The sequence below is a fragment of the Celeribacter sp. ULVN23_4 genome (assembly GCF_054788345.1).
This window is the reverse complement of record NZ_JBTVYO010000002.1, coordinates 1-110927: the sequence shown is the minus strand read 5'-3', so window position 1 is coordinate 110927 and position 110927 is coordinate 1. Positions and strand designations below refer to the sequence as shown.

The window sequence follows — 110927 nt, the reverse complement described above, 5'->3', positions numbered from 1 at the left end:
AATCTTTGCGCGGACCTTTGACGCGCCATTCGGCCGACCAGTCAGGCCAAGTCGAGAAATCGTAGCGGACCGCATAGGCATCCGGGGCGCAGTCGTGATCGGCGCGCGGCGATGGATCATTCGGGTTGAACGCGTGAAAGAACCGCCCGTCGTCAAAGAACACCGCAATCCCATCAGGGGTCGGGCGCCAGAGATAACAGCGCTCCGCCTCGAAAGACCGCGCCGCGCCGGGCAAGGTCAGTTGTCCGGTCTCGACACATCTGAGTCCCGCTTCGTCCGGCTCGAAACGGCAGGTTCCGCTTAGATGCCCCGTGCCACCGGCGAGAGCATCCTCGATCCGGCGGGAGAGGCTCCATGCCCCGGCAAAGTCAGTGAGCGTGATCATCGTCCGACTTTAGCGCATTGAGACGCTGGAGCGCGAGACGTTCCACGAGAACGGCACTGTCCCGGACGGCCTGCACCTCCTCAGAGGTCCATTGCCGCCGGTGCTGATTGACGGCCGAGATGCCGCCAAACGCGACGCCATCGATCCGGCAGGGCACGCCGATATAGGCCATGATCCCCATTTGGGACACGGCAGCGCTGTCCTTGAACAAGGGATGTACCAAGGTGTCATCGACGATAATCTCATGATTGGTTTCAACCACAAGATTGCCGATGGTGTTGCCCGAGATCATCGTCTGCTCGATCTCTGCGCCGACCAGCTTCCCTGTATGCGTGAAGACCTTCAGGATTGATCCGCTGTCCCCAGAGACAGCGCGAAAGATGCCGACCCCGGAGGGCTGGATCAGCCCATGCAGGTCGGACGCAATCTTTGCAATGTCAGGGTCACCGTATTCGAACACGTTTCGTCTCTGGGGAAGGACTAAGAGCAACTCATCTCCTTTCTCTGTCAGGTTCCACCGCATCCGCCAAGGTTTTTCTGAGGCTCCTCGCGCAAGTTTGAGGCGCAGACTTGCGCGCAAGCCCCCTTCCTCGTAAGAGACGCGCGACGCGTTCTGTAATCGAAAGGCCTGCCGATGATCCCCCGTTACGCCCGCAAAGAGATGGTCGACATCTGGGAACCAGCCACGAAATTCAAAATCTGGTACGAGATCGAGGCGCATGCCTGTGACGCCCAGGCCAAGCTTGGCGTGATCCCGCAAGAAAATGCGGATGCCGTCTGGAAAGCGAAAGACGTCGAGTTCGACGTGGACCGCATCGACGAAATCGAAGCCGTGACCAAACATGACGTCATCGCCTTCCTCACCCACCTCGCCGAACATGTCGGCTCGGAAGAGGCCCGTTTCGTCCACCAGGGCATGACTTCCTCCGACGTGCTCGACACCTGCCTCAACGTCCAGCTCGTGCGCGCCGCAGACATCCTGCTCGCCGATCTCGACAAGGTGCTCGCCGCTCTCAAGACCCGCGCGCTTGAGCACAAATTCACCGTCCGTGTGGGCCGCTCCCACGGCATTCACGCAGAGCCCACCACCATGGGCCTGACCTTCGCCCGTTTCTACGCCGAGATGGACCGCAACAAAGCGCGCCTGCAAGCTGCCAAGGAAGAAGTCGCCACCGGCGCGATCTCCGGCGCTGTCGGCACCTTCGCCAACATCAACCCGGCGGTCGAAGAGCATGTCTGTGAGAAAATGGGCCTCAAGCCCGAGCCGATCTCCACACAGGTGATCCCGCGTGACCGTCACGCGATGTTCTTCGCCACCCTCGGCGTCATCGCCTCCTCGATCGAGAACGTCGCCATCGAGATCCGCCACATGCAGCGCACCGAAGTGTTGGAAGGTGCGGAATTCTTCTCCATGGGCCAGAAAGGCTCCTCGGCGATGCCGCACAAGAAGAACCCCGTTCTGACCGAGAACCTCACCGGTCTCGCCCGTCTCGTGCGCATGACCGTGGTTCCGGCCATGGAAAACGTCGCCCTCTGGCACGAGCGCGACATTTCGCACTCCTCTGTTGAGCGCGGCATCGGTCCGGATGCGACCGTGACCCTCGACTTCGCCCTGAACCGCCTCGCGGGCGTTGTTGAGAAAATGCTGATCTTCCCGGAAAACATGCTCGCTAACATGAACAAGTTCCCGGGTCTGGTGATGTCCCAGCGTGTGCTTCTCGCCCTCACCCAAGCCGGTGTGTCGCGCGAAGATGCTTACTCGATGGTTCAACGTAACGCGTTGAAAGTCTGGGAAGACCGCGTCGATTTCCGTGAACAGCTGCTGGCCGACAAAGACGTTGTCGCCGCGCTGGGTGAAGACGGGATCAATGCGAAATTCGACATGGATTACCACACCAAACACGTCGACACGATCTTCAAACGCGTGTTCGGCGAATGATCTGAGGCCCTCGGGCCCTGAGAAAATCACCGATTCTGTGATACAATCTCCCGGAAGCACCACGCTTTCGGGAGATTTTTCATGTTGAAACGCACCCTACTCATCGCCGTCCTGCTCGCCCCCCTCGCAGCGCCCGTGGCCGCCGCCTGTCTCGAAGAACACAAAGTCTCGTCCTGCGCGGAAGGCTACACTTGGGACCAAGACACCGGCACCTGCGTCGAGCAAACCGTCGGTTAAACCACAGCCAGCTCCGACAATTTCGGAAAAATCCGCTCCGCAAGTCACCTCCCGTTAAGCCTCATCCGCCATGCTGAGGCACACGATGACGGAATCGTGGACGAGACGTGGACGGAGTGGCGCAAATGAATGACATGGGACAGCTGCCCGATCTCGGCGAGATCGGTGGGAGTGAGTTTGGCGATTTCGCCATGCCCCCCGCCGCCTCGCCGGTGTCCCGCATGCCCGCGCGCCTGTCGAAAAAGGCGAAGGCCGCCATCATCGTGAAATTGCTCGCGGCGCAGGAGGTGAAGCTTCCCCTCACAACCTTCCCCGAAGAGATGCAGGTCGATCTCGCGCATCAGCTGACCGAGCTGCGCTATATCGACAAACACACGCTGAGCGCCGTGGTCGAGGAATTCCTCGAAGAGATCGAGGCCATCGGACTGTCCTTTCCCGACGGTTTGGAGGGGGCGCTTAAGGTGCTCGACGGAGCGATCTCCGCCACCACCGCCTCGAAACTGCGCTCCAACGCAGGCTTCACTCTCACCGGCGATCCGTGGCAGCGCATCTCGGAGGTGGACATCCCGCGCCTGCTGCCCATCCTGCAACAAGAAAGCGTCGAGGTGGGCGCGGTTCTGCTCTCGAAACTCAAGGTCTCGAAAGCGGCTCAGCTCATGTCCATGCTGCCCGGAGAGCGCGCCCGCCGTGTCGCCTATGCGATCTCGCTGACCTCCGGTGTCTCCCCGGAGGTGGTGCAGCGGATCGGTATTTCTCTGGCCGCCCAGCTTGACGCACAACCCTCCGCCGCCTTCCCTGAGGAGCCGCCCGAACGGGTCGGCGCGATCCTCAACTTCTCCTCCTCGCTCACCCGCGACGGCGTTCTTGAAGGATTGGACGAAACCGACAAGGAATTCGCCGAAGAGGTGCGCAAGAACATCTTCACCTTCGCCAATATCGCCACCCGCATCGACCCGCGCGATGTGGCGAAAGTGGTGCGGAGCGTCGAACAGGACGTCTTGATCAAAGCGCTGGCGGGCGCCACGGGAGACGCCGTCGCCTCAACAGAGTTCATCCTCACGAACATGTCGAAACGCATGGCCGAAGGGCTGCGCGAGGAGATGGAGAACCTCGGCAAGGTGAAAGACAGTGATGCCGAAGACGCGATGAATGCGGTCGTCGCGGGCATCCGCGATCTGGAGACGACGGGAGAATTGTTCCTTTTGACGGGCGATGATTGACGCGGAATGAGCGCCTGCTTTGTCGCGGACCCGGCTTGCGCGCCGCCATATGGACAAAGCCATCCTCCGCCAATAACGTCGCCGGATGACATGGTTTACCCGCCTGCCCGCGCACTCTCGCGGCATCCTTTACCTGCTGATTTCCGTCACGGTTTTCGCCACGATGGATATGACCGCCAAGCTGTTGGGCGAACGCCTCAGCCTGCCGCAAGTGCTCTGGGCGCGTTACGGCGGGCAGTTGTTGGTCCTCGTTCTGATCTTCGCGCCGCGCCTCCCCCTCGCACTGCGGACAGAACACCCGTGGCTTCAGGTTCTGCGCGCCATGATGCAACTGGCCGCGACCGCCTTTTTCTTTGCCGCGCTGAAACACCTCGGGCTGGCCGAGGCCACGGCGATCATGGAATTGTCCCCGGTGCTGATCACCTTGGGCGCGGCGCTGTTTCTCAAGGAAAAAGTCGGGTTGCGGCGCGGTTTCGGGGTCGCCGCCGCCCTCATTGGCGCAGTGATCATCATCCGCCCCGGCTCTGACGTGTTTTCCGCCGCCTCGCTCTGGCCCTTGGCCTCGGCGGCCTGTCTGGCGATCTACGCCATCGCCACACGCCACATCGGGATCAAGGAAAGCCCGCTCACCGGCCTACTCTACTCCGCTCTGATCTGCACCGCCGCGCTCACGCTCCTCCTGCCCTTCGCTTGGGTGCCTCCCGACGCGGGAAGCCTTGCCCTGATGGCCCTCATCGGCGTCTTGGGCACAATCGGGCAACTCACCATGATCCGCGCCTATGCGGTGACCGAGGCCTCGGCCATCGCGCCCATCTCTCACCTCGGCCTTTTGGCCGCCTCCGGTTGGGGTCTTTTGGTGTTCGGAACGGCGCCGGACCGCTGGACGATTGTCGGTGCCCTTGTGATCGTGACGGCTGCGATTTATGTCTGGCACCGAGAACGCAAAAGCGGCACGGACAATTCCGTACCTGAAGAGATGGGCCAGCCATGAAAATCAAACGCGGTGAGATCGAGGGCACTCTGGGCCAGTATATCGGCAACCTCGCCACGCGCGGCCTGCTGTCTGTCGCCCTTGCCCTGCCCTATCGCACCCGCGTGCGCGGCATGGGCTGGTTCATGTCCCATGTCTTCGCGCCTCTGGCCGGCTACTCGAAACGGGTGCGCGCGAACCTCAATCACGTCATGCCGGAGATGCCGGAGGCGGAGATCAGACGGCTGATGCGCGCGGTGCCCGACAATGCCGGGCGCACGCTGATCGAGATCTATTCAGGCCCGGAATTCATCGCGAAGATGAAGGACATCCATTTCGACGGACCCGGCGCGGAGATCCTGCGCGAGGCCCGCGACAACCGCCGTCCCGTGATCCTGCACACCGGCCATTTCGGCAATTACGACGTGCCGCGCGCCGCGCTGATTGCGCATGGCTATGATGTCGGCTCGCTCTACAATCCGATGAAGAACAAATTCTTCAACGAACATTACGTGAAGGCCATCGGCACCATCGGCCAGCCGCTTTTCCCGCGCGGGCGTCGTGGTTACGCCCAGCTTTTGAAACATCTCAAATCCGGCGGGATGATCGGCTTTCTGTCCGATGTCTACGTGCATCAGGGGGCGATGCTGTCCTTTTTTGGCAAACCCGCGCGCACGGCGCTCTCTGCGGCGGAACTGGCGTTGAAATACGACGCGCTTTTGGTGCCGATCTATGGCGTGCGCCAAGAGGACGGGCTGCATTTCAAAGTGCAGATCGAAGAGCCGATCCCGCATACGAGTGCAGAAGAGATGGCGCAGGCGCTCAATGACAGCCTCGAAGCCATCACGCGCGCGCATATGGAACAATGGTTCTGGATTCACCGGCGCTGGAAACCGGAGCGGTTGGCCAAGCAACTGGCGGCTTTGGAAAAGGCGGAACGTCAAGCGATGGAAGAGACCGACGCCGACTAAGGCTCACTCGACGCGTGCGGCAGCGAGGATCGGGCCGGGACCACCCGGCGTTGCGGCCTGAAGGATCACCGCGATATGATCCTCCCCGACGGCCTCTGTACTCAGAGCCAAGGGGGCGCGACCATCCCAATCCGTCAACGGACGCCAATCGGTCACCACATTGCTGTAATCGACAACCCGCCCGGCATTTTCGCCGCGTTCAATCTCAACCCGCTGATGCGGGTCATACCGCACGATTTGCAAACGCATGTTCGGGGGCAGCGGGCCTTCCGGTACGGCTGTGATCGACACACGCTCACCATCGCGGGCGACCGAAAGATCGACCGGTGCGGCGGGCGCGCTCATGTGGCGCAGCACCATATCGGCGAGACGCATGGGTTTGGCCCCAACGAGAAATTCAGAGCCCTGTACGATGATCTGCGGCGTGTAGATCGTGCGTTTGCCAATGGCATGGGCATAGGATTTCTGGCGCATCGTGAATTGCGGCTGCGCGAAGTCGTCACGCCAACCGATATAGTCCCAGTAATCGACATGCAAAGACAGCGGCAAGACGCCCGGACGGGTCGCCAGCTCGGTCATCATGGCATCGGCCGGGGGACAGGAGGAGCAGCCCTGAGAGGTGAAAAGCTCCACCACGACAAGCGATTTTCGAGCCGGTTCTTGCCCTGTTTGGGCGGCGACAGGGGCCGTGCTAAATCCAAAAGACAGACATGCGGCGACCAGCCCCCCGGCGAATGCGCGGGCGGAACGAAAATGGGTCAAGGCTGCCAGAATCTGTGTCATGGTTGCTCCCTTTGTTGCACTACAGGTGTAAGCCGCCTGCCCCCTTGAGACCAATCAATGATTTGCGAGCCGCTGTTACAAAGCACGCTATCCATGCAACAATATCACGGTCGCGGGCCATCTTCCCGCCCTCGGAAACAACTGGTGCGCTCAGCACGCCTCACCGGATTAAAGCCCCACCAGTCGCGGCCTCTTTTGCCGGAATGTGCAGCACGGCACACTAAATTGTGTACCACTGTATACAAAAAATCGCAGCAGCCCCTTGAAGGACTCAGTGAAAAGCGGCACATACAGAAGCAGCAAAACCCTGTTCATAACTTAGGGAGGCCACCCAATGACTGTTGTAGTCGGTCAAGACACTGCCAAAACGCGCCGCGAACTCGCGGTGAACGGCAAGAAAATCGCTTATTATTCAATTCCCGCAGCACAGGACGCCGGTTTCGGCGACTTCTCGAAGCTGCCTGCATCCTTGAAAGTCGTTCTTGAGAACATTCTTCGCTTTGAAGACGGTGGATTTTCCGTCTCCACAGACGACATCAAAGCCTTCGCCGAATGGGGCGCTCAGGGCGGGAAGAACCCGCGCGAGATCGCCTATCGCCCGGCCCGTGTTCTGATGCAGGACTTCACCGGCGTTCCCGCCGTTGTGGACCTCGCCGCGATGCGCGACGGCATCTTGGGCCTTGGCGGTGACGCCGAAAAGATCAACCCGCTGGTGCCTGTCGATCTTGTGATCGACCACTCGGTGATGATCGACGAATTCGGCAACCCGCGCGCGTTCCAGATGAACGTCGACCGCGAATATGAACGCAATATGGAGCGCTATCAGTTCCTCAAATGGGGCCAGACCGCATTTGAAAACTTCCGCGTCGTGCCGCCGGGAACCGGCATCTGTCACCAGGTGAACGTCGAATATCTGGCGCAGACCGTCTGGACCGACACGGACCAAGACGGCGTTGAAGTCGCCTATCCCGACACGCTCGTCGGCACCGACAGCCACACCACCATGGTCAACGGGCTTGCGGTTCTCGGCTGGGGCGTTGGCGGGATCGAAGCCGAAGCCGCCATGCTCGGCCAGCCGATCTCCATGCTGATCCCCGAGGTCGTGGGTTTCAAACTCACCGGCGAAATGGTCGAAGGCACCACCGGCACCGACCTCGTGCTAAAAGTCGTGGAAATGCTCCGCGCCCACGGTGTTGTCGGCAAATTCGTCGAATTCTACGGCGACGGGCTCGACAAACTGCCGCTCGCGCAGCGTGCGACGATTGCCAACATGGCACCGGAATATGGCGCGACCTGTGGCTTCTTCCCGATTGATGCGGAAACCCTGCGCTATCTCGAACAGACTGGCCGCGACAAAGATCGTACCGCGCTTGTCGAAGCCTATGCGAAAGAAAACGGCTTCTGGCGCGGTGCGGATTACGATCCGATCTATTCGTCCACCCTGCATCTCGACATGGGCACCATCGTTCCGGCCATCTCCGGCCCGAAACGCCCGCAGGACTATGTTGCGCTGACCTCTGCGGCCTCCGCCTTTGCGAAAGTCGTTGCCGATTACCGCGGCATCGACGTCTCGGACGCCGCGAAAGACATGCTTGAAGAAGGTCCGGCAGCCACCAAATCCGTCGAGATCAAGAAATCCCAAGCCGTCAAAGGCAAGGATTTCGACCTGCATGACGGTTCCGTCGTGATCGCCTCAATCACGTCCTGCACCAACACCTCGAACCCCTATGTGATGATCGGCGCAGGTCTCGTTGCCCGCAAAGCGCGCGCACTTGGCCTGAACCGCAAGCCTTGGGTAAAAACCTCCCTCGCGCCCGGCTCGCAAGTCGTGACCGAATATCTTGAGGCGGCTGGCCTGCAAGAAGACCTCGACGCCATCGGGTTCAACCTCGTGGGCTATGGCTGTACGACCTGTATCGGCAACTCCGGTCCCATCGCGCCCGAGTTCTCCGAGGCCATTGCAGAGGGCGATCTGATCGCCACCTCCGTGCTCTCGGGCAACCGCAACTTCGAAGGTCGGATTTCGCCGGACGTGCGCGCCAACTACCTTGCCTCCCCGCCCCTCGTCGTGGCCTATGCAATCGCAGGTGACATGAACATCGACCTGTCCTCCGAGCCGATCGGTCAGGACAAGGACGGCAATGACGTCTTCCTGAAAGACATCTGGCCGACCAATGAGGAAATCGCGGAACTGGTGGACAAAACCGTGACCCGCGAAGCCTTCCTCAAGAAATACGCCGATGTGTTCAAAGGCGATGAGAAATGGCAGGGCGTCGAAGTCTCCGGCGGCGAAACCTACGACTGGCCGCCAGAGTCGACCTACATCCAGAACCCGCCCTATTTCCAAGGCATGTCTTCGGAAAAAGGCTCCATCAAAAACATCGAAGGCGCGAAAGTGCTTTTGATCCTCGGCGACATGGTCACCACCGACCACATTTCGCCTGCGGGCTCGTTCAAGGAAAGCACCCCTGCGGGGAAATTCCTCACCGAGCACGGTGTGCCTGTGCGCGAGTTCAACTCCTACGGCTCGCGCCGCGGCAACCACGAGATCATGATGCGCGGCACCTTCGCCAACATCCGCATCAAGAACGAGATGCTCGACGGGGTCGAAGGCGGCTACACCAAAGGCCCGGATGGCGCACAGACCTCCGTGTTCGAAGCCTCGATGGCCTACCAAGAGGCGGGCACGCCTCTGGTGGTCTTCGGCGGCGAACAATACGGCGCTGGCTCGTCGCGGGACTGGGCCGCGAAGGGCACCGCGCTTTTGGGCGTCAAAGCCGTGATCGCGGAAAGCTTCGAACGTATCCACCGCTCCAACCTCGTGGGCATGGGCGTGGTTCCGTTCGAATTCACCGGCGGCGACACCCGCAAAACGCTGGGCCTCAAGGGCGATGAAACCGTCACCATTCTGGGCCTCGACACGGTGAAACCGCTTGAGACGCTCGACTGTGCGATCACCTATGGCGATGGTTCGACCAAAACCATCAAGGTCAAGTGCCGCATCGATACCGCACCGGAGATCGAATATATCGAAAACGGCGGCGTGCTGCATTACGTGCTGCGTAACCTCGCGAAATCGTAAGCAAAACGCCCAGAGATGATGCGAAAGCCCCGTGGCAACACGGGGCTTTTGTTTTGAGTGTTTGCACATGCGAAAAGCGCCGCTACGGTATTTTTGACCAACAGGAGTATGTGCGATGCGATGGCAGATCGGGCTTGTTGCCCTCGGACTGGGTCTTATGAGCCAAGGCGCCGTCGCCTTCACATATGATTATGATCTCGAAAGCGAACAGGCCTGCCGGATGCTCAACGCCAATAAGGCGCCGCAAGAGACCATCGCGACCTGCACCACAGCCTTTGAAAAGAACCAAGACCCCGACCTGCGCGCCATGGCGCTCACCCAGCGCGGGGTGGCCTATCGCCAGCTTGGTCAAAACGGTAAATCGCTCAAGGATTTGCGCGCGGCCAAGCGGTTGGACGCCAAGCCGAACACGCTTCGGATGCTCGCCTGGACATGGCATGAGCTGGGCTATGACAAGACCGCCGAATGGATTTACACGCGCGTGTTGAAACAGGATGACGCCGCGCAGGGCTGGTTGTCGCGCTGTGTCGTGCGGATTGATCTGGAGAAGAACGCAGAGGCCGCCGAGGATTGCCACGCCGCCCTCTCGCGTGATCCCGCAAGCGAAGATGCCGCCTATTTCGGCTCACTGGCTCTGATAAATCTCGACCGCCCGGCGGACGCGTTGGACATGGCGAACGCGGGTCTGGCGCATCATGACAGCGCACGGTTACATCTGCAAAAGGCAATGGCCTTGGCGCTCACCGGACAGATCGAGGCCTCTCGCACATATGCCAGCGCCGAACAGGCGCGATTCCCGGCAGAGCCGGGGTTCGGCAAGCTTTTGATCGTGCTCGAAGACTACTAACGCCTTGAAACCACGCCGGTTTGCCCTCAATCGGCAAGCCGGATCGGACGTTCCTCCAAGGCCGCCGCCTGCTCAGGTGTCAGCGACGCAGGCTCCACCACTTGCGTGTGGATGGTAAAGGCCACCGCGCGCGTTTCAGGCAGGCGCACAAGGCTTTGGCGCTCAACCCGGATGTATTTCGACGTGCTCATTCCGTGGCGCAACTCGCCCTCTGAGCGCGGATCGCACAAATGCGCATCCGAGCGCGACGCCGTGCCCCGCATCAGCCCCCGCCCCACCTGCACGCCGTTCATCATCCGTTGCACACGGGCGGCGAGATCGGGGGTGTAGACCTCAATCGGTTTGTGAATACGCAACATCGGTTTCATGAATTTCTGCGGCAGACGCCAGCCAGACGGGAAACACAGCACCCCGCCGGTGAGTACGCTTTCATCGGTCTCGCCGGAGGGATCGGGCTGCATCAGACAGATGTCACATTGCAAAAGCCGCCCCATCATGTGCATCGGCTGGTCGCGATCCAGCGGAACGGTGACGCCATCGGGGCGCGTGATCTCTGTGTCCGACAGATCGAACCCGAGCCCCGGCAACAGCTCAAGAAGCATGTCGAACAGTTCAAGCGCCGCCGGACGGGCGCTCTCGTCGAGGGCGACGACCTCCTCAGGCGTCTTTGAGATCAACCGATCACGCAGCGCCATTTGCGCCGCATAGGCCGTGTCAATTTCAAGCCAATCGGTCAGCTCGAACGGGATCACCCCAGGCAGCCGCGCCGTGCGCGGGTCCGCCCATGGGGCAAAGCTCAATTTTGTCTGTAGAATCGGGTCCATGGAGAGAATGCTGCGTCGGTTTTCAGGACGCGAAAAGGGGCCAGATCGGCGCATCCTTGAGACCAGCTATGTAACCCGCATTTACCCTTTGAAAATGTCGTCCAGCGGCGGTGCGGTGAGCGTAAATTGATCATCCGAGCCCACATACTGATCACCATGCAGACGCGCGATTGGCTGATACACCTCCGGATTCACGTAGCGGCCCTGAGAGTCGAGGCAATCGCGGCGGACATGCATATGGACGACCTCACCAATGGCGAGCACTCTATTGGGCCAATCGATCAACCGTTCGGTCCGACACTCAAAAACACAGGCCGCGTCCTTAATGCGCGGCGCGGCGATGGCGGTGCAGGCTTCGGTCTCGACACCCGCAAGCTCCAACTCATCGACGCCCGTCGGCACGGACAGACCCGCAATCAACATGGTTCCAGACAAGGCCATATCGACCATGTGAATGGCGAACTCGCCCGTGCGCCGGATGTTGGCGGCGGTGTCTTTCTCCTGCCCCGGCTTGGAAGCAATGCCCAGCACCAAAAGCGGCGGGTCTGACGACATCACGTTGAAAAAGCTCATCGGCGCGGCGTTAAACGATCCGTCCGGATTCACCGTCGTCACCAGCGCGATGGGCCGTGGTCCGACGAAATTGGTCAGCAAACGATAACGATCGCGCGCGGGGAGTTTGGTGAAGTCGAAATGCATTTTCTCTCGTCAGGCTGATGGAACCCGATCACAGAAGCAGAAGGCGGTGCGAAAGGCAATCAGCCGAAGCCGCCCCCGCTTCGCTTTCTAGGTGGGCTCACAACACCGATTGCACGGCTTCCGGCGGCCGCCCCAAAGCGACGCCTTTTTCGGTCTCCACAACGGGCCGTTCCATCAAACGGGGGTGGCTTGCGATGGCGTCCAGAATGGCGTCCGGATCGGATTTTGTGGTGACCCCCAATTCCTTCGCCTCGGCCTCTTTCGCCCGCAAAAATGCGCTGACCGGCAGGCCCGAACGGCTCACAAACTCCGCGAGTTTTTCGCGCGAGACAGGAGTCTCAAGATACAACACAACCTCCGGTGTAAACCCTTGAGATTCTAACAACTTTAGAGTTTCGCGTGATTTCGAGCAGCGTGGATTGTGATAGATTCGAACCATGATTTACCTCTGTTTGGCCCCGTTTTTGTGCTTCAAATGGGCCGTAAGTTGCTCAGAACAAAGCCGAAACAGAATGTTTCCAGCGCATACATGTAAAAGTGATGTTTGATTAACTCATATCGCTTATTACTCGCGGCATGAAATGGTTCTTTGACGATATCCCACTTCCGGCAACCGAACTCTTGCTGCTCATGGCTTTTTTCATCCTCATGGCGATGAATGGCTGAGACAGGGCTTTAGAGCCGTTGCTTCTCAATGGGGTTGCTTCTCAATGGGGATGCCCGTCACTCTCATGCCCTTGCCCTCTAAGATTGCCGCTCTCTGACCCTGGATGAGCGTAGCTCATCATCTTCCTGAAAACTCTAACAGTTGAATGGGGCCTGCCCCGGGCGTATCCTCTTAGGGATTTTGCGATTGGGGAGGACACAATGTCCGATAAGAAACAAGGCTTTGACACCATTCAAGTACACGCAGGGACCGCACCGGACCCGGCCACGGGCGCGCGTCAGGTGCCGATTTACCAGACCACCGCCTATGTGTTCAAAGACGCCGACCACGCCGCGCGGCTCTTCAACCTCGAAGAGGTCGGCTATATTTACTCGCGCCTGACCAACCCCACCGTTGCCGCCCTGCAAAACCGCGTCGCAGCGCTTGAAGGCGGCGTCGGCGCGGTTTGTTGCTCCACCGGCCATGCGGCGCAGATCATGGCGCTTTTCCCGCTGATGGCACCGGGCAAGAACATCGTCGCCTCCACCCGGCTTTACGGCGGCACACTCACGCAATTCACCCAGACCTTCAAACGCTTCGGCTGGTCCGCGACATTTGTCGATTTCGACGATTTCGACGCCGTGCGCGACGCCATTGACGAGAATACGCAGGCCATTTTCTGCGAAAGCCTTGCCAACCCGTCAGGCGCAATCATGGACCTCGACGCGCTGGCCGAGATTGCAAATACCGCAAGCATTCCGTTGATCGTCGACAACACCTCCGCGACGCCATACCTGTGCCGCCCTATTGAGCATGGCGCGACCATCGTCGTGCATTCGATGACGAAATTCCTCACGGGCAACGGCACGGTGATGGGCGGCGCGGTGATCGACAGCGGCAAGTTCGACTGGGCCGCCTCCGGCAAATTCCCCTCGCTGTCCGAACCGGAACCCGCCTATCACGGGCTGAATTTCCAAGAGACCTTTGGCGCGTTGGCCTTCACCATCCACGGCATCGCCGTCGGCCTGCGCGATCTTGGCATGACGCTCAACCCGCAGGCGGCGCATTACACGTTGATGGGGATCGAGACCCTGTCGCTGCGCATGCAGAAACACGTGCAAAACGCGCGCGAGATTGCCAACTGGCTCGAAGGCGACGACCGGATCGAGGCGGTGACCTATTCCGGCCTGCCCTCCTCGCCCTATTACGACCGCATGACGCGCATCTGTCCGCGCGGCGCCGGGGCGCTGTTCACCGTGGCGCTGAAGGGTGGCTATGATGCCTGTGTTGAAACAGTCTCGAAGCTTGAGCTGTTCTCCCATGTGGCGAACCTCGGCGACACCCGCTCTCTGATCATTCACCCCGCCTCGACGACACACCGTCAATTGGCGCCGGAGGAGCAGGTCAAAGCGGGCGCGGGTCCGAACATCCTGCGCCTGTCTATCGGGATTGAGGACGCGAACGATCTGATCGCCGATCTGGATCAGGCTTTGAGCTAAACACCTCGCAGCATCAAAAATGCAAAACCCGCCGAGTTCCGGCGGGTTTTTCTTTGGCTGGCCGCAAAGCTTCGTTCAGACACCAAACAAAGTTCGCATTGCGATCCCGTCCTCAGGCGTTAACCTTAATCAGATTAACCTTAACGCCGATCCGGATGGCGATCGGCGCGCACAAGCTTACCGTCAGACCACAAGGGACGGATCACTCCGCCGCCTTGGCAAGCTCCGGCTTGATGTATTTCTCTGCAATCTCTGCGGTGATCGGGCCGGCGAAACGGTAGGCGATCTTGCCCTCACCGTCGATGATATAGGTCTCCGGCACCCCGTAGACGCCCCATTCAAGCGCCGTGCGGCCCGGCTCATCCTGTGCAATCGCCGCATAGGGATTGCCCAACTCACCGAGGAATTTCAGCGCGTTGGCCGCCTCGTCCTTGTAGTTGATGCCATAGATCGTCACGCCTTCATCGGCCAAGACCTCAAGCTGCGGATGCTCGACCCGGCAGGGCGCACACCACGAGGCCCAGTAGTTCACCAGTTTGACCTTGCCATCGCGCAGCATGTCGTCGCTCAAAGCCGGCAGGTCGCCCAGAGGCGTCACTTTGGTGATGGACGGCGCGTCGCGACCGATCTGGGAGCTGGGTAATTGCTGAGCATCTTCGCGCCCCATGCCGAACATGAAAAGGCCCGCGAGCCCCGCGAAAAACACCAGCGGCAGGGCCACAAGAGGATTGATCTTAGCCATGATTGCGGCGCTCCTCGGCCTCTTTCAACAGACGTTTCATTTTCGCAGAGCGCGCCAGAGAGCGCCAGATGAGCGCGGCCAGAAGCAACAGCGTCACCCCGTAGGCCATCAAGACATCGCCCGCATATTTCCCAAGATCCGGCATCATTGCTGCGCCCTTTCCCGCATTTCCAAAGCGTGCAGACGCCGCGCCCGGATTTCCGTCCGGGTGCGCAAAAGCACAAGCGTGATGAACAACAGGACAAAGCCCGCAATCGCCACAAGAGCCGGATACCAATAGACGTCAGCGACATTTTCCTTGGCATCCAGAGAGAGTGAAGCGCCCTGGTGAAGCCCTTGATTCCAAAAGAGAACAGCATAGCGGGAGAGGATCGCAAAGACCGAACCCACAAGGCAGAGCACAGAGGTCAGATCGGCCGCCGTGTCCGGGTTATCGATGGCCTCCCAAAGCGCCATATAGCCGAGATAGAACAGCAAAAGGATCAAAAACGAGGTCAGCCGCGGATCCCATTCCCAATATGTCCCCCACATCGGCTTGCCCCAGATCGCCCCGGTGAACAGCGCAATCAGCGTCATGGTCATCCCAATCGCGGCAGCGGATTTCGCAGCCAGAGCGGAGACATGGTGCCGCCGCACGATCCAGATCAGCGAGGCGACAAGCATCATCGCCCAGATGTTGATCGCCATCATCGCGGAGGGCACATGGATGTAGAAAATCTTGACCGTCGCGCCTTGGCGATAGTCATCGGGGGTGAAGAAAAAGCCCCAGATCAGTCCGAAGGTGAAAATCACCGCCGCCAGCACCGCGAAATACGGCAGTGCCCGGTCGGTCCACCACATGAACTTGCGTGGATTGGCCCATTCCCAAAAGGCGTTCCAATTGATGGCCATAAGCTGTCTTCTCCCCAATAATCCGCGCCAGCTTAGGGGCAAGCGCGGTGATCCTCAACTCACCTTAAAGCGACACGAATGGCGGCCGCTGCGGCAAAGGGCAGCAAGGCCACGGCCCCTGCCGTGATCCCCGCCTGCATCGCCAAAGGCGTGCCGACGAGAAAGCCCCCGGCCCCGCGCCGCACCACTTCTGCGCCGAAAATCAGTGTCGGAATGTAGAGCGGTAGCACGAGAAGGCTGAGCAGCAGCCCGCCGCGTTTCAGCCCCACGGTCAAGGCCGCCCCGAAGGCCCCGATAAAGGACAGCGCGGGCGTGCCGATCAGAAGCGTCACGATCAGCCAGCGGTAAGCGGCGCTGTCGAGATGCAGCAGAAAGCCAAGCGCGGGCGCAGCGATCACCAGAGGCAGGCCGGTGGTGATCCAATGGGCGAAGGCCTTCATCGCCACGACGCCTTCAAGCGGGATCGGTGCGGTGGCGAGCAAATCGAGAGAACCGTCCTCGAAATCCAGCGCAAAAATCCGGTCTAAAGACAGGAGGCAGGCAAGCAAAGCCCCGACCCAGAGGATACCCGGCGCGATGGATTGCAGCATCTCCCGGTTCGGGCCCACGCCGAAGGGCACAAGGGTCACGAGGATCAGGAAGAAGCCGAGGCCAAGCCCGAACCCACCGCCGGACCGAAAGGCCAGTGTAATGTCACGCCAAAACAGCCGGATCATAGGAAACTCTCGTCAAAGCTCGTGTCGAAATCATTGCGCACCACATCCATGCGCGCCTTGAAGGGCGTCACATCGAAGACGGTTTCCTCAAAGCCGAGGTGAATATGGGTGGCGATCACCGCCGCCCCACCCGCATCGACATGGGCTTTCACCGCATTGCCAAACAGCTCGACTGAGGCCACATCAAGCGACACGGTCGGCTCGTCCAAGACCCAGACCGGACGCCCCGTCACCATCAGCCGCGCAAGGCCGAGACGGCGCTTTTGACCGGCGGAGAGGTTCCCGGCGGGACGATCACGCAGGGCTTTGAGATTGAAATCCCGGAGCGCGGGCGCGATGTCATGACCGCCATAGACCCCGGCCCAGAAGGTCAGGTTTTCTGTGACGCTCAGCGTCGCTTTCAGGCCATCGGCATGGGCGGCATAGGCCACTGCATCGGGGGCGGCCTCCACGGTTCCGGCATAGGGCGGCTGAAGCCGCGCCAGCGTGCGCAGCAGCGTCGTTTTACCAATGCCGTTCGGCCCCCGCAGCACAAGGATCTCCCCCGGCGAAACGGTGAAATTCAGCCCTTCCAGGACCGGCATGCCGCCGCGTGCGACGGTGAGATCATTCACGGAAATCAAACTCATGGGCGCCTGTTTATCGAGATTCGGAAATAATGATCTGACACGGATCAAACCGGCAGCAAAGCCACCGCGACACGGCGCCCCTCGGACGCCAAGACGTTATAGGTCCGCGCCGCCGAGGGCGTCGCCATATGCTCAAGGCCCAGACCGGCCTCATCCAAAGGCGCGCGGAAGTCTTTCGGCAGATGGGTCATCTCCGGCCCGGTGCCGACGATCACCACATCGACCTGCGCACGGATGTCCATCAGCGCCTCTGTGTCGCTGTATCCACCCCAAGGGATCACCCGATCCCCGCAGATCAGCACAGCGCCTTCATAGGCCTTGCCTGCGACCCGGAACATGTTCGGACCATAGCCATCGACCGGCACGGCGTCCTCGAACGGCATCTCATTGAATTGCATGGGGCCCTCCCTTGGCAAAAAGGCCCGCGACACGCGCGAGCCTCTTCATTGCAGTCAAAATACTCGAACCGAGCCGCGCGTCAAACCGCACTGCCATCGGCTTGAATGCCTTTTGCCGGTTCTTTCTTGTCCCAATCGCGTTTGACGCCGAGCCACAACAGGATGTTGGAGGCGACGAACACCGACGACCATGTCCCGACCACGACACCGAGGGTCATCGCGAAGACGAAGCCACGGATCACATCGCCGCCCAGTACCAGAAGCGCGATCAGCGCGATCAGCGTGGTGCCGGAGGTCATCACCGTCCGCGACAGCGTCTCATTGATCGACATGTTCAGAACGCCAGCCAGATCGAGTTTCTTGTATTTGCGCAGGTTCTCACGCACCCGGTCGAAGACGACCACGGTGTCGTTGAGCGAATAACCCACGATGGTCAGAAGCGCCGCGATGATGGTCAGGTCGAACTGGATGCCGAAGAGCGCGAAGACCCCGATGGTGATCGCCACGTCATGCACAAGCGCCACCACGGCCCCCAAAGCGAACTGCCATTCGAACCGCAGCCAGATGTAGAACAGCACGGCGACGATCGCGGCGGCAACGGCCTCGACCGCGGTCCAGATCAATTCGCCCGACACTTTCGGACCAACGGATTCGACGCTGGGGAAGATGATCGTCGGATCGACCGATTTCAGCGCGCTTTCAACGGCATCGACGGTTTCTGGCGTGATCGCCTCGACATCGTCCTGCGCCTGAATGCGCACTTGGGCGACGTGTTGGTTCTCTGCGAAATTCGGATCATAGACTTCGGTGATCGACACATCGCCAAGACCCAGCGTCGAGAGCGCGGCACGATATTCGCCGACATCCACGGCGGATTCGGACTGGGTCCGGATCGTTGTGCCCCCCTTGAAGTCGATGCCGAAATTGAGCCCCAGCGAAATGAAGGACACCAGCGCCACCACGACCATCACGGCCGACAAGCCGAAGGTGATCTTGGAGCGTTTGAAGAAATCGATCGCAGTGTCGGCGGGCACGAGATGCACGCCTTTGAGCGTCCAGCCCTTGCGGTTCTTGCGGCCGTACCACATCACGACCATCGCCCGCGTCACGTAGATCGCGGTGAAGACGGAGGTGATCAGACCCAGAGCCAGCGTCACGGCAAAGCCTTTCACCGGGCCGGAGCCCATGACGAAGAGGATCGCAGCGGTGATGAAGGTGGTGATGTTGGCGTCCACAATGGCAGAGAGCGCTTTTTCATAGCCAAGTTCGATGGCGCGGCCCGTGGATTTCGAGTTTTTCAACTCTTCACGGATGCGCTCGAAAATCAGCACATTGGCGTCCACGGCCATACCGACCGTCAGCACGATCCCCGCGATCCCCGGCAGCGTCAGTGTTGCGCCGATGGTGGACAAAAGCCCGAACAAAAGCCCGACATTGATGATCAGCGCGATGTTGGCGAAGAGGCCGAACAGCCCGTAAGCCGCAGCCATAAAGATCAGCACGGCGGCAAAGGCAACCGTGGTCGCGACCTTACCCGCCTCGATGCTGTCGGCACCGAGCTCCGGCCCGATGGTGCGTTCTTCGAGGAAGTTGATCTTGGCCGGAAGCGCACCGGCACGGAGCAGCACGGCCAGTTCTGTCGATTCCTCGACAGAGAAAGAGCCGGTGATCTGGCCCGACCCGCCTCGGATCGCATCTTGAATACGCGGCGCGGAAATGACTTCGTTATCGAGCACGATGGCAAACAGCGCGCCGACATTGGCCGCCGTGTAATCGCCGAACTTGCGCGCGCCCGTCGGGTTGAAGCGGAAGGTGACAGAAGGCCGTCCGTTCTGGTCAAAGGCGGGCTGGCTATCCGTCAGCTCGTCGCCGGACACCACGGCGGTCTGTTCGAGAATATAGTAAACGCCCGGCTCATTGACCGACGCCGCGAGGAAGTTGCGCGCGCCCGGCGCTTCATTCGGGTTGGTCGTGCGTCCGACAACCGGGTTGAAGGTCAGTTTCGCGGTGGTGCCGATCAGCGATTTCAGCTCGTCGGCAGACCCGATCCCCGGCACTTCGATCAGCACACGGTCATCGCCCTGACGCTGGATCGTCGGCTCGCGGGTGCCGACCTCGTCCACACGGCGACGGATGATCTCGAGCGATTGCTGCATGGTGCGGTCATCCGTTGCGGCTTTTTCCGCCTCGGAGAGCTGCACGGTGATCACGTCATCGGTGGCGGAGACATCAATGTCCTTCTCGCCCGCCGCCGTCAGCGACACCACAGCCGTGCCAAGTTTGCGCACGGAGGCCAGCGCGGTTTCCATGCCCTCGGGTTTCGAGATGCGCACCCGCAGCTGCCCGTCCGGGGCGTCGATGCGGCGAATCGTGCCGACCGTGTCACGCTCATCACGCAGCGCATCGCGCACATCCGGCCAAAGCGCATCCATGCGGGAGGCATAAACGTCAGAGACCTGCACCTCGCCGAGCAAATGCGCCCCGCCCCGCAGGTCGAGCCCGAGGTTCACCAAGGAGGACGGCAGGAAAGACGGCCAGGCATCGCGCGCCGCAGCCCGCTCCGCCGTTTCGCCCGACTTCTCAATCGCGGCAATGGCGTCGTTATGCCCCTCCACACGGGGATAGAACGCATTGGGCAGCGCGGCGAGAAGACCGAGGGCCACAAGCCCCCAGATGACGATCCGTTTCCAGAGAGGCATTTGCAACATGAGAATGTCCTGAGACGTCTTTATAAATGGGAAAGGCCCGCATCTATGGCGGGCCTTGGAAGCTTGCGCGGGCGATCAGGCGTCCGCTGCGGGTTCGGTTTTGGAAACCACGTTGGTGAGAGTCGCTTTCTGGACTTTCACTTTCACGCCTTCGGCGATCTCAACCTCGACAAAACCGTCTTCGCGCACTTTCGACACTTTGCCGAGGATGCCGCCAGCGGTCACGACCTCGTCACCGCGACGCACGGCTTCGATCATCGCCTTGTGCTGCTTCATTTTCTTCTGCTGCGGACGGATCATCAGGAAATACATGATCGCGAAGATCAGGATCAGCGGAAGAAACGACATAATCGGGTTGGGGGCGCCAGCGGCACCTGCGGCCTGCGCATAGGCGGGGGTCACGAACATCTGTTGGTCCTCTGTGTCACTGGGGACGGCCCCTCGCCACCCCCTAAAGTCGCCGCGCACCCTATAGGCGCTCTCAGGCCTTGTCCAGCCAAGCCCGCCCCGTTGTTTCGGGTACTCACGCAGCTGTTAAAAGCTTACTTAAACCGCCCGCCGCGCTCGATCACTTCGATCTTGTAGCCGTCCGGGTCGGTGATGAAAAAGAACTTCGCCACCCGCGTCCCAGCCGGGGCGAAATCGACGATATGTCCGGGCGTGAGACCGGCGGCCTCCATCCGGGCATGCTCGGCCTCAAGATCGCTCACGGAAACAGCGAAATGGCCGTAGCCATTGCCCAGATCGTAAGGCTCTTTCGTGTCCTTGTTGATGGTCAGCTCCAGTTCAAACTCGGAAAGCGGGTTCGACATGTAGATCAGCGCGAAATCCGGAAAATCGAGCTTCTCCGCCACGGCCAGCCCAAACGCCGCCTCATAAAACGCTACTGAACGCGCCTCGTCTAAGACGCGGATACAGGAGTGAATGGCTTTGGCGGTCATGGCGGTGGTCCTCGGTTGCTCTTTTGCAGATACATGTGGCCATCCTGCGCCAAGAGCAAGGGGGCAAGGCCGATTCACCGAAATCCCCCTTCCCTCCTCTCTCCCCCTGTTGCATAACCGCGCCGAAACCAACCCACCAACCGAGGACCAGACCGATGCATGACATCAAGGCCATTCGCGAAAACCCCGAAGCGTTCGACGCTGCTATGAGCCGCAGAGGCTTGTCCGGGGTATCTTCCGGCCTGCTGGCCCTCGACGCCGACCGCCGGGCCAAGATTGCTGCGGCAGAAGAGGCCAAGGCGGAACAGAACAAAGCGTCCAAACTCGTGGGCGCGGCCAAGGCCAAAGGCGACGAGGCGGAGTTCGAACGTCTGCGCGCGCTTGTGGCCGACAAAAAGGCCGAGATCGCCCGTCTCAATGACGAAGCGAAAGAAGAAGACGCGCGTCTTGCCGACATGCTGATGTCGCTCCCGAACGTGCTTTATGATGACGTGCCGGTCGGTGCGGACGAGGACGACAATGTCGAGTTCCACCGCTGGGGCACGCCGCGCACATTCGATTTCACACCGAAAGAGCATTACGAGCTTGAAGGCGTTAAAGCGGGCATGGATTTCGAGGCGGGCGCCAAGATTTCCGGTGCGCGTTTTGTCGTGCTCAAGGGCGCGGTCGCCCGTATTCACCGGGCGCTGGCGCAGTTCATGCTCGACACCCATGTCGACAAGCACGGTCTGTCCGAGGCGATCACCCCGGTGATCGTGCGCGAGGAGATGATGTACGGCACCGGCCAATTGCCGAAATTCGGCGAGGACAGCTACAAGACCACCAACGGCTGGTGGCTGATCCCGACCGCTGAGGTGACGCTGACCAACCTCGTCAATGGCGAAACCGTCGAAGAAACCGCCCTGCCGATGCGCTACGCCGCCCATACGCAATGTTTCCGCTCGGAAGCGGGCTCTGCGGGCCGCGACACCGCCGGGATGCTGCGCCAGCACCAGTTCGAGAAGGTCGAAATGGTCTCCATCGTCCACCCGGACGAGAGCGAGGCCGAGCATGCCCGCATGACCGAACAGGCGCAGAACATTCTCGAAGCGCTGAACCTGCCTTACCGCACCATCAAGCTTTGCGACGGCGACATGGGCTTTGGCATGAAACGCACCCATGACCTCGAAGTCTGGCTTCCCGGTCAGGACAAATATCGCGAGATTTCCTCCGTCTCGACCGCTGGCGATTATCAGGCCCGCCGCATGAACGCCCGGTTCAAACCCAAGGACGGCGGCAAGCCGGAATTCGTCCACACGCTGAACGGCTCCGGCCTCGCGGTTGGCCGCTGCCTCATCGCGGTGCTGGAGAACGGTCAGAACGCCGACGGATCCGTCACCCTGCCCGACGCGCTGTCGCATTATCTGGGCGGCAAGCTGACGCTGACCGCAGACGGCACGCTGATCTAAGCTCCTTTGCTGAAAAATACTCAATCGAAACGGCGCCCTTTGCGGCGCCGTTTTTCGTTCTATATCTGCGGCATGGACCAAAATCGCATGACCGCCCTCCTCACCCTTCTCGCCGCGCTGGCCTTTGCCATCGCGGGGCCCCTTCTGGCCCCTGACTTTAGGGGCTACGACCCGAACGCCTTCCCCATCCCGCAGGGCGACGCGCCCGTGGGTCCGGCAGGCTATGCGTTCTCAATCTGGGGCGTCATCTATCTCTGGCTCATCGTCTCCGCCGCTTTTGGCCTCGTCAAACGGGCGGACGCACCCGACTGGGTGCCGATGCGCCCGCCGCTGCTCCTCGCTTTGGTGATCGGCACGCCTTGGCTGACCATCGCCACGATGAACCCGGTGATCGCGACCGTGATGATTTTTCTGATGTTGGTGCTGGCGATGATCGCGATGGTGCGCGCGCCTGTGCTTGATCCTTGGCTCGCCCGCATGCCCGTCGCGCTGTTCGCAGGCTGGCTGACCGCCGCCTCCTTTGCCTCACTGGGCTATATCGGCGCGGGCTATGGCGTCGTCATGGGCGATGTCGGCTGGGCCTATCTCTGCCTCGTCGGCGCGCTGGTCGTCGCGATTTACGGCACGCGCCTGCGCCCCGACGCGCCGTTCTATCCGCTCGGCACGGCTTGGGCCTTGATCGCCATCGTGGTGAAAAACTGGGGCAGCGAATGGGGCGTCGCAACGCTCGCCGGGCTTGGCGCGCTGGTCTTGCTGGGACTGAGCGCCAAGGCTCTCACCCGACAGAACACACCCGCTTGAGCAGCGCTTCATGATCGCGGACCATGCGGAACCCGTCTGAGATGGCCTTTTTCGCCTCGTGGAAATCCAGCACCGTCATATCCGACAGCTCCGCCGACAGCATGACCTGCGGCGGCTCCCCCGCCATCCGCGCACGGCGGATGTGATCGGTCATGATGTCGATTGAGACGGAAAGCACGTCGAGATAGCCCGGCGCGGGCGGTGTATCCGGGGTTGAAGCTGTCGGCCAAAGCCCCTTCAGCGCCTCCGGCAAACGCTCCTGAAATGCGGCAAGACTTGCGCTCCCCGTCTTCGGCTCCGGCGCATCCCAGAGCATGCCATCGAGCCGGGCGTTCGGGTTCACCGCGATGATCACATCCGCCCCCATCGCCCGCGCCAAGGACACTGGGACAGGGTTCACCATGCCGCCATCCAAGAGCCATTTATCCTGATGATAAAGCGGCGAAATGATCCCCGGCAAAGCGGCAGAGGCGCGCACGGCCATGTTCAACGGCCCGTCTTGCAACCACACCTCGCGCCCGGTTTCCAGATCGGTGGCGACGGCGGCGAAATCGTGATCCAACTCCTCGATCCGCTCCGGCAGGCCGAGCTTTTCCATCAGGCTCATGATCTCGCGCGCCTCGACCAGACCGCCGCCGGAAAACCGCAGATCGACCAGCGACAGGAAAGAGCGCCGCGTGATCGAACGCGCCCAGTCTTCAAGCGCATCGAGACGCCCGCCCGCATAGGCCGCGCCGGCCAGAGCGCCCATGGAGCAGCCCGCGATGACATCCGGGCGAATGCCGATCTCGTGCAGCGCGCGCATCACGCCGATATGGCAATAGCCACGCGCGCCCCCGGAGCCGAGGGCCAAGCCGATTTTAGGACGTTTGCCCGAATGTTTGCCCGGATGTTTGACCACGGATCTCTCCTTCCAGCGCCTTTTGAGCAACCTGAGTGACATTCTGGGACAAAACCCGCGTCGTGGTCAAAAGATCATCGAGGCTCATCCAATCCAGCGCCGCCGCGTCATCGGCGGCCATGGCCTCCCCGGACACATAGTGACAGGCCACGGCCATCAGGAGGAAATGATGGTCCGGCAGGATCAGCTCGACATGATCGATCACCTCACCCGGCTTCGCAACCACGCCGGTTTCCTCGAAAAGCTCCCGCACAGCCGCCTCCGCCAGCGTTTCGCCAAACTCCACATGCCCGCCCGGAAAACCCCATGAGCCGCGCGCGGGGGCTTTGCCGCGCTCGACCATCAGGAATTTTCCGTCCTTCCGGCACACCGCAAGAACCGCAAGTTTCGGTCTGCCGCTCATTCCGCAACCTGCCGTTTGGCGGAGCGTTCCAAGAGCGGTTTGAGATATTTCCCGGTGTGGGAGACCTCGACCGCCGCCACCTCTTCGGGCGTGCCCGTCGCAACGATCCGGCCACCGCCATCGCCGCCTTCCGGGCCGATATCGATGAGATGATCGGCGGTCTTGATCACGTCGAGATTGTGTTCGATGACAACGACCGAATTGCCCTGATCGACCAGCTCGTGCAGCACTTCGAGAAGCTTGCGCACATCCTCGAAATGCAGACCCGTGGTCGGCTCATCGAGGATATAAAGCGTCCGGCCCGTCGAGCGTTTTGACAGCTCTTTCGACAGTTTCACCCGCTGCGCCTCGCCGCCCGAGAGCGTCGTCGCCTGCTGCCCGACCTTGATATAGCCAAGCCCCACACGCATCAGCGCATCCATTTTCTCGCGGATCGAGGGCACGGCTTTGAAGAACTCCTGCGCATCCTCGACCGTCATGTCGAGCACGTCCGCGATGGATTTGCCCTTGAACTGAACTTCAAGCGTTTCGCGATTGTAGCGCTTGCCGTGACAGGTTTCGCATTCCACGTAAACGTCTGGCAGGAAATGCATTTCGATCTTGATCACCCCGTCGCCCTGGCAGGCTTCACAGCGCCCGCCTTTGACGTTGAAGGAGAAGCGCCCCGGTTTATACCCGCGCGCTTTCGCCTCCGGCAGCCCCGCGAACCAGTCGCGGATCGGGGTAAACGCGCCCGTATAGGTCGCCGGGTTCGACCGCGGCGTGCGGCCGATGGGGCGTTGGTCGATGTCGATCACCTTGTCGAGATGCTCGAAGCCCTTGATCGTCTCACAGGGCGCGGGCGTTTCCCGCGCGCCGTTCAGTTTCATCGCGGCGTTCTTATAGAGCGTCTCGATGGTGAGCGTGGACTTGCCCCCGCCCGACACGCCGGTGACGGCAACGAATTTGCCCAGCGGAAACTCGGCTGTGACCTCCTTGAGGTTGTTGCCCGTGGCCTTCACCACTTTGAGCATCTTGCCATTGCCTTTACGGCGCTCAGAGGGCACGGCGATTTCGCGCGTGCCGACAAGATACTGCCCGGTGATCGAGGCCGGGTCATTCTCGATCTCTTCCGGCGTCCCCTTAGCGACGACCACGCCGCCATGCACCCCGGCGCCGGGGCCCATATCGAAGACATAATCGGCCTCGCGGATCATGTCTTCGTCATGTTCCACAACCACGACCGTATTGCCCTGATCGCGCAGGTTCTTCAGCGTGCCGATCAGCCGGTCGTTGTCGCGTTGGTGCAGGCCGATGGAGGGTTCATCGAGCACGTAAAGCACGCCCTGAAGACCGGAGCCGATTTGCGAGGCGAGGCGAATACGCTGGCTTTCCCCGCCCGACAGGGTGCCTGCGTTGCGCGACATGGTCAGATATTCGAGGCCGACATTGTTCAGGAAGCCAAGGCGCTCGCGGATTTCCTTGACGATGGCGCGGGCGATCTCCTGTTTCTGCGGGCTGAGCGTGTCCATGACACCATCGATCCAGAGATAGGCCTCCCGGATGGACTTTTGCACCACCTGCCCGACATGCAGCCCGGCAATTTTCACCGCCAGAGCCTCTTCGCGCAGGCGATAGCCGTGGCAGTGACCACAGGGGCGGTTGTTCTGGTAGCGCTCGAATTCCTCACGCACCCAATTGCTGTCGGTCTCGCGGTAGCGCCGTTCCATGTTGGGGATCACCCCCTCGAAGGTGCGCTCGATCTCATAGACCCGACCGCCATCATCATAGCGGAACGGGATCTCTTCTTCGCCGGAGCCGTAGAGAAAGACCTTCTGGATTTTCGGATCGATGTTCTTCCACGGGGTCGAGGGTTTGAACCCGTAATGTTTCGCAAGCGCTTCAATGGTTTGCAGGAAGTACGGCGTCTTGCCCTTGCGCCAGGGCGCGATTGCTCCGTCGGCGATCTTGAGGGCTGCATCCGGCACCACGAGACGTTCGTCAAAGAACAGCTCAACCCCCAAACCGTCACAATGCGGACAGGCTCCGAAGGGCGCGTTGAAGGAGAAGAGACGCGGTTCGATTTCCGGAATGGTGAAGCCGGACACGGGACAGGCGAAGTTTTCGGAGAAGGTGATACGCTCCGGTTCGCCCTCGCCTTCGCGCGGCGCGGTCTCAAGGATCGCGATCCCGTCAGCAAGATCAAGCGCCGTGCGCAAACTGTCCGCCAGCCGGATCTCAAGCCCCTCGCGCACCACGATCCGGTCCACCACCACATCGATATTGTGACGGAATTTCTTGTCGAGAGTGGGCGGCTCATCGAGGTCGTAAAATTCCCCATCCACCTTCACACGCTGGAAGCCCTGCTTGCGCAGTTCCAGAAATTCCTTGCGATATTCGCCCTTCCGATCCCGCACAATCGGCGCGAGGAGATAGCTGCGCGTGCCCTCCTCCAACCGCATGGTGATGTCCACCATGTCCTGTACCTGCTGCGCCTCGATGGGCAGGCCGGTGGCGGGAGAGTAAGGCGTGCCAGCGCGGGCAAACAGAAGACGCAGATAGTCGTAAATCTCCGTCACCGTGCCGACGGTGGAACGCGGGTTTTTCGAGGTGGTCTTTTGCTCGATGGAAATCGCGGGCGAGAGGCCGGAAATGTGGTCCACATCCGGCTTGCCCATCATGTCGAGGAACTGGCGCGCATAGGCGGACAGGCTTTCGACATAGCGGCGCTGGCCCTCTGCATAGATCGTGTCGAACGCGAGCGAGGATTTGCCCGACCCGGACAGGCCGGTGATCACCACCAGCTCGTCGCGCGGGATGTCCACATCCACATTCTTGAGGTTATGCTCGCGCGCGCCGCGCACTTCGATGAATTTCAACTCGGCCATTGAGGGCACCCCACTCGGATTCATGCTGACATATCTAGTAGAGCCGCGCGCGTGATCCAACAGGAAATTGAGAACATATCAAGAACGAGCGCAGGAAGTGCTTGGATTTTCACCGATCACGGCTTTGGGACAGGTTCCCTGCCCTTTTCGGTGATTTCGTCACAGACGCCCCATTGACCTCCGCCTAGAAGAAGAGCAATCACAAAATCGAATGACTGCATAAGGTAGACGAACATGTTTGGATTGTTTGGCGGCGGCTCGAAAATTTCCGTCGAAGATGTAAAGGCCGGTTTGGCCAAGGGCACGACCGTGCTTGTGGATGTGCGCGATGGCACGGAATTGCATATGTCCGGCACCGCGAAAGGCGCGATCCATGTTCCGCTTCAGGATCTGAAAGCGAAATGCGATCCGAAATCCCCGTCCTGCATCAAAGAGATGAAAGACACCAAGACCAAGAAAGTGCTCTACTGCGCCTCCGGCGCCCGCTCTTCCGGCGGTGTGCGCCTGCTGAAATCTCTGGGCCATGAAGATGTCCAGAACCTCGGCGGATTGCACAACTGGGTCTCCGGCGGTGGCGAATTGGTCAACGTCTAAGGCTTTGTGGCAGAACGCCAAAACGACAAAAGCGGCCCTTTTCGGCCGCTTTTTTGTTCTGATGCCAGACGGGCAAACCGTCAGTCGAGCGTTTCGGACACAGTGCCTTCGAGCTTCGCCCCATCGGAGCGCGTCGTGGTATTGGCCGAGGTTTTGTCCGGCCCCATGTACAGCGCGCGCCGCGCCGTGAAACGGCCCGCGATGAAACGCATGAATTCTGTGACACGCGGCACATGGCGCAGATCGGGATGGGTCAGCACCCAAATCGGCGTGTGATCCGACAAGGCAATGCCCGGAACCCGCTCAAGCGCCGGATCAGAGTGGCCCAGAAGGTGCGAAGTGCGCACCATGCCAAGCCCTTGCCGCGCGAAGGCCATCGCGGAAACCATGTCATCGGTCTTGATCGCGGCCTTACAGGGCGGAAGCTCCGAGAATATCCCGGCAGACGCAGAGCTGAACCACGTCGAAAACGCGATATAGGGCAGCGCCGTTTCCGTGTCGGTGCGGTCGAGCACATGTTTGTATTCCTCGATGAAGGCCGGAGAGGCGAACCAGCCCGCACGTTGCGGCGTCACCATCCGTCCCCAAAGGCTTTCCTCGGGAGATTGCGTCACCCGGATCGCCACATCTGCCTCGCGCCGGTGCAGGTTCAGCACCTCGGTCGCGCCCAAAAGCTGCACATCGATTCCCGGGTGCAGCTTTTTGAATTCAATGACATCTTCGGCGAAGTGATCTTCGGCCATCAGTGGCGGGATGGTGATTTTGAGTTCACCTTCCTCCGTCTCATCACGGGCCGCGAGCGCCATGTCGAGCGCCACCATGCGCGCTTCGACCTCTTCGGCATGCGCTATGGCCACCTGCCCCGCTTCGGTCGGCTGAAGGCCTGAGGCGAGCCGGGTGAAGAAGCGCACACCGGCGGCATCTTCGGCCTTGGCAAGTTGGCGCGATACGGTGGCATGGTTCACACCAAGGATGCGGGCAGCGCCCGACAGCCCGCCTTCGCGCGCCACTGCAAGAATGTATCTAAGAGAATCCCAATCCGTCATGTGCGTCAGATTACATGACCTACATTTATGCACAAGAGGGGCGCAGATAATATCACCCATCACACATATTGATATATGAGGGGATGACCCTGTGCGGGAAAACGGCCCGACGTGGGGCCGCTTTCTTATGCGTTGATTCAGAGTGATCCGATCAGATGTGCAGCGCGCGCTCGTAAGCTGCGAGCACCGATTCATGCATCATTTCCGACATGGTCGGGTGCGGGAAGACGGTTTCCATCAGGTCTTCCTCGGTGGTCTCAAGCTGACGGGCAATGACATAGCCTTGGATCATCTCTGTCACCTCGGCACCAACCATATGCGCGCCCAGAAGCTCGCCGGTCTTGGCGTCGAACACGGTTTTGACCAGGCCCTCGGCCTCGCCCATCGCGACAGCCTTGCCGTTGCCGATGAAGGGGAACTTGCCGACTTTCACGGTGTAGCCGGCCTCTTTCGCCTTCTCTTCGGTCAGACCGACGGACGCGACCTGCGGATGGCAATAGGTACAGCCCGCAATCGAGTTCGGCTTGATCGGGTGCGGGTGTTTCCCGGCGATCAGCTCGGCAACCATGACGCCCTCATGCGACGCTTTGTGCGCCAGCCACGGTGCCCCCGCGATGTCGCCGATGGCGTAGAGCCCGTCGACGCCGGTGCGGCAATATTCATCGGTGACGACATGGGTGCGGTCGATTTTCACGCCCGCTTCTTCAAGACCAAGCCCTTCGACATTGCCGACGATGCCCACGGCGGAAATCACCGTATCGAATTCCATGGTCTCGGTCTTGCCGCCCATTTCGATATGCGCGACGACGCCTTTGCCCGGCGTGCGGTCGAGTTTCTTGACCATCGCCTTTTGCAGGATTTTCATGCCCTGCTTTTCGAACTGCTTCTTGGCGAAGACGGAAATGTCCTTGTCCTCGACAGGCAGCACGCGGTCCATGACCTCGACCACGGTCGTGTCGGCGCCCAGCGTGTTGTAGAAGGAGGCGAATTCGATGCCGATCGCGCCGGAACCGATGACCAGAAGCTTTTTCGGCATCCGGGCGGGTTTCAGCGCGTGACGGTAGGTCCAGACGAGATCGCCATCGGCCTCAAGCCCCGGCAGCTCGCGGGCCCGCGCACCGGTGGCGACGATGATGTCTTTCGCGGTCAGGGTTTCGATGCCCTTGTCGGTTTTGACCTCGACCTTGCCTTTACCGGCCAGCTTGGCGTCTCCCATGATCGAGGTGATCTTGTTCTTCTTGAACAGGCCTTTGATACCGCCGTTCATCTGCGCCGCGACGCCGCGCGAGCGCTGTACGATTGCATCGAGATCGAAGCCCACCTTCTCAACGGAGAGGCCGAATTCTTTTGCGCGGTGCATGTTGTGGAACACTTCGGCCGAACGCAGCAGCGCCTTGGTCGGAATACAGCCCCAGTTCAGGCAGATACCGCCGAGGTTTTCGCGTTCCACACAAGCAACCTTGAGGCCAAGCTGGGCAGCACGAATGGCTGCGACATAGCCGCCGGGGCCTGCGCCGATCACGACGAGATCAAAAGAAGTGTCAGACATGAGGGGTCCTCCCGAAACCAAATTTAGTTTGACGCTAAACTATCTGGGGAGTCGGAGCAACGACCCGTGAGACTTCACAGGCGAAAGGCTGCGTCCCGCTCAACGCATAGCTTGAACGGGAAACGCATGCCTCGCAATTTTATCCTGTCAATTCAGAAGCTCAGGCCGCCACGGACTGCATCTCACGCAGGAGCGCGCCATAGCCACCGCTCTTGAGGAAGGCCAATTCATGCGCGGTCGAGTGCCGGGACAGAGCCTCGTTGCGATAGGGGAAACGTCCGAAAAGGCGGATCACTTCGCGATGCACCTGCGCATGCAAGAGATTGTCTTCTTCGCCTTTGAGCCGTTCGAACATCAACCGAACACAGCGTTCCTGATCCGTCAGGCATTCCGAATGCATCAGCGGCATGTAGAAAAATTGCCGTGCAGGCGCATCAATCCGGTGATCCCAACCTTTTTCCAACGCCGCTTTCGCGGCAGCAAGCGCGGGACGATCCGAGGCAAAAGCTTTGCCCGTTCCCCGGAACATATTGCGCGGCATCTGGTCATTGAGGATGATGTAGGCCAGCGCGCCCGACGGGTAGGTCAGCCAGAGCGAATAGGCCCCCTCCTGCGCTTTCTCCCATGTCGTGAGAAAGGCATCACGAATGCGCTGATCCAGCGCGTCATCCACACGATACCAATCCGCAGGGGAAAGTTCATCGAGCCAAAAGGCCAAAATCTCATCAGGGGACTTTTCGTCGCCCCGGCTCTCAGTCTGTGCGTGCGCCATCTGCTTCGCTCCTTTTGACGGCAATTCGTTACTGAATCGTTACAAAAGGCGAGGGTATGCGCAAGTTAATTATCCGCGACACTAGGTCGCTTTTTCACTTGTTGCCCGAACACATCATGAAATTGCATTACGTCGCAACGCTCTCCGGATCGTCTTCCGCGAGTTCAATCGCCACCTCCTGCGCCACCTCAGCGGCCACAGGCGTCGTCGAGGGCATCACCGGCACATAGCTGGCGCTGTCTTCCACCGAAACGGCAGCCCGGCGCGTCATCCGCCAGAGCGCATAGAGCGCGACGCCGCCCATCAGCACGATCTGGAACAGCCAATAGCCACGCGGGCCAGCCACGCTCATCAGCCAACCTGCAATCAGCGGACCGCCGACAGCCCCGACCCCGTTGATGAAGATCAGCCCGCCAGAGGAGGCGGCCATATCTTCGGGGGCGAGATAGTCGTTGGTATGGGCGATCAGCAGGGAATAGAGCGGGCTGGACATGCCACCCGCGATGAACCCGGCCACCAAAGCGAAAATATAGCTCCCGGCGAACATCGTCCCGAACACACAGGCAAACGCCCCGACGGCCGCAGCGGCAAAGATCACCCGGCGACGATCCGAGTGGTCCGACAGCCAGCCAATCGGCAATTGGAACACCAGAGCGCCCAGATAGATCGCCGCAACGAACATGGAAATCTGCCCGAGGGAGAAGTCCGCCTGCCCGCCGTACACCGCCGCCATGGCCATTTGCGAGGCGAAAACACCACCCATGAGGAACATGCCGACACAGCCCAGAGGCGAGGCTTTGAACAGCTGGCGCAAGGTCATCGGTTTCGTCGTCTCAAACGCCGGTGTCGGCGCGACCGACAGAAGGATCGGCGCGAAGGAGATGGACACGAGCACCGAGGGAATGATGAACAGCACGAAGCCGGAGGGATCGCCCTGCGCCAGAATCCATTGCGCGAGAATGATGCCGAGCGTTTGCACCAGCATATAGGCCGACAACACCTTGCCGCGCATCTCGTTGGTGGTCGAATTGTTGAGCCAGCTCTCCGCCGTCACATAGACGCCGGAGAAGCAGAAGCCGAGGCCAACACGCAACGCCGTCCAGACCCAGGGATCGGTGACCACAGGGAAGAGGATGAGGGCAGCAGAGATAAACGAGGCGAGCGCCGCAAACACCCGTACGTGGCCAACACGGCGGATGAGCAGAGGGGCCGCTTGGGAGCCGCCCAGAAAGCCCGCGAAGTAACCGGACATGACGATGGAGATTTCCAACGTCGAAAATCCTTCGGCGACACCGCGCACACCGAGCAACGTGCCCTGAAGACCGTTGCCGATCATCAGAAGAAGAATGCCGAGCAGCAGCGGCGAGGTATTGGCAAGTACATAACGCATGGCGCAGACCCTAGGGGGATTCGAAAGCTGAGGAAACCAGAAGGCTTGGGGCGGCCTGCCCATGTCCAAACCGGCTTCGCATTCCAAGTCGCGTTAAGGTTAATCAGATCAAGGTTAACACTTTAAGAAGGTGGCGGACGGGCCGAGGAAGACGGCCCTTAAGTCATGCCTCTTGCGGCAACAGAAGAGACGCATCGCCATAGGAGAAGAAGCGATACTGCTCCATCACGGCATGGTCATAGACCTGCATCATCCGCTCCCGCCCCATCATCGCCGACACAAGCATCATCAGCGTGGATTTCGGCAGGTGGAAATTGGTCATCAACGCATCCGCCACCCGGAACTGATAGCCCGGCTTGATGAAAATATCCGTGTCATCGAGGAACGGCGCGATCACGCCCGGCTCCGGCGCGGCCGACTCGATCAGACGCAGGGCCGTCGTCCCGACCGGGATCACCCGACCGCCGCGTTGTTTCGTGGCGTTGATCTCTGCGGCAGCCGCCTCAGATACCTCGCCCCATTCGGAATGCATCTTGTGATCTTCGACATCATCGACCTTCACCGGCAGGAACGTCCCTGCCCCGACATGCAGCGTCACATAGGTGAACTCGACGCCCTTCTCGGCCAGCGCCTTGAGCAAGGGTTCATCGAAATGCAGCGATGCGGTCGGCGCGGCAACGGCGCCGAGGTTCTTGGCCCAGACCGTCTGGTAATCCGCCTTGTCCTGCTGGTCCGCCTTGCGCTTGGCCTCGATATAGGGCGGCAGCGGCATGGAACCCGCCGCGTTCAGCGCCTTGTCGAAATCCTCGCCCGAGAGGTTGAAGGCCACCACAGCCTCGCCCTCGTCCTTGGCCACCAATGTGGCGGACAGTTCGTCGGAGAACCGGACGACTTCGCCTTCCTTGATCTTCTTGAGCGGCTTGATCAGCGCCCGCCATTGGCCGGGTTCGGATTGCGGCTCCAGAAGCGTGACCTCGATCTTGGCTTCCTGATAGCCCTGCGCCGTATCGCGCCCGCGCTTTCCGGTGAGACGGGCGGGCAGCACCTTGGTGTCGTTCAGCACAAGTCGGTCGCCGGGCCGAAACCAGTCCACAAGATCGGTCACATGACCATCGACAATGCGCGATGGCGTCGCCACCAGCAAACGCGCGGAGGAGCGCGGCTTGGCGGGACGTGTGGCGATCAGCCCCTCGGGCAGATCGAAATCGAAGTCGGACAGTTTCATGAAAACGCCTCGGGTTTGTTACTGATCCCCGGCGGGGGCCTTGCGGAAGATCTCACGCAGGGCGCCAGGGGTGAAAAGAGACAGCGGGTTAACCCCAACAGCCGGTTGTTTGGCAGGCCCCGTCAGCGTGTAGGTGAAGCCGAAAAGGCCTTCTCCTTTGCGCGACACAACCTGTCCCAGAGCGTTGATGAAATAGACGGGCGACACTACGCCCTGCATATCCACCACCCCGGCGGCGCTGTCATAGAGCCCTTCCATGGAAATGCCAAGCGAGGGCCCTTCTGCGGTGCCGCCCTTCACCGTCAGCCGCCCCGGCTTCATGACGAAATCACTCTGCACATGGGAAAACAGAATGCCACCGCCGCCGGTCATCTGTTCAATGAGACCGACCACAGAGATCGCCGACAGCAGTTCGGCCAAGGACGGGGCAGACAGCACACGAATATCATCGATGACCACCCGCCCGTCATAACTGCCCTCTTCGGAGAGCGCTGTCAGGGAGAGGTTCAACGCCCCGCCCGTCGCGCGTTCCAGCAGGCCAGAGGCGGACACGATGGCCCCGGCATCTTGCGACGTGGCGGTGATGGTCGGGCCGTAGACGCCCGGACGCACTGTGCCAGTGAGCGCCGCCTTCCCGTTGAGTTTCCCGGCAAACGATCCGGTGACCCCGTCCGTGCCCGCCGAGAGCCGCGCCGAGAACCCGTCAAGCGTCTGCCCGTCTGCGATACGCAAGCGGTCGAGTTGCACATCGATGGGAATATGCGCACCACCATTTCCACGGCCGCTCCCGTCGCCGTTCGACCCGCCACCACGCCCGCCGAGCGTCGCGCGCTGAAGGTTCAAGGTGCCGCCGGAGACTTCCACCTTCACGGGCTGGCCCACGCCTTGCCCCACAAGAGAGAGCGGCACATCGAGCCAATCACCAAGCTGCACCCGGCCAAAGCTCAACCGATCGAACTGCCCCTCTGAGGTCAGGGTCAAACGCCCCTGCGTCGCCTTGAGCCCCGCACCCGAAAGGCTGAACTCGGTGATCTCAGGCTGCGCACCCGCAGTCCCGACGATGTTGAAACTGCCCTTGGTGCCCGCAGGCTTGCCCCAGCCAAGCGGCGCGAAGGACAGACGCAGACCGGACAGATCGGAGGTCAGCGTGAACTTCGGCGGCTCCCCTTGGCGCAATGCGACCGAGAGATCGCCCCAAGCCTGCCCCGCGACCATCCCGTCCGGCAGCGCGATGCGGAAGGTGTCGAGCATGTTCTGGTCGATGAGCGCCCGCCCCGTGATGTCGGACATGCCACGATGGTCCGGGCCGAAAGCTTTGCGCCAAAGCCCGGCCATCTTAGCCATCCCGACCCGCGCCTCGCCCGCAATCGACAAGCCGGAGGGATCAACGATGAGCCGCAACAGATCAGCGGAGAGCACCTGCCCCGGCATGAGTTGATCGGAGGACACATCCGTCAACCGTCCGTTCAACAGATAGTTCACATCCGATGGCATCACCTTCGCGATCAGCGGAAGCGCGATCTGCCCCTGTAGCTCGGCCTGCCCCTGCGCCACATCCGGCCCGAAAGGCGCGGCTTTGAGGATCGAGAACGGCGGCTCAGCCATAAGCGACATCCCCGCCTCGATGCTCGACGCGGTTTGCAGGCCGATCTCAAGGCGTGCCGGTTTCTCGTAGATATCCGGAATGCGCAGGGTCGTCCCCGCGACGTCAATTCCCCCGCCCGAAGGCGGCGTGATCGTACCGCCCGCCATGGAGATCGCCATGGCAGGACCGAAAATCGCGCCATGCCCCCACCCGCCCTGCACCGGCGGTTGGGTTTTCATGAAGCGCATGTCGAGATTGTCGAAATCCCAATCCAACGCCAACACTGGCTGGCTCTTCCCCGGATTGAACCGCAGGGCGAGATTGAGATCGTGATAGGTCGCGTTTTGGATATTCGTCGCCATCCAAGCGCGGGTCTTGGCGACGGCAGTGGGCGGCCAGAGCGCCATCAGTTGATCATTGTTCATCTCATCGACAGAGAGGTCCAGCCCCGCATTCCAACCCTCGGGCGTGGCCTCCGCCCGCCCTTTGCCGCGCAGCCACAGATCGGGACCGTCTTGGTTCACCTGCCCAAGATCGAGCTGGCCGATATTAAGCCGGAACGGGTCGAGCTGAAGCTTGGCGTCCACCATGGCGTGATCGAACACCAGCGGCGCATCGAACAGCCCTTCCGGCGCGACCTTCAGTTCAGAGAACTGCCATTGCCCCGTAAAGCTCTGCGGCCAGTTGTTTTCGAAATCACCCAAAAGCACCTGACCGCGCCCGCTCATTTCCAAGGCCTCAGTGGACAGGGTCAAGTCCGGAAAATCGATCCGTTCCTGCTCAGGATCATAATCGAAATAGCCCTTCGCCCCCTCAAAAGCGACCGGCTTTGCGCCTTCGCCCGCCACGATTTGCCCCGGCGCAATCGCGAGCGTGCCGGAATATTGCGACAACTGCCCCTCGCCGTCGATCTCTGCCCGCATGGAGGCCGACAAGGGCGCGTCGACCACAGACAAGAAGGACAAGGCCGGGCTTTGAAGGGCGAAGTCGCGGGTTGGCGCATCCTGCATTTCGAGCGAGATCGACGTCTCCAGAGAGCCCTTGGCGGAAGAGAAACCAAGCGCAAGCCGCGCCAGATTTTCAGTCCCATTGAAAAGCTCAAAATCCAAAGCCATATCAATGTACTGAGCGTTGTTCTTCAACACGATCGACGCGTCTGTCGCTTGCCAGATCCGGCCGGAATGGGCGTCTTCTAGAGACACCGTCAACTCGCGCGCCTCAACGCGGGTGATCTCCGACAGTGGCTGGGTGGAAAAAGCTTTGTCGATAGCTTTCAGAACCTCGATCCCTGATCCCGCCACGCCCTGCGCGCCGCCGAAATCGAGGGCGAACGTGCCATCGGCGCGGCGCCGTACGGTGATTTGCGCCCCGGACAGACGCAAGGTGTCGGGCTGCAACCGGCGCGCCTTCAAGGCCTCTTTCGACAGCACCGCGCGCAGCGTGTTGAGACGTCCGATCTCCGCCCCGGAGCCGTCGATGATCCCGACATTATGCGCCGTGACACGCGGCACGAAATTGCGATCCACCAAGACGACCAACTGACCGATGGAAATCTCCGGCCCGTCGAGTTTGTGGTTGATCCCAGCCTCGATCCGGCTCGTCACCGCATCCGGCAGAGTGATCACCCGCCCGGTGAAGGCAAGAACCGCCAGCCCCGCGAACAGCGCCAGCACAAGCGCGAGCGCAACCGTCCAGATCCCGATCTTATGATGGGTCTTCAAGGGTTTGCGCTCTCGCCGTTCGGGCGGTGCGTCTTGATTTTGAGGCGCGTCAGACAAAAGGGGCTCGTGATTTTTCCGATAGGCACGACAGTCGGTTTCATCTTGTCGTAAAGCGGCCTAAAACGAAACCCGACCCGCGTGCAACTCACGAATAGTTCTGAGAAGGAAAAGACCATGATTGAGCAAGGCGTTCCGGCCCCCGATTTTACCCTGCCCCGCGATGGTGGCGAGACGGTGACTTTGTCCGACCTGCGCGGGCAGAAAGTCGTGCTGTATTTCTATCCGAAGGACAACACGCCGGGCTGCACCACGGAAGCGCTCGATTTCACCGCGCTCAAAGATGAGTTCGCGGCGGCAGGCGTGGCCGTTTTCGGGATTTCCAAGGACAGCGTGAAAAAGCACGAGAACTTCTGCGCCAAACATGCGCTCGGCATCCCGCTTCTGTCCGACGAAGAAGGCAGCGTTTGCGAAGATTACGGCGTCTGGGCGGAAAAACAGATGTACGGCAAGACCTTCTGGGGCATCGTGCGCGCGACCGTCCTGATCGACGAGACCGGTACAATCGCCCAAGTCTGGCCGAAAGTGAAAGTCACGGGCCACGCCGCAGAGGTGCTTGAGGCCGCGAAAGCATGAGCCTGACGCTTGCCCGGATGGCCGAAGAGGTGCTGCGCACCGCCGACGGCCGGGAGAAAACAGCGCTGTCGCACAAATACGCCGCGATGTGGCGCGACAGCCGGGCGGCGGGCACACCGATCGAGATCGGCACGGCCCAGCCGCCGATGCAGCCCGCCCGCCCCGACCGTCCCGAGCTTTTGAGCCCGCGCGATGTGCCGAAGCGCAAACCCGGCAGCCCGGAAGGGCGCAAGGCGATCCTGCATGCGATTGCACATATCGAACTGAACGCGGTGGACCTGCACTGGGATATCGTCGCCCGCTTTACCGATCTCGACATCCCGCTCGGCTTCTACGACGACTGGGTGAAATCGGCGGATGAGGAGAGCAAGCATTTCAATCTGGTCTGTGACCGGCTTGAGGCGATGGGGTCGTTCTATGGCGAACTGCCCGCGCATGCTGGCATGTGGCGCGCCGCCGAGGACACCGCAGAGGACATCATGGGACGTCTCGCGGTGGTGCCGATGGTGCTTGAGGCGCGCGGCCTCGATGTGACGCCGGGGATGATCAAGATTTTCCAGAACGCCAAAGACCCGGAGACGGTCGCGGCGCTTGACGTAATCTATGCCGAAGAGGTCGGCCATGTCGCCTATGGCGCCAAATGGTTCAACTTTCTCTGTGGCCGTCACAGCATTGATCCGAAAGAAGAATTCCACGCCCTGATCCGGCGCTATTTCCCCGGTGGCACCAAGCCGCCTTTCAACGAGGAAAAGCGCGCGGAAGCGGGCATGCCGCCGGATTTCTATTGGCCGCTGGCCGATGAATTGCCGCCTGCTTGGAGCTAAGCGGAAACGAGGCTGCGGCGGGCTGTCGCCCCTCGGCTGACGCAGAGAGAAATGTGAGCGCAAACATAGGCAGAAAACCGCCCAAGTTTCAAGCTTTCTGGCTGAAATCTTCTGTCCCTTCCCCGCGTCCGGGCAAAAGCGTTGCCCCGACTGGCTCGCTTCGCTAACAGAGGTCAACCGCTTTCAGGTCGCTGGACATGGGGTCTGCATCAGACAGATCGTCCGAAGGGATCGGGTCGACACACAAGACGTCCCCGATTGTGTAAAAGGTGCAAAGCGGAACGAGGGAACGGGAATTGAAAACGGCTACGACAAGACGATGATCAGAAGGCTCAACCACCTGCTTGAGCGCAGATTCCCCGAACGCCGGGTGTTTCTGCGGTCCGACAACGACACGCGCTATCTCCGCATCACGCCGATCACCCAGTTGGTGGCCATTACGGGCACATCCGTCTTCGCGGTCTGGATGATCATCGCAACCGCGATCATCCTCATGGACAGCATCGGCTCGGGGAACCTCCGCGAACAGTCGAACCGCGATCTCGTATTGTTTGAAAACCGTCTGGCCGAACTCGCCAATGAGCGCGACATGCGCGCCGAAGAAGCCGCCGCCGCGCAGGATCGTTTCAACACCGCGCTGGCGCAAATTTCCTCGATGCAGAGCCAATTGCTCGCCTCCGAAGAACGCGTGCGCGAATTGGAAAAAGGCGTGGACGTAGTGCAAACCAACCTGCGCAACGCCCTCAAGGATCGCGATGCGGCAGAAACCGACAAGGCCCGTTTGATCGCGCAACGCGACGGGGACGCGGCGAATGCTGGCGGCATGAGCGCCGAAGAGGTCGCGACCACTGTGGACGTGCTCTCTGCGGCTCTCTCCGACACGGCTGCGGAACGCGACGAGATGGTGATGTCCGCCCATCAGGCGATGCAGGTCGCCGACAATCTCGAAATCGATCTGAAACTGATGGAAGAGAAGAACGACCGAATCTTTTCGCAGCTTGAAGACGCTGTGACGATCTCCGTCGCGCCGCTCGACAAGATGTTCAAATCTGCGGGCATGGACCCCGATCGCCTGATCGAGACGGTCAAGCAAGGCTATTCCGGTCAGGGCGGTCCTCTGACCCCGATCACCTTCTCCACGAAGGGCGGGATCATGGACCCGGATTCGATGCGCGCCAATGCGATCATCGACAAGATGGACAAGCTCAACCTTTACCGCATCGCCGCGCAGAAAGTGCCTTTCGCCCTGCCGCTGCATGATGCCTACCGCATGACCTCTCCCTTTGGTCCCCGTTGGGGCCGGATGCATGAGGGACAGGACTTCGCCTCCGCCTATGGCACGCCGATTTATGCCACGGCGGATGGTGTCGTGACCTTCGCCGGATGGAGTTCCGGCTACGGTCGCCTCGTCAAAATTCAACACGACTTCGGCATTGAGACCCGCTATGGTCACCAATCCCAAATTCTCGTGAAAGTGGGGCAAAGGGTCTCGCGTGGCGAACAAATCGGTGCTATGGGGAATTCCGGCCGCTCCACAGGCACGCATCTTCACTATGAAATCCGTGAGAACGGAAAGGCCGTCAATCCGATGAATTACATTAAGGCTGCCCGCGATGTTTTCTAAAAGCAGAATCAACGAACCCGGCCCGAAACAGGGCGATGACGCAAAGAAACCCGAGGCGGCTGCGACGAAGCCCCCTCTTCCGAAATCCACGACGCCCGATTTCGCGGCCTCTTCGGCCAAGCCGAAACCGCCGGCTTCCGTGCTCTCTTCCGACCTGACGGTCACGGGCAATCTGAAGACCTCTGGCGACATCCAGATCGAAGGCACTGTCGAGGGCGACATCCGTGCGCACCTTCTGACCGTTGGCGAAACCGCCACGATCCGCGGCGAAGTGATTGCCGATGATGTTGTGGTCAATGGCCGCATCGTGGGCCGCGTGCGCGGCCTGAAAGTGCGCCTGACCTCGACCGCAAAGGTCGAAGGCGACATCATCCACAAAACCATCGCCATCGAGAGCGGTGCGCATTTCGAAGGTTCCGTGCAACGCGCCGACGATCCGCTCGCCACTGGCGCGAAAGCCGCTGCGAAGCCGACCGCCGCTCCGGCCGCAAAAGCCGAATAAGCGTCGCATCAGCGTTTTTGAGAGGCGGTCTTCGGGCCGCCTTTTTTCATGTCTGATTTCAGACTTGATCCGCCCCGCCGCCTTCGCCATCGTGCGATGAGACAACCCGGAGTCCCCATGCCCGCCGAAGCCCTGCGCCAGCTTGAGAAAGTCAAAAACCTCTATCTCTCGGATTTTCGCATGGGGCGGTTCGATGAACGTCGCCTGACGGCGATTTTCGACGAGGGCATTCCCGGCGAACCGGGGCCCGCCCAGACCGGCAGCTCGGTGATTGACGACATGCTCGGCCCGGTCTCCGCCGTCGAGGTCCGCCCCGGCTCGCGCCGTTTCACCCTGCGCTTCGACGAATACGTGTCCTTCAAGATCACCGACGAAAGCCAGATGAGCGCTGAGGGCAACGAGACCCACGCCAGCCTGTTTCGCGAAAACCCTTCGGCTGTGTTCCTGCGCCATGTCAAACAGGGGCTGCACTGGGAAGACGACCGCATCCCGCTCTATCACTATTGCGTCGTGGCGCTGAACCATGTGCTCGAAGTCGTCACCTCCCTGCCCCCGGATGCGGAGATGCAGGTGCTGACGGAGGCGGATTTTTCGGAGTAGAGGACGTGCCATAGTTTCTCCAGATTTAGGGACTAGGCTACCTCACAACCGCGTTCGACATTTTTAAACGACAGACTTTATCCGATGAAACGCATTGCAGCTCAAAACCCCAAACTCATGACCGTGGGGTTCTATGTTATCACTCTCATCAGCCTCGCGAACTATGCGCTTCATGGTCTGGGCTGGACCGCACTGTCAGACGCCCGCCTTATGTTTCTCAAGAATCTTTTCTTTGCAAGCGACGCGGCCATCCTGAGAGATCATCAAACCCTTGATCGCTGGATGATGCCATATACCGAATACCTGACAGTCTTATTTAGCCTCGCAATCCTCGTGATCTTGCTCACTTTCTTTCTCTTTTTGCGCGTGATTGTGTTCGGCGTTCTCTCCTTCATTTTTCCGAAAGTGTCCGCCCGTTCCGCAGAAGAAACCAAGATTATTCTGGCCCTGCTCATGGGCACGACGATTTGCTTTGCGCTGCATTTTGTCCTGCCGATCCCCCGCATGTCAGGGCATGACGTTCGCATCGGAGGTGGCTCCTATTGGTTTGCCGCCGGATTAAGCACAATTATATGGTGGGGCATGGGCGCAGTCGCTTTCATTGCAACCTTCTTCCCACGTTTTCTCGGCCATCCCAACGCACGCACCTCTTTTCACGCGAATTGAATCTTGCCTCCTCGCGCCCCCTCCGCCATGGTCACGCGTCACGACCCGGAGGCTCCATGTCCAAATCTCCCGTGCCCACATCCGGCCTCACAGCCCTGAAAGCGGGCAATCTCAAGGGTGCGCTCCTGATGGTGCTCGCCATGTTCTGTTTCTCGCTTGAAGACATGGCGATCAAATCGGTCACCGCGCATTTGCCCGTCGGGCAGGTGCTCACGCTGTTCGGATTGGGCGGCATGCTGGTCTTCGGCATCCTCACCGCGCGGCGGCGCGAGCGGTTGCTCCATCCGGTGTTGGCGGAGCGTGTCATGCTGATCCGTGCGGTGTTCGAGGTGACGGGCCGGGTGTTCTTCACCCTCTCGCTCGCCCTTACCACGCTGTCCACCACCTCCGCGATTTTGCAGGCGACGCCGCTTCTGGTCGCCGCCGCCGGTGTGGCGATCTTTCATGAGCGCGTGAGCTTCGGTCGCTGGGCGCTGATCGCCGTCGGGTTTCTCGGTGTGCTCCTTGTGATCCGTCCCGGGCTCGACGGTTTCACGCCGCTCTCTATCCTCGCCCTTCTCGGCATGATCGGCTTTGCGGGGCGCGATCTCGCGACCCGCGCCGCGCCTGCCGTGCTGTCCTATGCCCAGCTCGGCCTCACAGGCTTTGCCGCTCTGGTGCTCTCCGGCGGGCTTCTGACGCTTTGGAGCGGCGGCTGGCTTGTCCCGTCTCTGACAGACATTGCCGCACTGGCTCTGGCCGTCGCGGTCGGCGTCGCCGCCTATACCGCGCTCACCATGGCGATGCGCATGGGCGAGCTGTCCGTGGTCACGCCCTTCCGCTATGTGCGGCTCCTGTTCGCGATGATCCTCGGCGCGCTGGTCTTTAGCGAGCGCCCGGATGCCTTGGAGCTTGTGGGTGCCGCCGTGATCGTCGGCACGGGCGTCTTGTTGATGCTCACCGCCCGGCGCTGATCAGCGGATCAGGTCAGCGCCCGCCGGTACAGATGCCATGTCGCATGGCCGAACACCGGGAGCACGATGAAAAGCCCGAGGAACAAAGGCAGCATCGCGAGAAAGGTCAGCCCGGCGATCAACGCGGCCCAGATCAGCATCACCCCGAAATTCTCCCGCACAACGCGCAGCGAGTAGAGCATCGCGGTGACGAAATCGACCTCCCGCTCCAAAAGATGCGGCAGGGACGTCACCGTCAGCGAGAACAGGATAAAGGCCAGAACGCCCCCCATCGCCAGTTCCACCGCGATCATGGTGAGCCCGTTGGGGGTCAGGAACACTTCGTAAGACGAGCTGATATTGGTCATCACGGACAGCCCCATGAACAGCGCGAAGACCATATGGGCGAGGAAGGACCAGAACAGCACATAGATCACAATGATCGCCCCCATCCACGGGATCTGCCGGTCCCGTTCGGCGGCCACCGAGCCAAGAATCTTATACCAATCAAGCGGATCGCCCCGCTCCAACCGCCGCGACACCTCGTAGAGACCGACGGCGGCGAAAGGCGCGAAAAGCGGAAAAGCCAGAGACATCGCAAAGGTCCAAAGCACCGTCCCCGCCCCGAACACCACGAACGCGAGCCCGATCACCACATAGACCGCCGCAAAGAAACAGCCGAAACCCGGCGTTCGGCGAAAGTCAGACCAGCCCGCCAGAAGGGCCGCCCTCAGATCGGCCAAGCTCAAACGTGCCACATCGGGCAACGGCGCCGCCGCTGTGATATCTGTCATTGAAATTTCCTCCCCGAAATCTCCTCCTGTCCGGGCATGTCGCCCGTCGCCCCTCAACTGGAGGACAAAATGTCGCACCCTGTCAAGAAACAGCCCCGCCGCAGTGCAGCGGCAGGGCCAGAGATTTTGAACCCGATGAAGGGGGCGAAATCAGAGCGGTGTACGGCTCAAAAGATAGGACAGCGGCACCATCGTCACCGTCGCCGCACGATTGCCGAGCGACCATTCCGCCAACGCCTGAAGCGTCTCTGCGCGCGAGCGGCCAAGCAAAACGACGGTCTTGCCGGTCCCCGCCTGAAACGCCGCCTGATCGAGGAAGCGCTTGATCGCATCGACATCCTGGCCCTGCCCGTCGAGATCACGGAACACCAGAGCGGCGGGCGCTTTCGCGCGGTCGGCTTCCTGTTCCATCGCGTTCAGACCGCGCGGGAAGCTGACAAGCCCACGCCCGGTCTGGCGCGCCGTGGCGACCACCTGGGCGGCGACCTGACGCGAGGTTTGGAAACTGCCGGACGGCACATCGAGGAAGCCGATCGAGACCGGCACAAGATCGACAGCTTCCGACAAGGTCACGGCCGCATCCTGCGGCGTCGCCCCGTCCGGCAGGCCGACCATAGCCATGACCTCAAGCCCCTGATTGCGATAGGCCATCGCACGATCCCCGGCACGGGCGCCAAGCGCATCGACGGCGAAAGTCACCGGGAACGGTAGACGCGTAACCTGTGTGTCCTCCGGACCCAAGTCTCCGATATCCATCAAGATCACGCTCATCACCGGCCCCGGCGGGGTATCGGTGTAATTCGCGGAATAGGCCAAAAGCGCCGGGAGATCTTCGGCCACCACGGTCGGGGTCTCTTCTTCAGCGGGCGCGTCAGAGGAAATCGACGGCAGGCGCGAGGACACGCGATTGTCCGAACGCTCCGTGAAAGAACCGACTTTCTGGCCCGGCATAGCTTCGACCTCCGGCCCGTCTTCAAGCGCGGCCTCCGGCGCGGCTTTCATTTCGGCCCCATCGAGCGCCGTCTCTTCCGGTGCCTCTGAGGCTTCCGGGGCGGTTTCGACGCCTTCGGGCAAGGCCGGGCTATCCGGCAGGTTTTCTTCCGCCAAAGGCAGGCTCTCGGCCGCATCTGCCTCCGGTTCCATCGCGAGTGGCGGCGGCACGATCTGGCTGCTTTCCGGTGTCACCACTTCGCCCATATTCTCGCCCTCTGGCGCGTCCAAAGCGCCCGGTTGCGCGATCTCAGGGGCTCCGGCCACCTCTTCGCTCACCTCAGGCGTGGCGTCTGTTTCGGCCTCGGGCGCCTGCATCTCGGTCTGCGCCCCGGAGCGATCCGGCTCCGCAGACGGCATATCCGGCGTCACATCAGCCGTTGTTTCGTCGGCGCCAACCTCCGGCGCGGCGGGCGTTGCATCCGAGACGGTCGGAACCAGCGCAGGCGTCAGATTGACAGGCGGCGCAAGCTCGTTGGCCAGCGTTAGAATCCCGAAGCCGACAATCGCGCCCCAGATCACACCCGTGAGAATTCCACGCACCATTGCGTACTCCTTGCCTGTCCCGTGATGCCTGTTGCATCTTCTTCGCCAGAAATTGCTGACGTTTTAGCCCTCTTAAGACCAAGGCATGCCCTTGACCCTCTGCGGCCCTTGTGAACATGTATAACGCGGCTTAAAGGCGGGATCATCCCCCTTTGAGCGCTTTGCCGCCGCTCTCGCGGTTCCCCGTGACGGGCGGCCTGTTTTTCCGGCGCTTTCGCCTGTGACAAGGACTGCACCTCATGCTGCTACTGATCGATAACTACGACAGTTTCACCTATAATCTCGTCCATTACATCGGCGAGCTGGGGTGGCAAGCGAAGGTGGTGCGCAACGACGCCTTGAACGTGCAGGAAGCCATGGCGCTGCGCCCCACGGGCATCGTGCTCTCCCCCGGCCCGAAAACGCCGACCGAGGCGGGCATCTGCGTGCCGCTGATCCATGCCGCCGCGGAAGCGAAAATTCCGCTCTTCGGCGTCTGCCTCGGCCATCAGTCCATCGGCGAGGCCTTCGGCGGCGACGTCGTGCGCTGCCATGAAATCGTTCACGGCAAGATGGGCGAGATTTATCACGAGGGCAAAGGCGTCTTTGCCGGCCTGCCCTCGCCGCTTCTGGGCACGCGCTATCATTCGCTGGTCGTGGACCGCGCCACCCTGCCCGACTGTCTCGAAGTCACGGCAGAACTGAAAGACGGCACCATTATGGGGCTGCGCCACAAGGAGCTGCCCATCGAAGGGGTGCAATTCCACCCCGAGAGCATCCGGTCCGAACACGGGCATGAGATGTTCCGCAATTTCCTGAGCCAATTGAAAGAGGACGAACCGGCATGAGCGATGCGATGAAACCCCTGATTTTCGCGGCATCCGAAGGACCTCTGAGCCGAGCGCAGGCCGAACAGGCCTTCGATCTGCTGTTCAAAGGCGAAGCCACCCCGGCCCAGATGGGCGGCTTTCTCATGGCGCTGCGTGCGCGCGGCGAGGCCGTGTCGGAATATGCCGCCGCCGCCAAGGTGATGCGCAATCACTGCGTCCATGTTTCCGCCCCCGAAGGCGCCATCGACATCGTCGGCACCGGCGGCGACGGGCTTGGCACGCTCAACATCTCCACCGCTTCGGCCTTTGTCGTCGCGGGCGCAGGTGTCACCGTGGCCAAACACGGCAACCGCAACCTCAGCTCCAAATCCGGCTCCGCCGATGCGATGTCCGTCAACGGCATCAACGTCATGGTCGGCAAGGATGTGGTCGAAGAAGCGATCAACGAGATCGGCATCGGCTTCATGATGGCCCCGATGCACCACCCGGCGATGAAATACGTCGGTCCGGTGCGTGTGGAGCTTGGCTGCAAAACCATCTTTAACATCCTCGGGCCGCTCACCAACCCGGCGGGCGTCAAACGTCAGCTCACCGGCGCGTTTGCCCCCGACCTGATCTGGCCGATGGCGGAAACGCTGCAAATGCTCGGCTCCGAGAAAGCCTGGCTGGTCTATGGCCATGACGGCATGGACGAGGTTTCGATCACCGGCGCGACCTCTGTTGCCGCGCTGGAGAACGGCGAAATCCGCTCGCTCGAAATCCACCCGGAAGACGCAGGCCTGCCTGTCCACCCGCTCCGCGACATCCTCGGCGGCACGCCGGAAGAGAACGGCGTCGCGATGCTGAACCTTCTGAAAGGCGAACTCGGTGCCTATCGCGATGCGGTTCTGATGAACTCCGCCGCCGCTCTGGTGGTGGCTGACAAAGCGAGCACCCTCAAAGAAGGCGTCGAGATCGCCTCCGAGAGCATCGCCTCCGGTGAAGCGCTCAAACGCCTCGAAGCTCTGGCGGAGCTGACCTCCCGCCACTGAGTTTCCTTTGTGCTTTAAATACTCGCGGCGCGCCCTCCCCACAGGGCGCGCCGTTTTCTTTTGAGTATTTGCCGCACAAAGGAGACGAAAAAGGGGCCCGAAGGCCCCTTTCCTGTTTCAGATCGAACCGGGATCAGTTCGTTATGATTTCCGGCCCCATCAGCGTTGTCGGCAGGAAGGTCGAGATCGCTGGCACATAGGTCACGAGGATCAGGAAGACGAAGAGGATCGCAAGGAACGGCAGAGCTGCGCGGACCACGGCCATCATCGGCATCCCGGCCACGCCGGAGGTCACGAAGAGGTTGAGACCCACCGGCGGGGTGATCATGCCGATCTCCATGTTCACCACCATGATGATACCGAGGTGGATCGGATCGACGCCCAATTCGATGGCGATCGGGAACACCAGCGGCGCGACGATCACGATGAGACCCGAGGGCTCCATGAACTGACCACCGATCAGCAGGATGACGTTGACCATGATCAGGAACATGATCTTGCCGAAACCGGCCGAGAGCATCGCTTCCGCGATCTGCTGCGGGATTTGTTCGTCGGTCAGCACGTGTTTCAGGATCAGCGCGTTGGCGATGATGAACATCAGCATGATCGTCAGCTTGCCCGCATCGAACAGCGTGTGACGCGTGTCCTTGTGGAAGAAAGCGGTGATCAGCGCCTGCGGTTTCTTGAACAGCGCCACAGGTCCGGTGCCGTCACGATCCGCCAGCGGCCCCATGTCACGATAGATGAAGGACGCAACGAGGAAGGCGTAGATGGACGCCACGGCGGCGGCTTCGGTCGGCGTGAAGATCGCACCGGTGATGCCCGGAATGCCGTAGATGCCGACCATGATGATGACGATGAGCATCAGGCCCCAGAAGGCTTCGCGGAACGCACGCCCGATCTCGCCCCAACCGGCCCATTCGCCTTTCGGCAGGTTCTTGATCCGCGCGATGACATAGATCGCCAGCATCAGCATGGTACCTGCCAGAATACCGGGGATGACACCGGCAAGGAACATCCGGCCCACGGAGACGTCAGTCGCGGAGGCGTAGACCACCATCACGATGGACGGCGGGATCAGGATGCCCAAGGTGCCCGCGTTGGCGATGACACCGGCGGCGAAGTCCTTGGTGTAGCCCATCTGGCGCATCGCCGCGATGACGATGGAGCCGATGGCCACAACGGTCGCCGGAGAGGAGCCGGACAGGGCCGCGAAGATCATACAGGCGAAGACACCCGCGATCGCCAGACCGCCGTGGAAGTGGCCGACACAGGCAATCGCAAAGCGCACGATGCGTTTGGCCACGCCGCCCGTGGACATGAAGCTGGACGCGAGGATGAAGAACGGAATGGCGAGGAGCGTGTAGTGCCCGGCCATCGCTTGGTAGAGAGACTGGGCCACCGACGCCAGAGAAGTGTCGGAAAAGACCAGCAGGAAGATCATGGAAGACAGGCCGAGAGAGACCGCGATCGGCACACCGATCAGCAGCAGGCCGATGACCATGACAAAAAGAAATACGACGTCCATTGTTATTATTCCTCGTATTCGCCGTGCGCCACGCGCTCGACTTCGTCTTCGGCCTCATGCGAGACGATGAGACTGGATTGTTTGCCCGTGACAATGCGGATCGTGGCCTGCACCACGCGCAACAGGATCAGCGCCGCAGAGAAGGGAATGATGAAATAGGGAATGACGCGCGGCAGCTTGTCATAGGTGTCGCCATAGTTGATGGCATCCTCCAGCCAGCGGAAAATCCCCAGCATCGGCACCTGATCGGTGACGTAGAAGGCCCGATCGCGCACGTTCTCGGTGAAACCGAGCGGGAACCAGCGGCCTTCGGTCGGCTGCAACGCGGCAAAGGGGGCCCAGTAGTCCCAGGCGCCTTTCATCAACAACCCAGCATAGGCCAGACAGGCGATGGCGGAGATGATGGCGAGCACCCGCTGACCGCGTGACGGCAGGATGTTGATCACCGCGTCGACGCCCAGATGCGAGGTCTTTTTGAACCCGTAGGAAATCCCCAAAAGCACGAGCCATGCGAAGAGGATCAACACCACTTCGAGACCCCAGATCAGGGAATGGTTGAATACGTAGCGCAGCACCACGTTGACGAAGGTGATGAGCGTCATCACACCGAGGATCGAGGCGATGATATTTTCTTCGAGCGCGTCGAAGAACTTCGCCAATGGCGTTTTCGGCTGATTTTCCTGATATTGTGTCATGGAGATAGACCCCTATTGTCCCTCTTTGCCCCTCCTCGCGAAGCGGCGACATCCGGGCCTTTCCTTGGGCCGGATGTAGGCAAGGCCCCCTATGACGAGGGCCCTGCCATCTCATTCACAAAAGCACTTAGTGCTTGGCGTTGATTTCCTGAGCCAGCGCGATGTTGTCGGCGCCGACGTCATCCGTGAACTTCTCCCAAACCGGCTTCATCGCATCGACCCAGTCCTGACGCTGCTCCGGCGTCAGTTCACGGATCACGCCACCGGCGTCGAGAAGCGCCTGACGGTTGTCGGCATCCACTTCGCTGATCGCGGCGTTGCGCTCGACGGTCACCTCGTGGAGGATGGTCGCAAGCTGGTCGCGGATGTCGGCGTCAAGCCCTTCCCACCAGTCAACAGAGGTCACAACCATGTAGTCCAGAAGACCGTGGTTGGTCTCGGTCACACCGTCCTGCACTTCGAAGAACTTCTGGCCGTAGGTGTTGGACCAGGTGTTTTCCTGACCATCGACAACGCCGGTTTGCAGCGCGCCGTACACCTCGGAGAAGGCCATCGGCTGCGGGGATGCGTCGAGCGCGTCCATCTGAGCGACGAGCACGTCGGAGGGCATCACGCGGAATTTGAGGCCTGCGGCATCTTCCGGCTCAAGCAGCGGCTTGTTGGCAGAGAATTGCTTCAGGCCGTTGTGCCAGAATTCGAGGCCCAGAAGACCGCGGCGCACCATGGCCTCTTTCATCGATTGACCGGCATCGGAGTTCTGGAACTCTTCCACGGCATCCATGTTCTTGAACATGAACGGCAGGTCGAAGATGCGGAACACTTTGGTGAAGGTTTCGAATTTCGACAGGCTCGGCGCGGCCATCTGAACATCGCCCTGAAGCATGGCTTCGAGCACCTGGTCATCGTTGTAAAGCGTGGAGTTCGGGTAGACCTCGACGCAGACCTTACCGTCCATCTCGGCATTCACACGGTCGGCGAACAGCTGGGCTGCGATGCCTTTCGGGTGTTTGTCGGTGTTGGTGACGTGGCTGAACTTGATCACCATTTCGCCGTCATCGCAGCCAGCGGATGCAAAAGCGGTGGTCGCGGTCACGGAAAGCGCCAGAGCGGTGGCGGCGGTCGTCAGAAATTTCATGGGTGTCCTCCCTGTCATGAAATCATATGTCGGTTCCGGTGGCGGGACGTTTCGGGCCCGTCTCACTCGAAAGAGAGGAAACAAATTCATCCCCACCCCGACAAGTATTCCTATGCGAAAGATGAAACTTTCTTGAAACTGCAAGAAATTCAGCTGCTTACGGGAGGACAAAAACGCATATCAGCCATGCGCCCCACGCAAGTGTGCGATTCTCCGCACGCACGAAAATTACGTGTGTGCGGAAAGTCGCACAGTCCGACTCATCACTGGATGACAAAGCCGGATTTCAACCCCGTCAGTGGCGCGCGTTGATCTCCTGCGCAGCAGCGATGTTTTCAACACCCACCTCGTCCTCGAACAGTGTCCAAACGGGTTTCATGGACTCGACCCAAGCCTCGCGTTGCTCCGCCGTCAGTTCACGCACCACACCGCCGGCATCGATGATCCCCTGCTTGGCTTCCATGTTGACGCGCTCGGATTCGCCGTTCCGGGCCACAGTCACCTCGTGAAGGATGGTTGCGAACTGCGTGCGCACATCTTCGGGCAGGCTGTCCCACCAATCGACCGAGGTCACGACCATATAGTCCAGAAGCAGATGGTTGGTTTCCGTCACCCCGTCCTGAACCTCAAAGAACTTTTGGCCGTAGATGTTGGAATAGGTGTTCTGCTGCCCGTCCACCACGCCGGTCTGAAGCGCGCCGTAAACCTCCGGGAAGGCCATCGGCTGCGGGTTGGCCTTGAGCGCACGCATCTGCTCGATGATCACCTCGGCAGGCTGCACGCGCATTTTCAGCCCCTCAAGATCCGACGGCATCAGAACCGGTCGGTCCGCCGTGATCTGTTTCAGCCCGTTGTGCCAGAACTCAAGGCCCAAGAGCCCGCGCCGCACCATACCCTCTTTCATCTCCTGCCCGGTTTCCGAGTTCTGGAACTCGTCCACGGCGGCGATATTCTTGAACATGAAGGGCAGATCGAAAATGCGGAACTGTTTGGTAAAGGTTTCGAATTTCGACAGGCTCGGCGCAGCCAGTTGCACATCGCCCTGCAACATCGCCTCAAGCACCTGATCGTCGTTATACAGCGTGGCGTTCGGATAGATCTCCATACAGGCCTTGCCGTCCATTTCCGTGTTCACCCGGTCCATCAACAGGTTCGCTGCGATCCCCTTCGGGTGTTTGTCGGTGTTGACGATATGGCTGAACTTGATGACGATCTCGCCCGGATCACAGGCCGCCACAGCGGCACCGGCAGACGAAAAGATGGCGCTGGCCGCCAGCGCGCAGGTCAGAAATTTCATGATGTTACCTCCCTAAGGTCTCCCGGAAACACATCCCGTCCGGATCGTCCGCAGGAAATCGATTACCCTAGGGCAACGCAAGGTATCGGGTGATACTTTTGCAGAACGCAAAAGGTGTTAGTAGTGATAACGCATCTGGGCAATTTGCAGCGCCTGCGCCGCACCAGAACCGCTCCCCCGATACACCAGTCGGTCCTCGCACGTGATCCGGCGCGACCACCAGCCCTTTAGATCGCCCTTCAAAGGCTCAGGTTTGCCGGTGCCTTGAAAGGCATGGCGCTGACATTCCTTGATCAACCCGTTCACGCGCGCCAACACACGCGGATCGTTCGCCTGCCAGTGAAGGTAATCCTCCCAAGCTTCATCGGAGAAAACGTGTTTCATCGTCCGTACCTTACGCGTGCCTTACGGTTCGATCAGGTCGCGTTCGGTCCCCTCATCCGCGTCGAGCTGAACCATAGAGGCATGAAGACGTTTCGCGTTCTTCGGCGAGGACAAAAGATGCAGCGTTTCCTGGATAGAGGCCCAGTCCTCGGCAGAGCGCACGTCGCTCATGTTCATCACGGCCATTTGGGTGTCTTTCGAAAGCAAACTTATGCTCTCTACATATGCCTCAAACAATATGTACAAAAAATTGTACAAGCCAAGCGTGCGGCCCGTTTATCGATACTCCTCCGCCCGCACCCCATGCCGGGCGAGCTTGTCGTAAAATGTCTTGCGCGGCAGTTTGAGGCCTTTCGCCGCCTCGGTCGCGTTGCCCTTGTGGCGCTGCAAAGCTGCCATCAGCAAGGACCGCTCCACCTGCGCCAACTGTTCAGCAAGGCCAAGCTCCTCCTGTGCCTCACCTTCCGTGAGCCCCATCGCAAAGCGCATCGCCGCGTTCATCAGGGAGCGCGCGTTGCCCGGCCAGTCCTGCGCCATCAGGCGGGAGATGACATCCGGGGTGATCTCCGGCACGGGCAGATCGCTCTGCTCGCAGGCGATGTTGACGTAATGGCGGAACAGCACCGGAATATCCTCCGGGCGCTCTCTGAGCGACGGGATCCGGATCACCGCCGCCTCCAGACGGTAGAAGAGATCGGGCGAGAACCGCCCCTCCGCCGCCTCGACCGACAGGTCCGCATAAGTCCCAGCAATGAGCCGGGGCCGGTCATGGGTTTCTAATAACTCCAGCAAGGTGAACTGCGCCGGACTGGTGAGCTGGGCGATCTCATCGAGAAACACCGAGCCGCCCTCCGCTTGCTCGAACGCTTTCGTCAGCATGTCCGGCGTCATCGCGGAGCCGGAGAATTTCAGAAACGGCGCCATTGATCCGGCCGACAGAAGGTGCACCACCTCGGCCATCTTCGCCGTGCCCACCCCCGGCTCACCGGTCACCAGCACATCCGAGGCCGACCGCGCCACCGTCCGCGCCGCATCGCGCATCTTCACCGCAAGCTCCGAAGTGCCGCGCAAAAGCCGGGCAGCGGCGTCGCCTTGTTCGACCTGTCGCTTGAGCCGCCGGTTCTCAAGCACCAGCCCGCGCGTTTTAACCGCCTTCTCAACAACGGCTATCAAGTCTTTGGGGGCGCAGGGTTTTTCCAGAAAGTCAAACGCCCCCGACGAAATCCCACGCACCGCCATCGGCACATCGCCTTCGCCCGTCAGCAAGATCACCGGAAGCTCCGGATCGACCTTCTGCGCGAATTCCAAAAGCGCGAACCCGTCCTTACCCGGCATCCGAATGTCGGAAATCACCACGCCCGGAAAGTCGCGGGAGATATGGTCCTTGGCCTCAATGTAACTGCCCGCCAAGGTCGGTCTGAGATCAGCGAGTTCCAACGTCTGCCCCAAGGCCTCGCGCACGGAGGCGTCGTCATCCACCAGCAGAACCCTGTCAATATGCGCCATCACGCCCCTCCTGTCCGGTCAGATTGGCCGGCTGCAATTCCACGGTAAAGATCGCCCCGCCCTCGGGCCGGTTCGCGCCTCTGATCCGTCCGCCGAAGCTTTGCACCAGCCCGTAGGAAATCGACAGGCCGAGCCCCATGCCCTGCGCCGCGCCGACCTCTTTGGTGGTGTAGAACGGATCGAAAATCTTCTCGGGCTCGGAAATCCCCGCCCCTGTGTCCGCCACGGTCAACCGAGTCGGCGTTCCGGGGACACATTCAATCGTGATGCGCTTTTCACTCGGCTGGCGCGTCTCTTGGGGGCCGTCTTCCAGCTCCATCGCCTCGGCACTCGCCATCGCATCCACCGCATTTGAGAGAAGGTTCATCACCACCTGCTGAAGCCGCACCTCGCCGCCACGCACCCAGACCTGCCCCGTCGGGTTCCAGTCCAGCGTCACCCCGGCGCGCGACATCTTCGCCTGCGTCATTTCCAGAGCCGCCTCAATCACCGACGTCAGCTCGATATTGCTCACGGTTTCCGGTTCCTGCCGGGCGAAGGCGCGCAGGTTCTTGATGATCCGCCCCATGCGCCGCGCCAGTTCCGATATGCGCAAAAGGTTGTCCCCCGCCTTCTCCGGATTGTCCCGTTCCAGAAAGGCCTGCGCATTCTCGGCAAAGGAGCGGATCGCCATCAGCGGCTGATTGAGTTCGTGGGAAATCCCGGCGGACATCTCGCCCAGCGCCGAGAGTTTGCCCGCCTGCACAAGATCGGCCTGCGCACGTTTGAGACGCGCTTCGGCCTCGTGGCGCTCATGCACCTCATGCTGCAATTCGCGGTTGGTCAACTCAAGCGCTTCGGTCCGCGCCGCAACCCGCGCTTCAAGCCGGGCATTGGCCTCCGCCAGCGTCCGTCTGCGCTCCATCGCGAAGAACAGGAACGCCGCAAAGACCAGCGCCAGAGCCGCCGCCATCCCGGCCTGCAACCCCGCCAGCGCAATCACCGGGCGGAGGTCCAAAAGCAATTCGGCGGTGAGCCCCACCACCGGCAAAGGTTTCGTCAGATGCAACGCGGGCGTCGGAATATAAGGCCCCATGTCATGGGTCCAGATTTCATGCCCCGCGATCCCATACGCGCCCCGAACCGGCAAAGGCCCGCCAGAGCCACCCTTGAGCACAAGCTCGGAGCGGTTGGCCACAAAGACCACGCCATAATCGTCGGTGAAATAGATCGCAGAAGGTTCCGAGGGCCAGCCCCATTCCAGCAAGCCCACATCGACAGAGACCAGCACGGCAGCGATCGGCGGCCCTTCCGGCGAGAACACGGGGGCGGCGAAAAGATAGCGTCTGCGATCTTGCTGATCGACGAAATGCGCGATGCCCAAAGCCCCGTCCATTGCCCGTGACAGCGCGGCCTGCGCGCCTTTCGGCAGCTCCATCTCCCCCGCCGCGCCCAAAACATCGTCCGCGCCGGAGACCACCAGCATCGAGGAGGCCCCGGTCTTGTCCAGCATCCCTTGCAACAGGTCTTCGGCCATCTCGGCGGGCACGCCCCCACCCTGCGTCATCTCAAGAACCGTCGGGTGATCGGACAGGAACACCCCCAATTCGCGGTAGCGTTGCAGGCCCGTGGTCAAACGGTCGGCAGAGAGCGTCAGATCAGACGTGCCCCGCGCCGCCGCCTGATCAAGGGCCGCGCGAAAGGAAAAGGCAAAAACGCCAAGTCCAAAAATCACCACGACCAAAAGCCCCGCCAATGCCCTCAGCAGGCGGCGGCGGGGAGCGTGGCGGTCGGCTTCGGCGGAAGCCCCACCCGAAAGAGGCAGGTCTTGTGACGTCATCGTGCGAACTCTAGAAACTCCCGCTTGCAAAGGGAAGCGCTTGCGATAAATCTCGCGGCCATGAAACGCTTTACCCTCTCCCCGCAAGATCCTGCCTTCGTGCAAAACCCCTATCCGTTCTACGACCGGCTTCGGTCTGGAGGCGATATGGTCTTTTGGGACGATCTGAACCTTCCCGTGGTGGCGGGCTATGACGGGGTGTCGATGGCTCTGCGCGACAATCGCTTTGGCCGGGAGGCGCCCGAGGGGTTCGAACCCGATATTCCGGAGCGCCTGCGCGCCTTCTACGACATCGAAGACCATTCCATGCTCGAACTGGAAGGCGACCGGCACAAACGCCTGCGCTCTCTGGTGCTCCGCGCCTTCACCTCGCGCCGGATCAAAGCCTTGATCCCCGATCTCGAAGAGATCACCAACGATCTCATCGACCAGTTCCCGCAGGACGGCGCACCCTTCGATCTTATGCCCGCCTTTGCCAAAATGGTCCCGGTGCGGATCATCTGCCGCCTTCTGGGTGTCCCCGAAGAGATGAGCGAACAGCTACTCGCATGGTCCAACGCCATGGTCGCGGTCTACACCCCCGCGCGCACGCCGGAGATCGAAGAGGCCGCTTCCAAAGCCGCGACCGAGTTCTCCGCCTTCATGCGCGGCTATGTGGAAACCCGCCGCACACAACCCGCCGATGACCTGATCACCTCGCTGATCACCGCCGAGGAGGAAGGCGAAAAGCTCACCACGGATGAGCTGATCACCACCTGCATCCTGCTGCTGAACGCCGGGCATGAAGCCACCGTCCACAGCCTCGGCATCGCGGTCAAAACCCTTCTCGAACAAAACACCCCGCGCGATTTCCTCGCGGAGGACAAGATCGACGGCACCATCGAAGAACTGCTGCGCTTCGATCCGCCGCTGCACCTGTTCCAGCGCTGGGTCTATGAGGACACCACCTTCCTCGGACAGCCGCTCAAACGCGGGGACAAGATCGGGCTGCTTCTGGCCGCCGCCAACCGCGATGAGGACGGCTGGGACAATGCCAATCAGTTCGACCCGCGCCGCAAGGTGAAACAGAACACCTCTTTTGGCGCAGGCATCCACTTCTGTGTCGGCGCGCCGCTCGCGCGGCTTGAAATGCGTGTCGCCCTGCCGCTTTTGTTCGAACGCTGCCCCAACATCCAACTCGCCGAGCCGCCGGTCTACGCCGACACATGGCATTTCCACGGATTGTCAAAACTGATGGTGCGGCGCTGATCTCCTTTGTGCCGAAAATACTCGCCGGCCCAAAATACTCAGCCGGCGAAAATGCTCGAAGACCAGACCATGAGTATTTCACGCACAAAGGAAACACGCACAAATGAAACACACATTGCCATCTTCCCTTAACCGCCCCCGCAAGGTATCTCTGCCCCATGGCTAATGTTCTCGACAAAATCAAAGCTTACAAACTCGAAGAAGTCGCCGCGGCGAAACAGTCCGTGAGCCTCTCCGAGCTTGACGCTCAAGCCTCCGTTCAAAGCCCCACGCGCGGCTTTGCCAAGGCGCTGCAATCGGCCTCTCAAACGGGCTATGGTCTCATCGCGGAGGTCAAGAAAGCCTCACCGTCCAAAGGGCTGATCCGCCCGGATTTCAATCCGCCCGCGATCGCCCGCGCCTATGAGGCAGGCGGCGCGACCTGTCTGTCGGTTCTGACCGATGCGCCGTCGTTCCAAGGCTCGCCCGAGTTTCTCAAAGCCGCCCGCGCCGAGGTCTCCCTGCCCGTTCTGCGCAAGGACTTCCTCTATGACACCTATCAGGTCGCCGAGGCCCGCGCCTGGGGCGCCGATGCGATCCTCGTGATTATGGCCTCCGTCGATGATGCGCTGGCCGCCGATCTTGAAGACGCGGCCTTTGGCTACGGCATGGATGTGCTCATCGAGGTGCATAACGCCGAAGAGCTGGACCGCGCGCTCAAGCTCAAATCCCCGCTTCTGGGCGTCAACAACCGCAACCTGAAGACCTTTGAAACCACGCTCGACACCACCCGTGAGTTGTCGAAACTGGCCCCTGAGGATCGCACGCTGGTCTGCGAAAGCGGGCTGTTCACCCCAGCCGATCTTGCCGACATGTCCGGCTATGGCGCGCGCTGTTTCCTCATCGGCGAAAGCCTGATGCGCCAGGACGATGTCGAGGCCGCCACCCGCGCGCTGCTCGCCAATCCGGTTCCGGCGTAAGGGGGCGACATGGCGGAACTCACCCATTTCGACGGCGAGGGCAACGCCCATATGGTCGATGTGTCCGGCAAGGCGGTGACCAACCGTCTCGCCACCGCCGAAAGCGCCGTCAAAATGCGCCCGGAGACGCTGGCGCTGGTGACCCAAGGCACGGCGAAAAAGGGCGATGTTCTGGGCGTGGCGCGTCTGGCTGGCATCATGGGCTCGAAACGCACCTCTGATCTGATCCCGCTCTGTCATCCCCTGCCGATCTCCAAGGTGACGCTAGATCTGGAGCCCGACGAGAGCCTTCCGGGCATTCGCATCCGGGCGACCGTGAAGACCTCCGGCCAGACCGGCGTGGAGATGGAAGCGCTCACCGCCGCCTCCGTCGCTGCCCTCACCGTCTACGACATGCTCAAAGCCGCCGAGAAAGGCATGGAGATCGTCCAGACCCGTTTGTTGCGCAAGGAAGGCGGCAAATCCGGGATTTATGAGCGCACGAAAGAGACTGACTAAATGATTACCGTCGCGGAAGCGCTTGAGAACGTGTTCAAACTGTGCCGCCCGCTTGGCACCGAGCGCGTCGCCCTGCGCGCGGCGGCGGGACGGGTTCTGGCCGCAGATGCGGTGGCGATGCGCGATCAACCGCCCTTCGCCTCCTCCGCCATGGACGGCTACGGCGTCTGCGCCGATCACCCGGCGCTTGGCGACAGCTTCACCGTCATCGGCGAAAGCGCCGCCGGGCATGGCTACGCCGGTCCGATTGGCGCGGGCGAGGCCGTGCGCATCTTCACCGGCGCGCCTGTGCCCGAAGGCGTCATCCGCGTGATCATCCAAGAGGACGTCAACCGCGATGGCGATGTGATCACCGTCACCGAGACCCTGTCCGAGAACCGCAACATCCGGCCCCTTGGCGGCGATTTCAAATCCGGCGACCGCGTCAGCGCCCCGCGCCGCCTCTCCGCCCAAGACATCAATCTTTTGGCCGCGATGAACATTCCCGAGGTCTGCGTCACCCGCCGTCCCGTCGTGGCCCTGATCGCCACCGGCGACGAATTGGTCATGCCCGGCGACACGCCCGGCCCGTCGCAAATCATCGCCTCCAATTCCTTCGGCCTCGCCGCCATGATCGAAGCGGCGGGCGGCATCGCCCGGATGCTCCCCATCGCCCCCGATGACGAAGACATGCTGGCCGAGACCTTCGCACTGGCCGAGGGGGCGGATATGATCGTCTCCATCGGCGGGGCCTCCGTGGGCGATCACGATCTCGTCGGCAAAGTGGCCGAAAAGCTCGGGCTGGAGCGCGCCTTCTACAAGGTCGCCATGCGCCCCGGAAAACCTTTGATGGCGGGCAATCTGAACGGCGCCGTGATGCTCGGCCTGCCCGGCAATCCGGTGTCCGCCATGGTCACGGCGCAGCTTTTCCTGCTGCCCGCGCTGGCGGCACTGTCGGGCCTGCCTCCGGCTCCCGCTCCCCGGATCAAGGCAACGCTTTTGCAGGACATTACCGCCAACGGTCCGCGCGAACATTACATGCGCGCGGTTCTGTGCGATGAGGGCGTGACGCCCTTCGACAAACAGGACAGCTCCCTGATGTCGATCCTGTCAAACGCCAACGCGCTTTTGGTGCGCCCTGCCGGAGATGCGCCCCGTGCGGCGGGAGAGACGGTGGACGTGATCCGTCTCTGACGGCCTCACGCCCCTCCGACACAAGACTGACAGGCAAAATCCCGTCATCTTCGCGCGTCTCGCGGCCCTACCCCGCGATTTCGGTAACGATGTCTTAACCATGTTCCCCTCTACTCCCTGAAAAAGCGTGCCAAGACGCGTTCGATCAGAACGGGAGAGGAACATTGACACATTTCGGGAACAGCGGTAGAACATTATCAGAACATGCCAAGAAACCCGTCTGGGGACTGACGGATATTGGTGGGCCTGTCGCTTTTGGTCGGAAACACAGGGGTGCGATGGAAACGCAGCACCCCGCATCTTCCGCCAAACTGCGCATCTCTGGGGCAGTCGCTCCGGTTCCGGTCCATTATATCCAACGCGCAAGCGGTGCGACCGCGACCGCTCCCACAGCCGGGCAGACAGATAACATGGCCTGCGCCCCTCGGACGGACACGCCGCAACAGGGGCCAGCGGAGAGGCCAAGACAGAGGAACGAGCCGATGCTGACGAAAAAGCAACTCCAGCTTTTGGAGTTCATCAACACCCGCCTGCAAAAAGACGGCGTTCCGCCCTCTTTCGACGAGATGAAAGAAGCGCTCGACCTGCGCTCCAAATCCGGCATTCACCGTCTGATCACGGCGCTGGAAGAGCGCGGCTTCATCCGCCGCCTCGCGCACCGCGCCCGCGCCATCGAGATCGTGAAACTGCCCGAAAGCCTTGGCGGCGCGCCCTCTGCGCCGACTGCGGGCTTCAATCCCCGTGTGATCGACGGCGACCGCCCGGATCACACCCCGCCCGCCGCGATGGACATCGAAACCGTGACCGCGATCAACCTGCCGATCATGGGCAAGATCGCCGCCGGTGTCCCGATCGAGGCGGTGTCCGACGGCGCGATGAATGTCGCTGTTCCCGGCTCCATGCTCTCCGGGCGCGGCAATCACTATGCGCTTGAGGTCAAAGGAGACTCCATGATCGAGGCCGGGATCAACCACGGTGATATCGTGGTCATCCGCGAAACCTCGCAGGCCAACAATGGCGATATCGTCGTCGCCATGGTCGAAGGCTATGAGACCACGCTGAAACGCTACCAGCGGCAGGGCAACATGATCGCGCTGGAGGCTGCAAACCCGGCGTTCAAAACCCGCGTTCTGCCCGCCGATCAGGTCGAGGTTCAGGGCAAGCTGGTCGGTCTGATCCGCAGCTACTGAACCAAAGCGCCTTTTCCAAACAAGACCCGCCGCACGCACCCCGTGCGGCGGTTTTCGTTTGCGGCGATGGTGGTGAACGGCACCGCGCCCTGATCTCCAAACCGAAAGCGCAGCCCCATCACCTCTGTTAGCAACGCCTTACGAACCTCTCGCGCCGAAACCGCCCTGTCTCCGCGCAGGTCCGGCGTGTTCCAAAGCCGGACACCCGAGGCGGCATAGGCCGTGCGGAGCACGACCGCCTCCCCCTCCTCGGAAATCGCCAGAGCACCACTGTCGCGAAGCAGGCTCAGATCGGCCAAAAGGCACGGTCCCGGCCTTGCCCCTTCCCAGATCTGGTTGACGATCACGAGATCCGCCTCCGCACAGGCATCGCGCGCCGCCTCTTGCCACCCGCGCCCCGTCACATGGCGAATGCTCAGCGGGCCGACGTCCAAAACCGGCATCTGGCGGGCGGCGGCGGCCTCCTGATCCGGAACATCCCCGTCATTTTCCAACCAAACCCCGGCGGCAAACCCGCTGCCGCTTGGTTTCGACAAGGCGCGGCCTTCTAAGGTCATCCGCCCGACCAGCCCGCCATCGTCAGAAATCAAAAGCGCCGGACGCTCTGCCATCGTCCAAAGCCAGAACCCTGCCATCACGGCCACCAGCCCCAGCGATTGCGCGCGCCCGCGCCAGAGGATCACAAACAGAGCCCCGAGCGCGATGAGCGGCAGGGTGGCGGGTGGCGGCGCGGGAATGCGTGTCACCGCACCCTCCCATGACGACACGGTCGCGGCCACAAACAGGATCCAGCGAATGCCCCAGCCCATCACCGCAAGCCCGACCGCTTGCAAGCCCACGGGCGTCAGAACGAGGGCCAGAACGGCAGCGGGGATCACCATCGCGCCCATTAGGGGCACAGAGACCACATTCGCGATCAGCCCGAAATCCGCGATCCGGTTGAAATGCGCGGCGGCGACCGGAGCGGTGGCGATGCCTGCGACTGCCGAGGACAGCACGACGGTGACACTGGCTTTGCGCCAGCGCGGCCAATGCAACATAAGCTGCATCCGACGCAGGATGGAGAACACCGCAACGAGGGCCGTGGTCGCCGCGAATGACATCTGGAACCCCGGTTCGGGCAGAACTTCCGGGTGCAGCGTCAAAAGGATCAGCGCGGCGATGGCCACGGTGCGCAGCGAAATGGCCTGCCGGTCGAGCAACACGGCGATCAACATGACCGAAACCATCACAAAGGCGCGCTCGGTGGCGACATTGAACCCCGACAAGGCGAGATAGAACGCGCCTGCGACCAGCGCGCCAGCGGCGGCGATCTTCTTGATCGGCCATTTCAAGGCCGCGCCGGGGATCAGAGCCAGCCCCAACCGCAGCACAAAGAACACCACCCCGGTCAAAAGCCCCATATGCAGCCCGGAGATCGCCAAAAGGTGAGACAGGTTCGCGCCGCGAAGCGCCTCCGCCGTCTCCTGCGAAATCCCGGAGCGGTCGCCGGTGAGGATCGCAGCGGCGAAAGCGCCGGTCTGGCCGGGAAGTTTGCTCTGCAAATCCTTTGAGAGAACCTGCCGCAAACGATGCACCCAAAGCGCCGGGCTCGGGTCAATCTCGGCGGCGCGCAGCACCGGGTTGCGGGTATAGCCCACCGCACCGAGACGGTCGAACCACGCCATACGCTGAAAATCAAACCCGCCCGGCTCGGTCGGCCCCGGCGGCGGCGACAGATGCGCGGTCATGGCAAGGCGCAGGCCCGGTTCGGGCGTGACATACCCTTGTTCCCCGTGCAGGGAGACGCGCACCCGCGCGGGCGTGCGCAACGGGGCAACGTCATAAAGCACGACCTGATCCAGCGTCAGACGCAGCGCGTCGGAGGCCGAGCGGTCGATCTTGATCACCCGCCCCTCCACCGGGCCGTAATATCGAAATGTGAGAACGGGCTCCGCCACCATATGCGTGCGCAACCCCGCGATGAGAAACCCCGCGAGTGTGATGAGACAGGCCGTCATCACGGGGCGCAGACGCACCGCGCCAAACCGGGACAGAAATGCGGGCAGGACCGCGAGCAGAGCAGCAGCGGCGAAGAGCGCAAGCAACATCGCACGGGACGGCTCGTCACGCTGCGCAAAGAACAGGCCGATCCCGATGCCGTAGAAGACCGGCGTCCAGAGGAACAGCCGCCCATGCTGGCCCTCGATGAGGTCGAGCGGGATCTGTGCGAGTGTCCTGAGGGTGCGCACCCTTGTTTCCCCTTCCGCCTTCCCTTATGCCCGGTGACGAAAATCTTCCGCCATCATGGTTACCAAAGGGTTAATTTCCCATGTCCGACACCCAGCCCGCCGCCAAACCTATTGTCACCCGTATCGCGCCCTCGCCGACCGGTGACATGCACATCGGCACCGCCCGCACCGCATTGTTCTCCTGGCTCTACGCCCGCGGCCACGGCGGCACGTTTCTTCTGAGGATCGAAGACACCGACCGCGTGCGCTCCACGGAAAGCGCGACGCAGGGCATTCTCGACGGCATGGCTTGGCTCGGGCTCGATTACGATGGCGAGGCGGTGAGCCAGTTCGAACGCGCCGACCGTCACGCCGAAGTCGCCCGCGACATGCTGGCGGCTGGCAAGGCCTACAAATGCTTCTCGACGCAGGACGAAATCGAAGCCTTCCGCGAAGAGGCCCGCGCCAAGAAGGAAAGCACGCTGTTCCGCTCCCCCTGGCGCGATGCGGACCCGTCCACCTACCCGGACGCCCCCTATGTGATCCGCGTGAAAGCCCCGCGCAAGGGTGTCACCGTGGTCAAAGACCGGGTGCAGGGCGATGTGACGTTCAAAAACGACCAGCTCGATGACATGATCCTGTTACGTTCCGATGGGACACCGACCTACATGCTGGCTGTGGTGGTGGATGATCAGGACATGGGCGTAACGCACGTCATTCGCGGCGACGATCACCTCGCCAATGCCGCCCGTCAGATGATGATCTACGAGGCGATGGGCTGGCCGGTGCCGGTCTACGCGCATATCCCGCTGATCTTCGGGCCGGATGGCAAGAAAATGTCGAAACGCCACGGCGCGGTCGGCGTGAAGGAATATCAGGCGATGGGCTACCCGGCCGCCGGGATGCGCAACTACCTCGCCCGTCTGGGCTGGTCGCATGGAGACGACGAATTCTTCACCGATGCGCAGGCACAGGAATGGTTCGATCTCGATGGAATCAACAAAGCCCCCGCGCGCTTCGACACCAAGAAGCTCGAAAACATCTGCGGCCAGCATATTGCCATCATGGATGATGATGAAATCTTGAGCGAAATCGAGGGCTACCTCGATGCTGCTGGCGAGCCTGCCCTGACGTCAGAGCAAAAAGCGCTTCTGAAATCCGCGCTCGAAACCGTGAAGGGGTCTAGCAAGACCTACCCGCAACTCCTTGAAAAAGCACGGTTTGCCTTGGTGTCCCGCCCGATCGACATGGACGAAAAAGCGCAAAAACAAGTCGGGTCTGTATCCAACGGTATACTGGAAGAATTGACGCCGCACCTGCAAAGTGCTAGCTGGAACCGCGACGCATTGGAGGAGGCCGTCGGCCATGTGATGGCAGCGCGTGAACTCGGGTTCGGCAAGGTGGCCGGCCCTCTGAGATCCGCACTCGCAGGCCGCACAGCAACCCCAAGTGTGCTCGACATGATGGTCGTTCTGGGCCGCGAGGAAACCCTCGCGCGGATTGGAGATTTCATGGCAGCCGCGTCAGAGGAGTGACCGGGGCGTTCTAGAGACGGTCACGAGCGAAATTCAGACCGGACGTCAAACTCCGGTCAGCACCCGGCAGCTCCGCAGGCGTCAAAGCGCCCTCCCCGGAGACCAAGGGTCAGAATTGGGCCCGTCTATTTAGGACGGGACCTGAGCCAAGACGGTGTCCGGGGTCCGCCCGGGCGTCCGCGTGACCACCAGCGGCTCTTCCGCCGCCTGCAAAAGCAGGACGGGGAGCGAGCCGCCAACCGAAGGAACGACCATGGCAGACACTCAGAAGACTGCGACCCTGACGCTTGACGGAAACTCTTACGACCTTCCCGTCCTTTCGCCCAGCGAAGGCCCGGATGTTCTCGACATCCGCAAGCTCTACGGTCAGGCCGGTGTGTTCACCTACGACCCGGGTTTCACCTCCACCGCGTCCTGCGACAGTGCAATCACCTACATCGACGGCGGCGAAGGCGTGCTTTTGCACCGCGGCTACACCATCGGCGATCTGGCCGAAAAATCGCACTACCTCGAAGTCTGCTACCTGCTGCTCTACGGGGAACTCCCGACCGCCGCTCAAATGGAGAAATTCGAGAACACCGTGACCAACCACACGATGGTCCACGAGCAGATGCTCAAGTTCTACACCGGCTTCCGTCGCGATGCGCACCCGATGGCCATCATGGTCGGTGTGGTTGGCGCCATGTCCGCCTTCTACCACGACTCCATCGACATTGCTGACGCCCACCAGCGCGAAGTGGCCACCATCCGTCTGATCGCGAAAATGCCGACGATCGCCGCGATGGCCTATAAATACACGATCGGTCAGCCGATGGTGTACCCGCGCAACGATCTCGACTACGCGTCGAACTTCCTGCACATGTGCTTCTCCGTTCCGGCTGAGAAATACGAAGTGAACCCGATCCTGTCGCGCGCTATGGACCGTATCTTCACGCTCCACGCCGACCACGAGCAGAACGCGTCGACCTCGACCGTGCGTCTGGCCTCCTCTTCGGGTGCCAACCCGTTCGCCTGTATCGCGGCTGGTATCGCATGTCTCTGGGGTCCGGCACACGGCGGCGCCAACCAGGCCTGCCTCGAAATGCTTCGCGAGATCGGCACCGTGGATCGCATCCCGGAATTCATCGCCCGCGCCAAAGACAAGAACGACCCGTTCCGCCTGATGGGCTTCGGTCACCGCGTCTACAAAAACTTCGACCCGCGCGCGACCGTGATGAAACAGTCCGCCGACGAAGTGCTCGAACTGCTGGGCGTTGAAAACAACCCGACGCTACAGGTCGCCAAAGAGCTTGAGAAACAAGCGCTGGCCGATCCGTATTTCGCTGAGAAGAAACTCTTCCCGAACGTCGATTTCTATTCCGGCATCATCCTCGAAGCCATGGGCTTCCCGACTGCGATGTTCACCCCGATCTTCGCGCTCTCGCGCACCATCGGCTGGATCTCCCAGTGGAAAGAACAGATCGAAGATCCGGCCATGAAAATCGGCCGTCCGCGTCAGCTCTACACCGGTCACGTTCAGCGTCCCTACGTCAACGTCGAAGACCGCGGCTGATCTCTTTCAGCCTTAGGAATTGGAAAACCCGCCGGAAACGGCGGGTTTTTCTTTTGTCGGTCTGGGGCGAGATAAAGCTCAGGCGCTGGCCATCCGACGCCGCCCAAGCCGAATACCGTCCCGCATGTTGAGGCTCAAAAGCGTGAGGTTGGTGGCGCCTGCGATCAGTTCGATCATCTGGATCGTGTAATAAATCGCCCCGCCCTGCCCCTGCATCGCCAAGGGCACAAGGACCAGCGCCGAAGGCAGCAGGACCACCACGCCGTTGAAGGCGATGATCTTCATGCGCCTCTGTTTCGCGGCGATGACCGGCCCGCGCATCTTCTGGCTCAGCCGATTGCCCGAGACCCCGGCGAGAATGAGCATCGGAATGAGTGCCAAAAGCCCCCATGCGATGGTGAGCTTGGTCATGGCGATCACGTATTTATCCCCCATGATCAACGTGATGACCGTCGAACTCCAGTTCGCGGCGATGATCAGAAGCCCCGCCGCGCCGAACAGCGCGTGAAGTTTCGGCAGAAAGGTCGGCACAAAGGTTGGCATGGTGAGTCTCCATATATATAGCTTGCTATTTAATATTGCATAGCTTGCTATATTGTGAAAAACAAGCCCCATGACCGAGACACTTCCACAGCCCGAATTTTCCCGTACCCGTTCCGAAGGCTATCAGGTCAACCTGATGGCCCGCCTTTTCGCCCGCGCGCTCCAGGCCCAGATCAAACCCTTGGGCCTCTCCACCGGCACCTTTCCCGTGCTGCTGGCGCTTTGGGACCGCGAGGGGCAGACACAGAGAGAACTGGTCAAGGAGCTGGGCGTGGAACAGGCGACCATGGCCAACACTCTCGCACGGATGGAGCGCGACGGGCTGATCACACGGCGCGCCCATGAGGCCGACGCGCGGGTGCAAACGGTCTGGCTCACCGATCATGCGAAAGCGTTGGAAAAGGCCGCGACCGAGGCCGCAACGGGCGTCAACGATCACGCCACAGCGGGCCTCACAGACGAAGAGCGCCGCACATTCGCGGCGCTCATGGCTCGGGTGATCAACACGCTTTCAGAGGGTTGAAAGGCTCAGCGCCCCTCATACTTGGGCTTGCGCTTTTCCAGAAACGCCAGCACGCCCTCTTTGAAATCCCGCGTCTGCCCGCAATGGTTCTGCAGCTTCGCTTCAAGCGTCAACTGCTGTTCCAAGGTATTGTCATAAGACGCGTGCATCGCTTCCTTGATATGGCGATAGGCCACGGTCGGGCCTTTGGCGAGATAGGCTGCACGGGCCTGCCAATGGGCCTCGAAATCGGCATCCGGCACCGCCTCGTAGATCATGCCCCACCGCTCCGCCTGCGCCGCCGTGATCTCATCTGCAAACAGCGCCGAGCCCATCGCCCGCGCCATGCCCACGACGCGCGGCAAGATATAGGTGCCGCCCGCGTCGGGCATCAGGCCGATGCGCGAAAACGCCTGCAAAAACACTGCCGAATGCGCCGCGATCACCACATCGCAAGCCAGCGCCAGAGACGCGCCCGCCCCCGCAGCCGCGCCATTGACGGCGGCGATCACCGGCACCGGGCATTCGTGGATCGCATGGAGCATCGGCTCATATTCATCGCGCAGCGTCCGCTCGATATCGGCCGTTGCCGCATCCACCCCGTCGCCGAGATCTTGGCCGGAACAAAACGCCCCGCCCTCCCCGGTCAGCACGATCACACGCGCCGAGCGCCCGCCATCGCGCACCGCATGGGTGATCTCCGCGCGCATCTGCGTGTTCAACGCATTCTTCACCCCCGGACGGTTCAGCGTCACGGTCGCGATGTCATTCTCCAGCGTGAAGCGGATGGTCTCATACAGCATGCGCGTCTCTCTCCCTGTTTGCGCTCAAGATAAGGGCTTGGGCCGCAAAAGGAAGAGAGACGCTCCGTCAAATGCCGCGCTTACAGCCCGAAGACGGCGGAGGGGCGCTCCGGCACCTCCGGATTGGCATGCCTGCGCCGGATGATCTCCCGGATCACCGCCTGCGCCGTGGCGTCGGGTTTCGCCTCAAGCCGGACATAGCGCGAGCCGTCCCGGTTGCGCTCCAACAGCCCGTCCTCGATCAAAGAACGCCGGATTTGCGCGGGATCGCGAAAGGCGGTCATGCTGTCGAACAGATCAGAGATCGCGCGCTCGGTGAACGCTGTGCGCGAGGGCACCTGCGCCCAAAGCGCCCAGAGGCAATGCTGGCGCACCTTGCGCTTGGTCGACCAGCTTTCCAGCAGCCCCTCAGAGCTGAACCGCGCCAAAGCACGGGTGACAGCCCGGCCCTCGACGGGCTCGACCGGATCGCTCCCGGCTTGGGTCGCTTTGAGATGCTGAAAATTGCGATAGCCGCCCGCGCGGGCAATCGCATTGAGCAGAGATTGATGTCCGGGCGCGCCATCGCCCCCGTCGTCAAACTCGGATTTCAGCGCCCGCGCAAAGGCGGACACATCGGGAAGAGTGAGAGAAATGGCCTCACGAGTCATCGGTAGTCTCCGTTGATCGCGTCAGTTGTCGTGCGGGGAGCTGCCCTTGGCCCACGCTGAAAGACGCGCGGATAGACCGGAAGGTTTTGAAAGCGGCAGGTTCAGCATACCCAAAAGGGCGGCAGCGACTCGGTGAACTGCGGACCGTGAGCCAGATATACAAAACCCCGTGGCTTTCTGTCCAGCCACGGGGTTTTGAGTAGTTCAACCAAGAAATAAGGCGATCAGAATTATTCACAATCCCAACGCGGCTGCCGAAAGCCTGTGATTGTATAGCTTCCTGCCGCATTTTTCTTGCCAAATGCCGTGTAAACGCAGGAGGTGCTACTCATGACGCCCGTTGAAATCATACCATAGGTTGTCCCTGTGAAAACAGCACTGCCATTCATGGACCACTGAAAGGCTCGTGTTCCATCAGGCATATCCATTTCATGGCTTGGAGGCCCATAATCGAGAACAGCTTCCTGAATATCTTTCCCCACATAGCTTTGCATGATTTGCGACGCACATGATGAAAGCAAAACGATCACCGCAAGAGCAGTCAAAATTCTGTGCATAAGAATCCCCCTTTTAAAAGTCCTTCAACCTTCACAGACAGCCCACAATGACACCAGAGATTTTTACGCGTTACTCCTGCATCAGGCTTTCCAGCCGGGTCTTTTCCTCGTCGGTCAGCTCAGTGACGACCTCGCTCTCCTGACCACGGCGGCGGATGAAAGTGATGCCAATGCCAAGCGCAAGGATCAGCATCACCGGCCCGGCGATCCAAAGCACCTTATTGGCACCGCTCATCGTCGGTTTCAAAAGGACATATTCGCCGTAACGATCGACGATATACTCCACCGCCTCATCGTTCGTGTCCCCCGCAACAAGGCGTTCGCGCACCAGAAGCCGCAGGTCTTTGGCGAGCGTGGCGTTGCTCTCGTCGATATTCTCGTTGCGGCAGACAAGGCAGCGCAGCCCTTGGGAAATCTCCCGCGCGCGGGCCTCCATGGCCGGATCGGGCAACACCTCATCGGGCTGAACCGCATAGACCGGCGCGGCGGTCAGGAGCGCGAGGGCAAGGAGAAGGTACTTCATTCTGCGGGCACTCCTTTGGGCGCGACATGGGATTTGCGCGCACCGACGCCCACGCGGTAACGACGATCCGAGAGCGAGAGCAATCCGCCCAGAGCCATGATGATCGTCCCGCCCCAGATCCAGTTCGCCAGAGGCTTGATATAGGTGCGCACGGCCCAGCCGCCGTTCGACTGGATGTCACCGATCACGAGATAGACGTCGCGCAGGAAACCGTTGTCGATCCCGGCCTCGGTGGTCGGCATCTGCGCCACCGGGTAGCTGCGTTTTTCGGGATGGAGCGTCGCGACTTTCTTGTCGCCCTCAAAGACGCCCATGGTCGCCATGGTGGTGATGTAGTTCGGCCCCTGCCCGCGCTCGACCTTCTCAAGCGCGATGGTGTAGCCAGCGACGTCAAAGGTCTCGCCCACTTGCACGACACGGATGTCTTCAACGGTCCAAGCGGTCAGCCCGGCGATCCCTGCCATGGTGATGCCAAGCCCACCATGGGCGAGAAGACGGCCCCAATCGGCGCGCGGCAGGCGCGTCAGGCGGCCGAGGTTCACGGTCTTGCCGGTGCGCAGCAGCAGGTCTTGCACAGCGCCCGCGAGAAGCCATGTGCCAAGCGCGATGCCGACCGGCCCCAAGAGCGTTTTCTGGGTCTGGATCGACCAGATCAGCCCGAGAACAGCGAAGGCGAGGATCATCGAGGGGATGAGTTTTTTCACCGTCGCCCCCATCCGCGCGCGTTTCCACGGCAGGATCGCCCCGATCGGCAAAAGGATCGCCAGCGCCACGAAGAAAGGCGTGAAGGCGGAGTTGAAGAACGGCGCGCCCACGGAGAGCTTCCGGCCCCAGAAGGCTTCGGCAATGAGCGGCCAGATCGTGCCGATGAAGACGACAAATGAGGAGACCGCCAGAAGGATGTTGTTGATCACCAGCGCGCTTTCGCGGGACACGAGGGAAAAGACCCCTTTCGCCTGCATCGCATTGGCGCGGAAGGTGAAAAGCGTGAGCGCCCCGCCCATGAAGATGGCGAGGATCAAAAGGATGAACACCCCGCGCTCCGGGTCATTGGCGAAGGCGTGGACCGACGTAATGACGCCCGAACGCACAAGGAAGGTGCCAATCAAGGAGAAGCCGAAGGCCATGATCGCCAGCAGGATGGTCCAGCTTTTGAGCGTCTCGCGCTTTTCGACCACGATGGCCGAGTGCAGCAGTGCGGCGGCGAAGAGCCACGGCATCAGAGACGCGTTCTCCACCGGATCCCAGAACCAGAACCCGCCCCAGCCAAGCTCGTAATAGGCCCACCAGGAGCCAAGGCCGATGCCGATGGTCAGGAAAATCCACGCGGCCAGCGTCCACGGCCGCACCCAGCGGCCCCAAGCCGCATCCACCCGGCCTTCGAGCAGCGCTGCGACGGCAAAGGAGAAGGTCATCGAAAGACCGACATAGCCGAGATAGAGAAACGGCGGGTGGAAGGCGAGACCGGGGTCTTGCAGCAGCGGGTTGAGATCATCGCCGTTCATCGGCGGCATGGCGAGACGCAGAAACGGGTTCGAGGTGAAGAGGATAAAGGCGAGGAAAGCGACGCCGATGGAGCCCTGCACCCCGATCACACGGGCGCGGAGCGACGCCGGGAGATTGCCCCCGAACAAGGCCGCAGCGCCCCCGAACAGCGCAAGGATCAGAACCCAAAGCAGCATGGAGCCTTCATGGTTCCCCCAAACGCCCGAGACTTTGTAAAGCATCGGTTTGAGCGTGTGGGAGTTCTCGACCACCACTTTCAGGGAGAAATCCGAGGTCACGAAAGCATAGGTCAGCGCGCCAAAGGAAAATGCGATCAGCACAAGCTGAACCATCGCAGCGGGTTCAGCGACGGCCATCATGGCGCGATTGCCCCGATGCGCGCCCCAAAGCGGCAGCACCGTCTGCGCGATCGCCACGAAAAAGGCCATGATCAGCGCGAAATGTCCGAGTTCAACGAGCATGGGCTCCTCCCTTTTATCCAGAAACTTCTACCCGTTTGGCGGCGATCCGCCAATGGGCTGCGCGCGCATGTCGCAAGCAAAGCGCAAACCTCGCGCGCGCCCTATTGTGGAAAGGGGCCGATCACAGCCCCTTTCCCGCCTCTTTCCCCCTCGCTTTCAGCGCTCAAAGCGCCAAAAGCACCCCGAAAGAGGCGATCACCGCGCCGAAAACCGGCCAAAGAAATTTCCCACCCGACAGGCCAAAGGTGCCTTGAATCACCGAAAAGTGAAGCACCGCACCGGAGATCAGCAGCGACAGGAACAGGTAAAGCAGAGCGATCTGCGCATTTTGCGCGCCCCGCCAGACCGGGCTTTCGCCGATCTGCAGCGCCCACCACCAGCCAGTCGTCAGCCCCGACCCGGCCCAGCTCAGTGACATGCCCAGCGCCAAGGGCGTTGCCCGCACCTGCCAGAGCCAGAGGAAGGTGGCGGAGATCATCAGTGCCATAAGCGCGATGGCCCCGAAGGCGAGCAAGAGCGCGGGAGCCGTCCCAAGCGCGAGAACCGCCAACGCCAGCGCCGCCAAGACGGTGCCATAGAGTGTGAGAACCTGTTTCATTGCTTCAACATCTCCTTCACGACGGCATCAAGCGCATCCGCCGCCTCCCGGTTGCGTTTGAGCGCGGCTGTCAGCCCCTCACCCAGCCAAAGCGCCCGTAGCGCGGATTTCGCTTTCTCCCACCGCATCACGCACCCCCCCGCGGCAGGCGCTCACGGATCATCGTCGTCATCTCGATGAGCACCTGCGTGTTCTTGTCGAGTACCCGGCGCGTCGCCTGATCCTTTTGCAGATCGCGGTACAGCAGGAAAAACACCATGAGCACCCAAGGCCCGTGTTCCGCCAAAGCGCCAATCAAAGCCTCACTCATCGCGCCCCTCCTTCCACGCGGCCAACGCGGGATTCGGGGCCTCGCTCCCCGGAATATCGACCTGCGCGACGGTCCAGCCTGCACCGGAGGGCAAGCCCTGCCCCTGCGCACCGGCGTCCAACGCGCGCAACGCAGCAATATTGGCCTGCACCACCGGGGCCTGCGCCATGGTCGAGGCGACCGAGCGTTGAAACTCCTGCGATTTCACCTGATAACGCGCGCCGAAGTAAAACGACACGATACTGCCGAGCAGCCACCAAAGCGGCTCCGGGACAAGCGCGATGCCCTGCATCCGGGAAGCAAACCAGATCGGATCGACCATGGCGGAGATGCACAGCCCGATGGTGCCAAACGCCATCAGCGGGCGCGGCACACGGTTGAGCGCGTCCATGAAACGGTCGAAATAGCCCTTCTGCGCCACGGCAAATTCCCCGGCGAATTGCTGCATCGCCGCCGCGCGGTAGCTCGCCTCCCGCGCCCCCGCGTTTTCCTTGTTCTCGAAGAACACCTCCGCCGTGTCCTTGACCACATTGCGCCCGTCGCCGAACAAGAGCTCAAACAGCTTTCCGATGATCCCCCCGCTTACCCCCATGCCGCCACCCGAGCGTCATGTTCGGCCTCCGTCAGGTGATAGCGCTCGGAAATGAACTCCTCGGCGCGGGCGATCCAGCCGCCTTTGCCGCCATCGCGCCGCCGGGCAAATTTGCGCGAACCGGGACGGCGATCCGCCAAAGCGTAATAGTAATTGCGCCGCGCGATACCGTAAGCGTCCGCGAGATAATGCGGCGCAAGCGACTGTGCGATGAAGGCGGCCTCTATGGTCTGCGGTCCGATCACGCCGTCGATGGCGATGCGTTGCCCCATGTCATTGAGAAGCCGCTGCAAAATCCGCACGGCATTGGCTCCGGCGTTGACCGACATGTCGAAGACGCTCGCCTGCAGACAGGGGGGCAATTCGTCGATCCTCGGGCCGTGAAAGTAATGTTCAACGAAAAGATCCCGCGCCTGCGCCCGCGTCAGCCGTTTGACATCTCCCGCATTGACCCGACCGTTGCCGTCGAGATCAAGCCCGAGCCGCTCCATCGTGGCGAGGGTCACACCGTATTTCGTCGCCCCGCCCGGATCGTCGGGGTCGTTCACATAGCCGCCCTCGCGGGCGACAATCTCCATCGCGATTTGCTGTACTGTTTTCATCTGCCTCAATCCCACCAAATTGATGAGATGAGGGTGACGCAAAAAGGTTAACGCACCCGGACACCACCGAACGCGTCTAAATTTACTGTTTGTTTAGAAAACCTTCCCGAAGCGCCTCAGCTTCCCGGCTCAACGTAAACCCCGGTCTCTTTGAGCGAGTCCAGCACCTCTTTGGGCATGTAGGTCTCGTCGTGTTTGGCCAGAATTTCGGTCGCCACAAAGATGCCGCCGACCATGGAGCCGGTGCCGATCATGCCTTGGTTCTCGCCGAAAAGATCAGGTAGCACGCCCTCAAAGGTCACAGGGATGGTCTCGGCCCCGTCGGTCACGGAAAAGGTCACATGGGTCCCTTCGCCGCGCACCAGAGAGCCGTCTTCCACGAGGCCGCCGAGGCGGAAAATCTCGCCCGGACGCGGCGGCTCGGCCACCACTTTGGACGGGTCGCGGTAAAGGTTGATCCCATCACGCATCGCATAGCCGATCATGCCGGTCGAAATCGCAAGTGCGACGGCGGCCACGGCAAACACCTGAATGCGGCGCGTCTTTTTGAGGTTTTTCAAACCGGCCATGGGGTCTCCTCCTCAGCTCCCTTAGGGATGCGTCACGGATACATCGGGACGTTCATGAGACCTGTGGTCTCCGGCAGCCCCAGCATCAGGTTCGCGTTTTGAATGGCCTGACCGGACGAGCCTTTGGTCAGGTTGTCGATGGTGCCCATCACGATGGTGCGGCCCGCAATGCGGTCCTCCACCACGCCGATATGGCAGAAATTCGAGCCACGCACATGTTTCATCGCGGGCACTTGGCCGAGCGGCAGCACTTCGATGAACGGTTCGTTCATATAAGCATCGGCCAGAGCGTAATGCACGGCGCTGGCTTCGCCCTGCACATAGGCGGTGGCGAGGATGCCGCGGGTGGCGGGGATCAGGTGGGGCGTGAACTGGATGCGCACGTCGCGGCCCGCGATCTTGGAGAACTCCTGATCGAACTCACCGAGGTGACGGTGTTTGCCGCCGACGGAATAGCCAAAGGAATTGTCCTCAAGCTCACCGTAGAGAAGGTGCTCTTTCAAAGACCGCCCCGCGCCGGAAACCGCCACTTTGAGATCGAGGATGATCTGGTCCAGATCGATGACACCCGCCGCGATCAGCGGGCGCAGCACGAACTGGCCGGTCGCAGCGTTGCAACCGGTGCCCGCCACGAGACGCGCATTTTTGATTTCGTCGCGGTAGAATTCGGTGAGGCCGTAAACGGCCTCTTTCTGAAGCTCCACGGCGGAATGCGGCTTGCCATACCATTTCTCGTATTCGGCCGGATCGCGCAGACGGAAATCGGCGGAGAGATCGACGACTTTCGTGGTCGGCGGCAGTTCCTTGATCACCGCTTGCGAGGTGGCATGGGGCAGCGCGCAGAAGGCGAGATCGACGTTCGCGAAATCGATATCCTCGATTTTGCAGAGCGCAGGCAATTCCATGTGACGCAGATGCGGGTAGACCTCCGCCATCTCCATCCCCGCCTTTCGGTCACCGGACAGGGCCACGATCTCCATCGAAGGATGGGTCGCGATCAGGCGGACGAGTTCCGCACCCGTATATCCGGAAGCTCCAAGAATGGCGATTTTATAGGTCATATCTGTCGTCTCTCATATTGGCCTCGCCCGGCCTTTGATCCGGCTCAAACGAAGGCCCTCAATTTAGAAGGATTCTGGAAGTATCGCAATTGCGACCGCGCGGCGCAGGCCAGTGCCGTGGCCCGAAGCGCCGTCACGCGTTACCGTCACGCTTTGATGAACTCGACTTTTCGTCGCAGAAACTGGGTCGCCCCGCGCGACACTTTCGCCGGATCGCCAGTGGTCAGGAACATGCTTTCCGTCCCCGATCCCACCATTTCCGGGTGACGCGTCAGGTAATCGGCCAGAGAGGAGGCCACGAGTTTCGCTTGCGAATAGACTTTGACGTCTTCGCCAAGCGCCTCCTGGAAGGCCTCTTCCATGATCGGGTAATGCGTACAGCCAAGAATGGCCGCGCCCGGTTTCGGCATCTTGCGTTTGAGCGCATCGACATGGGAGCGCACCAGAGCGTCGGCGAGGATCATATCGCCGTCCTCGATGGCATCCACGACACCGCCGCAGGCCTGTGCCTCGACATCGACGCCGATGGCGCGGAAGGCCAATTCACGTTGGAACGCACGAGAAGCCACCGTCGCGGGCGTCGCAAACAGCGCCACATGTTTCACCTCGACCTCGCGCGGCGGGGAGTTGTCGCCCCACTGGCGCTCGGTCAGAGCTTCGATGAGCGGCACGAACACGCCCAGCACGCGTTTCTCGCGCGGGATCCAGTTTTCCTGCATCCGGCGCAGCGCCGCAGCCGAGGCGGTGTTACAGGCGAGGATCACCAGATCGCAGCCCGCGTCCCAGAGCCGTTCGACGGCGGAGGTGGTCAGATCATAAATATCATCGGCGGTGCGCACCCCGTAAGGCGCGTGGGCATTGTCGCCGAAATAGACGAAAGGCACATCGGGAAGGCGTTTCTCGACGGCATCCAGCACCGTCAACCCGCCCAAACCACTGTCAAAAATACCGACTGCCATCTTAATACCGATCCTTCAGACTCTTGCGGGACTTCCTCGGAGGTTGGGCCGCATGTTTCGCTTCGAATTCGAAGCCCAGCCCGGCCGCAGCCGAAGGCTTTGATGATAGTGAATATGTCTCAGCGCGCAGAAAATCCATAAGCTTTTTGCTGTCACCGCGAAATTCGGCCAGCCGCTCCGGCCCGATTGGCGCGCCGATGGCGACCCGCACGGGCGTGCCGAGACTGCGCCGGAATTCGCGGATCAATAGCCCCATGCGCAAGGTGGCATGGACATGGCTCGCCAGTTGAAACAGCCGCGAATTGGCCCCGTCGAAACAAATGGGCACCACCGTCGCCCCCGATTTCGCCACCATTTTCGCGGTAAACGCCCGCCACATGGGGTCGAGCGGCGGCCCGAGAGGCTTTGCTGAGGTAGAGACCGTCCCGCCGGGAAACACGCCGATACAGCCGCCCTCCGCCAGATAGCGCAGCGCCTCCTTGCGGGTCTCCAGATTGAGCGCCAGCGCCTCTTTCGTCTCGTCAAAGGAAATCGGCAGGATCACTTTGTCGAGATCTTCGGCCCGCCGGAACACCCGATGCGCCAGAATGCGGAAATCGCCGCGCGTCAGCGACAGGATATGGCCGAGCATCAACCCGTCGAGAATACCGTAAGGATGATTGGCCACCACGACCAGCGGCCCCTCGGTCGGGATATTGCCCAAGGCACCGCGCGCCACATCCAGCGTCAGCCCGTAGCGCTCCGCCATCACCGCCCAGAAATCGCGCCCCTCGGCGGCATCGGCGTCATAGCCCTTGGCCCGCTTGATCAGAGCCACGCGCCCGGTGGCATTCTCCATCAACCGGATCAGCACCCGCCCGCTCCGCGTCGCCGCCGAACTGGCATAGGAAATGTCGCGCGCAATCTGACGCGCGTTTAAGCTCTCCTGCGGCAGATGTGGCTCCCCGATACGCATGTGATGCGGACCTCCCGATGCATCTGTGACCATTAAGGCGCGGTCCTTAAGCCTGTTCAACCATCACTGCCCGATTTCTTTGCATTTGCTTCATCTCTCTGCGTCAATTTGTGTTAGCGCAAAGCAACCCCCTTGCGATCAGTGCGAAAACAAAGAATGAAGCGGCCAAAATTCCTCTTCGCGCTATTTGTGCTCTATACTGCCGTGAGGAGGAGAACAGCAGGTGACAGGTATGGATTGGGACAAGCTTAGAATTTTCCACGCGGTAGCGGATGCAGGATCGCTCACGCATGCAGGCGATGCGCTGCATCTGAGCCAATCGGCGGTCTCACGACAGATCCGGGCCTTGGAAGAATCGCTCTCCACAACGCTGTTTCACCGCCACGCCCGCGGGCTGATCCTGACGGAGCAAGGCGAATTGCTGTTCGAGGCGACCCGCGCCATGGCGAAACGTCTCGACGCCGCCGCCGCCCGCATTCGCGACAGCGAGGAAGAGGTCTACGGCGAATTGCGCGTGACCACCGCGACGGGCTTCGGCACGCTTTGGCTCGCCCCGCGCCTGTCCAAGCTTTATGAGAAATACCCGGAGCTGAAGATCGACCTGATGCTCGAAGAGCGCGTGCTCGACCTTCCGATGCGCGAGGCCGATGTGGCCGTGCGCATGAAAGAGCCGTCGCAGGCCGACCTGATCCGCAAGCGCCTGATGAACATCCGCATGCGCCTGTTCGCAACCCCCGAGTATCTCGCTGAACATGGCACGCCGGAAACGATGGATGATCTGACCGCGCACCGCTTGATCTGTCAGAACCCGAACGCCCATCAGGTGTCCGCCGGCGCGCGCCTGATCGAAGAGTTGAACGAACACGACATTCGCTCGAAGCTTTTCGTGAACAACTATTTCGGCGTGCTGCAGGCGGTGCTGAACCATCTCGGCGTCGGCGTCCTGCCTGATTATCTGGTCGAAACCTCTCCGAACCTGGTTCGCGTTCTGCCGGATGTGCAAAGCGGCGAAGTGCCGGTGTTCCTCGCCTATCCCGAAGAGCTCCGTCATTCGAAACGGATCGAGGTGTTCCGCGATTTCATCATCGACGAAATCAACGCACACCGCCGCCTGATGCGCAGCGAAGAAGGCAACGAAAACTCCTAAGCGCCTTCTTTTCCCCGGCTCCCCCCCCTGCCCGAGCCCGGCCCGACAACGTCCCGCTATGAAGGGCCGGGGGGAAGTTATGTGTTTTCTGCATAGCGGCATTGCATCGCATGCGCAGAAAATCCCTTGAACGATTCACAAACTGCACCTAAATGCAGCATCGAAGCCGCTGATTGAGGCAACTCATTGCGGTTTTACCTCCCTGTTGGACTTGGGCCGAGCTTTGCTCGGCCTTTTTTTTGCCTTTTCCAAAAAAATCGGCTTACGCCTGCCCGTCTTGCCTCCTCTGCCCATTGCACCGCCAGCATGGGGGCGCACTCCAGAAGACCAGATGTTAACGCCTTCCCGGCCCCAACATCCCTTTAGCCCCTTTCCCAAAGCCGCCAAACGTCCTAAGAGGGCGCTGAACGACAAGCTGCCGCTTAGGGGACACTCATGACCGAACCCGCCATCACCGAAGAGATCATCGCCGCGCACGGCCTCAAGCCGGAAGAATACGCCGAGATCCTGCGCATTCTGAACCGCGAGCCGACCTTCACCGAGCTTGGCATTTTCTCGGCCATGTGGAACGAGCACTGCTCTTACAAATCCTCGAAAATCCACCTGCGCAAATTGCCCACCGAAGGTCCGCAAGTGATCTGCGGCCCCGGCGAGAACGCGGGCATCGTGGACATCGGCGACGGCCAATGCGTGGTTTTCAAAATGGAAAGCCACAACCACCCGTCCTACATCGAACCCTATCAAGGCGCAGCGACCGGCGTTGGCGGCATTCTGCGTGACGTCTTCACCATGGGCGCGCGCCCGATTGCCGCGATGAACGCGCTGTCCTTTGGCGTCAAAGACCATCCGAAAACCAAACAGCTTGTGCACGGCGTCGTCGAAGGCGTCGGCGGCTACGGCAACTGTTTCGGCGTTCCGACCGTGGGCGGCGAAGTGCGCTTCCACTCTGCCTATAACGGCAACTGCCTCGTGAACGCATTTGCTGCCGGTCTCGCAGACACTGACAAGATCTTCTACTCCGCCGCCTCCGGCGTCGGCATGCCCGTCGTGTACCTCGGCGCGAAAACCGGCCGCGACGGCGTTGGCGGTGCGACCATGGCCTCCGCTGAATTCGACGACAGCATCGAAGAGAAGCGCCCCACCGTTCAGGTTGGTGACCCGTTCACCGAGAAATGCCTGATGGAAGCGACCCTTGAGCTGATGGCCACCGGCGCAGTGATCTCGATCCAAGACATGGGCGCTGCGGGTCTGACCTGTTCCGCCGTGGAAATGGGCGACAAGGGCGGCCTTGGCGTGCGTCTCGATCTCGAAAACGTGCCGCAGCGCGAAGCCAACATGACCGCTTACGAGATGATGCTCTCCGAGTCTCAGGAACGCATGCTCATGGTGCTGAAGCCCGAGAAAGAGGCCGAGGCCCGTGCCGTGTTCGACAAATGGGATCTCGACTTTGCCATCGTCGGCGAAACCATCGCTGAAGACCGCTTCCTGATCATGCACAATGGCACCTGCATGGCCGATCTGCCGCTGTCCACTCTGGCCTCCTCCGCGCCCGAGTACGACCGCCCGTGGGTGCCGACGCCCGCCGCAGAGCAAGTCGCCGACGTACCGCAGATCGACGGGATCGACGGTCTCAAAGGCCTGATCTCTTCGCCGAACTACGCCTCCAAAGCCTGGGTCTATGAACAATACGACACCCAAGTGATGGCCGACTCGATCCGCACGCCGGGTCTCGGCGCGGGCGTGATCCGCGTGCATGACACCGGCAAGATGCTGGCCTTCACCTCCGACGTGACGCCGCGCTACGTGCGCGCCAATCCGGTCGAGGGCGGCAAGCAGGCCGTGGCCGAAGCCTACCGCAACCTCTCCGCTGTCGGCGCTCTGCCGCTGGCGACCACCGACAACCTGAACTTCGGCAACCCCGAGAAGCCCGAGATCATGGGCCAGTTCGTCGGCGCGCTGGACGGGATCGGTCAGGCCGTCGCCTTCCTCGATATGCCGATCGTCTCCGGCAACGTCTCGCTCTACAACGAGAGCTACGGCGAAGGCATCCTGCCGACTCCGACCATCGGTGCCGTGGGTCTCATCGCCTCCGAGGACGATCTGATCGCAGGCCTCGCCAAATCCGGCGATGTCGCCCTGCTGATCGGCGAGACGGAGGGGCTGCTTGGCCAATCCGCGCTCTTGTACGAAGTGTTCAACCGCGAAGACGGCGACGCGCCGCATGTCGATCTCGCTGCCGAGAAGCGCAACGGTGAATTCATCCGCGCCAATGGTGCCCTGATCGGTGCCGTGACGGACCTCTCCGACGGCGGCCTCGCCCTCGCAGCTTTTGAAATGGCCGAAGCCGCTGGCGTGGGCGTCACCCTCGACAGCGACGACACTGCGACGCTCTTCGGCGAAGATCAGGCCCGCTACCTCGTCGCCTGCTCCTTCGATCAGGCCGAAGCCCTCATGGCCGCAGCCGGTCAGGCCGGTGTGCCGATCGCAACCGTTGGCAAGTTCGGCGGCGATGCGGTGAAATTCGGCGCATCCGAGGCCCCGCTTGCGGAGCTGACCGCCACCTACCGCGGCACGTTCGGCGAGATTTTCGGTTAAGCCTGCTTTTTTGTCCCTCCTTTGCTGGACAAATACTCATAGAAAGGCCCGCCCCCTCGCGGGCCTTTTGCTTTAGAAAGACAGCATGACCGACCAGCCAGCGACCGCCCTGCCCGCCCTCACTTCTGAGTGTTCAAACTGCGCCGCGCTGTGCTGCGTTGGGCTGACGCTCGACAAGGGAGATCTGTTTTCCTTCGACAAACCGGCAGGTATGCCCTGCCCCAACCTGTCGGGGCATCTGTGCAAACTTCATGATCAGCTTGAGAACATCGGCAATCGCGGCTGTGTGCTCTACGACTGCGCCGGGGCTGGTCAGCGCGTCACGCAACTGCGCTTCAACGGCGAAAGCTGGCGCGATGATCCGACGCTTCTGCCCGCCATGCTGCGCGACTTCGAGCGGCTCAAACCGCTGCATGAGCGGATGAAGCAACTCGTGGAAGCCGAGGCGCTTGATCTGCCGGAGGCCCTAGAAGCCGAACGCCAGCGCCTGTTGCGCAAATGCGCGCGCCTCTGGGCCGACACCGACAGGCTGTCCGCCGAGTATGACGCGTTTCTCGACGCGCTTGCTGAAAAGCCCAGCTCGTAACCGGCCCGACGGATGTCCGACAGAAGTCCGACGCAAAGCCGACAGGAAAATCGACTGGACAATCGACTGGCAAAATCGACAGGCAAAACCGCTCTCCGCAGCGCCGCACAGCGCCTCCCGTGACTTGAACGCTTGCAGCCATCAGACCCAGAGCTTACATTCAGAACCAACCCGATAACGACGCCCAAGGAGCGCCCTACATGGCCATCACCGCCTCTGACATCGAACACCTGATCCGCGCAGGTTTCCCAGACGCCCAGATCATCGTTCAGGGAGATGACGGCCAGCATTTCGCCGCAGAGGTGGTGGATGCGTCTTTCAAAGGCATGAACCGCGTCCAACAACAACGCGCCGTGAACGCAACCCTCAAAGAACAGCTTGCCAGCGGCGAGCTTCACGCACTGGCGCTGACCACCCGCGCCCCGGAATAAGATAAGCCCGCCGAAGGGCTCCGAAAGGACATTGCTATGACTGCACAAGACACCATCCAGACCACCGTCAATGAGAACGATGTCGTCCTTTACATGAAGGGCTCGAAACTCATGCCGCGTTGCGGTTTCTCGTCGAAAGTGGCGGGCATCCTGAACTTCATGGGTGTTGATTACCTCGACGTGGACGTGCTCTCCGACGAAGAAATTCGCCAAGGGATCAAAGAGTTCTCCGATTGGCCGACCATTCCGCAGCTCTATGTCAAAGGCGAGTTCGTCGGCGGTTGTGACATCGTGATCGAAATGACCTTGTCGGGCGAACTAGACCAGATGCTCGCGGACAAAGGCGTCGCTTTCGACACTGAGAAAGCCGAACAAATCCGCGCTGCGAACGCCTGATCGCGGCACAGCATCCCGCTTAGAAAACGCAAAAGGCGCGTCCTCACGGGCGCGCCTTTGTCATGAAAAGTTAGGTTTTAGAGGATCACGCCCAGCGGCATCACGCCTCGCCAACCGCGTCAGAGACGCCCAAACGCTCCTCGAAGGCCGCCGCCATCGCCTCGGCGCGTGCGGCCATTTCGGCCAGCGTGTCCGTCACCTCAGCGGGCACCACGGGCACTTCGATCTTTTCCGGCTCCGGTTCGGGACGGGCGCGCATCTCTTCGATCAGCGCTTCCTGCGCGCCAAGCTTGCTTTCCAGCGCGCGCATCTGTTCTTCCATGCCTGCCGTCTTGTCGGCCAACATCAAACCGGCCATCAAAAGCATGCGCTCGGCGGGCAAACGTCCGATCTGGCTCGACAAAACCGAGGCCTCGTTGTCCAGAAGCCCAGCCGCGGATTTGAGGAAATGCTCTTCGCCGGCCTGACAGGCCACGTCGAAATCGCGTCCACCGATGGAGATTTTCACTTCGGGCATGGGTTACACCTCCTCGCTCGGGGTCTCAGTCTCACTCGCGATCTCGGCGCCAGAAGCCCGCGTCATCACCGCCTGCAACTCCGTCACGATCGCGTTCAATTCCGTCGCATCGGCACCGCGCGCCACTTTCAGCGCTTCCAGCTCGGCACTCAGTCCGGCGTCGATCAGCGCCGCATTGCCAAGCCCTTCGGCATTGGCGTCGCGCAGCTCTGTATTGTTCTCGCGCAGAACGGCGTTCACATGACGCAGCTTTTGCAGCTCGCGGTCATGATCCATGAGCTGACGGCGCAGCGTTTCCACCTCTTCCTCAAGGGTCGCCACATGGCTTTCCTGACGGTCGTGGATCGCTTTCACCCGCGCCTCAAGCTGGGCATTCATCGACTGCTCAGCGGCCAGAGCGTCGTTCAGACGGCCGACTTCCGCCTCAAGCTCGGCGTTTGCGACTCCCCCCTGATCTTCATCAGAAGACTGCGCCGCCTCACTACGTTCTTCGGCCACAGCCACAGCGCGCCCGATCCGCTCAAGCGCGGCAGTGATACGGGCCTCGAAATCGGAAATCTCGCTCATCGCCACCTACTCACATTCTGCTTATTCACCAAGAGGCCCACCCTGACATGCCCCACCTTTGAACCATGAAAGTCGAAACTTCCTTTGTCCTCAAGGCCGAAGCGCACGGCCCTCATGTCATTTCCTTTGATTCGTGAGCCTATCCCAAAGGATCACGATTACCAACACGCCTCGACATTTCACCCCGTTTTGAGGTCAAAACCGCCCGTCGAGCCCCTCTGGAGGGCCGCACAATGGTCGCACATGGCCCCAAGGGCGGTCTCGCGGCTTGCACTTTGCCGCCACATCGTTATCAGAAGGCCCGAAAGGCCAGAATACGTGGGTTCCGCCGCGATTTTGGCACAATATGGGAGCCTAAAGGAGATCCGCCCGTGGATATCGCAACCCTGCGCGAGACGCACCCCGATCATTGGATGCGTGCCGCCGCCATCCGCACCCTGACGCTTGATGCCGTCGCCGGTGCAAACTCCGGTCACTCCGGCATGCCGATGGGCATGGCTGACGTGGCCACCGTCCTGTTTGGCAAGCACCTGAAATTCGACGCCTCCGCGCCGCTCTGGCCTGACCGCGATCGGTTCATCCTGTCGGCTGGCCACGGCTCCATGCTGATCTACTCCCTGCTCTATCTCACCGGCTACAAAGAGATGCCGCTTGAGCAGATCAAAAACTTCCGCCAGATGGGTGCGAAAACCGCCGGTCACCCGGAGAACTTCCTGCTCGACGGCGTCGAGACCACCACCGGTCCGCTCGGTCAGGGCATTTCCAACGCCGTTGGCTTTGCCATGGCGGAAGAAAACCTGCGCGCCCGTTTCGGTCGCAAGCTGCAAGACCACTTCACCTATGTGATGGCCGGGGACGGCTGCCTCATGGAAGGTGTGTCGCAAGAAGCCATCGCGCTCGCCGGTCGCCAGAAGCTTTCGAAGCTGATCGTCTTCTGGGACAACAACAACATCACCATCGACGGCACCGTGGACATCGCGGACCGCACCAACCAGCCGATGCGCTTCAAAGCTGCTGGCTGGCATGTGCAAGAGATCGACGGCCACGATCCGGAACAGATCGACGCCGCCATCGAGGCCGCCAAGAAGTCCAAGAAACCGTCGATGATCGCCTGCAAAACCCACATCGCTCTGGGCCACGCAGCACAAGACACGTCCAAAGGCCACGGCGCATTGACCGATGCGGATCAGCTTGCCGCCGCGAAAGCCGCCTATGGCGTGAACTGGGGTCCGTATGAGGTTGCCGCCGACGTCAAATCCCAGTGGGAAGAGATCGGCTCCAAAGGCCGCCACGAGCGCGTCGAATGGGAAGCCCGGTTCGAGGAGCAATCCGAGCGCCGTCAGGCCGAGTTCAACCGCGTCTTCGCGGGTGACGCGCCGAAGAAACTCTCCGCCGTGATCAAGGCTTTCAAAAAGCAGATCTCCGAGAGCGCACCGAAAATGGCCACCCGCGCCTCCTCGCAGAAGGTGCTCGAAGTGATCAACCCGATCATGCCCGAGACCATCGGCGGCTCCGCTGACCTCACCGGTTCGAACAACACGCTCACCGGCGACATGGGTGTCTTTGACGAGACCAACCGGAAGGGCCGTTACGTTTACTACGGCATCCGCGAGCACGGCATGGCCGCTGCGATGAACGGTATGGCGCTGCACGGCGGTGTGCGTCCCTATGCGGGCACCTTCTTCTGCTTCACCGATTACGCGCGCCCGGCGATGCGTCTGTCGGCTCTGATGCAGATCCCCGTGACCTATGTCATGACCCATGACTCCATCGGTCTGGGCGAAGACGGCCCGACCCACCAGCCGGTCGAGCACCTCGCCATTTGCCGCGCGACGCCGAACACGCTGACCATCCGCCCGGCGGATACGGTGGAAACGGCAGAAGCCTGGGAAATCGCACTGACCTCGAAGAACACCCCGTCTGTTCTCGTGCTCACCCGTCAGGGCGTTCCGACGCTCCGCACCGAGCACAAGAACACCAACCTCGTGTCCAAAGGCGCATATGTGCTGGCCGAGGCCGAGGGCAAACGTGACGCGATCCTGATCGCCACCGGGTCCGAGGTTGCCATCGCGATGGAAGCCCGCAAGCTCCTGCAAGAGAACGGCATCGGCACCCGCGTGGTCTCCATGCCCTCCATGGAGCTGTTTGCAGAGCAAGACGAAGCCTACCGCCGCAAGGTTCTTCCGGCTGGTCCGGTCCGCGTCGGCATCGAGGCGGCTATGCGCGAAGGCGGCTGGGATCGCTGGCTGCTGGGCGAACGTGGCCGCGAAGCGAAACAGGCTTTCGTTGGCATGACCCGTTTCGGCGCCTCTGCCCCGGCAGACGAGCTTTACGAAAAATTCGGCATCACCGCCGAGAATGTCGTGGCTCAGGTCAAGGCGCTCTTGGGCTGACCTCAACATCTGTTGTGACATTTGAACGCCCGCGCCCTTCGCGCGGGCGTTTGTTTTGGCCCTGCCCTTACGTTACGCTTGCCAGACGACAGTCGCTGGCCTGAAATCAGCGCATGTCTGCCAGCTGTCAGTGAAACCTGCGAGCAGACCGTAACATTAGGGAAGGAGACCAAGATGACGTCAGAGACCACCAAAATGCGCAACCGGCTGACCCCGGTCGTGGCGCTGCTTCTGGGGGCGGCGGTGCTTACAGCCTGCGAGACCACCCCGAAGGAATATCCCGTGAGCCATGAGACCTGTGCGCCCGATGATCCGGTGCAAACGCTCGATGCAAACGATTGCAAACTGCCCGGCATGTAATCCTCCAGAGGACCGCCAAACAGTCGGGGGCCTCAGGGCCCCCGGAATCTGTCCGGCCTGTTATCGCTAACCCCCGTATTTCAGAGATGTTTGCGCCAACATGTTGGCGCTAAACGCTTTTCGAAAATAGCACACGGTCGTATACCGCCCCCAAATTCCCAGACGACAGATTCACGGAGCGGAGACAAATCATGACCATCAAACTCGGGATCAATGGCTTTGGCCGCATCGGACGTTGCACGCTTGCACATATTGCCGAAGCCGGACTGAACGAGATCGAGGTGGTCAAAGTCAACGCCACGGGGCCGATCGAAACCAATGCGCACCTGTTGAAATACGACTCGATCCACGGGCGTTTCGGCGGCACGGTCAACATCGAAGGCAACACCATGGACATCGGCCACGGCCCGATGCAGATGATGTCGACCTACAACCCCGAAGAGCTCGACTGGGAAGGCGTTGACGTCGTGCTGGAGTGTACCGGCAAGTTCAATGACGGTCACAAAGCCAACATCCACCTTGAGCGCGGCGCCCGCAAAGTGCTGATCTCCGCCCCGGCGAAAAACGTCGACCGCACCGTGGTCTTCGGCGTGAACCACCGCGATCTGCGCGAAGATGAGCACATGATCTCCAACGGATCCTGCACCACGAACTGCCTTGCTCCGCTGGCCAAAGTGCTCAACGACGCCATCGGCATCGAGAGTGGCATCATGACCACGATCCACAGCTACACGGGCGACCAGCCGACGCTGGACCGTCGCCACAAAGATCTCTACCGCGCCCGCGCCGCATCCATGGCGATGATCCCGACCTCCACCGGGGCTGCGAAAGCCATCTCGGAAGTGCTGCCGGAACTCGCGGGCAAGCTCGACGGCTCCGCCATCCGCGTGCCGACGCCGAACGTCTCCGCCGTGGACCTGACCTTCCAGGCCGCCAAAGACGTCACTGTCGCAGATGTGAACGAGATCGTCCGCGAAGCCGCCGAAGGCCATATGCGCGCCGTTCTGGGCTATGATCCGGAGCCGAAAGTCTCGATCGACTTCAACCACACGGTCCAAAGCTCGATCTTCGCACCCGATCAAACCAAGGTCATCGGCCGCACCGTGCGCGTGCTGGCGTGGTACGACAACGAATGGGGTTTCTCGGCACGTATGGCCGATGTGGCCACTGCCATGGGCCGGCTCTGATCTGACGCCTTAGGCTCGATTAGCAAGATGCCCTTCGGGGCGGGGGATGAGGAGCCCCCGTCCTGTCACATTTTTTGGCTTAGTTCTGAAGCTCGCAGGCTATCCTGCGGGCACAATTTCGTTTTTTTTGATCTGCCCCCTTTTTTTCTTCACACCCCTGTCGCATTGTGCGCCCAAGACAGACGTTAGTGCGAGACATGACCAACAAAATTGCCCTCGGCCTCGCCATAGTGATTTTAATCGCGCTCGGCCTTGATTTGGGGCTGAACGGCGGCGCTGGGGCGTTGTTTTTGGCCCGAGAATGGCTTCGCCTCATTCATTGGGTCGCCTTCTGGCGCTAGCACCTGTCATGCGGACCTTACTCCAAGGGCCGCAGAATTACTTTCTCCCCACATGAGACATTGGTCCCATGCGGGCATCATACAGAGAAGACTCCTCCGTCTTCTCTACAGCCAAAGCGTCAAGGAGGTGCTGTAATGGCCGTGAAAGTCGCAATTAACGGATTTGGTCGGATCGGACGCAATGTGTTGCGTGCCATCATCGAGTCGGGTCGCACCGATATCGAAGTGGTCGCGATCAACGATCTGGGCCCGGTTGAAACCAACGCACATCTGCTGCAGTTCGACTCGGTCCATGGCCGTTTCCCGTCGGAAGTGAAATTCACCGAGGACACGATCGACGCCGGTCGCGGCCCGATCAAGGTGACCGCCATCCGCAACCCGGAAGATCTGCCTTGGGGTGACGTCGATATCGCGCTGGAATGCACCGGCATTTTCACCGCGAAAGAGAAAGCTGCGCTGCACCTGAAAAACGGCTCCAAGCGCGTTCTCGTCTCCGCTCCGGCGGCGGGCGCCGACAAAACCGTCGTCTTCGGCGTGAACGACAGCGTTCTGACCGCCGATGACATCGTCGTCTCCAACGCCTCCTGCACCACCAACTGCCTGTCTCCGGTGGTAAAAGTGCTGAACGACGAGATCGGGATCGTGAAAGGCTTCATGACCACGATCCATTCCTACACCGGCGACCAGCCGACGCTCGACACGATGCACAAAGACCTGTATCGCGCCCGCGCTGCGGCTCTGTCGATGATCCCGACCTCCACCGGCGCTGCAAAGGCCGTTGGCCTCGTGCTGCCGGAACTGGCTGGCAAGCTCGACGGTGTCGCAATCCGCGTGCCGACGCCGAACGTCTCTGTTGTGGACCTCACGTTCGAGGCGGCCCGCGACACCACCGTGGAAGAGATCAACGAGAAAATCCGCGCTGCCGCCGATGGCCCGCTGAAAGGCATTCTCGGCTACACGGATCGCAAACTGGTGTCCTCGGACTTCAACCACGATCCGCACAGCTCGATCTTCCACACCGATCAGACCAAAGTCATGGAGGGCACCATGTGCCGTATCCTGACCTGGTACGACAACGAATGGGGCTTCTCCAACCGCATGGGCGACACCGCCGTTGCGATGGCGAAATTCCTCTAAGTTACCCTCGCGCAAGAAACGCAGTTATCCCGCGCGAACGGGAGACGGATGCCCCGGAGAAATCCGGGGCGTTTTTTGCATCCCAACCACTCAGAGCCTTGTGCCTTCGCAACCAAATGTTATGTGAACAAACTATAGCAGCGACGCAGTAGAGGCCAACAATGCCGAGTTTCTCGACACTCATCAGCGAATTCATCACCCTTTGGGTGGTGATCGACCCCATCGGCACCCTGCCCGTCTTCATTGCGGGCACGGCGGGGCTTTCGCCACATCTGGCGCGCATGGCCGCCGCACGCGCCGTCATGATCGCGTTCCTCATCCTGCTGGCCTTTATTCTTCTGGGACAGGCGGTGCTCGAAGCCTTGGGGCTCGGCCTCCCGTCCTTCCAGATCGCGGGCGGGCTGGTGCTGTTCCTCTTCGCGCTGACGATGATCTTCGGCGATGGCAAACCGTCGCATGAGACCGCGCAGGTCGAGAAACCGCTTAGCGACCAACGGGCGCAGGCCCGCCGTGTCTCCGTCTTCCCGCTCGCCATGCCCTCCATCGCCTCTCCCGGCGCGATGCTGGCCGTGGTGATGCTCACCGACAACGACCGCTTTTCCGTGGCGCATCAGGCGATGACCGCCTCGATCATGGTGGTCGTTCTGGTGATCACGCTCGTGATCCTCATGGCAGCCCAACCGATCCTGCGCATCATCGGCGACACCGGCGCGGCCATTGTGTCGCGCGTCATGGGGATGGTGCTGGCCGCCGTTGCCGTGGATGCGGTACTTAAGGGCTTTGTTTCGATTGGGGTTATTCCGGCTTTCTGAGCCTCCGCCTCGCGCCGACGCCCAAAAGTCATGCGGTTTGTGAAAAACCCATGCGCAAATCGCATATCGAGCATGGCGAACCGGCATTGGTGTTAGCGCTAAAAAGGGCGCATATCGGGATCATCGAAACGCTTTTGAAACGATTCAGCCCGAAAGGATCGGCACTATGAAAACTCTTGCTTCCCTCGCCTCCGCCGCCCGCAAACGGGCCGCTTACCGCCGTACGCTCGCAGAACTCGACGGTCTGCCCGCCAAGGTCAAAGCTGACCTGAACATTGACGATGTCAGCGCACGCCAGCTGGCCCGCGAAGCCATCTACGGCTAAGTGACGGCGACAAAATCAAATTAAAACCGCACGTGAAAAGCCCCAGTCAGGGGCTTTTTTCATATGTGCAGCCCCAAGATCAGCGAGCGAATTTGGCGAGCAGGCGCTTCTCGACCTCGGGCGTCACGAATTTGGAGATGTCGCCATCGAGACGGGCGATTTCCTTGACCAGTTTCGAAGCAATCGCCTGATGGCGCGCATCCGCCATGAGGAACACGGTCTCGATTTTGTTGTCGAGCGCACGGTTCATGCCGACCATCTGATATTCATATTCGAAATCCGCGACAGCGCGCAGACCGCGAATGATGATCGAGGCGTTCACATCACGCGCACATTGGATCAGGAGGTTCTCGAACGGATGCACCACGATCTCGCAGCCGGTGTCTGCCGCGAAGCCTTCGGTATAGTCCTTGAGCATTTCCACGCGTTCATCGAGCGAAAACAGCGGCCCCTTGTCCCGGTTGATCGCCACACCGATCACCAACCGATCCACAAGCGCGCAGGCCCGCCGGATGATGTCACCATGTCCATGGGTCACAGGATCAAAAGTCCCGGGATACAGGCCGATACGCATAGGGGTCCCTCCTCTTCCTGCTGCGCACGCAACTATATTGCAGGTGCGAAATCAAGAGGATTGGGACGAGAACGCCCCGTTACCCGTCATAATTTTGTTGCCTGACCGTCTCGGACAGGCCCCGGACATCCGAAGACGCCCTCAATGACCCATGATCATGCCTTCAAGCGCGGAGTTCTCCATCGCAAGCTGTTCGAGCCGCGCCTTCACGACATCGCCGATGGAGACGAGGCCGACCATCTCATCGCCGTCCATCACCGGCATGTGGCGGAAGCGTCCGGAACTCATGCGTTCAAGAACTTCCAACGCCGTATCGTCTGAGCGGCAGGAGACCAATTTGCGGGTCATGAAATCGGACACTTTATGGGTCAGAACTTCGCTTCCGGTGCGGCCAAGCTCGCGCACGACATCGCGTTCCGACAAGATGCCCTCCGGATGTTTCGGGTCAGACGCGACGATCACCGCGCCGATCTTACGCACCGACAAAAGTTCAGTCGCTTCGCCAACCGTCATGTCCGGACGGATGGTCACAGTTTCAGTGATGGCCTTGGCCTTCAGAATTTGTCCAACGAGCATGGTTCCTCCCTATTTTTCAACGGGCTGCTGCATCTGCAGCCCTTGTGCTCTCCTATCTCCCTGATCCAAGCCTCTCCCGGTGCACGACAACCTGTCAAGTCTCGCCTTCGAGTTTCTCCACAACCGCTCGCATATGGCCGCTGAAAATGTCGCAGAATCTGGAGAGGCGTTCGATCTTTCTGTCGTCTGCATGGCGCACCAGCCAGAAGGCCCGCTTGAGCCGCAAAGCCTCCGGTAAGACCCGGTGCATGCCCGAAACATAAGGCAGGCAAAAATCATGCACGACCCCGAGGCCGAGTTCCGCACGGATCATATTGAGCTGCACGGATACCGAATTTGACGTGTAATCCACGCGATTGATCCCGATTTCTTCGAGATAATCGAGTTCCTTGTCGAAAATCAGATCAGGGACATATCCCACCATCTTATGTGCTTTGAGATCCTCCAGACGTTCGATGGTCGCGTTCTGACGCAGGTAGCGCCGCATCCCGGCGAGCGAGAGGTGATAGTCCGTGATCTTCTGCACCAAGAGCCGCCCCGAGGTCGGCGCGGACACGCTCACCACAAGATCGACCTCACGCTTCGACAGGCTAAAGAGGCGCGGTTGGGCGATCACCTGCATCTCCAGATCGGGATGATCCTTCGCGATTCGCGCGATCACACGCGGCAGAACGTAGTTGGCGCAGCCATCGGGCGCCCCGATGCGGATCACGCCTTTGAGGCTCTCATCATCCTCATTCGACAGGGTTTCGGAGCCAAGTGTCACCGCCTGTTCCGCCGCCTCCGCATGCGCCAACAGGCGTCCGCCGTCCCGCGTCAGCTCATAACCTTGGGGAGATTTCGCAAAGAGCGAGACACCCAGCCCTTCTTCCAGCCGCGCCACGCGGCGGCCCACTGTAGCCGGGTCGATCTTGAGCAACCGCCCCGCCCCGGACAGGCTTTCCGTCCGCGCGACCGCAAGAAAAACCCTTAAATCATCCCAATTCATATACCGCCCTCGCCCGTTTTGGGTCTCTCGCTTTGACCCTTCGTTTTGCATTATCGCAAAATCTTTTTGAAATCTTCTCCCTTTTACAGACAGTTTCGCAAGACTAATCTACCGACAACTGAACATGGAGGTTCACATGGAAGAGCTCAAACATTACATCAACGGGGAATATGTCGCCGGCACCTCTGGCCGTTTCTCCGAAGTTCGCAACCCGGCCACCGGCGAAGTGATCGCCAAAGTGCCGCTCGCCACCCCCGCCGAGCTGGACGCAGCCGTTGAAAAAGCGGCCGAAGCGCAGATCGCTTGGGCCAAGGTGAACCCGCAGCGCCGCGCCCGCGTGATGATGAAATTCGGTCGCCTGATCGAAGACAACATGGACAAGCTGGCCGAATGCCTGTCCCGCGAGCACGGCAAAACCATTCCCGACGCCAAGGGCGACGTGCAGCGTGGTCTTGAAGTGATCGAAGTGTGCATGGGCGCTCCGGCCATGCTCAAAGGCGACTACACTGGCGACGCAGGCCCGGCCATCGACCTTTACTCCATCCGCCAGCCCCTCGGCGTCGTTGCGGGCATCACCCCGTTCAACTTCCCGGCCATGATCCCGCTCTGGAAAATGGGCCCGGCTCTGGTCTCCGGCAACGCCATGATCCTGAAACCGTCCGAGCGCACGCCGATGACCTCGCTCATGCTCGCTGAGCTGGCGACTGAGGCAGGTGTACCCGCCGGTGCGCTGCAGGTCGTGCATGGCGACAAGGAAACCGTGGACGCGATCCTCGACAACGAGACCATTCAGGCCGTGGGCTTCGTCGGCTCCACCCCGATCGCCCAGTACATCTACGGTCGCGCCGCCACCAACGGCAAACGCGCGCAATGTTTTGGCGGTGCGAAAAACCACATGATCATCATGCCCGACGCCGATCTCGACAAAGCGGCTGACGCTTTGATCGGCGCTGGTTTCGGCGCGGCCGGCGAACGCTGCATGGCTGTCTCCGTTGCTGTTCCGGTCGGCAAAGAAACCGCAGACAAGCTGATCGAGAAACTCGTCCCGAAAATCGAAAAACTCAAAGTTGCGCCCTACACGGCTGGCGACGACACGGATTACGGCCCTGTCATCACCGCTCAGGCGAAAGAGCGCATCGAAGGTCTGATCACCTCCGGCGTTGAGCAAGGTGCAACTCTCGTGACCGACGGTCGCGGCATCAAGATCCAAGGCTATGAGAACGGCTACTTCGTCGGCCCGACCCTGTTCGACGACGTCACCCCGGAGATGGATATCTACAAACAGGAAATCTTCGGCCCGGTTCTGGCGCAAGTGCGCATGGACACCTATGAAGACGCCCTGCAGCTGATCATCGACAACGAGTACGGCAACGGCACGGCGATCTACACCGCCGATGGCGACACCGCCCGTGACTTCGTGGCCCGCGTGAATGTCGGCATGGTCGGCGTGAACTTCCCGATCCCGGTGCCGCTGTCCTACTACTCCTTCGGTGGTTGGAAGAAATCGGCCTTCGGCGATCTCGACCAATACGGCCCGGACGCGTTCAAGTTCTACACCAAGACCAAAAAGGTCACCACGCGCTGGTTCTCCGGCATCAAAGACGGTGTGGCGCTGAACTTCAAAGCGATGGACTAAATTACCTCTCTGTGAGCCGCGTTCGTTGGCCGAGCCTCACCGCTCCAATTCGAACGCCTCAGGCGGAACTCCTCACGGGGGTCCGCTTTTCTTTTGCACAGATCGAACATGGTGCGACACTCTCCGCCAGCCCACCGCCTCCAGCGAAAAGTCCGATTGTGAGTTTGTCACAGACAAGCCATCGGCACAGGCCTAGGCTCAAGCGTGGTTAACCAATGGAGAGTTCCATGCTTAAAAAGAACGTCGGTAGCCTTGACCGTATCCTGCGCATCGTGATCGGCCTCGCCCTGATCCTCGGGTTCTTTCTCAACACCGAAGCCTCGCTGCGCTGGCTCTATCTGATCGGGATCATCCCGCTGGTGACGGGGCTGATGTCCAGCTGCCCGCTGTATTCGATCTTCGGGATCAACACCTGCAAGAAATAATCTGTAGGACGTGACAGATCAGGCAGAATGCGCGAGCGCGTCGAGCGCCTCGCGATCTGTCAGACGCACCATGCCGCGGGCGGTTTCCACCCATCCGCGGCGCTGAAACTCCTGCAACTGACGCGAGATTACCTCCCGCGCCGTGCCAAGTTCTGCCGCCAGTTGCGCATGCGTCGCCTTGAGCTCCGCCGCGCCGCGCGACAGTTCCAGCAGCTTTTGCGCCAGCCGGATATCGACCTTTTGAAAGGCGATTTCCTCGATCACATGGAACAGATCCGTGATCCGGCGCGAATAGGCTGAGAACACGAAATTTCGGAAACTCTGCGAGCGGGCGACCAAATCGTCAAAGACCCGGCGGGGAATGGCGACCGCCTCCACATCCGTCTCGGCAATGCCTTCGGCGCTGTAATCCTCATAGGCGAGAAGGCAGGCGGTGGTCATCACACAGCTTTCCCCCGCATGCACCCGGTAGAGCACAATCTCCCGGCCGCCCTCGGTGGTCTGCTGCACCCGAACCGTGCCATCGAGCAGCATCAGAAGATTTTCGGGGCTTTTGCCCGGACCGAAAAGCACCGTCTTTTCCGGCAGATGCACGATCTGCGACTGGCTCACAAGGCGCTCGCGCACCTTCGGCTCCAATGTCGCCAAACCGGTAAATCGGTCGATCCAATCCATCCTGCACCTCTTTTCGTTACAAGAGGTTTATGTGGTTTGCGTCCGAGCTGAAACAGCGTTTTCCGCCGGTCGCGACGTCACGGCGAAAACACGCATGATTTTGAGCCCGGGATTTCCGGCACTTGGCTCAGAAGCTCATCGCCTCTTCGACAATCTCTGTCAGCAAATCCTCGACCGCTTGCATCGGCCCGTCGGGGTAATCGCGGAAGCCGATGGTCACCTGACCTTCCCGGTCCGCGACATAGATCGAATAGGGGCAATGCACGATATTGGCCGGGTCGGCCTCCATCACCTGCCGCGAGACGACGGCAGAGCAGAACAGAAACACGTCAGCATGATCAAAGATCACCACGTCGGAGCCGACATCCTCGCGCGTGCGCTCAAGCATATCGCCCGTGTGAGAGCGGTAGTCGATCACCAGACCTTTGGAGACAATCGCATCCTCGACAGCGAAGGTGGCATCCTGGAACGTGCCATCATAATCAAAGGTGATCGCCTGCCCCTCCGCGAAGGCAGGCGCGGCAACAGGCGCGGCAAAGAGCGCCAGCACGACGGCTTTGAGGTAATGTGACAGTGACGTCTTCATGGCAAACCCTCCCAAATTTTCCATGCCCAATTCTCCATGACATTATCCTACCATAAAACGGCCCCCGAGGGTGATCCTCGGGAGCCGCCCCCCCCATTCGCGCGGGGTGACCTACTGGGAAACGGATTTGAGGTATTCGATCACGGCGGCTACCTCCTCATCCTTTTTCAGCCCGGCAAAACTCATCTTGGTCTTCGGGAACATGGCTTTCGGCTTGTGCAGATATTCCGCCAGATTTTCCTCGGTCCAGATGAAGCCCTCGGCATGGGCGTCGGTGAAATCCTTGGAATATTTGAACCCTTCGATATGGGTGATCGGAGCACCAACAACGCCATTGAGCACAGGGCCGGTCCGGTTTTTCGCGCCCTCACCCACTTGGTGACAGGCCTTACATTTCTTGAAAACCTTCTCGCCCTCTGCCGCGAGATCGGCATCAAAGCTCATGGCGGCCATTTCCGCAGGGGCCTCTTCGGCAACGGGCTCTACTGCGACCTCTTCGACAGCGGCCACCTCGACCGGGGCCTCCGCCGTCTCCTCTTCCGGGGTCACGTCCAGAACGGTCGCCCGTTTGGTGATTTCGACGTTCTCCTTGCAGTTCTCATAGCAAGCATTCGCCTCGGTGAAGATCGTGTATTCCGTCTCGGGGCGATCATCGACAACAAAGCCCCCGGCGTTCGGCATTTCGACATCGAGGAAATTCTCGTTTGAGAGCACGAAGTCGTCTTCAACGAGATAGTTCGAATAGAGGATGTAGGCCGTGATCGCATAGACATCGTCATCCGAGATGGTCTGCGCAGCGCCAAAAGGCATGGAGCGGCGGACATAGTCATAGACGGTCGACAGGTAGGGCCAGTAAGAGCCGACGGTTTTCAGCGGATCTTTGTCGGCCAGAGTGCCATCGCCGCCCGCAAGTTTCGGCCAGTTGCCGACGCCTTCCGCGAACTCACCGTGACAGACGGCGCAGTTCTCAGAGAAGATCATCTCACCATCTTCGACAGAGCCGGACCCCATAGGCAACCCGTCGCCATTGGGCGAAATGTCGAGGTTCCACGCGGCGATCTCTTCGGGCAGCGCCGCGCGGCCAAGGCCGAACTTTTCTGCGTAGGCCGGCAGCGCCAGAGTGGCGACGAGCGCGGAGGTGATGGTCAGTTTAGGAAGAAACTTCGACATTCTCTGCCTCCCCGGTCGCTTTGACATGCCATGTCTGGATACAGTTGTTGTGATAGACGGAGTTCTCGCCGCGCACCTCGCGCAGTTGCGCTTTCGTCGGCTGGACGTAGCCCGTGTCATCATGGGCGCGCGATTGCAACAGCATCTCTTCGCCGTCCCATGTGGTGTCGAGATAGAAGCGCGTGAGGGCCATTTTCTGACCCGGATTGGCGAGGCGCGCTTTCTCCCATGTCTTGCCGCCATCCTTGGAGACATCGACCCCGGTGATCGCACCGCGCCCGGACCACGCGAGGCCCGTGATCACCAGAGGCCCCTTGCCATGGGTGATCGGCATTTGCGGGCTGGGCGAGGTCACAACGGATTTCGCGTCCATGCCCCATGTCCATTTGCGCGATGTGCCGTCCGCAAGCGTGTCGGTGTATTTCGAGGTTTCTTCACGCGATTCAATGGCTTGCGCGGTCACTTCGATACGGCGCAACCATTTCACCCACATGTTGCCTTCCCATCCGGGCACCACGAGACGCACCGGATAGCCATGCTCCATGCGCAGCGCTTCGCCATTGGCCTTGAACGCGATCATGCAATCATCCAGCGCCTTTTCCATCGGGATCGAGCGCCCGTTCGACGAGGCATCCGCGCCCTCGACATAGACCCATTTGTCCGCCAGATCACCGGCCGCGTCGAGCCCCGCCTCTTCCAACAGAGTGCGCAGGGTGACGCCGGTGTATTCCATGTTGTGGATCATGCCGTGGGTGAACTGCGAGCCGTTGAGCTGCGCCCCCGCCCATTCCATGCCGGTGTTGGCCGCGCATTCGAGGAAATAGGTGTGGTTCACACGCGGGAAGCGTTCGAGGTCTTCGTAGGAAAACACCAGCGGCTGATCGACGAGACCGTTGATCATCAGCCGGTAGTCTTCTTTCTTAAGCTCGATCGCGCCGGAGTGATGCCGCTCGAAAGCACAGCCCTGCGGCGTGATCGTGCCGTCGAGCGCATGGATCGGCGTGAAGTTGATCGAAGAAATCGGATCCGCCGTCAGCCACGGCACGTTGCGGCGAATGACATCGCCCTCGTATTTGATCGGCAGGCCGTAGGGCGTTTCATCCACACCCGCGCCGGTGGACATGGCCCAGTCCTGTTTCTCGGTGATCAGCGGATCGGGACCGTCTTGGGCGGAGGCTTTCGTGGCGGCCAGTCCGACCCCGGTGGCCGCCGCCCCGCGCAGGAAAGCGCGCCGACTTTGTCCGTTCTGGGTGTCACTCATTTTTCGTGTCTCCCTGTTGTGCGTTTCTTGTTCGGATTTCATGTGATCTGGCCCTTACGCGCCGATGACCTTGACGGAGGTGTTCGGTTCGACATGGACCGTGCCCTGTTTGCGGATGTGATCCTCGACCACGTCCCAAATCTGCGGCCCTTCGGTGCCCTCGTTGACCGAGGCCCAGCCTGCGACGACGTAGGTTTTCGCCGGATCGAGCGTTTCGCCGGTTTTCAGAAGCGTCAGCTCCGAAATCCGCTCGCCCTGCGGCTTGGTGATGTCGATGCGATAGCCGAGACCACCCATCCGCACCATGTCACCGCCCTGCTGGTAATAGGGATCGGGGTTGAAGATGTTGTCGGCCACGTCTTCCATGATCGTATGGATGAACTCACCGGTCATCTCGGAGCGGTACGCCTTGCCATAGGTCATCGAAGTGGCGTTCCAGATGTCTTCGCGGGTGATCTTGTCGCCCGGAAGCAAGGACGGCCCCCAGCGCACGCCCGGAGACATGGCAATGTCCGCCTCCCGCTCAGACATGAGCGCGTCACAGATCAGATCGTCCCAAGTGCCGTTGAAATTGCCGCGACGGTAAAGCACGCTGTCGGTCTCGCCGATCACTTCGGACATCGCCTCCTCATAGGGCGCGCGTTGCTCATCGATCAGGGCCGCGACCTCTTTGTCCGGCGCGATCACGTCGGAGAAGATCGGAATGAGTTTATGGCGGAAGCCCATCATCCGCCCGTCGCGCACATCCAAGTCCACACGGGAGACGAATTTGCCGTTCGAGCCGGACGCGATGATGATCGTCTCGCCCACCAGCACAGGTTCAGGCAGCGCGTCATGGGTGTGGCCGGAGAGAACGACGTCGATGCCTTTGACAAGGCTCGCCATTTTCTTGTCCACGTCAAAGCCGTTGTGCGACAGCAGCACGACCAGCTCCGCGCCCATGCCGCGCACCTCATCCACGACCTCCTGCATCCGCTCCGTGCGAATGCCAAAGGAGTATTCCGGGAACATCCAGCCGGGGTTGGCGATGGGCATATAGGGAAAGGCCTGACCGATCACGGCGATCTTCACCCCGCCGCGTTCAAAGAATTTGTAAGGTTCGAAATCCTCGGCGGGTTCATCCCATTCGGCGTCGAAGATGTTCGCGCCCAAAGCAGCAAACGGCAGATCGGCCACCACTTCGCGCACACGGTCCGAGCCGAGCGTGAACTCCCAATGGAAGGTCATCGCGTCGGGTTTGAGTGCGTTCATGACGTTGACCATGTCCTGCCCCTCGGTGTGGTAGCAGGTGTAGGAGCCATGCCACGTGTCACCACCATCGAGCAAAAGCGCATCAGGCCGCGCGGCGCGGATTGAATTGATCACGGTGGCCACACGGTCCAAACCGCCGACCTTGCCATAGGCTTTGCCCAGAGCGGAAAAGTCGTTGTAACTCAGGGCGTAGGCCGAGGGGGAGTTGTCTTCGATGCCGTAGAGCTTACGGAAATCCGCGCCCGTGACATGCGGCACCGCGCCTTTGTTGCCGCCCACGCCGATATTGATCTCCGGCTCGCGGAAGTAGATCGGTTTGAGCTGGGCGTGAATGTCGGTGACATGGATCAGGGAGACATTGCCGAACGTGTCGAACTCCAGAAGCTGATCTTGGGTCAGGCTCTGCTGGGCCGCGAGACGCGCCCAATTGCCGAAACCGGACGCGCCATAGAGGGCGGAGGCGGCCATGGAGACCTGAAGGAAGTCACGACGTGAAAGCATGTGTGTCGCTCCGTAGATGCCGCATAACCCGTCAGGAATTATGCGTAAATTTGAATATATCAGGAGAGAGAACGCCCCGCACGGACCCAACCGGCGGGGCGTATCAGATCAGTTGCGGACAGACGGTCCTTCGACCGAGAGGCCATTGCCGCGGGACGCCACATAAAGCTCTAGCGCCACGAATTCCGGAGAGCCCGTCGAGAAGGTTTCCGCACGAGTGTCGCGAATGCAGCCTTTGAAACGGCTGTGGGCACCGTTGAGCTTGGCATTCTTCAGACGATACGCCGGGAAGCCGTTGATCTGGCCCTGAGACAGGTGGTCGGCACGGATCATATTGCCGTAGTTCTGTTCATGACAGTTGGCGCAGGACAGGTCGAGCTGACCGAAACGCGTGTAATACATGTCCTTGCCCTGCTCCCACGTCGCCTGCGCCGGGCCGTCAATGGCCACGTTCACCGGCATGCCGCGCGCGACAGATGACAGGGCCGCCTCGAAGTTGAGCATGGTGCCGCTGTCGTATTTCTCTTTCTCCGCGCCCATCCGCTCCGTGAGGCAATCGTTGATCTGCATCTGGATGGTGTAGACCTGTTCCTTGTCGTCATTCCACTTGGGATAGGTCGGGCGGACATTGGCGAGGCTTTCGACGCCATCGTGACAATCCATGCAGGACTTGCCCTCCGTTCCCATAACGGTTTCGAACTGCTCCATTCCCGCCTCTGCGCCCAGCATGGCCGGATTGTCGAAGTCGTCCATCTCCATCGCCTGGGTCTCATCGGAGCGGAAGCGCCAGCCGGACATGATCTCGTCGAGATGACCGTCCAAATGGGCGGGGGCCGCCGTCTTGGTCACGATCTCGATCTCGCCGTTGATCACCAGTTCGGCGTCTTCGTCGGCAAAGGCCGGGGCCGTCAGTGCAAAAGCTGCCAGCACCGCAAGAGCCCCGGACCTGTAGCTGTGCGTGTATTTCGTGCTCATACGTTTCTCCTCCCTGGGTATTGCGCGCGCCCCGCCCTCCCCGACGGGACGCGCACGACCTTGGTCAGGCGATCGCGATCGCCTTGGTTTCCTCGTAGACAGAGCCATCGTCGTCGTACCAGGTGAACTTGAACTCACCGGCCTCGGGCACGGTCGCGTCGAATTCGATATAGGGGTTGGTCGAGATCGACGGTTCAAGCGTCACGTCGATCACGGACTGGCCGTTGAACTCGCATGTGAAGCGGTTGATGATCGAGCGCGGAATGACGTTACCGTCGCTGTCCTTGCGCTGCCCGGATTCCATCGGATGCGAGATCAAGGTCTTGATCCCGACCACCTCACCGGCGGAGGCGGTTTTCGGGACTTTCACGCGGGGTTTGACACCAGATGCCATGTTTTTTTCTCCTCAGAAATCTTTGACAATCAGCCGCCGCAGCCGCCGATGGTGACCTTCACGGTCGCAGAGGTTTTGACGAAAGAGCCGTCGGCCATTTTCGCCACCGCGACCACGTCCTGCGTGCCTGCCAGACGAATACGTGTGGAGGCCATCTGCGATCCGGCGAGCGGGCCGAAGTTGAACGTCGCCACGCCCGGCGTGGGGTTGCCCGTCGCAAAGACCGCAATGGCCACTGCACCCGGCGCGTCCACGGAGATCGGAACGGTATTGCCGTTTTCTGCGATTTCCGGAGCGGTCAGGCTGATGCCGCCCTCTCCGATCTCGGCACCCCCGGCAAAGGCGGCGATGGCGTCATCCGCAGCGGCCACGGCGCGCAGGGGCAGCAGAGCTGCGGCGGTCGCGCCGAAACCAAGCGCCAGAGCATCACGTCGTGTGAGATTCATGGTGTTCTCCTCGTTAGAGATAAGGGTTGGCCGACGGACGATCATTCGTCCTTCAGCGTCATGAGATAAGCGACCACATCCTCGACCTGTTGGGCCGAGAGGATCGGGGGAAGATCGGCGGGCGCGGCTTTGCCCGTGTAGGCATCGCCGGGACGGATAAACCCATCAACCTTGTAGAACGCCGGCATCACCGTACCCTCGAAGGTTTCCTTCGCGTTGACAACAAGGCCCCGCAATTCGCCCTCGCTCCAGCGCGATCCCGCGCCATCGAGCCACGGACCAACTTCGCCGTGGAACGGAACGTCCGCATAGGCGTCGGCCGCGTGACAGGATACACAGTTGCCCATCGATTTCGTGGTCAGAATTTTACGACCCTCTTCCGGATCGCCAGGCGCGCCGGTCAGCGACGTTTCGATGGCCCCGTAATCATCGAACTGGACGTCCCCCGGAGCAATTTCCGCCTGCGCTCCCGACTGTGCCGCAACGGCACCGAGCATAAGCGCGGCGAGGCTGATTGCGATGCGTGTCATGTCTCCTCCCAAAAGACTGCGTTTCGTATTCCGCATACCTGCGTTGTACTTACTGCATACCGTAGCGTGCCATTATGTCGCAGGGCAAGAACAAATTCGAATATTCGAATTTTTCTGCGTTGCGGCGCAAAAATCCCTGACATGGCTGCGAAACCGGCCTCATTCACGCACGTTTAGCTTGCCCTGTTCTTGCTGTAGAACCACTTGACGCGCATGGTATTTCTGAAAGGGCTCGTCCTTGTCGTAGCCGTGATCGAGCACCCATTGCATCATGTTGTAGGTGGTCATCCGCCCGAAAGCGCCGGGTACGACAGAGACTGTCGCATCCTTGGCCGAGACGCCTTCCGGCACCTCTTCGGGGAAGTAGAGATTCGTCGGTGTGAACAGCATGCCCCATTTCTGGACCATGTCCTTTTCGGGCAATGCCTCCCCATCGAAATCCGTGACCTCGACATCGCCAAACATGTTGATCTGGATGACGAAGAAATTGTCCTCGATCATCTGCGTGATCTCCGGGTCCTGATAGACCTCCTCGTGCATTTTCTTGCAGTAGATACAGCCGCGCTGCTCAATCATGACCAAGAGCCGCTTGCCCTCGGCATTGGCTTCGGCGAGATCGTCCCGTAGGTCTTTGAACGTGTCGCGCTGCCACGCCGCCTTATGCAGACCGTCATCGCCCATTTCGGCGGCGAGGGTCGGAAAAGCCGAGGCGGCCAGCGTCAGGGCCAGAAGGGTACGTCGTGCGATCTTGAACATGTTACAGGCTCCCGTTTGATCCGATTTTCGAGAAGGCGGGGAAGGTTTCGATCATCCATGCCGCAATCACATTCACCGAGTTGGTGACGATCAGGATCGCGAAGAGGATCAGAAACACCCCCATGAGCTTTTCCACCTTGGGCAGGTGGCGGCGGAATTTGGCAGCGAACTTGAGGAAAGGCTTGATGAAGAAGGCCGCGACCACGAAAGGCGCGGTCATCCCGATGCCGAACACCACCATCATCATCAGCCCCCGCGCCGCCGTTGCCTCGTTTGAGGCGAGCATCACAACCCCGACCAGCACACCGCCGACACAGGGCGTCCAGCCCGCAGCGAAGGCCAGCCCGACGATATAGGAGGACCAGATATTCATATTGGCCGTGTCCCCCGCCTGCATTTGAAACTGGCGATTGAGGAACCCGATGCGGATCACCCCGAGAAAATGCAGACCGAGCACAAACACCAAAGCGGCGGAGGCGATGCGAAAGATGTCCTGATGGCTGCGAAACGCCTGACTGAGGGAAAAGGCCGCCGCGCCCAGCAGGACGAAGACCGTGATGATCCCCAGAGAGAACATCACCGACGAGATCACCGCCCGGCGGCGCGCGCCCGGCGCAAGCTCGCCCTCGGCATTGATCTCCGCCATCGAGGTGCCGGCCATGTACGACAGATAGAATGGAACAATGGGCAAAATGCAGGGTGAGAAAAACACCACAAGCCCGCCCAAAAGGGCCGATAGAAACGTCACGTCGAGCATATAATCCTCCCTGTGCGAATGCCGATCACGGGCCCGTCGCAAGACCGGACTGAGACCGAACGGGGCTCCTCTTCCCCGCAAGACGCATGTGCTGCGCCTTGTTTCATTCACATATTCAGATTATGTTGAATATGTCGCACCCGTCAATCGGTATACAAATGTTGACAAAAATTTTGGTAATCGCCGCGCTTTCAGTCGGAGTGATTCTCCCCGCCTCGGCCATGGAACTGGTCATGGTGGAGCGTCCGGGCTGCGCCTATTGCGCGCAGTGGGACGCGGAAATCGCGCCGATCTATCCGAAGACGCCGGAGGGCGCCTATGCGCCGCTGCGCCGGATCGACCTGCGCGCGCCCTTGCCGGAGGATCTTCAGTTCAACGGACCCGTGGTGTTTACGCCAACATTCATCCTGACCGAGGAGGGTCAGGAACAGGGCCGGATCGAGGGCTATGCGGGGGACGAAATGTTCTGGACCATGCTCACGATGCTGTTGCGGGACCATACGGACTTCGCGCTGCCGGAACGGCCCGCCGCGGCAGAGGGAGACTGCGTCGACAACTGACATCGCATCTAGGGAGGATAAGATGAAATCTTTTAAAATCATGGCGTTAAGCGCAACTCTTCTTGCTGACCCACTTGCCGCGCAAGACGATGGGGCCTTTGTGAGCTTTCAGGTTTTAAAGCCCGAAGTGGCCCAAACCGCCGCCGTGGCCGCGATGGAATCGTGCCGTAAGGCGGGCTATCAGGTGGGCGTCATGGTGGTCGATCGCTTTGGCATTCCGCAGACCTATGTGCGCGATCGTTTCGCCGGTTTGCATGTCTTTGAAACGGCACGGCGCAAGGCCTGGACCGCCGTCTCTTTCCGCACCGACACGCTTTCGCTCGGGGAATTGACCAAGCCCGGAGAGATGATGGCCGGCATCCGGGAATTGACCGAACCGCTCGCTTTGGGAGGTGGTCTTGTGATTGAAGCATCAGGCTCTATAGTGGCGGGGATCGGTGTCTCCGGGGCCCCCGGCCCTGATCTTGATGCGGACTGTGCCCAGGCGGGTATCGACGCTATCATGGACGACATCGCGTTTTAAAACGGACCTTAACCTATTTTCGAGGACACGAGAGGTGGACAAAGTGAATTCGCCTTTGCCGATCATTACGGAGAGCATGTCGGAAGAAGACATGGACGTAATGATGTCAAGCGCCTGCGATGCGTCGCAGCTACTGAAAGCCCTGTCGCATGAGGGGCGGTTGATGATCCTGTGTCATCTCGTGACCGGCGAAAAATCCGTCACGGAGCTCGAAGAGCTGCTGTCCGCGCGTCAGGCCGCCGTGAGCCAACAGCTCGCGCGTCTGCGCCTTGAAGGGCTGGTCACCCCGCGCCGCGAGGGCAAGGCGATCTACTATTCCTTGACGGATGATCGTCCCAAACGCATTCTCGAAGTCATCTACGACATGTTCTGTTCGGCAGATGGCGGCCCGAAAAAAGGCGGCTTGGCGAAAAGCGAAAGCTGATCCCGCCGCCTCATAAGGCGCTGATCACACTCACAGAACATGAAGGGCATAGGGAGGAGATATGCTCGACATGGTTGAACCGGGGCTGCTTGCGGCCCTGATTGGTATGTTCGGCGGGCTGATCCTTGGCCTCGCCGCGCGCTTGGGGCGTTTTTGCTCCATGGGGGCAATCGAAGACGCGCTGTATCAAGGCTCCGACCTGCGCGCCCGGCAATGGGGCGTCGCGTTGGGCGTGGCGCTTCTCGGCACATTTGCTCTGATTGGTTTCGGCCTGCTTGATCCGGCGCGGACCATGTATCTTGGCCTGAAATGGTATCCACTCGCCTCGATCAGCGGCGGGCTTCTCTTCGGCTATGGCATGGCGCTGGCAGGCAACTGCGGCTTTGGCGCGCTCGCGCGTCTCGGCGGCGGCGATCTTCGGAATTTCGTCATCGTGCTTGTGATGGGGGTTGCGACCTACGTCACCTTGAATGGCCCTCTGGCGCAGCTCCGCGTGACCCTGTTCCCGCCCCTGCCCGCAGATGAGGCCATGCCCGGCCTCGCGCATGGGCTTGGTCTGTGGCTTGGCCTGCCTCCGGTCCCGACGGGACTTGTCGCGGGTTTTGCCATGCTCGCTGTCTCACTGTCCTCAAAGGCCTTTCGCGCCAAACCGAACCTCATCTTTTGGGGCGCGGCAGTGGGACTGGCCATCGTGTCCGGCTGGGCGGGCACGGCATGGTTGTCGAACGTCACATTCGAAGCGGAACCGATTGCCTCGCACAGCTTCGCCACCCCGATCGGCGACACGCTGTTCTACCTGATGACCTCTTCGGCCACCTCCCCCGGCTTCGGGGTCGGCTCCGTGCTCGGCGTTCTCATGGGGGCGGCCATCGGCTCGCGGATCAAAGGCCATTTCCGCTGGGAAGCCTGCGAAGACCCGCGCGAGTTGAAACGCCAGATCCTCGGCGCGAGCTTCATGGGGATTGGTGCGGTGGTGGCCTTCGGCTGCACCATCGGCCAAGGCCTCTCGGCCTTCTCGCTTCTGGCCTATTCCGCGCCGGTGACCATCGCCTCGATCATCGCAGGCGCCGCCCTTGGGCTACGCCAGCTGATCTACGGCTTTTCCTTCGCGCGCTGAAAAGGGATCAGCCCCGGATCAACACCTGAAGATCGGCGACATTCGTCCCCGTCGCGCCGATCTGCAACAGATCGCCCGCCGCCTGCAGCCCGTGGTAACTGTCATTGCGCTTGAGCACCTCATTGGGATCAAGCCCGACCGCGCGCATTCGCCCGAGCGTACCGGGATCAACCAGACCGCCCGCCGCATCCGTCGGCCCGTCGCGCCCGTCGGTGCCGCCCGACAGGAACACGTAATCCTTGAGCCCGGCTTCGTCCGCCAGCATCGCGACGCGGAGCGCAAGCTCCTGATTGCGCCCGCCCATGCCGTCGCCGCTGAGCTTGACCGTGGTCTCCCCACCGAACAGGAAGACGCCCGTCTCATCGCTCTCAATCGCACAATCGACAATGACCCGCGCCGCGTCTGACACATCGCCCTCAAGCGGCATCGGAAACACATGCACGCCCTGCGCCGCGCCGCCGCCTGCCGCGCGCGCCATGGCCGCGACAGAGATGGAATTGGAGCCGATCAACTCCACATCGCTGTCGGGCAAGGGGCCAAGATCGGCTTGCGGGCGCGCCAGATAGGCGGAGACGGAATACGGAAGTTTTTCCCATAGCCCAAGGTCTTGCAGAACCTTCGCCGCCTCTTCGCGCGTCCCGATGGGTGAAACGGTCGGACCGGAGGCAATGGCGCGCAGATCGTCTGACACCACGTCAGAGAGCAAAAGCGCCGTGACCTTGGCGGGCGCGGCGGCACGCAAAAGCCCGCCGCCCTTGAGCCGGGACAGTTGTTGGCGCACGAGGTTCATCGTCACGATGTCCGCCCCGGAGGCGAGCAGCAACCGGTTCACCTCCGCCTTGTCTTCCAAGGACACCCCCGCCACCGGCGCGGGCAAAAGCGCAGAACCACCCCCGGAAATCAGCGCCAGCACATCGCCGGTCGCATGGGACAGCACCTCCTCGACACGGAGCGCCGCACGCGCGCCTTCGGCGTCGGGCACGGGATGGCCCGCCGCGCGCACTTCCGCGCCCTCCAGAGGTTTGGCATTTTCGTAATTGGTCACCACGATCACCGTCTGCGCCTTCACATGGCGCATCGCCGCTTCGGCCATGGTCCGCGCGGCTTTGCCGACGGCGATGATGATCGGTTTCTTGAAGGTTTTCCCCTCCAACGCGGCTTCCACGGCATGACCGGGATCGGCCGCCGCCACGCCTTCGAGGAAAATTTCATGCGCGCGGGCGCGCAGCTTCTCGGTCAGGGAGGTATCATGGGTCATGCGCGGATGTTGACACGTTGCCCGTGCGGCGTCCAGCGCCCTTGCCATTCGCAATGGTTGGCGTCAGATTCTGCTGTAAAGGCGGGCACTTCCAAAGCGACGCCCCGCCAATCTTTGCCGATGGAGCCGACCGATGCATGAGCTGCCCCTAACCCGCGAGCTGGTCCTGATCGGCGGCGGCCACAGCCATGCGCTGATCCTCAAACGCTGGGGCATGAAGCCCCTGCCCGGCGTACGTGTGACGGTGATCAACCCCGGCGCTGTCGCGGCCTATTCGGGCATGCTGCCGGGCTTTGTCGCAGGTCACTACGAACGCGACGCGCTTGAGCTTGATCTCTTGCGTCTTGCGCGGTTTGCAGGCGCGCGGGCCATTCTTGGCCGGGCAACGGAAATCGACCGGGACAACCGCTTGGTGCATATCGAGGGACACCCGCCGATCCGCTATGACTACGCCTCGATCGACATCGGCATCACCTCCGCCATGCCGGATCTCGATGGGTTCGCCGACTATGGCGTTGCGGCCAAACCGCTGGAGCGCTTTGCAACCCAATGGGATGCGTTTCAAAACACCGCCCGCCACGGCGAGGTGCTTCCGCATATGGCGGTGATCGGCGGCGGAGTGGCTGGGGCGGAGCTTGCCGCCGCCATGGCGCATCGGCTGGGCGATCTGCCGCAGATGGAACTCACGCTCATCGACCGGGGCGAAATCCTCTCCGAGATGCGCCCTGCGACCCGTCATCGCCTGCTTGAAACCCTTGCTCACCTGCGCGTCACCTTGCGGCCTCAGGCGCAGGTCACGCGCATCGAAGCCGATCAGGTGCATTTCTCCGACGGCAGCAGGCTGAGCAGTTTCTTCACGCTCGGCGCGGCGGGCGCCCGGCCTTATGACTGGCTGACAGAGACGGGTCTCGACATGCAGGACGGGTTCGTCAGTGTCGGCCCGACGCTGCAATCGTCTGATCCTCGGATTTTCGCCGCCGGAGATTGCGCCTATCTGCGCCACGATCCACGCCCCAAAGCGGGGGTCTACGCCGTGCGGGAAGCGCCTGTGTTGTTCCACAACCTGCGCGCCTGCCTCACCGATGGGACAGGCGCGAAACTCCGCAGCTATCAGCCGCAGAAAGACTATCTCAAACTCATCTCCCTCGGTGGCAAAGCCGCGCTGGCCGACAAGGCGGGGCTGAGAACCTCCGGCGCGCTGATGTGGCGTTGGAAAAACCACATCGACCAGAAATTCATGCGCAAGCTCAAAGAGCTGACGCCAATGCAGCCGCCGAAACTCCCCGCACAGGTCGCCGATGGTCTGCGCGAAGAGGTCGAGGGCAAAAAGCCCATGTGCGGGGCTTGCGGGGCCAAGGTGGGCGGCGACATCCTCCGCCGCGTGCTGAGCGAACATCCTGGCGCGGAGCGGCGCGACGTGCTGCATCTGACGGGCGATGACGCCGCGCTTTTGACCCATGGCGACACATGGCAGGTGGCCTCGGTCGATCACCTCCGCGCCTTTGTCGAAGACCCTGTGTTGATGACGAAAATCACCGCGATCCATGCGCTCGGCGATGTCTGGGCCATGGGGGCAACGCCACAGGCGGCGCTGATGACCGTGACCCTGCCGAAAATGAGCACCGCGCTCCAAGAAGGCTGGCTCGCCGAGATCATGGAAGCCGCCCGCGATGTCTTCACCGAGGAAGGCGCGGAAATCATCGGCGGGCATACCGCCATGGGCTCGGAGTTTTCCGTCGGCTTCACCGTCACTGGCCTGCTCGATCAACCGATCACCCTCAAAGGCGCGCGCCCCGGCGATCAGCTGATCCTGACCAAACCGCTCGGCACCGGTGTGATGCTCGCCGCCGAAATGGAGATCAAAGCCAGCGGTCGCGATATGGAAGCCGTCTACGCCTCCATGTTGCAAACCTCCGGCGAGGCCTCCCGCATTCTCAGCAATGCCCATGCCATGACCGATGTGACCGGCTTCGGTCTTGCCGGGCATCTTCTGGGCATTTGCCGCGCCTCCGGCGTTGCTGCCGAAATCCGGCTCTCCGACATCCCGCTCCTGCCCGGTGCATTGGCGCAGTCGATGGCGGGCATGCGCTCGACGATCTACCCGGCCAACCGCGCCTATGCGGCGGAATATCACGGCCCCGAGGGCGCGCGCGCCGATCTTCTGTTTGATCCGCAGACGGCGGGCGGGCTATTGGCCTGTCTGTCCCCAATGCGGGCCGAGAAATGCCTCAGCGCCTTGCGCGAGGCGGGCTATCAAGCCGCCCTGATCGGCGAAATCACCGAAGGCGAGCCGCGCCTGACCGTGTCGGATTAAAGTTAAAACTCTGCCAGAAAGCGCGTGATCCGCCCGGCCGCATCTTCGCGCGCCGCCTCGCTCATGTCGCAGAGATCAAAGACCTGCAGCACTTCGGGACGATGTCGCGCACGGGATTTCTCGTAGCGCGGATCATAATGCAGCGCCATCAGCGCCCCTGCGAGATCGACGAAATTCCCCTGCTCCGCCATGGCGCGCCAAGCATCCACCCGCTCATGCCCTTGCAACGTGATAAGCTGATCCAAACGCCGCTCCATCAGCCCCGCGTCTTCGACAAGATCGGCATAGGCTTCCGACAGATAGCGCGCCCGCGCGCTGAGCTGCGCGGTCACATCGATCCGCGGCGCGGCGCACATGGCGGCCCAAAGCGAGGGCGGCACGACAATATCGCCAATGCGGGAGCTTTCTGCCTCGACCAAGACAGGCCGTTCGGGATCAAGACGCGCCAGCGCCGCCGCGAGACGGCTCTCAAACCCCTTCTGCGCCGGTTGATCGCCCATGCCGCCAAAGATCGACCCGCGATGATTGGCCAGCCCTTCAAGATCGAGCACCTGCCCGCCCCGCGCCGCCACGCGGTGCAACAGATCGGTCTTCGCCGTCCCGGTGTTGCCGTCGATCAGCACCAACCGATGCGGCAGCGGCGCCTCGTGCAACATGCCGATCACGGCCCTGCGCCAGCTTTTGTATCCGCCCTCGACCACCTCGACCCGCCAGCCGATCTGCCGCAGGATAATGGCAAAGGAATTCGACCTCTGCCCCCCGCGCCAGCAATAAACCAGCGGCTGCCAGCCCCCCTCCTTCTCCGCAAGCGGCCCCTCGATATGATCCGCCGCATTGCGCGCCACCAAGGCCCCACCAAGCTTGCGCGCCAGAAAAGGAGATTGTTGTTTGTAAACAGTCCCAACCCGCGCGCGTTCCTCATCGGAAAGCACCGGAAGATTGATCGCGCCGGGGACGTGATCTTCGGCAAATTCCGACGGCGCACGCACGTCGATCACAGTGTCGAACGGGGCGTCGAGAAAGTCTTTAACGGAAGAGAAAGCGATACTCATACGCCCTTTTAACGCCGGATGCGCGGTGGAAACAGAGGGATACGGCAGGGAATGAAAATGGTGCCCCCACACGGATGGTTTATT

General features: G+C 61.0%; 116 protein-coding genes (1 of these 116 running past the window's edge). 47 read left to right on the top strand and 69 right to left on the bottom strand.

Annotated elements, in window-relative coordinates:
- Positions 1–385, bottom strand: the 5' portion of a protein-coding gene (locus ACYBHZ_RS05875) for a DUF6314 family protein (protein ID WP_460273313.1). Its footprint begins 71 nt before the window's first position; 385 of the gene's 456 nt are visible here — the first part of the coding sequence; its start codon is at positions 383–385; its stop codon lies off the left edge, out of view.
- Entirely contained in the window at positions 369–845 is a 477-nt protein-coding gene (locus ACYBHZ_RS05870) for a GAF domain-containing protein (protein ID WP_460273312.1), read from the bottom strand. The genes ACYBHZ_RS05875 and ACYBHZ_RS05870 overlap by 17 nt, the downstream gene beginning before the upstream one ends.
- A gap of 174 nt (positions 846–1019) precedes the next feature.
- Here ACYBHZ_RS05870 and purB point away from each other — a divergent pair, with 174 nt between their 5' ends.
- From purB to ACYBHZ_RS05845, 5 genes are all read left to right on the top strand, one after another.
- Entirely contained in the window at positions 1020–2324 is a 1305-nt protein-coding gene (gene purB, locus ACYBHZ_RS05865) for an adenylosuccinate lyase (RefSeq protein ID WP_460273310.1), read from the top strand.
- Between the two features lie 81 nt (positions 2325–2405).
- A complete protein-coding gene (locus ACYBHZ_RS05860; protein WP_460273309.1) occupies positions 2406–2561 on the top strand; it encodes a hypothetical protein in 156 nt (51 codons plus the stop codon).
- Between the two features lie 125 nt (positions 2562–2686).
- A complete protein-coding gene (locus tag ACYBHZ_RS05855; protein ID WP_460273308.1) occupies positions 2687–3781 on the top strand; it encodes a flagellar motor switch protein FliG in 1095 nt (364 codons plus the stop codon).
- Positions 3782–3866: 85 nt separating this feature from the next.
- Complete coding sequence (locus ACYBHZ_RS05850; RefSeq protein WP_460273307.1) at positions 3867–4772, top strand: DMT family transporter; 906 nt, start codon at positions 3867–3869, stop codon at positions 4770–4772.
- Positions 4769–5722, top strand: coding sequence for a lysophospholipid acyltransferase family protein (locus tag ACYBHZ_RS05845; protein ID WP_460273306.1), 954 nt, complete (start codon positions 4769–4771; stop codon positions 5720–5722). Before ACYBHZ_RS05850 ends, ACYBHZ_RS05845 begins: the two co-directional genes overlap by 4 nt.
- A 3-nt stretch (positions 5723–5725) precedes the next feature.
- On the opposite strand, the gene ACYBHZ_RS05840 is transcribed toward ACYBHZ_RS05845, so the two are convergent.
- Positions 5726–6505, bottom strand: a complete 780-nt coding sequence (locus ACYBHZ_RS05840) for a DUF1223 domain-containing protein (protein WP_460273304.1) — start codon at positions 6503–6505, stop codon at positions 5726–5728.
- 334 nt (positions 6506–6839) lie between these two features.
- Here ACYBHZ_RS05840 and acnA point away from each other — a divergent pair, with 334 nt between their 5' ends.
- Together acnA and ACYBHZ_RS05830 are read left to right on the top strand one after the other, a co-directional pair.
- On the top strand, positions 6840–9587 hold the full coding sequence (acnA, locus tag ACYBHZ_RS05835) for an aconitate hydratase AcnA (RefSeq protein WP_460273303.1): 2748 nt from the start codon (positions 6840–6842) through the stop codon (positions 9585–9587).
- Positions 9588–9702: 115 nt separating this feature from the next.
- The gene (locus tag ACYBHZ_RS05830; RefSeq protein WP_460273302.1) at positions 9703–10434 is read left to right on the top strand and encodes a tetratricopeptide repeat protein; all 732 of its coding nucleotides are present in this window, start codon (positions 9703–9705) and stop codon (positions 10432–10434) included.
- Between the two features lie 26 nt (positions 10435–10460).
- On the opposite strand, the gene ACYBHZ_RS05825 is transcribed toward ACYBHZ_RS05830, so the two are convergent.
- The 3 genes from ACYBHZ_RS05825 to arsC form a co-directional block, all read right to left on the bottom strand.
- Entirely contained in the window at positions 10461–11258 is a 798-nt protein-coding gene (locus tag ACYBHZ_RS05825) for a heme-dependent oxidative N-demethylase family protein (protein WP_460273301.1), read from the bottom strand.
- Between the two features lie 81 nt (positions 11259–11339).
- On the bottom strand, positions 11340–11957 hold the full coding sequence (locus ACYBHZ_RS05820; RefSeq protein WP_460273300.1) for a flavin reductase family protein: 618 nt from the start codon (positions 11955–11957) through the stop codon (positions 11340–11342).
- A gap of 97 nt (positions 11958–12054) precedes the next feature.
- The gene (gene arsC / locus ACYBHZ_RS05815) at positions 12055–12396 is read right to left on the bottom strand and encodes an arsenate reductase (glutaredoxin) (RefSeq protein WP_460273299.1); all 342 of its coding nucleotides are present in this window, start codon (positions 12394–12396) and stop codon (positions 12055–12057) included.
- 428 nt (positions 12397–12824) lie between these two features.
- Here arsC and ACYBHZ_RS05810 point away from each other — a divergent pair, with 428 nt between their 5' ends.
- The gene (locus ACYBHZ_RS05810) at positions 12825–14102 is read left to right on the top strand and encodes an O-acetylhomoserine aminocarboxypropyltransferase/cysteine synthase family protein (RefSeq protein ID WP_460273298.1); all 1278 of its coding nucleotides are present in this window, start codon (positions 12825–12827) and stop codon (positions 14100–14102) included.
- A 202-nt stretch (positions 14103–14304) separates the two neighbouring features.
- On the opposite strand, the gene ACYBHZ_RS05805 is transcribed toward ACYBHZ_RS05810, so the two are convergent.
- The 9 genes from ACYBHZ_RS05805 to ACYBHZ_RS05765 form a co-directional block, all read right to left on the bottom strand.
- Positions 14305–14844 carry a DsbE family thiol:disulfide interchange protein gene (locus tag ACYBHZ_RS05805; protein ID WP_460273297.1) on the bottom strand — a complete coding sequence of 180 codons (540 nt, stop codon included), beginning with the start codon at positions 14842–14844 and terminating at the stop codon, positions 14305–14307.
- On the bottom strand, positions 14837–14992 hold the full coding sequence (ccmD, locus tag ACYBHZ_RS05800) for a heme exporter protein CcmD (RefSeq protein WP_066709038.1): 156 nt from the start codon (positions 14990–14992) through the stop codon (positions 14837–14839). The genes ACYBHZ_RS05805 and ccmD overlap by 8 nt, the downstream gene beginning before the upstream one ends.
- The gene (locus tag ACYBHZ_RS05795) at positions 14989–15735 is read right to left on the bottom strand and encodes a heme ABC transporter permease (protein WP_460273296.1); all 747 of its coding nucleotides are present in this window, start codon (positions 15733–15735) and stop codon (positions 14989–14991) included. Before ACYBHZ_RS05795 ends, ccmD begins: the two co-directional genes overlap by 4 nt.
- A gap of 59 nt (positions 15736–15794) precedes the next feature.
- Positions 15795–16451 (bottom strand): heme exporter protein CcmB, encoded by a 657-nt coding sequence (ccmB, locus tag ACYBHZ_RS05790; RefSeq protein ID WP_460273295.1) that lies wholly within the window; start codon positions 16449–16451, stop codon positions 15795–15797.
- Positions 16448–17080 (bottom strand): heme ABC exporter ATP-binding protein CcmA, encoded by a 633-nt coding sequence (gene ccmA, locus ACYBHZ_RS05785; protein WP_460273294.1) that lies wholly within the window; start codon positions 17078–17080, stop codon positions 16448–16450. Before ccmA ends, ccmB begins: the two co-directional genes overlap by 4 nt.
- Before the next feature lie 44 nt (positions 17081–17124).
- On the bottom strand, positions 17125–17478 hold the full coding sequence (locus ACYBHZ_RS05780; RefSeq protein WP_460273293.1) for an Mth938-like domain-containing protein: 354 nt from the start codon (positions 17476–17478) through the stop codon (positions 17125–17127).
- 80 nt (positions 17479–17558) lie between these two features.
- Positions 17559–20186: a protein translocase subunit SecD gene (gene secD, locus ACYBHZ_RS05775; protein ID WP_460273292.1), complete on the bottom strand. Its 2628-nt coding sequence runs from the start codon at positions 20184–20186 to the stop codon at positions 17559–17561.
- Between the two features lie 75 nt (positions 20187–20261).
- Entirely contained in the window at positions 20262–20594 is a 333-nt protein-coding gene (yajC, locus tag ACYBHZ_RS05770) for a preprotein translocase subunit YajC (protein ID WP_460273291.1), read from the bottom strand.
- Between the two features lie 134 nt (positions 20595–20728).
- Entirely contained in the window at positions 20729–21127 is a 399-nt protein-coding gene (locus ACYBHZ_RS05765) for a VOC family protein (protein ID WP_460273290.1), read from the bottom strand.
- A gap of 155 nt (positions 21128–21282) precedes the next feature.
- Between ACYBHZ_RS05765 and serS the strand changes: the two genes are divergently transcribed.
- Entirely contained in the window at positions 21283–22575 is a 1293-nt protein-coding gene (gene serS, locus ACYBHZ_RS05760) for a serine--tRNA ligase (RefSeq protein ID WP_460273289.1), read from the top strand.
- Between the two features lie 87 nt (positions 22576–22662).
- On the top strand, positions 22663–23376 hold the full coding sequence (locus tag ACYBHZ_RS05755; RefSeq protein WP_460273288.1) for a hypothetical protein: 714 nt from the start codon (positions 22663–22665) through the stop codon (positions 23374–23376).
- Here the strand turns inward: ACYBHZ_RS05755 and ACYBHZ_RS05750 are convergent.
- From ACYBHZ_RS05750 to uvrA, 3 genes are read right to left on the bottom strand one after another with little or no spacing between them, the layout of a single operon-like run.
- Complete coding sequence (locus ACYBHZ_RS05750) at positions 23351–24277, bottom strand: patatin-like phospholipase family protein (protein ID WP_460273287.1); 927 nt, start codon at positions 24275–24277, stop codon at positions 23351–23353. The genes ACYBHZ_RS05755 and ACYBHZ_RS05750 overlap by 26 nt on opposite strands.
- Positions 24237–24680 carry an NUDIX hydrolase gene (locus ACYBHZ_RS05745; RefSeq protein WP_460273285.1) on the bottom strand — a complete coding sequence of 148 codons (444 nt, stop codon included), beginning with the start codon at positions 24678–24680 and terminating at the stop codon, positions 24237–24239. The genes ACYBHZ_RS05750 and ACYBHZ_RS05745 overlap by 41 nt, the downstream gene beginning before the upstream one ends.
- Positions 24677–27547 carry an excinuclease ABC subunit UvrA gene (gene uvrA, locus ACYBHZ_RS05740; RefSeq protein WP_460273284.1) on the bottom strand — a complete coding sequence of 957 codons (2871 nt, stop codon included), beginning with the start codon at positions 27545–27547 and terminating at the stop codon, positions 24677–24679. The genes ACYBHZ_RS05745 and uvrA overlap by 4 nt, the downstream gene beginning before the upstream one ends.
- A gap of 234 nt (positions 27548–27781) precedes the next feature.
- On the opposite strand from uvrA, the gene ACYBHZ_RS05735 reads away from it, so the two are divergent.
- Complete coding sequence (locus tag ACYBHZ_RS05735; RefSeq protein WP_460273283.1) at positions 27782–28141, top strand: rhodanese-like domain-containing protein; 360 nt, start codon at positions 27782–27784, stop codon at positions 28139–28141.
- 80 nt (positions 28142–28221) lie between these two features.
- Here the strand turns inward: ACYBHZ_RS05735 and ACYBHZ_RS05730 are convergent, their stop codons facing one another.
- From ACYBHZ_RS05730 to ACYBHZ_RS05705, 6 genes are all read right to left on the bottom strand, one after another.
- Positions 28222–29187 carry a LysR family transcriptional regulator gene (locus ACYBHZ_RS05730; protein ID WP_460273282.1) on the bottom strand — a complete coding sequence of 322 codons (966 nt, stop codon included), beginning with the start codon at positions 29185–29187 and terminating at the stop codon, positions 28222–28224.
- A 151-nt stretch (positions 29188–29338) separates the two neighbouring features.
- Positions 29339–30736: a dihydrolipoyl dehydrogenase gene (lpdA, locus tag ACYBHZ_RS05725; RefSeq protein WP_460273281.1), complete on the bottom strand. Its 1398-nt coding sequence runs from the start codon at positions 30734–30736 to the stop codon at positions 29339–29341.
- A 160-nt stretch (positions 30737–30896) separates the two neighbouring features.
- Positions 30897–31508, bottom strand: coding sequence for a DUF924 family protein (locus ACYBHZ_RS05720; protein ID WP_460273280.1), 612 nt, complete (start codon positions 31506–31508; stop codon positions 30897–30899).
- A 127-nt stretch (positions 31509–31635) separates the two neighbouring features.
- Complete coding sequence (locus ACYBHZ_RS05715; RefSeq protein WP_460273279.1) at positions 31636–32898, bottom strand: MFS transporter; 1263 nt, start codon at positions 32896–32898, stop codon at positions 31636–31638.
- Between the two features lie 163 nt (positions 32899–33061).
- Complete coding sequence (queA, locus tag ACYBHZ_RS05710; protein WP_460273277.1) at positions 33062–34123, bottom strand: tRNA preQ1(34) S-adenosylmethionine ribosyltransferase-isomerase QueA; 1062 nt, start codon at positions 34121–34123, stop codon at positions 33062–33064.
- An 18-nt stretch (positions 34124–34141) separates the two neighbouring features.
- Complete coding sequence (locus ACYBHZ_RS05705) at positions 34142–37429, bottom strand: YhdP family protein (RefSeq protein ID WP_460273276.1); 3288 nt, start codon at positions 37427–37429, stop codon at positions 34142–34144.
- A 174-nt stretch (positions 37430–37603) separates the two neighbouring features.
- On the opposite strand from ACYBHZ_RS05705, the gene bcp reads away from it, so the two are divergent.
- The 7 genes from bcp to ACYBHZ_RS05670 all read left to right on the top strand — a co-directional run bounded on the left by bcp (position 37604) and on the right by ACYBHZ_RS05670 (position 43231).
- Positions 37604–38062 (top strand): thioredoxin-dependent thiol peroxidase, encoded by a 459-nt coding sequence (bcp, locus tag ACYBHZ_RS05700; RefSeq protein ID WP_460273275.1) that lies wholly within the window; start codon positions 37604–37606, stop codon positions 38060–38062.
- Complete coding sequence (locus ACYBHZ_RS05695; RefSeq protein WP_460273273.1) at positions 38059–38886, top strand: ferritin-like domain-containing protein; 828 nt, start codon at positions 38059–38061, stop codon at positions 38884–38886. The genes bcp and ACYBHZ_RS05695 overlap by 4 nt, the downstream gene beginning before the upstream one ends.
- 319 nt (positions 38887–39205) lie before the next feature.
- On the top strand, positions 39206–40510 hold the full coding sequence (locus ACYBHZ_RS05690) for a DUF5930 domain-containing protein (RefSeq protein WP_460273272.1): 1305 nt from the start codon (positions 39206–39208) through the stop codon (positions 40508–40510).
- The gene (locus tag ACYBHZ_RS05685) at positions 40500–41012 is read left to right on the top strand and encodes a bactofilin family protein (RefSeq protein ID WP_460273271.1); all 513 of its coding nucleotides are present in this window, start codon (positions 40500–40502) and stop codon (positions 41010–41012) included. Before ACYBHZ_RS05690 ends, ACYBHZ_RS05685 begins: the two co-directional genes overlap by 11 nt.
- Before the next feature lie 117 nt (positions 41013–41129).
- Positions 41130–41612 carry a hypothetical protein gene (locus tag ACYBHZ_RS05680; protein WP_460273270.1) on the top strand — a complete coding sequence of 161 codons (483 nt, stop codon included), beginning with the start codon at positions 41130–41132 and terminating at the stop codon, positions 41610–41612.
- 84 nt (positions 41613–41696) lie between these two features.
- Positions 41697–42278: a hypothetical protein gene (locus ACYBHZ_RS05675; protein WP_460273269.1), complete on the top strand. Its 582-nt coding sequence runs from the start codon at positions 41697–41699 to the stop codon at positions 42276–42278.
- A 56-nt stretch (positions 42279–42334) separates the two neighbouring features.
- A complete protein-coding gene (locus ACYBHZ_RS05670; protein WP_460273268.1) occupies positions 42335–43231 on the top strand; it encodes a DMT family transporter in 897 nt (298 codons plus the stop codon).
- An 8-nt stretch (positions 43232–43239) separates the two neighbouring features.
- Here the strand turns inward: ACYBHZ_RS05670 and ACYBHZ_RS05665 are convergent, their stop codons facing one another.
- Together ACYBHZ_RS05665 and ACYBHZ_RS05660 are read right to left on the bottom strand one after the other, a co-directional pair.
- Positions 43240–44004: a DUF2189 domain-containing protein gene (locus ACYBHZ_RS05665; protein WP_460273267.1), complete on the bottom strand. Its 765-nt coding sequence runs from the start codon at positions 44002–44004 to the stop codon at positions 43240–43242.
- Positions 44005–44154: 150 nt separating this feature from the next.
- Positions 44155–45540 carry a divergent polysaccharide deacetylase family protein gene (locus ACYBHZ_RS05660; RefSeq protein ID WP_460273266.1) on the bottom strand — a complete coding sequence of 462 codons (1386 nt, stop codon included), beginning with the start codon at positions 45538–45540 and terminating at the stop codon, positions 44155–44157.
- A 239-nt stretch (positions 45541–45779) separates the two neighbouring features.
- On the opposite strand from ACYBHZ_RS05660, the gene ACYBHZ_RS05655 reads away from it, so the two are divergent.
- On the top strand, positions 45780–46367 hold the full coding sequence (locus ACYBHZ_RS05655; RefSeq protein WP_460273265.1) for an anthranilate synthase component II: 588 nt from the start codon (positions 45780–45782) through the stop codon (positions 46365–46367).
- A complete protein-coding gene (gene trpD, locus ACYBHZ_RS05650; RefSeq protein WP_460273264.1) occupies positions 46364–47380 on the top strand; it encodes an anthranilate phosphoribosyltransferase in 1017 nt (338 codons plus the stop codon). The genes ACYBHZ_RS05655 and trpD overlap by 4 nt, the downstream gene beginning before the upstream one ends.
- A gap of 133 nt (positions 47381–47513) precedes the next feature.
- Here the strand turns inward: trpD and ACYBHZ_RS05645 are convergent, their stop codons facing one another.
- From ACYBHZ_RS05645 to ACYBHZ_RS05610, 8 genes are all read right to left on the bottom strand, one after another.
- Positions 47514–48908: a TRAP transporter large permease gene (locus ACYBHZ_RS05645; RefSeq protein WP_460273263.1), complete on the bottom strand. Its 1395-nt coding sequence runs from the start codon at positions 48906–48908 to the stop codon at positions 47514–47516.
- Between the two features lie 5 nt (positions 48909–48913).
- The gene (locus ACYBHZ_RS05640) at positions 48914–49603 is read right to left on the bottom strand and encodes a TRAP transporter small permease (RefSeq protein WP_460273262.1); all 690 of its coding nucleotides are present in this window, start codon (positions 49601–49603) and stop codon (positions 48914–48916) included.
- A gap of 127 nt (positions 49604–49730) precedes the next feature.
- Complete coding sequence (locus ACYBHZ_RS05635) at positions 49731–50738, bottom strand: DctP family TRAP transporter solute-binding subunit (protein WP_460273261.1); 1008 nt, start codon at positions 50736–50738, stop codon at positions 49731–49733.
- A gap of 295 nt (positions 50739–51033) precedes the next feature.
- Positions 51034–52035: a DctP family TRAP transporter solute-binding subunit gene (locus ACYBHZ_RS05630; RefSeq protein ID WP_460273260.1), complete on the bottom strand. Its 1002-nt coding sequence runs from the start codon at positions 52033–52035 to the stop codon at positions 51034–51036.
- Positions 52036–52152: 117 nt separating this feature from the next.
- Entirely contained in the window at positions 52153–52419 is a 267-nt protein-coding gene (locus ACYBHZ_RS05625; protein WP_460273259.1) for a Txe/YoeB family addiction module toxin, read from the bottom strand.
- 21 nt (positions 52420–52440) lie between these two features.
- The gene (locus ACYBHZ_RS05620; RefSeq protein ID WP_460273257.1) at positions 52441–52605 is read right to left on the bottom strand and encodes a type II toxin-antitoxin system Phd/YefM family antitoxin; all 165 of its coding nucleotides are present in this window, start codon (positions 52603–52605) and stop codon (positions 52441–52443) included.
- 90 nt (positions 52606–52695) lie between these two features.
- Entirely contained in the window at positions 52696–53925 is a 1230-nt protein-coding gene (locus ACYBHZ_RS05615; RefSeq protein WP_460273256.1) for a sigma-54-dependent transcriptional regulator, read from the bottom strand.
- Positions 53912–55744, bottom strand: coding sequence for a sensor histidine kinase (locus ACYBHZ_RS05610; protein ID WP_460273255.1), 1833 nt, complete (start codon positions 55742–55744; stop codon positions 53912–53914). The genes ACYBHZ_RS05615 and ACYBHZ_RS05610 overlap by 14 nt, the downstream gene beginning before the upstream one ends.
- Positions 55745–55804: 60 nt before the next feature.
- Between ACYBHZ_RS05610 and ACYBHZ_RS05605 the strand changes: the two genes are divergently transcribed.
- The 5 genes from ACYBHZ_RS05605 (at position 55805) to lexA (ending at position 60812) form a co-directional block, all read left to right on the top strand.
- Positions 55805–56992 carry a cytochrome P450 gene (locus ACYBHZ_RS05605; RefSeq protein WP_460273254.1) on the top strand — a complete coding sequence of 396 codons (1188 nt, stop codon included), beginning with the start codon at positions 55805–55807 and terminating at the stop codon, positions 56990–56992.
- 158 nt (positions 56993–57150) lie between these two features.
- Positions 57151–57951: an indole-3-glycerol phosphate synthase TrpC gene (gene trpC, locus ACYBHZ_RS05600; protein WP_460273253.1), complete on the top strand. Its 801-nt coding sequence runs from the start codon at positions 57151–57153 to the stop codon at positions 57949–57951.
- A 9-nt stretch (positions 57952–57960) separates the two neighbouring features.
- The gene (moaC, locus tag ACYBHZ_RS05595) at positions 57961–58449 is read left to right on the top strand and encodes a cyclic pyranopterin monophosphate synthase MoaC (RefSeq protein WP_460273252.1); all 489 of its coding nucleotides are present in this window, start codon (positions 57961–57963) and stop codon (positions 58447–58449) included.
- Positions 58450–59622, top strand: a complete 1173-nt coding sequence (locus ACYBHZ_RS05590; protein ID WP_460273251.1) for a molybdopterin molybdotransferase MoeA — start codon at positions 58450–58452, stop codon at positions 59620–59622.
- A gap of 482 nt (positions 59623–60104) precedes the next feature.
- Positions 60105–60812 (top strand): transcriptional repressor LexA, encoded by a 708-nt coding sequence (gene lexA / locus ACYBHZ_RS05585; RefSeq protein ID WP_460273250.1) that lies wholly within the window; start codon positions 60105–60107, stop codon positions 60810–60812.
- Here lexA and ACYBHZ_RS05580 read toward each other — a convergent pair.
- Positions 60806–63043, bottom strand: coding sequence for a ComEC/Rec2 family competence protein (locus ACYBHZ_RS05580; protein WP_460273249.1), 2238 nt, complete (start codon positions 63041–63043; stop codon positions 60806–60808). The two genes, lexA and ACYBHZ_RS05580, sit on opposite strands and share 7 nt — an antisense overlap.
- Before the next feature lie 80 nt (positions 63044–63123).
- On the opposite strand from ACYBHZ_RS05580, the gene gltX reads away from it, so the two are divergent.
- Entirely contained in the window at positions 63124–64557 is a 1434-nt protein-coding gene (gene gltX, locus ACYBHZ_RS05575) for a glutamate--tRNA ligase (RefSeq protein WP_460273248.1), read from the top strand.
- A 129-nt stretch (positions 64558–64686) separates the two neighbouring features.
- Here gltX and ACYBHZ_RS05570 read toward each other — a convergent pair whose 3' ends face one another.
- Positions 64687–64812: a hypothetical protein gene (locus tag ACYBHZ_RS05570; RefSeq protein WP_460273247.1), complete on the bottom strand. Its 126-nt coding sequence runs from the start codon at positions 64810–64812 to the stop codon at positions 64687–64689.
- Between ACYBHZ_RS05570 and ACYBHZ_RS05565 the strand changes: the two genes are divergently transcribed.
- The gene (locus tag ACYBHZ_RS05565; RefSeq protein WP_460273246.1) at positions 64811–66109 is read left to right on the top strand and encodes a citrate synthase; all 1299 of its coding nucleotides are present in this window, start codon (positions 64811–64813) and stop codon (positions 66107–66109) included. The genes ACYBHZ_RS05570 and ACYBHZ_RS05565 overlap by 2 nt on opposite strands.
- Positions 66110–66187: 78 nt before the next feature.
- Here the strand turns inward: ACYBHZ_RS05565 and ACYBHZ_RS05560 are convergent, their stop codons facing one another.
- Positions 66188–66652, bottom strand: coding sequence for a hypothetical protein (locus ACYBHZ_RS05560; protein WP_460273245.1), 465 nt, complete (start codon positions 66650–66652; stop codon positions 66188–66190).
- A 70-nt stretch (positions 66653–66722) separates the two neighbouring features.
- Between ACYBHZ_RS05560 and ACYBHZ_RS05555 the strand changes: the two genes are divergently transcribed.
- On the top strand, positions 66723–67175 hold the full coding sequence (locus ACYBHZ_RS05555) for a MarR family winged helix-turn-helix transcriptional regulator (RefSeq protein WP_460273244.1): 453 nt from the start codon (positions 66723–66725) through the stop codon (positions 67173–67175).
- Positions 67176–67180: 5 nt separating this feature from the next.
- Here ACYBHZ_RS05555 and ACYBHZ_RS05550 read toward each other — a convergent pair whose 3' ends face one another.
- The 14 genes from ACYBHZ_RS05550 to ACYBHZ_RS05485 form a co-directional block, all read right to left on the bottom strand.
- On the bottom strand, positions 67181–67957 hold the full coding sequence (locus ACYBHZ_RS05550; RefSeq protein ID WP_460273243.1) for an enoyl-CoA hydratase-related protein: 777 nt from the start codon (positions 67955–67957) through the stop codon (positions 67181–67183).
- Positions 67958–68037: 80 nt separating this feature from the next.
- Positions 68038–68607, bottom strand: a complete 570-nt coding sequence (locus ACYBHZ_RS05545; protein ID WP_460273242.1) for a DUF2087 domain-containing protein — start codon at positions 68605–68607, stop codon at positions 68038–68040.
- A 230-nt stretch (positions 68608–68837) separates the two neighbouring features.
- On the bottom strand, positions 68838–69164 hold the full coding sequence (locus tag ACYBHZ_RS05540) for a hypothetical protein (protein ID WP_460273241.1): 327 nt from the start codon (positions 69162–69164) through the stop codon (positions 68838–68840).
- A gap of 70 nt (positions 69165–69234) precedes the next feature.
- Complete coding sequence (locus ACYBHZ_RS05535) at positions 69235–69687, bottom strand: cytochrome c-type biogenesis protein (RefSeq protein ID WP_460273240.1); 453 nt, start codon at positions 69685–69687, stop codon at positions 69235–69237.
- Positions 69684–71654, bottom strand: coding sequence for a heme lyase CcmF/NrfE family subunit (locus ACYBHZ_RS05530; protein WP_460273238.1), 1971 nt, complete (start codon positions 71652–71654; stop codon positions 69684–69686). The genes ACYBHZ_RS05535 and ACYBHZ_RS05530 overlap by 4 nt, the downstream gene beginning before the upstream one ends.
- A 163-nt stretch (positions 71655–71817) precedes the next feature.
- Positions 71818–72252, bottom strand: a complete 435-nt coding sequence (locus ACYBHZ_RS05525; protein ID WP_460273236.1) for a hypothetical protein — start codon at positions 72250–72252, stop codon at positions 71818–71820.
- Positions 72249–72380 carry a hypothetical protein gene (locus tag ACYBHZ_RS05520; protein ID WP_460273235.1) on the bottom strand — a complete coding sequence of 44 codons (132 nt, stop codon included), beginning with the start codon at positions 72378–72380 and terminating at the stop codon, positions 72249–72251. The genes ACYBHZ_RS05525 and ACYBHZ_RS05520 overlap by 4 nt, the downstream gene beginning before the upstream one ends.
- Entirely contained in the window at positions 72380–72562 is a 183-nt protein-coding gene (locus ACYBHZ_RS05515; protein WP_460273234.1) for a hypothetical protein, read from the bottom strand. The genes ACYBHZ_RS05520 and ACYBHZ_RS05515 overlap by 1 nt, the downstream gene beginning before the upstream one ends.
- Positions 72555–73154 carry a holin family protein gene (locus ACYBHZ_RS05510; protein WP_460273233.1) on the bottom strand — a complete coding sequence of 200 codons (600 nt, stop codon included), beginning with the start codon at positions 73152–73154 and terminating at the stop codon, positions 72555–72557. The genes ACYBHZ_RS05515 and ACYBHZ_RS05510 overlap by 8 nt, the downstream gene beginning before the upstream one ends.
- Positions 73145–73756, bottom strand: a complete 612-nt coding sequence (locus tag ACYBHZ_RS05505) for a holin-associated N-acetylmuramidase (RefSeq protein WP_460273232.1) — start codon at positions 73754–73756, stop codon at positions 73145–73147. The genes ACYBHZ_RS05510 and ACYBHZ_RS05505 overlap by 10 nt, the downstream gene beginning before the upstream one ends.
- Before the next feature lie 116 nt (positions 73757–73872).
- Positions 73873–74316: a cytochrome c maturation protein CcmE gene (gene ccmE, locus ACYBHZ_RS05500; RefSeq protein ID WP_460273882.1), complete on the bottom strand. Its 444-nt coding sequence runs from the start codon at positions 74314–74316 to the stop codon at positions 73873–73875.
- A gap of 41 nt (positions 74317–74357) precedes the next feature.
- A complete protein-coding gene (argC, locus tag ACYBHZ_RS05495; protein WP_460273231.1) occupies positions 74358–75386 on the bottom strand; it encodes an N-acetyl-gamma-glutamyl-phosphate reductase in 1029 nt (342 codons plus the stop codon).
- Positions 75387–75532: 146 nt separating this feature from the next.
- Entirely contained in the window at positions 75533–76345 is an 813-nt protein-coding gene (locus ACYBHZ_RS05490) for a glutamate racemase (protein ID WP_460273230.1), read from the bottom strand.
- A gap of 1 nt (position 76346) precedes the next feature.
- The gene (locus ACYBHZ_RS05485) at positions 76347–77300 is read right to left on the bottom strand and encodes a lysophospholipid acyltransferase family protein (RefSeq protein WP_460273881.1); all 954 of its coding nucleotides are present in this window, start codon (positions 77298–77300) and stop codon (positions 76347–76349) included.
- A 232-nt stretch (positions 77301–77532) separates the two neighbouring features.
- On the opposite strand from ACYBHZ_RS05485, the gene ACYBHZ_RS05480 reads away from it, so the two are divergent.
- From ACYBHZ_RS05480 to grxD, 5 genes are all read left to right on the top strand, one after another.
- The gene (locus ACYBHZ_RS05480) at positions 77533–78447 is read left to right on the top strand and encodes a LysR family transcriptional regulator (protein ID WP_460273880.1); all 915 of its coding nucleotides are present in this window, start codon (positions 77533–77535) and stop codon (positions 78445–78447) included.
- A 435-nt stretch (positions 78448–78882) separates the two neighbouring features.
- The gene (purL, locus tag ACYBHZ_RS05475; RefSeq protein ID WP_460273229.1) at positions 78883–81042 is read left to right on the top strand and encodes a phosphoribosylformylglycinamidine synthase subunit PurL; all 2160 of its coding nucleotides are present in this window, start codon (positions 78883–78885) and stop codon (positions 81040–81042) included.
- An 85-nt stretch (positions 81043–81127) separates the two neighbouring features.
- Positions 81128–81628, top strand: coding sequence for a hypothetical protein (locus ACYBHZ_RS05470; protein ID WP_460273228.1), 501 nt, complete (start codon positions 81128–81130; stop codon positions 81626–81628).
- Positions 81629–81828: 200 nt separating this feature from the next.
- Positions 81829–82059 carry a BolA family protein gene (locus tag ACYBHZ_RS05465; protein ID WP_460273227.1) on the top strand — a complete coding sequence of 77 codons (231 nt, stop codon included), beginning with the start codon at positions 81829–81831 and terminating at the stop codon, positions 82057–82059.
- Positions 82060–82095: 36 nt separating this feature from the next.
- Positions 82096–82455 carry a Grx4 family monothiol glutaredoxin gene (gene grxD / locus ACYBHZ_RS05460; protein ID WP_460273226.1) on the top strand — a complete coding sequence of 120 codons (360 nt, stop codon included), beginning with the start codon at positions 82096–82098 and terminating at the stop codon, positions 82453–82455.
- Between the two features lie 100 nt (positions 82456–82555).
- Here grxD and ACYBHZ_RS05455 read toward each other — a convergent pair whose 3' ends face one another.
- A complete protein-coding gene (locus tag ACYBHZ_RS05455; protein WP_460273225.1) occupies positions 82556–82972 on the bottom strand; it encodes a cell division protein ZapA in 417 nt (138 codons plus the stop codon).
- Between the two features lie 3 nt (positions 82973–82975).
- Positions 82976–83539 carry a hypothetical protein gene (locus ACYBHZ_RS05450; protein ID WP_460273224.1) on the bottom strand — a complete coding sequence of 188 codons (564 nt, stop codon included), beginning with the start codon at positions 83537–83539 and terminating at the stop codon, positions 82976–82978.
- Between the two features lie 413 nt (positions 83540–83952).
- On the opposite strand from ACYBHZ_RS05450, the gene tkt reads away from it, so the two are divergent.
- From tkt to ACYBHZ_RS05415, 7 genes are all read left to right on the top strand, one after another.
- Positions 83953–85932, top strand: coding sequence for a transketolase (gene tkt, locus ACYBHZ_RS05445; protein ID WP_460273879.1), 1980 nt, complete (start codon positions 83953–83955; stop codon positions 85930–85932).
- 174 nt (positions 85933–86106) lie between these two features.
- Entirely contained in the window at positions 86107–86292 is a 186-nt protein-coding gene (locus ACYBHZ_RS05440) for a hypothetical protein (RefSeq protein ID WP_460273223.1), read from the top strand.
- Positions 86293–86483: 191 nt separating this feature from the next.
- Positions 86484–87479: a type I glyceraldehyde-3-phosphate dehydrogenase gene (gene gap / locus ACYBHZ_RS05435; RefSeq protein ID WP_460273222.1), complete on the top strand. Its 996-nt coding sequence runs from the start codon at positions 86484–86486 to the stop codon at positions 87477–87479.
- A 197-nt stretch (positions 87480–87676) separates the two neighbouring features.
- Complete coding sequence (locus ACYBHZ_RS05430; protein ID WP_460273221.1) at positions 87677–87820, top strand: hypothetical protein; 144 nt, start codon at positions 87677–87679, stop codon at positions 87818–87820.
- A 135-nt stretch (positions 87821–87955) separates the two neighbouring features.
- Positions 87956–88957, top strand: a complete 1002-nt coding sequence (gene gap, locus ACYBHZ_RS05425; protein ID WP_460273220.1) for a type I glyceraldehyde-3-phosphate dehydrogenase — start codon at positions 87956–87958, stop codon at positions 88955–88957.
- Between the two features lie 161 nt (positions 88958–89118).
- Positions 89119–89769, top strand: a complete 651-nt coding sequence (locus tag ACYBHZ_RS05420; protein WP_460273219.1) for a MarC family protein — start codon at positions 89119–89121, stop codon at positions 89767–89769.
- Positions 89770–89935: 166 nt separating this feature from the next.
- Complete coding sequence (locus tag ACYBHZ_RS05415; RefSeq protein WP_460273218.1) at positions 89936–90094, top strand: hypothetical protein; 159 nt, start codon at positions 89936–89938, stop codon at positions 90092–90094.
- 79 nt (positions 90095–90173) lie between these two features.
- Here the strand turns inward: ACYBHZ_RS05415 and coaD are convergent, their stop codons facing one another.
- The 3 genes from coaD to ACYBHZ_RS05400 form a co-directional block, all read right to left on the bottom strand.
- A complete protein-coding gene (coaD, locus tag ACYBHZ_RS05410; RefSeq protein WP_460273217.1) occupies positions 90174–90668 on the bottom strand; it encodes a pantetheine-phosphate adenylyltransferase in 495 nt (164 codons plus the stop codon).
- 141 nt (positions 90669–90809) lie between these two features.
- A complete protein-coding gene (locus ACYBHZ_RS05405) occupies positions 90810–91244 on the bottom strand; it encodes a CBS domain-containing protein (RefSeq protein WP_460273216.1) in 435 nt (144 codons plus the stop codon).
- 94 nt (positions 91245–91338) lie between these two features.
- The gene (locus tag ACYBHZ_RS05400) at positions 91339–92232 is read right to left on the bottom strand and encodes a LysR family transcriptional regulator (RefSeq protein ID WP_460273215.1); all 894 of its coding nucleotides are present in this window, start codon (positions 92230–92232) and stop codon (positions 91339–91341) included.
- A 136-nt stretch (positions 92233–92368) separates the two neighbouring features.
- Between ACYBHZ_RS05400 and ACYBHZ_RS05395 the strand changes: the two genes are divergently transcribed.
- Entirely contained in the window at positions 92369–93868 is a 1500-nt protein-coding gene (locus tag ACYBHZ_RS05395) for a CoA-acylating methylmalonate-semialdehyde dehydrogenase (RefSeq protein WP_460273214.1), read from the top strand.
- A 227-nt stretch (positions 93869–94095) separates the two neighbouring features.
- Positions 94096–94293 (top strand): YgaP family membrane protein, encoded by a 198-nt coding sequence (locus ACYBHZ_RS05390; protein ID WP_460273213.1) that lies wholly within the window; start codon positions 94096–94098, stop codon positions 94291–94293.
- Positions 94294–94311: 18 nt separating this feature from the next.
- On the opposite strand, the gene ACYBHZ_RS05385 is transcribed toward ACYBHZ_RS05390, so the two are convergent.
- The 11 genes from ACYBHZ_RS05385 to ACYBHZ_RS05335 form a co-directional block, all read right to left on the bottom strand.
- Positions 94312–94968: a Crp/Fnr family transcriptional regulator gene (locus ACYBHZ_RS05385; RefSeq protein ID WP_460273212.1), complete on the bottom strand. Its 657-nt coding sequence runs from the start codon at positions 94966–94968 to the stop codon at positions 94312–94314.
- Between the two features lie 127 nt (positions 94969–95095).
- Positions 95096–95554, bottom strand: a complete 459-nt coding sequence (locus ACYBHZ_RS05380; protein ID WP_460273211.1) for a DUF302 domain-containing protein — start codon at positions 95552–95554, stop codon at positions 95096–95098.
- Positions 95555–95665: 111 nt separating this feature from the next.
- Complete coding sequence (locus ACYBHZ_RS05375; RefSeq protein WP_460273210.1) at positions 95666–96724, bottom strand: c-type cytochrome; 1059 nt, start codon at positions 96722–96724, stop codon at positions 95666–95668.
- Positions 96705–97985 (bottom strand): sulfite dehydrogenase, encoded by a 1281-nt coding sequence (gene soxC / locus ACYBHZ_RS05370; protein ID WP_460273209.1) that lies wholly within the window; start codon positions 97983–97985, stop codon positions 96705–96707. Before soxC ends, ACYBHZ_RS05375 begins: the two co-directional genes overlap by 20 nt.
- A 54-nt stretch (positions 97986–98039) precedes the next feature.
- Positions 98040–99737, bottom strand: coding sequence for a thiosulfohydrolase SoxB (soxB, locus tag ACYBHZ_RS05365; RefSeq protein ID WP_460273208.1), 1698 nt, complete (start codon positions 99735–99737; stop codon positions 98040–98042).
- Positions 99738–99845: 108 nt separating this feature from the next.
- Complete coding sequence (gene soxA, locus ACYBHZ_RS05360; RefSeq protein ID WP_460273207.1) at positions 99846–100712, bottom strand: sulfur oxidation c-type cytochrome SoxA; 867 nt, start codon at positions 100710–100712, stop codon at positions 99846–99848.
- A 64-nt stretch (positions 100713–100776) separates the two neighbouring features.
- On the bottom strand, positions 100777–101106 hold the full coding sequence (gene soxZ / locus ACYBHZ_RS05355; protein ID WP_460273206.1) for a thiosulfate oxidation carrier complex protein SoxZ: 330 nt from the start codon (positions 101104–101106) through the stop codon (positions 100777–100779).
- Between the two features lie 29 nt (positions 101107–101135).
- The gene (gene soxY / locus ACYBHZ_RS05350) at positions 101136–101552 is read right to left on the bottom strand and encodes a thiosulfate oxidation carrier protein SoxY (protein ID WP_460273205.1); all 417 of its coding nucleotides are present in this window, start codon (positions 101550–101552) and stop codon (positions 101136–101138) included.
- Positions 101553–101593: 41 nt separating this feature from the next.
- Entirely contained in the window at positions 101594–102082 is a 489-nt protein-coding gene (gene soxX / locus ACYBHZ_RS05345) for a sulfur oxidation c-type cytochrome SoxX (RefSeq protein ID WP_460273204.1), read from the bottom strand.
- A 159-nt stretch (positions 102083–102241) separates the two neighbouring features.
- On the bottom strand, positions 102242–102838 hold the full coding sequence (locus ACYBHZ_RS05340) for a thioredoxin family protein (RefSeq protein WP_460273203.1): 597 nt from the start codon (positions 102836–102838) through the stop codon (positions 102242–102244).
- A gap of 1 nt (position 102839) precedes the next feature.
- Positions 102840–103595: a cytochrome c biogenesis CcdA family protein gene (locus ACYBHZ_RS05335; RefSeq protein ID WP_460273202.1), complete on the bottom strand. Its 756-nt coding sequence runs from the start codon at positions 103593–103595 to the stop codon at positions 102840–102842.
- Between the two features lie 158 nt (positions 103596–103753).
- Between ACYBHZ_RS05335 and ACYBHZ_RS05330 the strand changes: the two genes are divergently transcribed.
- The 4 genes from ACYBHZ_RS05330 (at position 103754) to ACYBHZ_RS05315 (ending at position 106219) form a co-directional block, all read left to right on the top strand.
- Positions 103754–104155, top strand: a complete 402-nt coding sequence (locus ACYBHZ_RS05330; RefSeq protein ID WP_460273201.1) for a thioredoxin domain-containing protein — start codon at positions 103754–103756, stop codon at positions 104153–104155.
- A 22-nt stretch (positions 104156–104177) separates the two neighbouring features.
- On the top strand, positions 104178–104678 hold the full coding sequence (locus tag ACYBHZ_RS05325; protein ID WP_460273200.1) for a GlcG/HbpS family heme-binding protein: 501 nt from the start codon (positions 104178–104180) through the stop codon (positions 104676–104678).
- A 76-nt stretch (positions 104679–104754) separates the two neighbouring features.
- Positions 104755–105102 carry an ArsR/SmtB family transcription factor gene (locus ACYBHZ_RS05320; RefSeq protein WP_460273878.1) on the top strand — a complete coding sequence of 116 codons (348 nt, stop codon included), beginning with the start codon at positions 104755–104757 and terminating at the stop codon, positions 105100–105102.
- A gap of 61 nt (positions 105103–105163) precedes the next feature.
- Positions 105164–106219 (top strand): YeeE/YedE family protein, encoded by a 1056-nt coding sequence (locus ACYBHZ_RS05315; protein WP_460273199.1) that lies wholly within the window; start codon positions 105164–105166, stop codon positions 106217–106219.
- Between the two features lie 7 nt (positions 106220–106226).
- Here the strand turns inward: ACYBHZ_RS05315 and ACYBHZ_RS05310 are convergent, their stop codons facing one another.
- Positions 106227–107477 (bottom strand): glycerate kinase type-2 family protein, encoded by a 1251-nt coding sequence (locus ACYBHZ_RS05310; RefSeq protein ID WP_460273197.1) that lies wholly within the window; start codon positions 107475–107477, stop codon positions 106227–106229.
- A gap of 133 nt (positions 107478–107610) precedes the next feature.
- Between ACYBHZ_RS05310 and selD the strand changes: the two genes are divergently transcribed.
- Positions 107611–109791: a selenide, water dikinase SelD gene (gene selD, locus ACYBHZ_RS05305; RefSeq protein ID WP_460273196.1), complete on the top strand. Its 2181-nt coding sequence runs from the start codon at positions 107611–107613 to the stop codon at positions 109789–109791.
- A 2-nt stretch (positions 109792–109793) separates the two neighbouring features.
- Here selD and mnmH read toward each other — a convergent pair whose 3' ends face one another.
- Complete coding sequence (gene mnmH, locus ACYBHZ_RS05300; RefSeq protein ID WP_460273195.1) at positions 109794–110843, bottom strand: tRNA 2-selenouridine(34) synthase MnmH; 1050 nt, start codon at positions 110841–110843, stop codon at positions 109794–109796.
- Positions 110844–110927 lie beyond the last annotated feature (84 nt).

Coding starts and splice junctions, on each gene's coding strand:
- purB (WP_460273310.1), top strand. CDS start 1,020: ATGATCCCCCGTTACGCCCGCAAAGAGATGGTCGACATCTGGGAACCA.
- ACYBHZ_RS05860 (WP_460273309.1), top strand. CDS start 2,406: ATGTTGAAACGCACCCTACTCATCGCCGTCCTGCTCGCCCCCCTCGCA.
- ACYBHZ_RS05855 (WP_460273308.1), top strand. CDS start 2,687: ATGAATGACATGGGACAGCTGCCCGATCTCGGCGAGATCGGTGGGAGT.
- ACYBHZ_RS05850 (WP_460273307.1), top strand. CDS start 3,867: ATGACATGGTTTACCCGCCTGCCCGCGCACTCTCGCGGCATCCTTTAC.
- ACYBHZ_RS05845 (WP_460273306.1), top strand. CDS start 4,769: ATGAAAATCAAACGCGGTGAGATCGAGGGCACTCTGGGCCAGTATATC.
- ACYBHZ_RS05840 (WP_460273304.1), bottom strand. CDS start 6,505: ATGACACAGATTCTGGCAGCCTTGACCCATTTTCGTTCCGCCCGCGCA.
- acnA (WP_460273303.1), top strand. CDS start 6,840: ATGACTGTTGTAGTCGGTCAAGACACTGCCAAAACGCGCCGCGAACTC.
- ACYBHZ_RS05830 (WP_460273302.1), top strand. CDS start 9,703: ATGCGATGGCAGATCGGGCTTGTTGCCCTCGGACTGGGTCTTATGAGC.
- ACYBHZ_RS05825 (WP_460273301.1), bottom strand. CDS start 11,258: ATGGACCCGATTCTACAGACAAAATTGAGCTTTGCCCCATGGGCGGAC.
- ACYBHZ_RS05820 (WP_460273300.1), bottom strand. CDS start 11,957: ATGCATTTCGACTTCACCAAACTCCCCGCGCGCGATCGTTATCGTTTG.
- arsC (WP_460273299.1), bottom strand. CDS start 12,396: ATGGTTCGAATCTATCACAATCCACGCTGCTCGAAATCACGCGAAACT.
- ACYBHZ_RS05810 (WP_460273298.1), top strand. CDS start 12,825: ATGTCCGATAAGAAACAAGGCTTTGACACCATTCAAGTACACGCAGGG.
- ACYBHZ_RS05805 (WP_460273297.1), bottom strand. CDS start 14,844: ATGGCTAAGATCAATCCTCTTGTGGCCCTGCCGCTGGTGTTTTTCGCG.
- ccmD (WP_066709038.1), bottom strand. CDS start 14,992: ATGATGCCGGATCTTGGGAAATATGCGGGCGATGTCTTGATGGCCTAC.
- ACYBHZ_RS05795 (WP_460273296.1), bottom strand. CDS start 15,735: ATGGCCATCAATTGGAACGCCTTTTGGGAATGGGCCAATCCACGCAAG.
- ccmB (WP_460273295.1), bottom strand. CDS start 16,451: ATGATCCGGCTGTTTTGGCGTGACATTACACTGGCCTTTCGGTCCGGC.
- ccmA (WP_460273294.1), bottom strand. CDS start 17,080: ATGAGTTTGATTTCCGTGAATGATCTCACCGTCGCACGCGGCGGCATG.
- ACYBHZ_RS05780 (WP_460273293.1), bottom strand. CDS start 17,478: ATGCAATTCAATGAGATGCCGTTCGAGGACGCCGTGCCGGTCGATGGC.
- secD (WP_460273292.1), bottom strand. CDS start 20,186: ATGTTGCAAATGCCTCTCTGGAAACGGATCGTCATCTGGGGGCTTGTG.
- yajC (WP_460273291.1), bottom strand. CDS start 20,594: ATGTTCGTGACCCCCGCCTATGCGCAGGCCGCAGGTGCCGCTGGCGCC.
- ACYBHZ_RS05765 (WP_460273290.1), bottom strand. CDS start 21,127: ATGACCGCCAAAGCCATTCACTCCTGTATCCGCGTCTTAGACGAGGCG.
- serS (WP_460273289.1), top strand. CDS start 21,283: ATGCATGACATCAAGGCCATTCGCGAAAACCCCGAAGCGTTCGACGCT.
- ACYBHZ_RS05755 (WP_460273288.1), top strand. CDS start 22,663: ATGACCGCCCTCCTCACCCTTCTCGCCGCGCTGGCCTTTGCCATCGCG.
- ACYBHZ_RS05745 (WP_460273285.1), bottom strand. CDS start 24,680: ATGAGCGGCAGACCGAAACTTGCGGTTCTTGCGGTGTGCCGGAAGGAC.
- uvrA (WP_460273284.1), bottom strand. CDS start 27,547: ATGGCCGAGTTGAAATTCATCGAAGTGCGCGGCGCGCGCGAGCATAAC.
- ACYBHZ_RS05735 (WP_460273283.1), top strand. CDS start 27,782: ATGTTTGGATTGTTTGGCGGCGGCTCGAAAATTTCCGTCGAAGATGTA.
- ACYBHZ_RS05730 (WP_460273282.1), bottom strand. CDS start 29,187: ATGACGGATTGGGATTCTCTTAGATACATTCTTGCAGTGGCGCGCGAA.
- lpdA (WP_460273281.1), bottom strand. CDS start 30,736: ATGTCTGACACTTCTTTTGATCTCGTCGTGATCGGCGCAGGCCCCGGC.
- ACYBHZ_RS05720 (WP_460273280.1), bottom strand. CDS start 31,508: ATGGCGCACGCACAGACTGAGAGCCGGGGCGACGAAAAGTCCCCTGAT.
- ACYBHZ_RS05715 (WP_460273279.1), bottom strand. CDS start 32,898: ATGCGTTATGTACTTGCCAATACCTCGCCGCTGCTGCTCGGCATTCTT.
- queA (WP_460273277.1), bottom strand. CDS start 34,123: ATGAAACTGTCCGACTTCGATTTCGATCTGCCCGAGGGGCTGATCGCC.
- bcp (WP_460273275.1), top strand. CDS start 37,604: ATGATTGAGCAAGGCGTTCCGGCCCCCGATTTTACCCTGCCCCGCGAT.
- ACYBHZ_RS05695 (WP_460273273.1), top strand. CDS start 38,059: ATGAGCCTGACGCTTGCCCGGATGGCCGAAGAGGTGCTGCGCACCGCC.
- ACYBHZ_RS05690 (WP_460273272.1), top strand. CDS start 39,206: ATGATCAGAAGGCTCAACCACCTGCTTGAGCGCAGATTCCCCGAACGC.
- ACYBHZ_RS05685 (WP_460273271.1), top strand. CDS start 40,500: ATGTTTTCTAAAAGCAGAATCAACGAACCCGGCCCGAAACAGGGCGAT.
- ACYBHZ_RS05680 (WP_460273270.1), top strand. CDS start 41,130: ATGCCCGCCGAAGCCCTGCGCCAGCTTGAGAAAGTCAAAAACCTCTAT.
- ACYBHZ_RS05675 (WP_460273269.1), top strand. CDS start 41,697: ATGAAACGCATTGCAGCTCAAAACCCCAAACTCATGACCGTGGGGTTC.
- ACYBHZ_RS05670 (WP_460273268.1), top strand. CDS start 42,335: ATGTCCAAATCTCCCGTGCCCACATCCGGCCTCACAGCCCTGAAAGCG.
- ACYBHZ_RS05665 (WP_460273267.1), bottom strand. CDS start 44,004: ATGACAGATATCACAGCGGCGGCGCCGTTGCCCGATGTGGCACGTTTG.
- ACYBHZ_RS05660 (WP_460273266.1), bottom strand. CDS start 45,540: ATGGTGCGTGGAATTCTCACGGGTGTGATCTGGGGCGCGATTGTCGGC.
- ACYBHZ_RS05655 (WP_460273265.1), top strand. CDS start 45,780: ATGCTGCTACTGATCGATAACTACGACAGTTTCACCTATAATCTCGTC.
- trpD (WP_460273264.1), top strand. CDS start 46,364: ATGAGCGATGCGATGAAACCCCTGATTTTCGCGGCATCCGAAGGACCT.
- ACYBHZ_RS05645 (WP_460273263.1), bottom strand. CDS start 48,908: ATGGACGTCGTATTTCTTTTTGTCATGGTCATCGGCCTGCTGCTGATC.
- ACYBHZ_RS05640 (WP_460273262.1), bottom strand. CDS start 49,603: ATGACACAATATCAGGAAAATCAGCCGAAAACGCCATTGGCGAAGTTC.
- ACYBHZ_RS05635 (WP_460273261.1), bottom strand. CDS start 50,738: ATGAAATTTCTGACGACCGCCGCCACCGCTCTGGCGCTTTCCGTGACC.
- ACYBHZ_RS05630 (WP_460273260.1), bottom strand. CDS start 52,035: ATGAAATTTCTGACCTGCGCGCTGGCGGCCAGCGCCATCTTTTCGTCT.
- ACYBHZ_RS05625 (WP_460273259.1), bottom strand. CDS start 52,419: ATGAAACACGTTTTCTCCGATGAAGCTTGGGAGGATTACCTTCACTGG.
- ACYBHZ_RS05620 (WP_460273257.1), bottom strand. CDS start 52,605: ATGGCCGTGATGAACATGAGCGACGTGCGCTCTGCCGAGGACTGGGCC.
- ACYBHZ_RS05615 (WP_460273256.1), bottom strand. CDS start 53,925: ATGGCGCATATTGACAGGGTTCTGCTGGTGGATGACGACGCCTCCGTG.
- ACYBHZ_RS05610 (WP_460273255.1), bottom strand. CDS start 55,744: ATGACGTCACAAGACCTGCCTCTTTCGGGTGGGGCTTCCGCCGAAGCC.
- ACYBHZ_RS05605 (WP_460273254.1), top strand. CDS start 55,805: ATGAAACGCTTTACCCTCTCCCCGCAAGATCCTGCCTTCGTGCAAAAC.
- trpC (WP_460273253.1), top strand. CDS start 57,151: ATGGCTAATGTTCTCGACAAAATCAAAGCTTACAAACTCGAAGAAGTC.
- moaC (WP_460273252.1), top strand. CDS start 57,961: ATGGCGGAACTCACCCATTTCGACGGCGAGGGCAACGCCCATATGGTC.
- ACYBHZ_RS05590 (WP_460273251.1), top strand. CDS start 58,450: ATGATTACCGTCGCGGAAGCGCTTGAGAACGTGTTCAAACTGTGCCGC.
- lexA (WP_460273250.1), top strand. CDS start 60,105: ATGCTGACGAAAAAGCAACTCCAGCTTTTGGAGTTCATCAACACCCGC.
- gltX (WP_460273248.1), top strand. CDS start 63,124: ATGTCCGACACCCAGCCCGCCGCCAAACCTATTGTCACCCGTATCGCG.
- ACYBHZ_RS05565 (WP_460273246.1), top strand. CDS start 64,811: ATGGCAGACACTCAGAAGACTGCGACCCTGACGCTTGACGGAAACTCT.
- ACYBHZ_RS05570 (WP_460273247.1), bottom strand. CDS start 64,812: ATGGTCGTTCCTTCGGTTGGCGGCTCGCTCCCCGTCCTGCTTTTGCAG.
- ACYBHZ_RS05560 (WP_460273245.1), bottom strand. CDS start 66,652: ATGCCAACCTTTGTGCCGACCTTTCTGCCGAAACTTCACGCGCTGTTC.
- ACYBHZ_RS05555 (WP_460273244.1), top strand. CDS start 66,723: ATGACCGAGACACTTCCACAGCCCGAATTTTCCCGTACCCGTTCCGAA.
- ACYBHZ_RS05550 (WP_460273243.1), bottom strand. CDS start 67,957: ATGCTGTATGAGACCATCCGCTTCACGCTGGAGAATGACATCGCGACC.
- ACYBHZ_RS05545 (WP_460273242.1), bottom strand. CDS start 68,607: ATGACTCGTGAGGCCATTTCTCTCACTCTTCCCGATGTGTCCGCCTTT.
- ACYBHZ_RS05540 (WP_460273241.1), bottom strand. CDS start 69,164: ATGCACAGAATTTTGACTGCTCTTGCGGTGATCGTTTTGCTTTCATCA.
- ACYBHZ_RS05535 (WP_460273240.1), bottom strand. CDS start 69,687: ATGAAGTACCTTCTCCTTGCCCTCGCGCTCCTGACCGCCGCGCCGGTC.
- ACYBHZ_RS05530 (WP_460273238.1), bottom strand. CDS start 71,654: ATGCTCGTTGAACTCGGACATTTCGCGCTGATCATGGCCTTTTTCGTG.
- ACYBHZ_RS05525 (WP_460273236.1), bottom strand. CDS start 72,252: ATGAAACAGGTTCTCACACTCTATGGCACCGTCTTGGCGGCGCTGGCG.
- ACYBHZ_RS05520 (WP_460273235.1), bottom strand. CDS start 72,380: ATGCGGTGGGAGAAAGCGAAATCCGCGCTACGGGCGCTTTGGCTGGGT.
- ACYBHZ_RS05515 (WP_460273234.1), bottom strand. CDS start 72,562: ATGAGTGAGGCTTTGATTGGCGCTTTGGCGGAACACGGGCCTTGGGTG.
- ACYBHZ_RS05510 (WP_460273233.1), bottom strand. CDS start 73,154: ATGGGGGTAAGCGGGGGGATCATCGGAAAGCTGTTTGAGCTCTTGTTC.
- ACYBHZ_RS05505 (WP_460273232.1), bottom strand. CDS start 73,756: ATGAAAACAGTACAGCAAATCGCGATGGAGATTGTCGCCCGCGAGGGC.
- argC (WP_460273231.1), bottom strand. CDS start 75,386: ATGACCTATAAAATCGCCATTCTTGGAGCTTCCGGATATACGGGTGCG.
- ACYBHZ_RS05490 (WP_460273230.1), bottom strand. CDS start 76,345: ATGGCAGTCGGTATTTTTGACAGTGGTTTGGGCGGGTTGACGGTGCTG.
- ACYBHZ_RS05485 (WP_460273881.1), bottom strand. CDS start 77,300: ATGCGTATCGGGGAGCCACATCTGCCGCAGGAGAGCTTAAACGCGCGT.
- ACYBHZ_RS05480 (WP_460273880.1), top strand. CDS start 77,533: ATGGATTGGGACAAGCTTAGAATTTTCCACGCGGTAGCGGATGCAGGA.
- purL (WP_460273229.1), top strand. CDS start 78,883: ATGACCGAACCCGCCATCACCGAAGAGATCATCGCCGCGCACGGCCTC.
- ACYBHZ_RS05470 (WP_460273228.1), top strand. CDS start 81,128: ATGACCGACCAGCCAGCGACCGCCCTGCCCGCCCTCACTTCTGAGTGT.
- ACYBHZ_RS05465 (WP_460273227.1), top strand. CDS start 81,829: ATGGCCATCACCGCCTCTGACATCGAACACCTGATCCGCGCAGGTTTC.
- grxD (WP_460273226.1), top strand. CDS start 82,096: ATGACTGCACAAGACACCATCCAGACCACCGTCAATGAGAACGATGTC.
- ACYBHZ_RS05455 (WP_460273225.1), bottom strand. CDS start 82,972: ATGCCCGAAGTGAAAATCTCCATCGGTGGACGCGATTTCGACGTGGCC.
- ACYBHZ_RS05450 (WP_460273224.1), bottom strand. CDS start 83,539: ATGAGCGAGATTTCCGATTTCGAGGCCCGTATCACTGCCGCGCTTGAG.
- tkt (WP_460273879.1), top strand. CDS start 83,953: ATGCGTGCCGCCGCCATCCGCACCCTGACGCTTGATGCCGTCGCCGGT.
- ACYBHZ_RS05440 (WP_460273223.1), top strand. CDS start 86,107: ATGACGTCAGAGACCACCAAAATGCGCAACCGGCTGACCCCGGTCGTG.
- gap (WP_460273222.1), top strand. CDS start 86,484: ATGACCATCAAACTCGGGATCAATGGCTTTGGCCGCATCGGACGTTGC.
- ACYBHZ_RS05430 (WP_460273221.1), top strand. CDS start 87,677: ATGACCAACAAAATTGCCCTCGGCCTCGCCATAGTGATTTTAATCGCG.
- gap (WP_460273220.1), top strand. CDS start 87,956: ATGGCCGTGAAAGTCGCAATTAACGGATTTGGTCGGATCGGACGCAAT.
- ACYBHZ_RS05420 (WP_460273219.1), top strand. CDS start 89,119: ATGCCGAGTTTCTCGACACTCATCAGCGAATTCATCACCCTTTGGGTG.
- ACYBHZ_RS05415 (WP_460273218.1), top strand. CDS start 89,936: ATGAAAACTCTTGCTTCCCTCGCCTCCGCCGCCCGCAAACGGGCCGCT.
- coaD (WP_460273217.1), bottom strand. CDS start 90,668: ATGCGTATCGGCCTGTATCCCGGGACTTTTGATCCTGTGACCCATGGA.
- ACYBHZ_RS05405 (WP_460273216.1), bottom strand. CDS start 91,244: ATGCTCGTTGGACAAATTCTGAAGGCCAAGGCCATCACTGAAACTGTG.
- ACYBHZ_RS05400 (WP_460273215.1), bottom strand. CDS start 92,232: ATGAATTGGGATGATTTAAGGGTTTTTCTTGCGGTCGCGCGGACGGAA.
- ACYBHZ_RS05395 (WP_460273214.1), top strand. CDS start 92,369: ATGGAAGAGCTCAAACATTACATCAACGGGGAATATGTCGCCGGCACC.
- ACYBHZ_RS05390 (WP_460273213.1), top strand. CDS start 94,096: ATGCTTAAAAAGAACGTCGGTAGCCTTGACCGTATCCTGCGCATCGTG.
- ACYBHZ_RS05385 (WP_460273212.1), bottom strand. CDS start 94,968: ATGGATTGGATCGACCGATTTACCGGTTTGGCGACATTGGAGCCGAAG.
- ACYBHZ_RS05380 (WP_460273211.1), bottom strand. CDS start 95,554: ATGAAGACGTCACTGTCACATTACCTCAAAGCCGTCGTGCTGGCGCTC.
- ACYBHZ_RS05375 (WP_460273210.1), bottom strand. CDS start 96,724: ATGTCGAAGTTTCTTCCTAAACTGACCATCACCTCCGCGCTCGTCGCC.
- soxC (WP_460273209.1), bottom strand. CDS start 97,985: ATGAGTGACACCCAGAACGGACAAAGTCGGCGCGCTTTCCTGCGCGGG.
- soxB (WP_460273208.1), bottom strand. CDS start 99,737: ATGCTTTCACGTCGTGACTTCCTTCAGGTCTCCATGGCCGCCTCCGCC.
- soxA (WP_460273207.1), bottom strand. CDS start 100,712: ATGAGCACGAAATACACGCACAGCTACAGGTCCGGGGCTCTTGCGGTG.
- soxZ (WP_460273206.1), bottom strand. CDS start 101,106: ATGGCATCTGGTGTCAAACCCCGCGTGAAAGTCCCGAAAACCGCCTCC.
- soxY (WP_460273205.1), bottom strand. CDS start 101,552: ATGAATCTCACACGACGTGATGCTCTGGCGCTTGGTTTCGGCGCGACC.
- soxX (WP_460273204.1), bottom strand. CDS start 102,082: ATGACACGCATCGCAATCAGCCTCGCCGCGCTTATGCTCGGTGCCGTT.
- ACYBHZ_RS05340 (WP_460273203.1), bottom strand. CDS start 102,838: ATGTTCAAGATCGCACGACGTACCCTTCTGGCCCTGACGCTGGCCGCC.
- ACYBHZ_RS05335 (WP_460273202.1), bottom strand. CDS start 103,595: ATGCTCGACGTGACGTTTCTATCGGCCCTTTTGGGCGGGCTTGTGGTG.
- ACYBHZ_RS05330 (WP_460273201.1), top strand. CDS start 103,754: ATGTTGACAAAAATTTTGGTAATCGCCGCGCTTTCAGTCGGAGTGATT.
- ACYBHZ_RS05325 (WP_460273200.1), top strand. CDS start 104,178: ATGAAATCTTTTAAAATCATGGCGTTAAGCGCAACTCTTCTTGCTGAC.
- ACYBHZ_RS05320 (WP_460273878.1), top strand. CDS start 104,755: ATGTCGGAAGAAGACATGGACGTAATGATGTCAAGCGCCTGCGATGCG.
- ACYBHZ_RS05315 (WP_460273199.1), top strand. CDS start 105,164: ATGCTCGACATGGTTGAACCGGGGCTGCTTGCGGCCCTGATTGGTATG.
- ACYBHZ_RS05310 (WP_460273197.1), bottom strand. CDS start 107,477: ATGACCCATGATACCTCCCTGACCGAGAAGCTGCGCGCCCGCGCGCAT.
- selD (WP_460273196.1), top strand. CDS start 107,611: ATGCATGAGCTGCCCCTAACCCGCGAGCTGGTCCTGATCGGCGGCGGC.
- mnmH (WP_460273195.1), bottom strand. CDS start 110,843: ATGAGTATCGCTTTCTCTTCCGTTAAAGACTTTCTCGACGCCCCGTTC.